This is a genomic window from Zoogloea sp. (assembly GCF_041904905.1).
Lineage (GTDB): Bacteria > Pseudomonadota > Gammaproteobacteria > Burkholderiales > Rhodocyclaceae > Zoogloea.
Map to the genome: position 1 here is coordinate 1 of NZ_JAYRMI010000001.1, position 107253 is coordinate 107253.

Below are 107253 nucleotides of genomic sequence, written 5' to 3' on the forward strand. Positions count from 1 at the left end.
GGGGGGGGGCTGCTCGTGGGGGGGGGCGCGGCCGCCGTGCTGGCGGCGCTGGCGTTCATCGGCGGGGGCGACGCGGGGGCCGCGGGGCGCTACGTGACCGAGACGGTCAGCCGGGGCACCTTGACGGTGACGGTGTCGGCCACCGGTACCCTGCAGCCCACCAAGTCGGTGGACGTGGGCAGCGAGCAGTCCGGCACCCTGGCCACCGTGCTGGCCCAGGAGAACGACCGGGTGAAGAAGGGCCAGCTCCTGGCCCAGCTCGACACCGCCAAGCTGCGCGACGCGGTGGCCAAGAGCCGCGCGGCGCTGGCAGCGGCCAACGCGGCGGTGGCCCAGGCCCGGGCGACGGTGGCCGAAGCGAAGGCGTCCCTGTCGCGGATGCGTCAGGTGGCCGAACTCTCGGGGGGCAAGGTGCCGGCGCGCACCGAGCTGGAGACCGCCGAGGCGACGCTGGCCCGGGCCATCGCCAACGAGGCCAGCGCCCGGGCCGCGGTGGTGCAGGCCGAGGCGGTGCTCAAGACCGACGAGACCAATCTCTCGAAGGGCACGATCCGCTCGCCGGTGGATGGTGTGGTGCTCACCCGCAAGGTGGAGCCGGGCCAGACGGTGGTGGCGGCGATGACGATTCCGGTGCTGTTCACCCTGGCCGAGGATCTGGCCCGGATGGAGCTGCAGGTGAAGGTGGACGAGGCCGACGTGGGCACGGTGAAGCTGGGTCAGCCGGCCAGCTTCACCGTGGCGGCGTGGCCGGGCCGCAACTTTCCGGCCACCCTTGAGCGGGTCGGGCTGGGTTCGACGATCACCGACAACGTGGTGACCTATAAAACCGTGCTCACGGTAAGCAACGACGACCTGGCCCTGCGCCCCGGGATGACCGCCACCGCCACCATCGTCACCGCCCAGCGCGACAACGCCCTGCTGGTGCCCAACGCCGCACTGCGTTTCGTGCCCCCCAAGGCCGGGCCGAAGGCCGAGCGGAGCCTGGTGTCCAGCCTGCTGCCGCGCCCGCCGTCCGAGGCAAAACACGCCTCCGCCACGGCCGCCCCCGGCGCGCCGCAGGTGTGGGTGCTGGAGGGCGCCGAGCCCCGCGCGGTGCCGGTGAAGACCGGTGTGAGCAACGGGCGCTTCACCGAGATTCTGGGTGGCGAGCTGACGCCCGGCATGGCGGTGGTCACCGAATACCAGGAGGCGAAGAAATGAGCGCCGCCGGCGCACCGCCGCTGATCGAGCTGACCGGCATCACCAAGACCTACGGCAGCGGGCAGGCGGCTTTCCAGGCCCTGCGGGGGGTGGATCTGGTCATCGAGGCGGGCGAGTTCGTGGCGGTGATGGGGCCGAGCGGGTCGGGAAAATCCACGGCGATGAACATCCTGGGCTGCCTGGATACGCCCACGTCGGGCGAGTACCGTTTCAGGGGCCTGCACGTGGAGGCGCTGGAGCGCAACCAGCGGGCGCTGCTGCGACGGCATTGCCTGGGTTTCGTTTTTCAGGGCTTCAACCTGCTGGCGCGCACGTCGGCCCAGGAGAACGTGGAGCTGCCGCTGCTCTACCGGGGCGAGCCGGCCGAGGCGCGCCACGCGGCGGGCCGCGCGGCCCTGGCGCGGGTGGGCCTGGCGGGCTGGGAGAGCCACACCCCGGCCGAGCTTTCCGGCGGCCAGCAGCAGCGGGTGGCCATCGCCCGGGCGATCGTCACCAACCCGCTGGTGCTGCTGGCCGACGAGCCCACCGGCAACCTAGATAGCCAGCGCAGCCACGAGATCATGGCGCTGCTGGTGGCCCTCAACCGCGACCAGGGCATCACCGTCATCATGGTCACCCACGAGCCCGACATGGCGGGGTACGCCCGCCGGGTGGTACGATTCGTGGATGGCAAGGTGGCCAGCGACGAGCTGCGCACCGGCCTTGCCGGGGAGGCCGCGCCATGCTCCTGAGCGCGCTGCTGCTGGCCCTGCGGGAGATCCGCCGCAACCTGATGCGCTCCTTCCTCACCGTGCTGGGGATCGTGATCGGGGTGGCGGCGGTGATTACCATGGTGACGCTGGGCAATGGCGCCACGCGGATGGTGTCGGAGCAGATCTCGAGCCTGGGCAGCAACCTGCTGATGGTGCGGCCCGGCCAGCGCCTGGGCCCGGGACGCGACAGCGCAGGCGCGCCCAACTTCCGCAAGGCCGACGTGGAGGCGATCCGCACTCAGGTGAGCGGCCTGCAGGAGGTGGCGCCGGTGGTGGGCAGCTCGGTCACCCTGGTGGCCGGCAACAACAACTGGTCGGCGACGGTGAGCGGCACCACCAACGCCTATCTGGCGGCGGGCAACTGGAAGCTGGCGGCCGGCCGGGCCTTCCTCGACGACGAGGAGCGCGCCGGCAAGGCCGTGTGCATCGTCGGCGAGACCGTGCGGCGGGAGCTGTTCGGCAGCCGCAGCCCGCTGGGCGACGAGATCCGGGTGAAGACCTTCACCTGCCAGGTGGTGGGCCTGCTGGCCTCGAAGGGGCAGGGGGCGATGGGCATGGATCAGGACGACATCGTGCTGATGCCCATCGGCACCGTCCAGCGGCGCATCACCGGCAGCCTGGACATCTCGACGGTGATGATCGCCCTGAAGGACGGCGCCGACACCCCGGCGGTGATGGCCCAGATCCGCGGGCTGCTGCGCGAGCGCCGCAAGCTGGCCGCGAACGACGCCGACAACTTCAACATCATGGATACCCGCCAGATCGCCGAGACCCTGTCGGGCACCATCCGAACCATGACCGGGCTGCTTGGCGCGGTGGCGGCGGTGAGCCTGCTGGTGGGCGGCATCGGGATCATGAACATCATGCTGGTGTCGGTCACAGAGCGTACCCGGGAGATCGGCATCCGGCTGGCCATCGGCGCGCTGGAAGGCGAGGTGCTGCTGCAGTTCCTGATCGAGGCGGTGGTGCTGTCGGCCTTCGGCGGGCTGGTGGGCATCGTGCTGGCGCTGGTCACCTGCATCGGGCTCGCCGCCCTGATGCACATGCCTTTCCTCTTCAGCCCGGGCATCAACCTGCTGGCCTTCTTCTTTTCGGCGGCGATCGGCGTGGTGTTCGGTTATGTGCCGGCCCGGCGGGCGGCCCGGCTCGATCCCATCGACGCCCTGCGCCACGAGTGACGCAAGAAATTTTTCAATTTTGACAGGAGGGCTGCGGCCCTCCTTTTTCTTGTCCCCGCCGAAACCCGCGCCGGGCTTGCGCCTGTCTTTTTGTGACGAAGCGCACGCAAGGCTTCAACATAAGGAAATTTCCTACATAATTATCGGAAACATCTAAAATAGTAAAAATAACAAATTAAATAGAATGGTCCGTAATTCACTCAAAGCCCCGTTCGCTTGAAACCGACCATGAACCAACCGCATCGCCCCCCACGCGCCGCCGGCGCAGGCGTCGTCCAATCCTGAAGGAGGAGACCACCATGCCAACCCATCACAGTGATCTTTATCACTCGGCGCCCCTGGAGTGCGGCCGTGGCAATGATCTGGTTCTCGGGGTCGACGAACTGGGCCGGCGCCTGGAGCGGGAGCAGCGCGAGAAGGCCGACGCCCAGATCCACCTCAAGCGCCTCTCCGGCGAGGTGCAGCAGCTACGCGCCCAGCGCGACGAGGCGGTGCGGGCGCTGGCGGTCTCGAACCAGAACGCCATGTTCCAGCTGGCGAAGGCCGCCGAGCACAAAGACGGCGAGGGCGGCCAGCACATGCGACGGATCGGCGTGATCGCGGGGATGATCGCCGAGGCCCTGGGCTGCACCGAGCAGTACTGCGAGACGATCTGCGACGCCGCCCAGCTCCACGACATCGGCAAGATCGGCATCCACGAGAGCATCCTGTCGAAGCCCGGGGCGCTGACCATCGACGAGTGGAAGCTGGTGCGCGAGCACTCGCGCATCGGCGCCGGCATCCTGTCGGCCTTTCCGTCGCCGCTGATGGACATGGCCGCCGAGATCGCGATCTCCCACCACGAGCATTTCAGCGGCGCCGGCTATCCCCTCGGGCTGGCGGGCGACGCGATCCCCCTGGCCGGGCGGATCGTGGGGCTGGCGGATTTCTTCGACTCGCTCACCATGGATCGCTGCTATCGCAAGGCGGTGTCGGACGAACAGGCGCTGGCGATGATCGTCGAGCGGCGGGGCGAGCAGTTCGACCCGCGCGTCGTCGATGCCTTCCTGTGCATTGCCGATCAGGTGATCCTGGCCCGCAACTCGATCAACGAGATCGAGGCCATCTGCGATCTGCCGGACATTCACGGCGACTGGTGGATGGCCTTCTAGGCCGATTCGCGGGCGTCGAGGATGCGCGCCACAAAGCCGGCCACGGCCTCGATCACCGCGTCGGGCTGGTCTTTGTGGGGCGAGTGGCGGCAGTCGGCCAGCTTCACCAGATCCACGTCCCGCGCCTGCCGGGCGATGCGGTCGAGCTGATCCATCGTGCCGTACTCGTCGTCTTCGCCCTGGATCGCCAGGATCGGGCAGCGGACGGCCGGCAGGTATTCCTCGATGTTCCAGTCGCGGAAGGCCGGGCTCAGCCAGATGTCGAGCCACGACATGAACACCGAGTCCACATCCAGATGATGCTTGCCTAGGCGGGCGGGCAGGTTGGTGCTCGTCCACGCCTCGCCGGCCTGGCGGATGCCGGCGACGGTCACGTCCTCCACCAGCACGTGGGGCGCCATCGCGATCACGCCCGACAGCGCGCGGGCGGTGCCGCCGGCGTTGATGAGCGAGATGCTGCCGCCGTCGCTGTGGCCGAAGAGGAAGGGGGCTTCCAGCGCCAGGGCGTCCAGCAGCGCCGGCAGGGCCACCAGCGCCTCGTCGTGCATGTAGCGCGGCGTGCGGGCCTCGCCCCGGCGAGGGGTGGAGCGGCCGTAGCCGTAGCGGGAATACACGACGGCCTCGCAGCCGGTGGCATCGGCGATCCGCTGGGGGAAATCCCGCCACATGGAGATCGAGCCGAGCCCTTCGTGCAGGAAGACGATGGCCGGCGCGCCGGGGCGGGGGTGGGCCGAGACGAGGCGGACGATCTCCAGATCCGTGTCGTTGATGCGCAGGGTTTTCATTGTTATGGGGGCTCGACGGGGTTTGAAAGCATCGATTATTGCCCACCGGCGGGCCGGCTCGAAGTGCGGCCGCGGACAGACTTCGACGAAATGCAGCCAATTTCATCGAAGGGCTTCCAATTTCTGAAAGGGTGTGTATAATCTCGATCTCTCAGTTGCGCCCGTAGCTCAGTTGGATAGAGTACTTGGCTACGAACCAAGGGGTCGTGGGTTCGAATCCTGCCGGGCGCGCCAGTTTCACCGCTGGTTTGAGACGTTGAAAACGGGTCGCTTCGATGCGGCTCTTTTCAACTGGAAGGAGGGCAAGCCTCTCCGCCGCGTTAGCGGCAAAATGTGAGTTTAGCGCCCGTAGCTCAGTTGGATAGAGTACTTGGCTACGAACCAAGGGGTCGTGGGTTCGAATCCTGCCGGGCGCGCCAGAACGTAAAAGGGACTGCAGAAATGCAGTCCCTTTTTGCGTTTGCAGGCATTTTTGCAGCGGCATCCCTTTTCGCGCTTTTGATCTGGCTCAGTGTCATCGTCTTGACAATGATTATCATTACTGTAACGCAATCACAGGACTGAACCGGATGTTGAAATGCGCTTGGCGCCTTGCCCTGGGGGTGCTGCTGGGGTGTCTGCCGGGGATGGCGGCGGCCGATCCGGAGATCATGGTCCACGAGGCCGATCTCGCCGACCGGGACGAGCTGGTCGCTTCGATCCACGCCAATCATGCCTGGCACGGGCAGCGGCGCTCCGACGACGGCACCTGGCCGGCACACCGGCTGACCTACCTGATGGCCGAGTTCGCCACCGGGCTGGCGCCGGGCTGGGAGGCGGGGCTGCATCTGCCGGTGATGCGCGGCGGCGTGGATAGCGAGGTGTCGGACAACGGGGCCTGGGGCGCGTCGGCCATCATGTTCCGGCTCAAGCACATCCGCCAGGCCGGCGAGGGGTGGTTCTACGGTTTCAACGCCGAGTACGACATCAACGCCCGTCGCTACGTGCGCGATCCGCGGGGGGCGGAGTTCCGCGGCATCGTCGGCTTCGACGGCGAGCGGGTCCGGCTGACCGCAAACCCGCACCTGATGTGGGGCTGGGGCCGCGAGGGGAGCCCCCGCTCGCCCGATCTGAACCTGGATCTGAAGGCGCTCTACAAGGTGTCCGAGGCTTTCGCGTGGGGGGTCGAGGCGTACACCGACGGTGGGCGGGTCAATCGCCTGCGGCCGGGGGAGGGCGACCGGACGGTGTATCTGGTGACGGAGTTCGAGACGCGGGCGGGGGCGGTGCACCTGGGCGTGGGCCAGGGCTTCAAGGAGACGCCGGAGCGCTACCTGCTGAAGGGGGTGTGGACGACGCGCTTCTGAGGGGCGCGAGGTCCGGGTCGGTGGCTGCTTACAGGAAGCGGTCGAGCATCTTCTTGCTGTGGGCGTCGAGGGCGTAGCGGTCGCGGATCAGGAAGTGGATGCCGCGGCTGTCGGCGATGAGCAGCGCCGGGCGCACCAGTCGGCGAATGTCCTCTTCGCCCTTGAGCACCAGGCTGGTGGGGCCGCGGTCGGTGTCCACCTCCCAGGTGCTGGGGGTGGCGAAGCTGGAAACCGAGCGGATGCGCTCGATCACCGGCATGAACTCGCGGCCGGCCAGGTCGGCTTCGAGCACCTCGCGGCTGGCCGGCGACAGATCGGCGATGCGGGTGACCCAGGCGACCTCCTCGCCGTCGGCATTGACGAGGCCGATGCCTTCGGTGGGCGCGGCGATGGGGAAGGAGCGGACCGGGTTGACCTGCTGGCGGGTGCCGTCCGGCGCCACAAAGACGAGCTGGCCGAAGCTGTTGCGTTCGAGGGTGATGGCGTGGGTCATGGCGGGCCTCAGGCGTTGGCGTGTTCGCGGTGCGGCGGGACGATGGGCTTGTCGCCGCCGATGGCGACATCGTCGAGCTTGCGGGTCTGGGCTTCGTAGAGGCGGAAGTAGGCGCCCTGTTTTTCCATCAGCGCGTCGTGGTTGCCGATCTCGACGATCTGGCCGCGGTCGAGCACCACCAGCCGGTCGGCCTTGCGCAGGGTGGACAGGCGGTGAGCGATGGCGATGGTGGTGCGGCCGCGGATGAGGTTTTCGAGCGCGGCCTGGATCTCCATCTCGGTTTCGGTATCCACGGCCGAGGTGGCTTCGTCGAGGATCAGGATGCGCGGGTCGATCAGCAGCGCGCGGGCGATGCTGATGCGCTGACGCTCGCCGCCGGACAGCGCCTGGCCGCGCTCGCCCACCAGCGAGTCGTAGCCGTGGGGCAGGCGCATGATGAAGTCGTGGGCGTGGGCCGCGCGGGCGGCGGCGACGATCTCCTCGCGGCTGGCGTCGGGCTTGCCGTAGGCGATGTTCTCGGCGATGGTGCCGAAGAACAGGAAGGGCTCCTGGAGCACCAGGCCGATGTTGCGGCGATATTCCGACACCGGCACCGCGCGCACGTCGATGCCTTCGATGCGGATCGAGCCGTCGGTCACGTCGTAGAAGCGGCAGATCAGGTTGACCAGGGTGCTCTTGCCCGAGCCGGAGTGGCCCACCAGACCGATCATCTCGCCGGGCTGGATCGACAGGTCGACGCCCCGCAGGATGGTGCGGTTGCCGTGGCGGAAGCCGACCTTGCGGCACTCGATGGCGCCGGTGACGGCGGGCAGGTGCTGGGGCTTGGCGGGCTCGGGCACGCTGGAGACGTGGTCGAGGATGTCGAAGATGCGCTTGGCGCCGGCGGCGGCCTTCTGGGTGAAGGACACGATGCGGCTCATGGAATCCAGCCGGGTGTAGAAGCGCGAGATGTAGGTGAGGAAGGCGGTGAGCACGCCGACGGTGATCGATTTGCCGGCCACCAGCCAGATGCCGAAGCCCCACACGATGAGCAGGCCGACTTCGGTGGCGAGGGTGACGGTGGGCGAGAACACCGACCACACGCGATTGACCCGGTCGTTCACCTGCAGGTTGTGCATGTTGGCGTCCTTGAAGCGATTGACCTCGCGCTTCTCCTGGGCGAAGGCCTTGACCACGCGGATGCCGGGGATGGTGTCGGCGAGCACGCTGGTGACCTCCGACCACACCCGGTCGACCTGCTCGAAGCCGTAGCGCAGGCGGTCGCGCACGGCGTGGATCAGCCAGGCGATGAAGGGCAGCGGCACCAGGGTGACCAGCGCCAGCCACGGGTTGATCGAGATGAGGATCGCCGCGGTCATGGTGATCATCAGCACGTCGGTGGCGAAATCCAGCAGCTGCAGCGACAGGAACAGGGTGATCCGGTCGGTCTCGGCGCCGATCCGGGACATGAGGTCGCCGGTGCGCTTGCCGCCGAAGTATTCGAGCGACAGGCCCTGGAGGTGCTCGTAGGTGGTGATGCGCAGGTCGGCGCCGATGCGTTCGCTGGCCAGGGCGAGGATGTAGGTCTTGGCCCAGCCCAGGCTCCAGGCCACCAGCGCCGCGGCGAACAGGCCGCCGAGCAGCATCATGACCTTGTGGGTGTCGATGGGCACGCCGTTCTGGAAAGGAATCAGCACCTCGTCCATCAGCGGCATGGTGAGGTAGGGCGGGACCAGGGTGGCGCCGGTGGACAGCAGGGTGAGGATGAAGCCGGCCAGCAGCTGGCCCTTGTACGGCCGGGCGAAGCGCCACAGGCGCAGCAGCGTCCAGGTGGACGGCGGGGTGTGGATCTCCCGGGCGCAGGTGGGGCATTCGTCGCTGCCCGGGGGCAGCGGCGCGTCGCAGGTGGGGCAGGTGAGGGGTTCGGGCGGGGCCGGCTGGCGGCCTGCCAGCACGCATTCGAGCTGGGCCTTGAAGCGGTCGGCCAGATTATGGGCGGCCGGGTCGAGGGCCAGGGTGAAGCGCCAGCCGTCGAGTTTTGCGGTGGCGTCGATCAGGTCGAGGCTGGCGACGCCGGCCTGATCCCGGTGGCGCAGCTGCATGCCGTCGCGGAACGCCCAGGAGCGCCAGTCCTGCGCGTCGTGATCCCAGCCCATGAGCCGCTTCGAGGTGAGCGCGACCAGGCCGCTGCGAAACTGCAGGCGGGTGTCGAGATCGACGGCGAGGCTGGCGAGCACCTTCTCGTCGGGCCCGAGGGCGGCGTCGAGACGGGCGCGCCAGGCTTCGGGCACGGCGGGCCCCAGATAGTCGGAGTAGGCAGGAGCGGTGTTGACGCGGGGGGAGGACTCGGAATTCATCGTGGGAGACGCGATAAGGCCACAGCAAACGGCCAGCGTAGGGCAAAATTGCGAGCGAAGTTTACTGACTCGTTACAAGCGCGTATACCCGCAGTGGGGCGCGGCAGCCCCAGGTTGCGAATATTTTTTCGGTCGGTAATCCGGCAGGCCGCTGCTGCGTTAAGCCCGGATCAGGCCCGAACCGGAAAGCCAAGCCTGCACGTTCGTTATCCTCATTCCTTGCCCATGACCAACAAAACGATCGACTTCCTCAAAATCCTCCACCTGCGCGGGCCGAACATCTGGACCTACCGCTCGGTTCTTGAAGCTTGGGTCGATATTCACGACCTGGAAGATTGCCCGTCCAACGTCATCCCCGGCCTGCCCGACCGCCTCACCAAGATGTTGCCAACGCTGATCGAGCACCGCTGCAGCATCGGCGAGCGGGGCGGCTTCGTGAAGCGCCTGCACGACGGCACCTGGCCCGGCCACATCCTCGAACACGTCACCCTCGAACTGCAGAACCTCGCCGGCATCCCGGGGGGCTTCGGCAAGGCCCGCGAGACCTCCGAGCGCGGGGTATACAAGGTGGTGATCCGCGCCTGGCAGAAGGACGTGTCGCTGGCCGCGCTCCACATGGGGCGCGATCTGCTGATGGCCGCCATCGAGGATCGCCCCTACGACGTGGACGCCGCCGTGGCCCGGCTGCGCGACCTGATCGACGACTACATGCTGGGCCCCAGCACCCGCTGCATCGTCGAGGCCGCGGCCGACAAGGACCGGCGCATCCCGTACATCCGCCTGCTGGCCGAGGCCAACCTCGTGCAGTTGGGCTACGGCGCCCGCCAGCGCCGCATCTGGACGGCCGAGACCGACCGCACCCCGGCCATCGCCGAAGGCATCGCCAGCGAGAAGGATCTCACCAAGCGGCTGCTTTCGTCGTGCGGCGTGCCGGTGCCGGAGGGCGAGGTGGTCGCCAGCGTCGAGGAGGCCATCGCGGCGGCCGAGGACATCGGCTACCCGGTGGTGGTCAAGCCCACCGACGGCAACCACGCCCGCGGCGTGTTCACCAACATCATGACCCCCGAAGAGGTGGCCGCCGCCTTCCCGCTGGCTGCCGCCGAGGGCTCGGAGGTGATGGTCGAGCGCTTCATCAAGGGCACCGAGCACCGCATCCTGGTGGTGGGCGGCAAGATGGTCGCCGCCAACATGGGCGAGGCCGTGTCGGTGATCGGCGATGGCAAGTCCACCATCGACCAGCTCATCGAAACCCAGATCAACACCGACCCGCGCCGCGGCGTCGAGCACGAGTTCCCGCTGTACGTCATCAGCCTGGATCGCTTTCCGGCCGCGAAGATGGAAGTCGAGCGCCAGGGCTTCACCGGCAGCTCGGTGCCGCCGGAAGGCCATGAGGTGATGATCGTGCGCACCAGCAACATGGCCTTCGACGTGACCGACGAGGTGCACCCCGACACCGCCGAGCTGGCCTGTCTGGCGGCGCGCATCGTCGGCCTCGACATCGCCGGCATCGATCTGGTGTGCGAGGACATCTCCAAGCCGCTGGACGTGCAGCGCGGCGCCATCGTCGAGGTCAACGCCGGCCCGGGCCTGCTGATGCACATCAAGCCGGCCGTCGGCCAGCCGCGCCCGGTGGGCGAGGCCATCGTCGCGCACCTGTTCGAGAAGGACGAGGACTCCCGCATCCCGGTGGTCGGCGTCACCGGCAGCCGCGGCAAGACCCCGGTCGCCCGCCTGATCGCCCACCTGCTGCGCCTGTCGGGGCAGTACACCGGGCTGGCCTGCAGTGAGGGCGTGTTCCTCGACGGCCGTCAGGTGGAGCCGCCCGAAGGCGCCAACTGGGATGCCGCCGAGCGCGTGCTGATGAACCGCTCCGTCGAGGCTGCGGTGTTCGAGAACGGCTGCCGCAGCATCCTCGCCGACGGCACGGTGTACGACCGCTGCCTGGTGGGCGTGGTCACCAACGTCGACCCCGAGCTGCACTTCGGCGAGTTCTACATCGACTCCGCCGAGAAGGTCTGGAACGTCTTCCGCACCCAGGTCGACCTGGTGCTCTCCTACGGCGTGGCGGTGCTCAACGCCGAAGACCCGGCGGTGGTGGAGATGGCGCCCCTGTGCGACGGCGAGGTGATCCTCTACGGGGTGGATGGCAACAACGAGGCCATCGTCGCCGCCCGCGCCGAAGGCAAGCGCGCGGTGTTCGTGAAGGACGGCGCGATCGTCCTCGCCACCGGTGCCGACGAAGTGCCGGCGGCCCGTCTGGCCCGCATCGCCATGCTGGCGAACGGTGCCGGCGAGCAGCCCGGCGTGCTGTCGAACCTGCTGGCTTCCGTCGCGGCGGCCTGGGCGCTGGGCGTGGCGCCGGAGATCATCCGCGCCGGCGTCAAGCCCTACGACCCCGCCGCGCCGCTGCGCGCCGACTGAACCCGGCCGGCCTTACGAGACATGCGGCCGCCGGGCTGGCGGCCGCCAGAACACAGAGACAAGGATAGTCATCCATGGAAGTTTCCCGCATCCGTGCGCTGCGCGGCCCCAACTTGTGGAGCCGGCACACCGCGATCGAAGCCATCGTGTCGTGCACCGAAAGCGAATGTGACATCGATTCGATTCCCGGCTACGAGCCGCGTCTGCGCAACCTGTTCCCTGAAATGGGTTTCCTTGAGACCGACGGCCACCAGGGCTCGATCTCCATGGCCCAGGCCCTGGAGCTTGCCGCGCTGGGCCTGCAGGCCTGCGCCGGCTGCCCGGTGACCTTCAGCCGCACTTCGGCCACCGTCGAGAAGGGCGTCTATCAGGTGGTGGTGGAGTACACCGAGGAAAAGGTGGGCCGCCTCGCCTTCGAACTGGCGATGGAACTCATCAAGGCCGCGGCCACCGAAGAGGGCGTGTTCGATCTGGCCGGGGCGCTGGCCCGCCTGCAGGAACTCGACGAGGACGTGCGCCTTGGGCCCTCCACCGGCTCCATCGTCCAGGCCGCCGTGGCCCGGGGCATCCCGTATCGTCGCCTGACCGAAGGCAGCCTCGTGCAGTTTGGCTGGGGCAGCAAGCAGCGCCGCATCCAGGCCGCCGAGACCGACCTGACCAGCGCGGTGGCCGAGGCCATCGCCCAGGACAAGGAACTCACCAAGACCTTGCTGCGCGCCGCCGGCGTGCCGGTGCCGCTGGGCCGCTCGGTGAGCGACGCCGACGACGCCTGGCTGGCCGCCCGCGAGATCGGCGGGCTGGTGGTGGTCAAGCCCCGCGACGGCAACCAGGGCAAGGGCGTGGCGGTCAAGCTGCGCACCAAGGAAGAAGTCCAGGCCGCCTTCAAGGTGGCCTACGAGATCAGCGACGACGTGATGGTCGAGCGCTACCTGCCCGGTCACGACTACCGCTTCCTCGTCATCGGCGACAAGTTGATCGCCGCCGCTCGTCGCGAGCCGCCGCTGGTGATCGGCGACGGCAAGCTCACCATCCGCCAGCTGGTCGACAAGGTGAACGCCGATCCCCGCCGCGGCACCGGCCACGCCACCAGCCTCACCAAGATCCGTTTCGACGAGATCGCCATCGCCACCCTCGAGAAGCAGGGCTTCAGCGCCGAATCCGTGCCGCCCAAGGGCAAGCGGGTGATCCTGCGCAACAACGCCAACCTGTCCACCGGCGGCACCGCCACCGACGTGACCGACGATGTGCATCCCGAGGTTGCCGAGCGGGCCATCGCCGCGGCCAAGAACATCGGCCTCGACATCTGCGGCGTGGACGTGGTGTGCGAGAACGTGCTCGAGCCCCTCGAGGCCCAGAGCGGCGGCATCGTCGAATGCAACGCCGCCCCTGGCCTGCGGATGCACCTCCAGCCCTCGTACGGCAAGGGGCGTCCGGTGGGCGAGGCGATCGTCGCCAACATGTTCAAGCCGGGCGAGAACGGTCGCATTCCGGTGGTGGCGGTGGCCGGCACCAACGGCAAGACGACCACCGTGCGCCTCACCGCCCACCTGCTGGGCGTGGCGGGCAACACCGTGGGCATGACCAACTCCGACGGCGTGTACGTGGGCAAGCGGCGCATCGACACCGGCGACTGCTCCGGCCCGCGTAGCGCCCGCAACATCCTGCTGCACCCGGACGTGGACGCCGCGGTGTTCGAGACCGCCCGGGGCGGCGTGCTCCGCGAAGGCCTCGCCTTCGACCGCTGCGACGTGGCGGTGGTGACCAACATCGGCATGGGCGACCACCTGGGCCTGTCCTACATCAGCACGGTGGAAGACCTCGCCGTGGTGAAGCGCGTGATCGTCCAGAACGTGGCACCCCACGGCACCGCGGTGCTCAACGCGGCCGACCCGATGGTCGTCAAGATGGCCGGCGCCTGCCCGGGCTCGGTGATGTTCTTTGCCGCGGACCCGGCCAACCACGTGCTGGCCACCCACCGCGCCCAGGGGCGCAAGGTGGTGTTCGTGGATGGCGGCGACATCGTGGCCTTTGAAGGCGGCGAGAAGTTCCGCGTGTCCCTGGCCGGCATCCCGATCACCCGCAACGGCACCATCGGCTTCCAGATCGAGAACGCGATGGCCTCGCTGGCCGCCGGCTGGGCGCTGGGGCTGGATGTGGAGACCATCCGCAGGGGCATGGCCACTTTTGTGAACGATGCCGCCAACGCACCGGGCCGCTTCAACGTGTTCGACTACAAGGGCGCCACCCTGATCGCCGACTACGGCCACAACCCGGACGCGATCCTGGCGCTGGTGCAGGCTGTGGAGAGCATGCCGGCCAAGCGTCGCTCGGTGGTCATCAGCGGCGCGGGCGACCGTCGCGACGAGGACATCCGCGAGCAGACCCGCATCCTCGGCAAGGTCTTCGACGAGGTGGTGCTGTATCAGGACGAGTGCCAGCGCGGCCGCGCCGACGGCGAGGTGCTGGCGCTGCTGCGCGAAGGTCTCGAAGGCGCGCCGCGCACCCGCGAGGTGTGCGAGATCCGCGGCGAGTTCCTGGCCATCGACACCGCGCTGGGCAAGCTCGGCAACGGCGACCTGTGCCTGATCCTGATCGACCAGGTGGAGGAGGCGCTGGCGCACATCGCCAAGCGCATCGCCGAACTGGGTTGATCGTCACGGCCGGCCATTGTTGCCGATGTGGCAATAATGGCCGGTTGATCGTTGCCCCGATTGCGCGGGTTTCACAGCGCCGGTTTCACACAAAAGCCTTCTGCCAGCCGGTGGAAGGCTTTTGTGCGTTCACGGCGGCGTTCGTCGTGCCAGCCCAGCTCGTCGGCCAGAATCGCGGCGACCGCGTCGGCCGCTTCGCTGGCGGCCCGGGCGTCGACGAACAGCGCCCGGTGGCGGCGGGCGAGGATGTCGTCCACGTCCCGCGCCAGTTCGTGGCGCACAGCGTGGCGCACCTCGGCTTCGGTGAGCGTCAGGCGCGGGTGGAGCCGCACACCGGCGCCGGGCAGGGCGTCGGCCAGCGGGCGGTCGGTGCCTAGCACGTCGTCGCACGGCCCGGCGGTGGCGCCGTGGAGGCGCAGGGTGGCGGTGGCGCAGGGGCGCCGGGGCAGGCCGGCGACGGCTTCGGCCCGGTCGACGATCTGCCGGGCCATGTGCCGGTAGGTGGTCCATTTGCCCCCAGCCACCGACACCAGCCCGGCCGGCGAGACCTGGATGAGGTGTTCCCGCGACAGTCCGGCGGTGTTGCCGCCCTGGCCGGCGCCGATCAGCGGGCGCAGCCCGGCAAAGGCGCTCCGCACGTCGGCCCGGCTGGGCGGGCGGCTCAGGTAGCGGCCGGCGGTGGCGAGGATGAAGTCGATCTCCGCGGCCAGCGGCTGGGGTTCCAGTGGGGTATCGCGGCGCGGGGTGTCGGTGGTGCCAAGCAGCACCTTGCCCTGCCAGGGGATCGCGAACAGCACCCGGCCGTCGGGGGTTTTGGGGATCAGCAGGGCGGTGTCGGCGGGGAGGAAATCCCGGTCGATCACCAGATGGGCGCCCTGGCTGGGGGTGAGCTGGGGCGGCGAGGCGGGGTCGTCGAGGTGGCGCACGTCGTCGGCCCACACGCCGGCGGCGTTGATGACGGCTTTGGCGGCGACGGCGAAGACCTCGTCGGTTTCGGCGTCCCGCGCGTCGACGCCGGCGATGCGGCCCGCCGCGTGGCGCAGGGCGGTGACGGGCAGGCGGTTGAGCGCCAGCCCGCCCAGGTCGAACACCGTGCGCATCAGGCTGACGGCGAGGCGCGCGTCGTCGAAGCGGGCGTCCTGGTAGGCGATGCCGCCGACGAGGCCCTCGCGACGCACGCCGGGTAGTGCGGCGAGGGTGTCGGCGGGCGACAGCAGCCGGCTGGGGCCCAGGCTGTGACGCCCGGCCAGCCAGTCGTAGGCGGTGAGCCCGACGCCGAGCATCAGTCTGTCCCACTGGCGATACACCGGCACCACGAAGCGCTGGGGATGGACGAGGTGAGGCGCGTTGGCGAGGAGGATCGAGCGCTCCGCCAGGGCTTCACGGACGAGGCCGATCCGCCCCTGGGCGAGGTAGCGCACGCCGCCGTGAATCAGCTTGGTGGAGCGGGAGCTGGTGCCCTGGGCGAAGTCGTGGGCTTCGAGGAGCAGGGTGGCGTGGCCGCGGGCCGCGGCATCCACGGCGCAGCCCAGCCCGGTGGCGCCGCCGCCGATCACCAGCACGTCCCAGCGGGGCGTGGCTCTCAGGCGGCCCAGTGGCGTGCCCGCTCCACCGCCCGGCGCCACTCGGCGAGGCGGGCCTGGCGCCAGTCGTCGCCGCGGGCGGGCTCGAAGACGCGCTCGGCTTGCCAGTGGGCAGCGAGTTCGGCGGGGTTGCGCCACACGCCCACGGCCAGCCCGGCAAAGTAGGCGGCGCCCAGGGCGGTGGTCTCGATCTGGCGGGGGCGGATCGTCGGCACGCCCAGCAGGTCGGCCTGGGTCTGCATCAGCAGGTTGTTGCGGGCGGCGCCGCCGTCGACCCGCAGCTCGCGAAGGGGGCCGGCGCCGTCGCGGTTCATGGCGTCCACCAGATCGACGGTCTGCAGGGCGATGGCGTCCAGCGCGGCGCGGGCGATGTGGGCGCGGGTGACGCCGGCGGTGAGGCCGACCAGGGTGCCGCGGGCAGCGCCATCCCAATAGGGCGCGCCGAGGCCGGCGAAGGCGGGCACGAGCACCGCGCCGTGGGTGTCGGGCACGCTGGCGGCGAGGGCTTCCACGTCGTCGGTTCGTTGGATGATCCCCAGCCCGTCCCGCAGCCAGCGCACCACCGCGCCGCCGATGAAGACGCTGCCCTCGAGCATGTAGGTGGGTGCGGCGTCGCCAAGCCGCCAGCCGACGGTGGTGAGCAGGCGGTTGGCGGAGGCGACGGGCTGGGCGCCGGTGTTCAGCATCAGGAAGCAGCCGGTGCCGTAGGTGTTCTTGGCGCTGCCGGGCGTGTGGCAGGCCTGGCCGAAGGTGGCGGCTTGCTGGTCGCCGGCGAGCCCGCCGATGGGGATCGCGGCGCCGAACAGCGCGGGGTCGCTGGCGCCGAGCACGCCGCTGGTGGGCACGACCTCGGGCAGCAAGATGCGGGGGACGTCGAACAGGGCGAGGAGGTCGTCGTCCCAGCGCTGGCGGTGGATGTCGAAGAGCATCGTGCGCGCGGCGTTGCTGGGGTCGGTGACGTGGCGGCGCCCGCCGGTGAGCTGCCACACCAGCCAGCTGTCGATGGTGCCGAAGGCGAGTTCGCCGGCTTCGGCCCGGCGGCGGGCGTCCGGGATTTGATCGAGCAGCCAGGCGAGCTTGGTGGCGGAGAAATAGGCGTCAAGCTCCAGCCCGCTGCGCGCGCGGATCGGCCCCACGTGGCCGGCGGCGCGCAGGGCTTCGCAGGCGGGCGCGGTGCGGCGGTCTTGCCAGACGATGGCGGGGGCGAGGGGCTGGCCGCTGCGGCGGTCCCACAGCACGGAGGTTTCGCGCTGGTTGGCGATGCCGATGGCGGCCACGTCGCGGGCGCTGAGGCCGGCGCTGGCGAGGGCGCGGCGGGCGCAGTCGAGCTGGGTGCGCCAGATCTCGAGGGCGTCGTGCTCCACCCAGCCGGGCTGGGGGTAATACTGCCGAAATTCCTGCTGGGCCACCGCGAGGGCGGTGCCGGATTCGTCGAAGACGATGGCGCGGCTGCTGCTGGTGCCCTGGTCGAGGGCGAGAAGGACGGGCATGGCATGCGCTCCCGAGTTGGCGCCGAGCGGCGCGAGCGTCAGGCTTGCAGCTTACGCACTTCGGGGCCGCAGGCGCTAGCAGCCGCTGCCGGATTTTCGGGTGAAGCCGAAGCCGCCGCCGCCCAGGCTGGGGGGCTGGATGCAGATCATCAGCGCCAGGGAGCGGGCGGAGCGGGCGATGTCCGGCGGGAAGGCGGCAAAGGGCGCGGCCTGATTGACCACCGAGCGGACGAAGCCGATCTCCTCGTGCTGGTCGCCGCTGCGCACGACGACGAAGCTCTTCAGGCTGCCGTCGGGGTTGAGGCGGACTTCCACCGAGGCCGGCTGAAGGCCCCGCGCGCGGGGGTCGTTCTTCACGAAGCCGGCGCTGCGGTTGAGCTTCTTGACCAGGGAGTCGAGGTAGAACTCCAGGCTCAGGGGGTCGATGGGCGGGCTGTCGGGGATGCGCTCGACGAGGTCGAGCGGGTCGTCGGCGCGGCGCCGGCTGCCCTGGCGGGCGCTGTCCCGGGCCATCTCGCGGGCCATGCCGAGGGCGCGTTCGGCGAGATCGGGCTTGGCCTGGGGTTGGGGAGCGGGGCGGGCCCTGGCTTCGGTGGCGAGGTCGTCGAGGAAGCGATCCATCTCTTCCTTCTGGGCGACGCTCCATTTGGGCGTGGATTCGTCGGGGCGGGCGACGGCCGGGTCGGGCTTGCGGGCGGTGAGGATGCGCGGCGCGGGCGGGGTGTTGCCGGCCTTGGGGCGAGGCCGGGGTTCGGTGCGGGCCGCCTTGGGCGGCGGCGGGGGCGGGGCGGCGTCGGGGCGGGCGGTGGCGCGGGGGGCGAGGCGCGCTTCCAGGCGCGGCGGGGTGGCGGTTGGCTCGGGTTGCCGGATGTGGATCAGCAGGAGCAGCCCGTGGATCAGGAGCGACGCCGCGAGGGCGAGGGTGAGGCGGTGGGACGAAGGTTGCGGCGCAAACATCGGCCGGATTGTAGACGGCCGGGCCGCGGGCGTGGCGGTTTTTGCCCGGCCGGCCCGGGAGGGTTGGCGGCGCAACGGGTCGTGCCGCGGGGCGGGTGACGCTACAATAGGCGCCGTTCCGGTTCCCGGGCCACCGGTCGTGTCGATCCTGGGGTGGCCTCTTCAATGGATTTATTGCTGATTGTCCTGTTGATTCTTCTCAATGGCGTGTTCGCCATGTCCGAAATGGCCGTCGTCTCGTCCCGCAAGGCGCGGCTGCAGAACCTTGCCGACGATGGCAGCCTGGGGGCCGAGGCCGCCCTCAAGCTGAACCAGGAACCGTCGAGTTTCCTGTCCACGATCCAGGTGGGCATCACCCTGGTGGGCATTCTGAGCGGCGCCATCGGCGAGGCCGCCCTGGCCGACCCCCTCTCTGCCTGGCTGGGCAGCTTCTCCGTCATGGAACCCTACGCCCGCGGTGTGGCGCTGACCATTACCGTGGTGACGCTGACCTACTTCTCGGTGGTCGTCGGCGAGCTGGTGCCCAAGCGGCTGGCGCTGCTGGCGCCGGAGGGCATCGCGTCGCTGATGTCGCGCCCGATGATGATCCTGGCCCGCCTCACCCACCCGCTGGTGGTGGTGCTGTCGGGCTCCTGTTCGGTGATCCTGCGCCTGCTGGGTGCCCGCCGCCGGGAGGAGCCGCCGGTCACCGACGACGAGATCAAGGTGCTGATGGAGCAGGGCGCCGAGGCCGGGGTGTTCCACGAGAGCGAGCAGGAGATCGTCTCCAACGTGCTGCGGCTGGACGAGCAGCGCATCTCCGCGATCATGACCCCGCGCCGCGACATGGTGGTGGTGGATCTGGACGAGGACGAGGCCAGCTGCTGGCAGACCATCGTCGAGACGCCGTTCTCGCGGCTGGTGGTGTGCCGGGACGGGCTGGAGCACGTGGTGGGCGTGCTCCAGAAGAGCGACCTGCTGAAGGCCGCGCTGCCCGGCGGCGGGGTGACGGTGTCGGATCTGGAGTGCCTGCTGCGCCCGCCGCTCTACGTGCCCGAGTCGGTGACCACCCAACAGCTCCTGGAGAGCTTCCGGCGCGCCCGGCTGCAGTTTGCGCTGATCGTCGACGAGTACGGCGAGGTGCAGGGCCTGGTGACGCTGACCGACGTGCTGGCGGCCATCGTCGGCGAGCTGTCGGTGCCCGAGGCGCCCGAAGACCGCGACATGCTCCAGCGGGAGGACGGCTCGTGGCTGGTGGATGGCGACGTGGGCATCGAGCGGCTCAAGTCGGTGCTCGACATCGGCGACGACCTGCCGGGCGAGGAGGAGCGCTCGTTCAACACCGTGGGCGGCTTCATCATGCACGTGCTGGGGCGCATCCCGATGGCGACCGATCACTTCGTGGCCGCTGGCTGGCGCTTCGAGGTGATGGACATGGACCGCAACCGGGTGGACAAGGTGCTCCTGGCCCGCGTACCGGAATGAGCCGCCGCTGCTAGCGGCTGCACCAGTCGCGCCGGTTGCCGCGGCCCCACGGCATCGACAGGCGTTCGGGGCTGCTGAGGGTGCTGCGCACCTTGCCGGTGGTGCCGTCGAACAGCACGTCGAAGCGGGCGGGCTCGCGGAACACATCGCAGTAACGCCATTCCCACACCAGCTCGTCGCGGGCCTTGTAGTAGATCGTCCAGCCCGGGTAGGGCGGCCCCAGGGTGCGCAGCACCTCGTCCTGGCTCATGCCGGCCTGGATGCGGGCGAAGTGGGTTTCCTCCAGCACGTTCTCGATGCTCACCAGCCGCCCGTTCGGGCTCACCACCGCCATCCAGGTCTGAAACCCCGCCGGCCCGAAGGGGTAGGCGAGACGCTCGCCGCCGTCGGCCTCTGCCCAGCGCATGGCCGGGGCGCCCATGCTCGCGTCCAGATCGGCCCGGGTGCTGACCCCGGGTTGCAGGCCGGGGCCCAGCAGGCTGGCGCAGCCCGACAGGGCCAGGGCCGCCAGCACGCCGATGGTGCTCAGGCTTGTTCGCGTCGGGCTTGGGTGAGGCATGGCGTGGGCTCCAGGTGATCCGGGGCCTGGAAAGCTTATTCCAGGCCGTCGGATTAGCTTTGCGAAAATGTTTGGTTCCGTCATTCGCGGCAGCGCGCGAGACTGGCCCCGTCGTGGCTTTGAGTCACCGAACCGACGGGAGGTTTCAGAATGCAGGCCTTGATCGTGGGCGCCGATCGCGTCGAGACGATCCGCGCCGAGATAGATCGGGTGGCGGATCGGCTGGGAATCCGGGAGGTGGACCACTGGCCCGGGCGCAAGGCCGGAGACGGCAGGCGGCAGCTGTCGCGGCGCACCCGGCTGGTGGTGTTCGTGTGCGACCGGGCCAGCCACATGCTGATGCAGCATGTGCGGCGGCAGGCTCGGGAGCTGGGCGTGCCGATGGTGTTCTGCCGCCATTCGGCCACCGAACTGCGGGCGCGGCTGGCGGGGCTGAACTGATCCGCCGGGCTGTCGCTTGTGCTTCTATTTTCTTTTTCGGAATAAACAAAGCCTTTTTTATTCGTTGGGAAGGGGATAGACGGTTTTTATACTTGGGCCAATAACCCATCCCAAGGAGAGCCCGAATGTCCTTCCCCAAATTTTCCGTGCGTCCCGTGTTCGGCCTGCTGGCGGCCCTGTCGATCGTGTCGGCCGGCCCCGCGGCGGCCAACGCCACCTTGCTCAACGTCTCGTACGACGTGTCGCGGGAGCTGTACAAGGAGATCAACCCGGCCTTCGTCGCCCACTGGCAGAAGACCACCGGCGAGAAGCTCACCATCAACCAGTCCCACGGCGGGTCGAGCAAGCAGATCCAGTCGGTGATCGCCGGCCTCGACGCCGACGTGGTCACCATGAATCAGGCGGCCGACGTGGATGTGCTGGCGCGATCCGGCGCCGCCTCGGCCGACTGGCGCAAGGCCTTCCCCAACGCCGCCGCGCCCTACACCTCGGCCACCATCTTCCTGGTGCGCAAGGGCAACCCCAAGGGCATCAAGGATTGGAACGATCTGGCCCGCGCCGGCGTGAGCGTGGTGATCCCCAACCCCAAGACCTCCGGCAACGGCCGCTACACCTACCTGGCGGCGTGGGGCTACGCGCTCTCGAAGGGGGGTAACGACGCCGCGGCGAAGGACTTCGTCGGCAAGCTGTTCGCCAACGTGCCGGTGTTCGACGGCGGCGGCCGCGGCGCCACCACCACCTTCACCCAGCGGGGCATTGGCGATGTGCTGGTCACCTTCGAGAACGAGGCGGTGCTGATCGACAACGAAGTGGGCGGCGACCAGTTCGACGTGGTGTACCCGTCCCTCTCCATCGACGCCTCGGCGCCGGTGGCCATCGTGAACAAGGTGGTGGACAAGAAGGGCACCCGCAAGCAGGCCACCGCCTACCTCAACTACCTGTACTCGCCCGAAGGGCAGGAGATCATCGCCAAGCATTACTTCCGCCCGCGTGACCCGGCGGTGGCCAAGAAGTACGCGGCGCGCTTCCCGGCGATCCGCACCTTCACGGTGGAGGAGAAATTCGGCAGCTGGGAAGCCGTGCAGAAGACCCACTTTGCCGACGGCGGCATCTATGACCAGATCGCGGTGAAACGATGACTACCGCCACTCATCGCGTGCTGCCCGGTTTCGGCCTGAGCCTGGGCTACACCCTGGCCTACCTCTCGCTGATCGTCCTGATCCCGCTGGTGGCGGTGTTCCTGAAGGCGGGCTCGCTGGGCTTCGAGCACTTCTGGGATGCGGCCACCTCGCCGCGGGTGCTGGCGTCCTACAAGCTGTCCTTCGGCGCCTCGCTGATCGCCGCGGCGATCAACGCGGTGTTCGGGCTGCTGCTGGCCTGGGCGCTGGTACGCTACTCCTTCCCCGGCAAGCGGCTGGTGGATGCGCTGGTGGATCTGCCCTTCGCGCTGCCCACCGCGGTGGCCGGCATCGCGCTCACCGCGCTCTACGCCAAGAACGGCTGGGTCGGCAGCCTGCTCGACCCGCTGGGCATCCAGGTGGCGTTCACCCCGCTGGGCATTCTGGTGGCGCTGATCTTCATCGGCCTGCCCTTTGTGGTGCGCACGGTGCAGCCCATCCTGGAAGACCTCGACACCGAATACGAGGAAGCCGCGGTGAGCCTGGGCGCCAGCCGCTGGCAGGCCTTCGTGCATGTGGTGCTGCCCACGCTGTTCCCGGCGCTCCTCACCGGCTTTGCGCTGGCCTTTGCCCGCGCCGTGGGTGAGTACGGCTCGGTGATCTTCATCGCCGGCAACATTCCGCTGGTGTCCGAGATCACCCCGCTGATGATCATCACCAAGCTGGAGCAATACGACTACGCCGGCGCCACCTCGGTGGCGGTGGTGATGCTGATCTTCTCGTTCATCCTGCTGCTCATCATCAACGGCCTGCAGGCCTGGACGGCCAAACGTACCGGGAGGGCCCGCTGATGGCTGGCGCCGCTGCTGCATTGCACGGGTCGGCGGATCACGCCGCCCGTTTTGAATCCAAGGCCGCCACCCGCGAGCCGGCCCTCGTCAAGTGGGCCATCATCGGGGTGTCGCTGACCTTCTTCGCGGTGTTCCTGCTGCTGCCGCTCATCGCCGTGTTCTACGAGGCGCTGCGCAAGGGCTGGGACACTTACTGGGGCGCGCTGCTCGACCCCGACGCCCTGTCGGCGATCAAGCTCACCCTCACCGCCGCGCTGATCTCGGTGCCCCTCAACCTCGTCTTCGGCGTGGCCGCGGCGTGGTCGATCACCAAGTTCGAGTTCCGGGGCAAGCACTTCCTCATCACCCTGATCGACCTGCCGTTCTCGGTGTCGCCGGTGGTGTCGGGCCTGATCTACGTGCTGGTGTTCGGCGCCCAGGGCTGGTTTGGCCCGTGGCTGTCGGATCACGACGTGAAGGTGATCTTCGCGGTGCCCGGCATCGTGCTGGCCACTGTCTTCGTGACCTTCCCCTTCGTGGCGCGGGAGCTGATCCCGCTGATGGAAGCCCAGGGCAAGGAGGAGGAAGAGGCCGCCGTGGTGCTGGGCGCGCGGGGCTGGCAGACCTTCTGGCATGTGACGCTGCCCAACGTGAAGTGGGGCCTGCTGTACGGGGTGATCCTGTGCAACGCCCGGGCGATGGGCGAGTTTGGCGCGGTGAGCGTGGTGTCGGGCCATATCCGTGGCCAGACCAACACCATGCCGCTCCACGTGGAGATTCTCTACAACGAATACCAGTTTGCGGCCGCGTTTGCGGTGGCATCCCTGCTGGCCCTTCTGGCCCTGGTGACGCTGGTCATCAAGGTGTGGGTCGAGCGTCAGGCCGGCAAGGCTGCAGCATCCGAGGACGAATGAAATGAGCATCGAAGTCAAGAACATCCGCAAAGAGTTCGGCAGCTTTACCGCGCTGAAGGACGTATCCCTCGATTTCCCCACCGGCGAGCTGGTGGCCCTGCTGGGCCCCTCCGGCTGCGGCAAGACCACCCTGCTGCGCATCATCGCCGGGCTGGAGACCGCCGACGCCGGCCAGGTGCTGCTCGACGGCGCCGACGCCTCCGACACCCACGTGCGAGAGCGCCAGGTGGGCTTCGTGTTCCAGCACTACGCCCTGTTCCGCCACATGACCGTGTTCGACAACGTGGCCTTCGGGATGCGCATGAAGCCGCGCGCCCAGCGCCCCTCCAAGGCCGAGATCAAGGCCAAGGTCACCGAACTGCTCAAGCTCGTGCAGCTCGACTGGGTGGCGGACCGCTTCCCGGCCCAGCTCTCCGGCGGCCAGCGGCAGCGCATCGCGCTGGCCCGGGCGCTGGCGGTAGAGCCGCGGGTGCTGCTCCTCGACGAGCCCTTCGGCGCGCTGGATGCCAAGGTGCGCAAGGAGCTGCGCCGCTGGCTGCGCCGGCTGCACGACGAGCTGCACATCACCTCCATCTTCGTCACCCACGACCAGGAAGAAGCCCTGGAAGTGGCCGACCGCGTGGTGCTGATGGACCACGGCAAGGTGGAGCAGGTGGGCACGCCCGAGCAGGTGTATCGCCACCCGGCCTCGCCCTTCGTGTATGGCTTCCTGGGCTCGGTCAATCTGTTCCACGGCCGGGTGGAAGGCGATGCGGTGCATGTGGCCGATAATCGCCTCTCGGCCGAGAAGGTCGATCTGACCCACGGCAGCGAAGTGGTCGCCTTTGCCCGACCCCATGAACTCGCCATCGTCGTCGACCCCAAGGCCACCGATGGCGTATCGGCGCGGGTCAATCGCATCCTCGCCTTCGGCGTCACCGCGCGGGTCGAACTCGACGGGCTCAATGGCTCTACCGGGCAGGTCTTCGAGGTGGAGATCACCCGCGACGAAGTGGCCCGGCTGGGGGTTGAAGAAGGGCAGGTGGTGCGCCTCGTGCCGTCGCGCCTGAGCGTGTTCGGGCGCGATCCGGCCGGCGCCGCCCCGGTGCCGGCACCCAACTGGGAAATCTGAGCGATGAACTTCCAGCAACTGCGCATCATCCACGAAACGGTGCGGCGCAACTTCAACCTGACCGAGGTGGCCAACGCGCTGTTCACCTCCCAGTCGGGCGTCTCCAAGCACATCAAGGATCTGGAGGACGAGCTTGGGCTCGAACTCTTCGTGCGCAAGGGCAAGCGCCTGCTCGGGCTCACCGAGCCGGGGCAGGAGCTGGTGCATGTGGTGGACCGCATGCTGATGGACGCCCGCAACATCAAGACCATCGCCGCCCAGTTCAGCGCCCGCGACCACGGCCAGCTCACCGTGGCCACCACCCACACCCAGGCACGCTACGTGCTGCCCCAGGTGGTCACCCAGTTCAAGCAGGCCTTCCCCAAGGTGCATCTGGTGCTGCACCAGGCCAGCCCCGGCGAGATCGCCGCGATGCTGCTCGATGGCCGTGCCGACATCGGCATCGCCACCGAGGCCCTGGCCGCGGTGCCGGAGTTCGTCTCCTTCAGCTATTACGGCTGGCACCACTCGGTGATCGTGCCGGCCGGGCATCCCCTCGAATCCGTCGAGCCCCTCACGCTGGAGGCGGTGGCCGAGCACCCCATCATCACCTACCACGAAGGCTTCACCGGCCGCGCCCGGATCGACGAGACCTTCGCCACCGCCCGCCTGTCGCCGGATATCGTGATGTCGGCGCTGGACGCAGACGTCATCAAGGCCTACGTGGAACTGGGGCTGGGCATCGGCATCGTGGCCTCGATGGCCTACGACCCGATCCGCGACCAGAACCTGCGCATGCTGCCCAGCAGCCACCTGTTCGGCGAGAACGTCACCCGCATCGCGGTGCGCAAGGGCCACTTCCTGCGCGGCTTTGCCTACTGTTTCATCGAACTGTGCTCGCCGACCCTCACCGAAGCCGTCGTCCGCGCGGCCCTGCGGCCGGAGGCGGAGAGCGAGGCGGTAGTGTACTAAGGCGTTCGCCCGCCCCCGGCACCTGCACCACGCAGGCGCCACAACAAAACGGCCACCACGATGAAATCGGGTGGCCGTTCTTGTCTGCGGGGGCCGGCCTTATCCCACGCCGCCCCACGCCGGGCGCCAATCCCCAACTCCTGCTCAAGATCGGCACTCCGTAACGCAAACCGTTGATTCTGCTGATGGCCGATTGGCAAAGCGCACCCTGAACTGGCCCGGGTGATGTCCGCGACGCAGCCCGCACAGAAGCCATTCATCGCGGTGAAGAAACCAAGCTCGATGCAACAGAAACCAATCGTGCGTGAACAGAAACCAATCCAGAAAAGTTGGTTACCAATCTGGCGAAAACAGTTTCTGTTCACGCCAGATTGGTAACCAACGGCCGGTGAACGGAAACCAAACCCGCCAGCGAAAAGACCTCGCACGCAAGCAAGGTTTCCAGTTCAGGCCGCTTGCCAACTCACCATCGCCTGTTTGCATCCAGGCCGGCGAAGGTGGCATCTGTTCGGGCGCTCCATCTTCCTCTGGTGATGCGGCAAAGACGTGAATCCATAATGGGTCGCTGCGGGAGTCTTGGGGGCCGTGGTAGATGGTCTTCTCGAAGGTGACGTTGGCGATCATGTTGCCGCCGCCATGCCCGGTTGGGATGACGAACTTTATCGCTATTCTAGGATAAATGGAGCCTGATTCGTTGCTGTGAAACTTGAAGGTGGTGTTTTTGAAGAATAAAATTTCACACAGCAACTCGGTTTAAGCGCAAGAGTTTGAATGGTAATCGGTCTACAAAACTTGATTTTTCGCGATTTGTGCGCCGTGCAACGTCAGATAATGCAGCTGTTAGTAGCTGTACCATAACGTTGCAAGCGTCAATAAAGCAGGTCAAATCTTCTGATGATTGACCGATTTCAAATCCGTCTGGATCTCTTGGGGCCCAGCGCGTCATTCGTGCGATCAGTTTGGTGCCGGTTTTGGGTTTAAGCTTGTTGTATGGATACCATACCCCGTAATCATGCCTGTAATTAATGTTGTTGCGAACAGTCGATGGCCATGCGCCACTTTTCCCTTGTCGGCATAGATGATTACGAAGCTTGGATAATAATTGAACAGTGTTTTGTGCTTGCTGTGCGCCGCCTAAGGTCAGAGTTATTTCGTCTTCCAAGTCTTGAATTAGGTTGAGAAATAGCTTCCACATTTCTTCGTGTGAGCCCCCCGCTCCCGATCCCATCTTAGTTACTTGCACTATGCTGGGATTCGCTCTGTCGACTTTAACGATATGAAGCCCTTGCGATATCCTTGGTGGCATGCCTAGATACTGTCCGCCGATTTGATTCAAGAATGATGCGGTTTGCCCTGAAAACATATTTACACCTGTGCCTGACAGTCTTAGCAGAGCATGGGCTGTGTAAAAGCTGGCGTAGTAATACCGGACCAGCGGCCATCCTAGCGAGCGTGGATCGTGTGTATGTGAGCCTGTAGCCAGAAGTGATTCATAGGCAGCACAACTGAATCTTGCGATCTCTCCAGCCATTGCTTCGGCAAGTCGCTCATGTGCCGTGGAAACATCCAAATTCAATGTTCCTGCAAGACTGGAATGCCACGAATATGTGCCGCTTAGAAGCCATGGCTCGACTCCTGGCCCTGGAACGCTAACTTTGTTCAGTCCAGTTATCCATCGCGGACGCAAGAAGTCGGCAAACAGATTTCCAATTGCTGTCACAATCAACCTATTATGAAACCTGATTTCAGAGCTTTAAGCATGTCGCCGGCTAGATCTTTTGGGGATCGCGGGGGGGATTTAAACCGCGCTGGCTTTACCCTGTCAAAGATTCCTGTCAGTATATTAGCGAAATCACTCTCAAGGAAAGAGATGCCGGCACGATCAACTACGCGCTGAGCAACATCTGGAAATATTTCAAAAATCGCTCGAAAAACAGTTGGGTTAACAATACTCTCTCGGGCGTCTATTACACTTAGGCCCCGATAGAAGGCTTTTAAGTAATTTCGTAGTGCCGGATATATTGTTGAGCTAGATGATGCAGCAAATGAAGAAAGAACGGGTTTGACTGCAGCGTTAAATGTTACGCGAGTGATCTTGCCCTTTGCCTTTGAAGAGGGGCTTGTCAGTCCAATTAGTGGGCTATCACTATCTTCGCCAAATGCGTCAAAAAGTTCACGAAGTAGCGCCTCGTCATTGTTCTCTGCGTCTGCCAGTTTCTTAATGTCTAATAGTAATTCATTTGGAACTGGTCGCTGCTTTGTATTGATATCGATGAAAAGCTTTGACTCCTGTTGTTTGGTAAGCCCGTTGTAGATGACTACCGGAACTCTGAGTTTCGAGTTGGCTTTTGCGAAGCCGAATACGCGATGCTGCCCATCGATGATTAAGAATGAATACTTTTGAAACGAAAACTCAAGAGTTTTCCCCCTGCCGATCACTTGAAGGTTTGCTTCAGGTTGTGCGGAAAGTACGATGGAGCTTGGAATGGTCCCGAAGCCTAAATCCATGTAGTCGGCAATTTCTTGAGCGCGACGTTCGTCGAGAACGCGTTGAAACCCTACAAGAGGATCTTCCTCTCTGCTTGTAGCAAAACAACAGCCAGCCAGCACATCTGATGGCATGGTAAGTGTGAAAAAACGGTGATTTCCTTGTGTTACAAGACTGGTCGAATAGCGTAATTGATCGCCGTATTCAACTGCCGCATCTTCGTGCCCGCTATCAACAATTGCCATTGCTGAAATTTCCTCGTTTAGGGATATCAATGGTAGTATAACCTAGGGAAATACGATTTGAATAGAAAGTCGTAGCCCCGGCGGCGCGAATGGCTATGGCTATCAACCAGCACCATTCTTTTGTATCACTTGTGCGAGAGGAGCTCGTTTGCGGAGGCTTGTCCCCGTCATGGTCGCTGCCACGGGGGCATGTCTTCGAGGATGGACCGCTTGCCGAACACCGCGCCGATGCCGGTGGGGGCGAACACCTTGTGGCCGGAGAAGACGAAGAAGTCCGCGCCGATCTCCTGCACATTCACCCGCATGTGCGATACCGACTGGGCGCCATCGACGACCGCCACCGCGCCGGCCTGGTGGGCCATGGCGACGATCTCCTTGACCGGCACCACGGTGCCCAGGGCGTTGGAGACGTGGGTGACGGAGACGATCCTGGTGCGGCTTCATCGAGGGCTGCGAATGACGATCTTTGCCCTGCGATTCGATCTCGCAGCACTGCGAGAAGGATTCTCAGCCGTGCGATTCGATATCGCAGCACTGCGAGAAGGATTTGCAGGTGTGCGATTCGATCTTGCAGCACTGCGAGAAGGATTCGCAGGTGTGTGATTCGATCTCGCAGCACTGCGAGAAGGATTCGCAGCCGTGCGATTCGATATCGCAAGGGTGTGAGAGGGATTCGCCGGCTGGCGCGGGGTCAGAGGCCGGCGATCTGGCGGGTGCGGTGGCGCAGGCGGGCGAGGGCGCTGTGGCGGCCCCGCCGGGGGGGTGCGCCATCTTCGATGCTGCCCAGGGGCAGGTCTTCGCTGGCGGCCTGGAGGCGCTGGAGGAGCTGGAGGCCGGCGGGCCAGGGGCCGTGGCCCGATTCCACGTTGATGTGCCCGGCGGGGCCGATGTTTTCGAGCTGGCTGCCCCAGCAATCGGCCCAGTAGGCGGCGGAGGACAGGCGCACCCACGGGTCGTTGGTGCTCGCCACGACCAGGCTGGGCACCGCCAGGGTGTGGCGGGGAATCCACCGGGCCAGGCTGTCTCCGTCGCGCCAGGTTGCCGTGTCGCGCAGGCCGGTGGGGGTGAAGCGGTCGGGGTCGGCGGGGGCGACGAGCATCAGGCCGGCCACCCGCTCGGGGCGGTCGGCGGTGGCGACCGCCGCGGCGAGGCAGCCGAAACTGTGGGCCACCACCCACACCGGCCCGGGGGCGCGGTCGATGGCGTCGCGCACGGCGTTGGCCCAGCGGGCGAGGATGGGGCGCTCCCAGTCGATGTCGGCGACGCGGCGGGCGCCCGGCAGCTGCGCCTCGATCCAGCTTTGCCAGTGCGTGGGGCCGCTCCCCAGGAAGCCGGGCACGATGAGGGTGGTGTGGGGCATGGCGGGCGGCCTCAGCGGACAGTGGCGATCTGGTCGAAGATGCCGCCGTCGGCGAAGTGAAGCTGCTGGGCCTTGGTCCAGCCGCCGAAGGTGTCGTCGATGGTGAAGAGCTTGACCGGCGCGAACTGCTTTGCGTACTTCGCCGCGATCTTCGGGTCGCGGGGGCGGTAGTAGTTGTCGCCGGCGAGGGTCTGGCCTTCGGGGGAGTAGAGGTATTCGAGGTAGGCGGTGGCGAGCTTGCGGGTGCCGCGCTTGTCCACCACCTTGTCCACGATGCTCACCGGCGGCTCGGCGAGGATGGAGACGGAGGGGGTGACGAGGTCGAACTTGTCCGGGCCCAGCTCCTTGATGGCGAGGTAGGCTTCGTTCTCCCAGGCGATCAGCACGTCGCCGATGCCGCGCTCTACAAACGTGGTGGTGGAGCCGCGGGCGCCGGAGTCGAGCACCTTGACGTTGGCGAAGAGCTTTCTGACGAACTCGCGGGCGCTGGCGTCGTTGCCGCCGGGCTGCTTGAGGGCGTAGCCCCAGGCGGCGAGGTAGTTCCAGCGGGCGCCGCCGGAGGTCTTGGGGTTGGGGGTGATGACGCCGACGCCGGGCTTGACCAGATCGTTCCAGTCGCGGATCTGCTTGGGGTTGCCCTTGCGCACCAGGAACACGATGGTGGAGGTGTAGGGGGAGGCGTTGTGGGGGAGGCGCTTTTGCCAGTCGGCGGGGATCAGCCTGGCCTTGTCGGCGAGGGCGTCCACGTCGTAGGCGAGGGCGAGGGTGACCACGTCGGCTTCGAGGCCGTCGATCACCGAGCGGGCCTGCTTGCCCGAGCCGCCGTGGGATTGTTTGACGGTGACGGTTTCGTTGGTCTTGTTCTTCCAGTACTTGGCGAAGGCGGCGTTGAAATCCTGGTAGAACTCGCGGGTCGGGTCGTAGGAGACGTTGAGCAGGGTCTGCTGGGCGAGGGCGGGGGTGACGAGGCCCAGGGTGAGCAGGGCGGCGGCGAGGCCGCGCTTGAGACGATGGGGCATGGCGGGTTCCTTTGTGTCGGTGACGGGATGCGCCAAGTCTAGGGATGTGGCGGCCAGGACCGAACCAATTAAAAGGAAGAAGCTAATCACCGGATCGGGAAAGGCGCCGGGGCCCGCCGGGGCCGGAAAAAACAAACCCCCGGACGGGGCCGGGGGCTGGGGCGCTGCGGTGGTGCGCGGGGGCTTAAGCGCCGGCGCGCTTCCAGACGCATTCGACGTAGGCTTTGCCGTCGAGGGGGGCCTTGTCGCGCTGGGCGCGCCAGATGGTTTCGCCAAGGCATTCGAGCACGTCGTGGAGCGCCGCGTGGCGGTCGCCGTGGCGGGCCTGGGCGTGCTCGAAGGCTTCGCGGATGCCAGGCGGCTGGTTGATGGAGAGCTGTTCCTCGATGGCGAGGTGCAGGGAGAGGTGCAGGAAGGGGTTGATCTGGCCGTCGTCGGGGCTGAAATCTTTCTGCACGCCGTCCGGGTCGCCCAGCAGGGCGTGGTACTCGGGGTGATGGGCGACGAGGTCGGCGGCGATGATCTCGAGCTGGGTGAGTACTTCGCGGTTCTGGTGCTTGCGCCAGGCGTCGACGAAGAACTGGCGGGCTTGGTCACGGGAAGGATCGAACATGGTTTTTGGGGAGTGGGTATTGGGTAATGGGGAGTGGGTGCCGGGAGATGGGAGGTGGTTGCGTCCCACTCCCCATTTCCCAGTCCCTACTTCCCTTTATAGAGGCAGAGGTCGCCGATGATGCATTCGTCGCACTTGGGCTTGCGGGCGACGCATACGTAGCGGCCGTGGAGGATGAGCCAGTGGTGGGCGTCGCGCAGGTAGTCCTTGGGGATGCGGCGCAGCAGGCGCTTTTCCACTTCGAGCACGTCCTTGCCGGGGGCGAGGCCGGTGCGGTTGGCGAGGCGGAAGATGTGGGTGTCCACGGCCATCGTGGGCTCGCCGAAGACGGTGTTGAGCACCACGTTGGCGGTCTTGCGGCCGACGCCGGGGAGGACTTCGAGGGCTTCGCGGTCCTTGGGCACTTCGCCGCCGTGGCGTTCGAGCAGCAGGCGGGAGAGCGCCGCGGTGTTCTTGGCCTTGTTGCGGAACAGGCCGATGGTCTTGATGTGTTCGGCGATGCCGTCCTCGCCCAGATCAGCCATCGCCTCGGGGGTGGGGGCGACGGCGAAGAGCTTGCGGGTGGCGATGTTCACGCCCTTGTCGGTGGCCTGGGCCGACAGTACCACGGCCACCAGCAGCTGGAAGGGCGTGGCGTATTCGAGTTCGGTGGTGGGGTGGGGGTTGGCGTCCCGCAGCCGGCGGAAGACTTCGGCAACCGCCGCGAGGCGCATGTCGGCCATGGGGCGGTCAGGCTTCGGCGGCCTTGGCCGCGAGGGCAGCGGCGTGGGCGCGGGCGAGCTTGCGGGCCTCGATCCAGTTGCGGCCGGCGATCAGGCAGCCCAGGGCGATGAAGGCGCCGGGCGGCAGGATGGCTACCAGAAAGCCCGGGTAGTCGTCGCCGAACAGCACGATGGGCTGCATGCCGGGGAAGATCATCTCGATGCCCGACAGCAGGGTGCCGCTGCCGATCACCTCGCGGATGGCGCCCAGCACCGCCAGCACCAGGGTGAGGCCGATGCCCATGGCGATGCCGTCCACGGTGGAGCCGCCGGGTTCGTTCTTGGCGGCGAAGGCTTCGACCCGGGCGAGCACGATGCAGTTGGTGACGATCAGCGGGATGAAGATGCCGAGCACCAGGTAAAGCTCGTGCAGATAGGCGTTGAAGGCCAGATCGACCACCGTGACGAGCGCGGCGATGATGAGGATGAACACCGGGATGCGGATCTCGTAGGGGATGAAGTTGCGCAGCGCAGCGATCACCAGGTTGGACATGGCCATCACCAGGATGGTGGCGAGGCCCAGGCTGACCGCGTTGACGATGTTGGTGCTGATGGCGAGGATCGGGCACAGGCCGAGGATCTGGACGACCCCGGTGTTCTGCTTCCAGATGCCGTTCCAGGCGATGTCTTTGTAGGCTTGAATGTCCATGGCGGGGCTCCGTCAGGGGGTGCCGGCAAACTGGGCGCCGCTTTGCGCCGCGAAGAGCCGATCCCGGTTGTCGGCGGCAAAGCGGGCGGCGCGGGCCACGGCGTTGGTCACCGCGCGGGCGCTGATGGTGGCGCCGGTGTGGTAGGCGATCTGGCCGCCGTCTTTCTTCACCTTGCAGCCGGGCAGGTCGGCGGCCTTGAGGTCGGCGAACTGGGCGACCCAAGGGGAGGCTTTGTTCTTGTCTTTCTTGGGGTCGATGTAGTCGCCGAGGCCCGGGGTTTCCCGGTGGGTGACGGCACGCACGCCGGAGACGCCGCCGTCGGCGCGCACGGCGACGATCAGGTCGATGCGGCCGCTGTAGCCATCGGGGGCGACGGTTTCGAGGAGCAGCCCGGCGGGCTCGCCGGCCTTGCGGGCGCGGTAGACGCGGCCGCCTTCGTCGAGGCCCAGCGCAGGCGTGGGGCCGAGGGCGACGAAGTCGTCGAGCAGGACGTTGTCGAAAGTGCCGGCGGGCAGCACTTCGGAGATGAGCTTCATCTTCTCGTCGGCCGCGGCGGCGTCGATCTGGGTTTTGGTGGCGCCGTAGGTGAAGGCCATCAGCGCAGTGAACACCACGGTGAAGGCGACCATGATGGTGCCGGTGCGGGCGGACAGCCGGAGGGCGGTGGTCTCGCTCATGTCAGTCTTTCTTGTGGCCGAACACCGGGGCCTGGGTCTTCATGTCGATGATCGGCACGAGGATGTTCATCAGCAGGGTGGCGAAGGCGACGCCGTCGGGGTAGGCGCCGAAGGCGCGGATCACGAAGGTGAGCACCGCCGCGCCGGCCGCGAAGAGCAGCTTGCCGCGGGCGGTGGTGGCGCCGGAGACCGGGTCGGTGAGGATGAAGAAGGCGCCGATCATCGCGCCGCCCGACGCCAGATGGAACAGCGGCGAGGCGAAGCCGTCGGGGTGCAGGCCCCACATCAGGCCGGCAACGGCGAAGAGCGCGCCGCAGAAGGCCGCGGGGATGTGCCAGGTGATGATGCGCTGCTGGATCAGCCACAGGCCACCCACCAGATAGCCGAGGGCGACCCATTCGCCGCCCTTGCCACCCATCGTGCCGAAGGCCGGGCCGTCCATGAGCTGGCTGGCGCGCAGGCCGTGGAAGGGGGAATCGGGGTTGGCGGCGCCGCGCAGGGCGGTGCGCAGGGCGTCGAGGGGGGTGGCGCCGGTGATGGCGTCCACATCGCGCAGGCCGCCGAAGATCAGCTTGAGCTGGGTGCCGAAATCCAGCTGGCCGGCGGCCGGCCACTGGGACATCAGCGCGGGGTAGGCGACGATCATCAGGCAGAAGGCCGCCATGGCGGGGTTGAAGGGGTTCTGGCCGAGGCCGCCGTAGAGCTGCTTGACTACCACCACCGCCAGCAGGGTGCCGGTGACGGTGAGCCACCAGGGCACGATGGGCGGGAAGGTGAGGGCGATCAGCCAGGCGGTGACGATGGCGGAGAGATCGGTGAGGAAGAGCGCCTTGGGCTTGCCGCGGATGGCGAGCATGGCGGCTTCGCCGGCCAGGGCGGCGGCCGAGGCGATGGCGAGCTGGACGAGAATGCCGGCGCCGAAGAACCACACGTAGGCGGCGATGCCGGGCAGGAGTGCCAGCAGCACCTTGAGCATGACCCGCTGGACACTGGCCGGTTTGCGGACGAAGGGGGAATTGTTCATCGGGGTTTGGGCGGCTGGGGCTCAGGCGTCGCCAGCGGGCGGGGTGTCGGGGGCCTTGTCGGCCTTGGTGGCGGCGTCGCGGCGCGCATCGATGGCGGCCATCTCGGCCTGGATCTCGGGGGTGGCGACCTCGGTGTTCTTTGGCGCGGCCTGGGCTTTCTGGAGGCGGGCCTTTTCCATGGCGGCTTCGATCAGCGCGAGCTTGGCGGGGTCGACCGAGGGCTTGGGTTTGGCCGGCGCGGCAGCGGGGGGGGCAGAGGCGGTGGCGTCCGTGGCCGGGGCGGCACCTTCGGTAGCGACCTTCTCGCGGGTGGCGGCGGCCTTGGCGGCGAGCTTTTCGGCTTTTTCCTGCTTCTCGCGTTCCTGGCGGAAGTTCTTGAACTCGAAGCGGTCGCGGGCGGCGTCGGCGGCTTCCTTCTCGCGCTCGCGGGCCCAGATCTCGCTTTTGGAGAAGCGGAAGTAATCCACCAGCGGAATGTGCGACGGGCACACGAAGCTGCAGCAGCCGCACTCGATGCAGTCGAAGAGGTGGTATTCCTGCGCCTTGCCGAAGTTTTTGGCGCGGGAGAACCAGTACATCTCGAAGGGCGCCAGATCGGCCGGGCAGGCCTTGGCGCACTCGCCGCAGCGGATGCACGGCATTTCGGGGGCGGGGGCCGGGAAGAGCGCCGGGCTGCCGACCAGGATGCAGTTGGTGGCCTTGACCACGGGTACGTCGAAGCGCGGCAGGCGCACGCCCATCATCGGGCCGCCCATGATGTAGCGGTCGGTGTCGGCGCGGGGGGCGGTGAGGCGGACCACGTGATCCATCGGCGTGCCGATCAGCACGTCGTAGTTGCGCGGGTGGGCCACGTTGCCGGCGACGGTGACGACGCGGGACACCAGCGGGCGGCCGAACTCGAGGGCTTCGTAGATGCTGAAGGCGGTGCCCACGTTGAAGCATTGCACGCCGAAATCGGTGGAGCGGCGGCCGTGGGGGACTTCGATGCCGGTGAGCACGCGGATGAGCTGCTTGGCGCCGCCCGCCGGGTAGCGGGTGGGGATGGCGACGGCCTCGATGCCCGTCTCGCCGCTGGCGGCGATGGCGGCCTGCACGGCGGCGACGGCTTCGGGCTTGTTGTCCTCGATGCCGATCAGCACTTCTTCGGCCTGCAGCATGTGGCGCATGGCGACGATGCCCTTGAGCATCTCGGGGGCGCGCTCGCGCATCAGCAGGTCGTCGCAGGTGATGAAGGGCTCGCACTCGGCGCCGTTGATGACCAGCGTCTTGAGGTGCCCTTCCTTGCCCGGCTTGAGCTTGGCGTAGCTGGGGAACACGGCGCCGCCCAGACCGACGATGCCGGCGTCGCGCAGGAAGTCGCGCAGCTCGTCGGGCGGGGTGCTGCGGAAATTGACGCGTTCGAGCGGGCCCCAGGCATCTTCGCCGTCGGGTTCGACAATCACCGACAGGGCCTCGAGGCCGGAGGTGTGGGGCATGAGGGCCGGGGCCACGTCGCGGACGATGCCGGAGGTGGAGGCGTGCACGGCGGACGACAGGTTGCCGTCGGCGCCGCCGATGCGCTGGCCCTTGAAGACCTTGTCGCCGGGCGCCACCAGTGGGCGCGGATGCCCGCCCACGGCTTGATGGAGCGGGATGACCAGCCGGTCGGGCAGCGGCACCTGCCCGATGGGCGCGGTGGTGGATTCGGACTTGTTGGTTTGCGGCTTCACGCCGCCGTGGAACTTGAAGAGTTTGCGCAGCATGTCAGGCCTCGCGGGGGCAGGCGCGTGCGGTGTGGGTCATGTCAGGCGGCCGCCTTGATCTCGAAGACCGGGTAACGCCACTTCCAGGTGTCGACGGTTTCGGCGATGGGCTCCATCGCGATGCAATCTACCGGGCAGGGGGCGAGGCACAACTCGCAGCCGGTGCACTCGGAGGCGACGATGGTGTGCAGCTGCTTGGCGGCGCCGACGATGGCATCGACCGGGCAGGCCTGGATGCACAGGGTGCAGCCGATGCAGGTCTGCTCGTCGATGACCGCCACCGACTTGGGCTTTTCGACGCCGTGCTCTTCGGAGAGCGGTTTGAACTCGCGACCGAGGAGGTCGGCCAGCTTGCGGATGCCTTCCTCGCCGCCGGGCGGGCACTGGTTGATCTCCGCCTCGCCGCTGGCGATGGCCGTGGCGTAGGGCCGGCAGCCGGGGAAGCCGCACTGGCCGCACTGGGTTTGCGGCAGGATGGCGTCGATCTTGTCGACCAGCGGGTCGCCTTCGACCTTGAACTTGATCGATGCAAAGCCGAGCACCGCCCCGAGGACGAGGGCGATGCCGGTCATGACGAGAAGCGCGGTGAGCATGGTGTCAGTGGTACTTGTCGAGGCCGGCGAAGCCCATGAAGGCGAGGCTCATCAGGCCGGCGGTGACCATCGCGATGGCGGTGCCCTTGAAGGGGGCGGGCACGTCGGCGCCGTCGAGGCGTTCGCGGATGCCGGCGAAGAGCACGAGGGCCAGGGAGAAGCCGACCGAGCTGCCGAAGCCGAAGAGCAGGGATTCGAGCAGGTCGTGGTGCAGCGCCACGTTGAGCAGCGGAATGCCCAGTACGGCGCAGTTGGTGGTGATGAGCGGCAGGTAGATGCCCAGCACCTGGTGCAGGGTGGGGCTGCTCTTCTGAATGACCAGCTCGGTCACCTGCACGATGGCGGCGATGATGACGATGAAGGCGAGGGTGCGCAGGTATTCGACGCCGGCGGGCATCAGCACGTAGTGGTCGACCAGATAGCTTGTGCCGCAGCCGAGGGTGAGCACGAAGGTGGTGGCGGCGCCCATGCCGACGGCGGTCTCGAGTTTCTTCGAGACGCCCATGAAGGGGCACAGGCCGAGAATGCGGACCAGCACGACGTTGTTCACAAGAACGGCGCCGAGGATCACGAAGAGGTAGCTTGTCATGGTTGCCGGGAGCGGATGAATCCGGAGGGCAGGGCGAAGGCGGGATTATCCCGCGCCGGCTGGCCGGGACTCAAGCCCGCCATAAGTAGGGTTTTAGCCGGCGCGTGACACATCAGGCGAAATCGCGGGTCTCGGCGACGGATTCGCGGACCAGCGCCGGGCCGCGATAGACGAGGCCGCTGTAGAGTTGGACCAGCTTTGCGCCGGCTTCGAGCTTGGCGCGGGCCTGGCGGCCGTTGAGCACGCCGCCGGCGGCGATGATCGGCACTTCGTTCTGGAGCGCCTTGGCGAGCGCGGCGACGACGGCGGTGGAGGCCTCGAACAGGGGCGCACCGGAGAGCCCACCCTGCTGATCGCCAAACTTGATGCCTTGGACCTTGTCGCGGGCGAGGGTGGTGTTGGTGGCGATCACTGCGTCGATGCGGTGACGGCGGAGGGCGTCGGCGATGTTGGCGATCTGGGCGTCGTCGAGATCGGGGGCGATCTTGAGGGTGATGGGCACGTAGCGGCCGTGCTTGTCGGCGAGCTGGGCCTGACGGGCCTTGAGCTGACCGAGGAGGGCGTCGAGTTCGGATTCGCCCTGCAGCTGGCGCAGATTCTTGGTGTTGGGCGACGAGATGTTGACGGTGATGTAGCTCGCCAGCGGGTAGGCCTTGTCGAGGCAGATGAGGTAGTCGTCGGCGGCGCGTTCGATGGGGGTGTCGGCGTTCTTGCCGATGTTGATGCCGAGGATGCCCCGGTATTTCATCTGCTGGACGTTGCCGATCAGCGCGTCGATGCCGTGGTTATTGAAACCCATCCGGTTGATGACGCCTTTGACTTCCGGCAGCCGGAACATGCGCGGCTTGGGGTTGCCGGGCTGGGCGCGGGGCGTGATCGTGCCGATCTCGATGAAGCCGAAGCCCAGGCGGGCGAGGCCGTCGATGGCTTCGCCGTTCTTGTCGAGGCCGGCTGCGAGGCCGATGCGGTTGGGGAACTGCAGGCCCATGACCTCGACCGGCTTGGCCGGAAGCGGGCGGGCGGCAGGAAGCAGGCGACCGGCGAGATTGAGGCCGGCGAGGGTGGTTTCGTGGGCGGTTTCCGGATCGAGGGAAAACAGCACCGGGCGGGCGATTTCGTAGAGCATCCGCCATTCTACCGCAGTGCGGAAAAGTCTTGTTTCTTCAATCAATCCATGGCGATGCGCAGCTGAAGCCCGAGGTAGCCGCTGTAACCGGGAAGGTTGGGCAGGGCGACCAGATTGGCGCCGACGCGGCCGATCTGGGCGGAGGCGGCGGGTAGCACGAGGATGGGTGACGGATAGCCGGTGGCGAGCAGGCCGAAGGCACCAAAGCGGAAGGGGCCGGCTGCAATGGGCATCCAGCGTCCGCCGACGTAGAAGGTGTTGCGGTCGTAGCTGTTGCGGAAGTAGCCGGCAGAGGCTACCCACGGCGTGCCGGTGAACTCCCGCTCCATGCCGACGCCGGGGTTCGCCTCGCGCCAGTCGCGGCGGTCGGGCTGGAAGTGGTGGGAGGCGCCGGAGAGGGTGAGCCAGTCCCGGTGCGGAGCGGCGGAGAAGTCGTCGAAGGTGGGCGCGGCGCTGGCGCCGGCTGCGCAGCAGGCGAGCGCGGCGGCCCAGAGGGCCCGGGTGGCGAGGGTCATGGTGGAGTCAGTCGAGGCGGGCGAAATCGGCGTCGGTGAGGGTGCGCCACTGGCCGCCGATGCGCCCCTGGAGCGGACGGAAGCGGGCCTTGTAAGCCATCTTGCGGCTGTCGCGGATCCAGTAGCCGAGATAGAGGAAGGGTAGCCCGAGTTCGCGGCAGACTTCGATCTGCCACAGCACGCCGAAGGTGCCGAGGCTGCCGGTGGTGAGGTCCGGGTCGTAGAAGGTGTAGACGCTGGAGAGGCCGTCGGTGAGGCAGTCGATGACGCTCACCATGCGCAGCACGCCCTTCTCGCGGAACTCGATGAGGCGGCTGTCCACATGGCTCTGGAGCAGGAAGTGGGTGTATTGCTCGCGGTTGTCCTGGTCCATGCCGCCGCCGGCGTGACGGCTGGCCTGGTAGCGCTGGTAGAGGGCGTAGTGCTCTTCGGTGAATTCGAGCGGCAGTTCGCGGGGAAGCAGGTGCGCGTGGGCCGACCACGCGCGGCGCTGGCTGCGGTTGGGGCGGAAGTCGGCCACCGGGATGCGCACCGGCACGCAGGATCGGCAGGCGTCGCAGTAGGGGCGGTAAGTGAAGATGCCGCTGCGGCGGAACCCGCTGCGCACGAGTTCGCTGTAGAGCGGGGTGTCGATCAGGTGGCTGGGGGTGGCCACCTGGGAGCGGGCCTGGCGCTCGGGCAGGTAGGAGCAGGCGTAGGGGGCCGTGGCGTAGAACTGCAGCAGGGAGTAGGGGTAGTCCTTGAGCATCGCGCGCGTCAGGTCCAGGGGGCTTGGGCTCCATCCTGCGGCCAGCGGGCGGGTGCCGGGCCGTCATGGGTGAGGGTGTCGAGCAGCTTCACGAAATCCTCGCGGGTGATCTCACGGCCACCCAGCGAGGCGAGGTGGTGGGTGGTCATCTGACAATCTAGCACGCCAAAATCCTGTTGCTCAAGGAAGCGCACCAGGTGCACGAAGGCGATCTTGGAGGCATCGGTGCGGCGGCTGAACATGGATTCGCCGTAGAAGGCGCGCCCCACCGCCATGCCGTAGAGCCCGCCGACGAGCTCGCCATCGACCCAGGTCTCGACCGAGTGGGCGTAGCCGAGTTCGTGCATCCGGATGTAGGCGTCCTGGATGGCGTCGGTGATCCAGGTTCCGGTGGCTTCTCGGGTCTGGGCGCAGGCGCGGATGACCGTGGCAAAGGCGCTGTCGAGGCGTACCTCGTAGCGGGCGTTGCGGAGGGTCTTGCGCAGCGAGCGGGTGATTCGGATTCGATTGGGGAAGACCACCATGCGGGGGTCGGGGCTCCACCACAGGATGGGCTCGCCGTCGTTGAACCAGGGGAAGATGCCCCGGCGGTAGGCGGCGAGCAGCCAGTCGGGCGTGAGCGCACCACCGGCGGCGAGCAACCCGTTGGGGTTGCGCAGGGCGCGAGAGATGGGGGGGAAATCGGGTTGGTCGCCGAGCCAGGGGATCATGTCGCAGCGAGCCAGCTTGCCGGCAGGGCCGGCGGGGGGTCAGTTGGACTGGGTCGGTCGGGCCGAGGCGCTGGGCAGGACGCGCCGGGCACCGTCGTAGCGGGCTGCCCAGTAGGAGACACGCATGTCTTCGACGCGGACCACGCCGCCGGCAGACGGTGCGTGCACGAACTGGTAATTGCCCAGATAGATGCCCACGTGGGAGAAGGCGCGACGCATGGTGTTGAAGAACACCAGATCGCCCGGCTTCAGATCGTTGATCTTGACCTGCTCGCCGGTCTGGGACATTTCGGCGGCGGTGCGGGGGAGGCCGAAGCCGAGGGCGTCGGAGAAGACCTTGCCGACGAAGCCGCTGCAGTCAAAGCCGGTGAGGGGGCTGGTTCCGCCCATCCGGTAGGGGACGCCGAGGAAATTCAGGCTGCGGGTGACGAGGGAGCGCATGGAGTCGGTGTAACGCTCGAGCACCGTGGATGCAGGGGCGTCCTCCTGGACCGGCGCGATGGGCTCCGCAGCGATGGTGACGCCGGACAGCGTCGCCGCTACAAAAAAGCCGATGATGGTCTTTTTGATAGGCATTCGATCAGTCTACCGAATGGTGGCATCGGTGTAAAGAATTTCGACTTCTATCGATGTTGCATTGCGCAATGTGCATTGCGCCACAGTCCGCGTTCAATGACATTGGTAGTATTCGACCCGCACTGGACGCGGGCAGCAACGCCCGGGAGGCCGCGCAGAGAATGGGCTGAACCGGTCGGCACATTCTCATGAAAGGGCCCTTCGGCTTTTCGCGGCGAAGCACCCGCGCCAGTCGCACCACCCGCCCAGTTCAGGCGAACAGGTTGAGGATGCCGTCCAGCCCGCTGTAGTTGAGGGCGAAGGAGGCTTGCTCCCTGACAACCGGTTTTGCGTGATACGCGACGCCCACGCCAGCGGCCGACAGCATCGGCAGATCGTTGGCTCCATCTCCTGCTGCGATGACCGTTTCGGGTGCGAAGCCGTGATGCTTGCGCACGAGTTCAAGGGTGTGGCGCTTGGCCTCCCCGTCGATGATTTCGCCTTTTACCCGGCCGGTGAGCTTGCCGCCGCGGATCTCGAGTTCGTTGGCGAAGGCGTAGTCGAAACCGAGTTGCTTCTGCAGGCGCTCGGTGAAGTAGGTGAAGCCGCCCGATACCAGCACGGTGACGATCCCGGCTTTCTTGAGCCCTTCGATCAGGCGTTCGGCGCCAGGGTTGAGTTGCAGCCGTTCGTGAAAGACGCGCCCGAGGGCGTCTTCAGGCAGGCCTTCGAGGAGCGCGACGCGGCGGGTGAGGGATTCACGGAAATCCAGCTCGCCTCGCATGGCGGCTTCGGTGATTGCCGCCACTTCGGCCTTGAGGCCCTGCATGTCGGCGATCTCGTCGATGCACTCGATGGTGATGAGGGTCGAGTCCATGTCGGTGACGAACAGCCGGAAATCTGCGAGGCGTCGATCTTCGGGGACGAAGGCGAAGTCGAGCTCGTGGGCTTCGCAGTAGGCGGCGAGCTCCGGGTGCGGCCTGGCGTTGATGAGGCGCACGGCGTTCGGACCCAGCCGGCCCACCCCTTCCGAGCCGGTCAGGGTGGTGAGATCCTTTAGTGCGCGGGTTTCGAGCTTGCGGCCCTGGACGACCAGATTCATCAAGCCGGGCTCCGCTGGGGCAGGACCTCGCGCAGGATGTCGCGGGTGTTGCGGATCATCTGTTCGGTGGTGGCCCAGTCGACGCAGGCGTCGGTGACGGAGCAGCCGTAGCGAAGCTGCGTCAGATCCGCGGGGATGGGCTGGTTGCCGGCTTCGATGTTGCTTTCGATCATCAGGCCGACGATGGAGCGGTTGCCTTCTCGGATCTGGTGGGCGACGTCGCGCATCACCAGGGGCTGGTATTCGGGGTTCTTCCAGGAGTTGGCGTGGGAGCAGTCGATGACGATGTTGGTCGGCAGCTTGGCCTTGGCGAGGGCCTTTTCGGCCAGGGAGACGGACACGGTGTCGTAGTTGGGGCGGCCGCCGCCGCCGCGCAGCACCACGTGGCCGTAGGCGTTGCCGCGGGTGCGGATGATCGACGACTGGCCCTGGGCGTTGATGCCGAGGAAGCTGTGGGGGGCCGCGGAGGAGAGGATGCCGTTCACCGCCGCGTCGAGGGAGCCGTCGGTGCCGTTCTTGAAGCCGACCGGGGTGGACAGGCCGGAGGCCATCTCGCGGTGGGTCTGGGATTCGGAGGTGCGGGCACCGATGGCGGTCCAGGCGATGAGGTCGCCGTAGTATTGCGGAGCGATCGGGTCGAGGGCCTCGGTGGCGGCGGGCAGGCCGGCTTCGTTCACCTGCAGCAGGAAGCGCCGGGCTTTCTCCATGCCTTCGTCGATGCGGAAGGAGTCGTCCATGTGCGGGTCGTTGATGTAGCCCTTCCAGCCGGTGGAGGTGCGCGGCTTTTCGAAGTAGACGCGCATCACCAGCACGAGGGTGTCGGCGACTTCGTCGGCGAGCTGCTTGAGGCGTCGGGCGTAGTCGAGACCGGCGACGGGGTCGTGGATGGAGCAGGGGCCGACGACGACGAAGATCCGCGGGTCTTTGTGGTCGAGGATGGCCTGCAGGGTGCGGCGACCTTCCAGGACGACGCTGGCGGCCACGTCGGTAAGCGGCACGCGGGAGACGATCTCTTCGGGGGAGGGCATGCGGTCGAAGGCCGCGATGTTGAGGTTTTCGGTCTGGGCGGTCATGGCTGTGGCGGTGTGTCAGCGGTGCGCGCGGAGCGCAGAATCCGGCATTTTACCTCGAACCGCCGCGCTGCATCGAGCGACGCGCCAGGCCGAGCACCGATGGCAGGCGGTGATCGACGAAGGGCGGGGTGCGCAGGCTGCGGCTGATCCACACGGTGGTCATGCCCAGGCGTTTGGCGGTGCGCAGGTTCTCGGCGCTGTCTTCGACCAGGATGCAGCGGGCCGGGTTGAGGCGGTGGTCGCGCAGCAAGTGCCGGAAGCCGCGGATGCCGGGCTTGGGGTGGAAGCGCATCTGCTCGACCGAGTAGACGTCGGCGAAATGCTGGCGGATGCCCATCGCCCGGAGGACGGCTTCGGCGTAGTGCCGGGGGCCGTTGGAGAAGACGATCTTGCGCCCCGGCAGGCGGCGCAGCAGGTGATGCAGGGCGCTGTCGAAGACGACCATCCGGTCGAGATCCGGAAACTGGTGGGTGTCGTGCAGGAAGTGGTGCGGATCGGTGCCGTGGTGCCGCATGAGACCCAGCAGGGTGGCGCCGTAGCGCCGCCAGTAGTCCATGCGCAGCCGGTTGGCCGCCGGCTCGTCGAGATCGAGTTCGCGCATGAGGTAGGCCGTCATGCTGCGGTTGATGTGGGGGAAGATGTGGGGGCTGGCGTTGTGCAGCGTGTTGTCGAGGTCGAACAGCCAGACGGGATGCATCGGTCAGACGGGTTTGGGCTGGAAACGGACGATGGCGCGGCCGTCGTCGGCAATCTTGGGCTCGGCCTTCCAGGCGTGGCCGTAGATCACTTCCACGGTGACGGGCAGGCGGTCGTTCTTGCGTAGGGTGTCGTAGTGGCTGCGCAGGTGCTGCCAGTGGCCCTTGCCGACGAGGCCGCGGGGGCGGTTGGTGGCGGCGTTGGTGGAGCCGCTGGCGCGCAGGGCCTTGAGCAGGTCGTCGAGCCCGGCGTAGGTGAGGGTGATCATGTCCATGTCCATCACCGGGTCGGAGAAGCCGGCCTTGACCAGGGCGTCGCCCAGGTCGTGCATGTCGATGAAGCGGTGCAGGTGTTCGGCCTGCGAGGGCGGCAGCGACGCGCGCAGCTCCTTGAGGGTGTCGGGGCCCAGGGTGGAGAACATCGCCATGCCGCCCACTTCGAGCACTCGGTGCAGTTCCTTCAGCGCCGGCAGCGGGTCGTGCAGCCACTGGAGCATCAGGTTGGACCAGGCGAGGGAGACGCTGCCCCGGGCGAGGGGCAGGGCGCTGGCGTCGGCACAGACGAAATCGGGCTCGGCGGGTTTGCCGAAGCGCATCAGGCGCTTGAGGAGGCCGGTCTCGCCGCGGGCCTGGGCAAGCATGGCCGGCGCGACGTCCACGGCGATGCGGGGAATGCCCGGGTAGCGCTGGGCGAAGCCGGGAAGGTCGGCCCCGGGGCCGCAGCCCAGGTCGAGGATGCGGCGGGGCGCGATGCGGATGTAGTCGAGGCGTTCGCCCATGCGGCGGGAGACTTCCCGCGCGAGGGTGTCGACTGTGCCGTAGCCGGCGGCGGCCCGTCCGGCCCGACGGCGCACGAGGCGCGGGTCGAGCTGGAAATCGGGTGCGGTCATCGGGCGGGCTTAGATGGACTTGAGGCCGAGACGGGCGAAGAGCTTGTCGTCGGCGTCGGCGTCCGGGTTGTCGGTGGTGAGCAGGCGCTCGCCGTAGAAGATCGAGTTGGCGCCGGCCATGAAACACAGGGCCTGGAAGCCGTCGCCGAGTTCCTGGCGGCCAGCGGACAGGCGCACGTAGCTCTCGGGCATGGTGATGCGCGCGGCGGCGATCACGCGGACGAAGTCGAACGGGTCGATGGCTTCGGCGCTGCCCAGCGGGGTGCCTTCGATCTGCACCAGGTTGTTGATGGGCACGGAATCGGGCGGCGGGGTCATGTTGGCCAGCTCGGCGATCAGCGCGGCGCGGCTCTTCTTGGTCTCGCCCAGGCCGACGATGCCGCCGCAGCACACGTTGATCCCGGCGTCGCGCACCTTGTCGAGGGTGTCGAGGCGATCCTGGAGGGTGTGGGTGGTGATGATCTGGCCGTAGAATTCGGGCGAGGTGTCGATGTTGTGGTTGTAGTAGTCGAGCCCGGCTTCTTTGAGCTGTTCGGCCTGGCCGTCCTTCAGCATGCCGAGGGTGACGCAGGTCTCGAGGCCCAGGGCCTTGACCTCGCGGACCATGTCGAGCACCGGGGCGAGATCCTTTTCCTTCGGGCCGCGCCAGGCGGCGCCCATGCAGAAGCGGGTGGAGCCCTTGGCCTTGGCGGCGCGCGCGTTCTCGAGCACTTCGGAGATCGGGAGGAGGGTTTCCTTCTCGAGGCCGGTGTCGTAGCGGGCGGACTGGGAGCAGTAGCCGCAGTCTTCGGAGCAGCCGCCGGTCTTGATCGAGAGCAGGGTGGAGCGCTGCACGGCGTTGGGATCGAAGTGCTCGCGGTGAACCTGCTGGGCGCGGAACAGCAGGTCGTTGAACGGCAGGGCGAACAGGGCTTCGACCTCGGCGACCGACCAGCGCTTGCGCTTGGACGTGGGGGTGGAGGACGGCGCGCTTTCAGCGCAGGTGGCGGTGGCGGTCATTGTCAGGCACCCTTATTTTGGCTGTAATTCAAAATTACGAAGCCTTTTAGTTTCCCCGAAGGGGTCTGGATTTGTCAAATCAAGCGCTTGGCCGGCCCGGGTGGCTGGCGGTTGCCCGGGACGCCCTGGCGACGGCGGTGTTCCCGCAGCAGTGCTTTGCCTGCGGCGCCGCAAGCGGAAGCGGCGTGCTGTGCGACGCGTGCCTGGCCGAACTGCCGGGGCGGCTGGCGCAGCGTTGCCCGGTGTGCGGCATCGGTCAGCCGCTGGGCGAGGTGTGCGGGGCATGCCTGCGCGAGCCGCCGCCCTTCGAGGCGACCGTGGCGGCGCTCGATTACGGCTTTCCGGCCGACAGGCTGATCCACGCGCTCAAATACGGCCACCGGTTGAGCGTCACGCGGCTGCTCATCGACCTGATGGCGGCGGCGCCGGTTCCCGCGGCTGACATTGTTTTGCCGATGCCGCTCCACCCGGCCCGGCTGCAGGCGCGCGGCTTCAATCAGGCCGCCGAGCTGGCGCGACCGCTGGCGCAGCGCTGGGGGCTGCCGGTGCGGCTGGATGGCGTGGCGCGCGATCTCGATACTTCGCCCCAGGCGAGCCTGCCCTGGAAGGCGCGGGTGGCGAACATCCGCGGGGCCTTCCGGGTGACGGCGCCGCTGGCGGGGATGCGGGTGGTGGTGGTCGACGACGTGATGACCACCGGCGCGACGCTGGCGGAGTTTGCCCGGGCGCTGAAGGCGGCGGGGGCCGAGCGGGTCGAGAACCGGGTGGTGGCGCGCACGCCTGCGCCGGCTTGATCGGTCAGGGATGGGCGTGCACAATCCGCGCCCATGTTCCATGTCGTCCTTCATCAGCCGGAGATTCCTCCGAACACCGGCAACATCATGCGCATGTGTGCCAATTCGGGCGCCCGGCTGCACCTCGTCAAACCGCTGGGCTTCACGCTCGAAGAGAAGCAGCTGATCCGCGCCGGCCTGGATTACCGGGACATGGCGGTGGTGACGGTGCATGAGGATTGGCCCAGCTGCCGGGCAGGCTTCGACGGGCAGCGCATCTTCGCGCTCACGTCCCACGGCGGCCGGAGTTACGCGGAGGTGGCTTTCCAGCCGGGCGACGTGTTTGTCTTCGGGTCGGAATCCTGCGGCCTGCCGGCGGAGCTGCACGCGGAGTTCGGCGACGAGCGCCGGCTGCGCATCCCGATGCGGCCGGGAAACCGCAGCCTCAATCTGTCGAATGCGGCTGCGGTGGTGGTGTATGAAGCCTGGCGCCAGTCGGGCTTTGCCGGCGGCGGCTAGGTTTATTCCTGCTTCGGGTCGCGGGCCAGGAGCTGCTCGACGGCGCTGCGGGCCGACAGCGTGCCGGTCAGGACGCCTTCGACGGCCAGGGTGATCGGCATGTCGACACCCAGGCGCCGGGCGAGGGCCGCGACTTCGTGGGTGGTGCCGACGCCTTCGGCCACGTGGCCCAGGGCGGCGAGGATGTCGGGGAGTGTCTTGCCCTCGGCGAGCATCAGGCCGACGCGGCGGTTGCGCGACAGATCGCCCGTGCAGGTAAGGACGAGATCGCCCAGCCCCGCGAGCCCCATGAAGGTGTCGCGACGGGCACCCAGCTCGACGCCCAGGCGGGTGATTTCGGCGAGTCCGCGGGTGATGAGCGCTGCCCGGGCGTTGAGCCCGAAGCCCATGCCGTCGGCGATGCCGGCGGCGATCGCCATGACGTTCTTGACGGCACCACCCACTTCCGCGCCGACGAGGTCGTCGTTGGCGTAGAGGCGCAGGCGGTTGTTGTGCAGGGCTTGCACCCAGTGGCGGGCAAAATCGATGTCGCGGGCGGCGATGGTCACTGCCGCGGGCAGGCCTTTGGCGACTTCGGCGGCAAAGCTGGGGCCGGTGAGCACCCCGCAGGGGGCGTCGGCGCCCAGCTCTTCGGCGACGATCTGGTGCGGCAGCTTGGCGGTGCCGGCCTCAAGCCCCTTGCAGGCCCACAGCAGCGGGGTGCCGGGCGCTGCGGCGCGCAGGGCGCGGGCGGTGGCGCGCAGCCCGGCGAGGGGCGTGACCACCAGATGCAGATCGGCCTTTGCGGCGTCGGGCAGGCTGTCGGTGAGTTGCAGAGGGGCCGGTAACGGAATGCCGGGGAGGTAGCGACGGTTTTCCCCGTCGGCGCGCAGGGCGGCGATCTCGGCGGATTCGCGGCTCCACAGGACGACTTCGTGGCCCCGGGCGAAGGCGAGGGCGAGGGCGGTGCCCCAGGCCCCTGCGCCAAAGACGGCGATGCGCATCGGTTTACAGGCCCCAGATCTGGTTGATGCGGATGAACCCGCTGCTGCCGTCCCGGTGGCGGACGCCCACCCAGCCGTCGGCGGGGGGCTTGTCGCCCAGTTCGAGCACGACGTCCTTCACGGCCTCGAAGGCCAGCGGTGCGCCGGCATCGGGCTTCTGGCGGATCTCGGCGCGGGCGGCGGTGACGATCACCGTGCGCTTGTCGGAGAGCTGGCGGCGTTCGAGCCACAGCAGGCTGCCGGCGGGCTCGCGGACCTTCACCCAGCGGTCGATGTTCACGACCATCTCGACGGGGGTGTGGCGCTGGATCACGAACAGCGGCTTGCCCTGCTTGGACGGCGCGTCGTAGACAATGGCGGGCTCCGCGAGGGAGCGGAAGTCCGAGGCGGCGCCCGCGCCTGCCGCCGCGAGGGCGAGCGGCAGGGCGAACAGCGCCGCAGGGGTGCGGCGGCGCATCGTCATTACTGGACCGGAACGTCGGTGCCGGGGGCCTGCTGGCGGTTCTGCTGGAACAGGGCCTCGAAGTTGACGGGGGCGAGCAGCACGGGCTGGAAGCCGGCGCGGGTCACGGCGTCGGAGATCGCTTCGCGGGCGTACGGGAAGAGGATGTTGGCGCAGCCGATCATCATGATCGGTTCCAGGTCTTCCTGGGGCACGTTGCGGATCTGGAAGATGCCGCACTGGGCGACTTCGACGAGGAAGACGGTCTTGTCTTCGGGCAGCTGGGCGGTGACGGTGACGGTCAGGGTGACTTCGAACACGCCTTCGTCGATGCCGTTGCCTTCGGTGCGCAGTTGAACGTTGATCTGGGGGGCTTCCCGCTCGAGGTAGATCTTCGGCGCGTTCGGCACTTCAAGGGACAGGTCCTTGACGTAGAGCTTTTCGATGGAGAAGACGGGTTGGGCGTTTTCGGACATGGTGGTCTTTCCGGTTGAGAAATCGGGGATTCGGGGGGTGTTCAGGCAGCGTCGCCCTTGAGCAGGGCGTCGAGCTTGCCTTCGTGATCGAGAGCGAACAGGTCGTCGCAGCCGCCCACGTGATAGTCGCCGATGTAGATTTGCGGCACGGTGCGTCGGCCGGTGCGGGCCATCATCTCGTCGCGACGTTCGGGGTCGGTGTCGATGCGGACCTTCTCGATCTCGGTGACGCCCTTGCGGCGCAGCAGGCCTTCGGCGCGGACGCAGTAGGGGCAGACGGCGGTGGCGTACATCAGGATTCTGGGCTGCATGGTCACTTCTTCTTCTGACGGCTGATGGGCATGCCGGCCTGAACCCAGGCTTCGATGCCGCCTTCGAGGTTGTGCACCTGGCTGAAGCCGGCCTTGGCGAGGATGGCGCAGGCGCTGGCGGAACGGCCGCCGCTCTGGCAGTTGAGGATAACAGGCTTGTCCTTGAGTTTATCGAGTTCGCCAAGCCGCTTGGCGAGTTCGCCAAGGGGGATGTGGCGGGCGCTGGGCAGGTGGCCGGCGGCAAACTCGGCGGTCTCGCGCACGTCGATGACGACCGCGTCCTCGCGGTTGATGAGGGCGGTGGCCTGGGTCGGGCTGATGCCGCGACCGCCGCGCAGGGAGGTGACGACGAGCATCGCGCCGCTCACGGCGGCGAGCGCCGCCCAGTACCAGTTCTGCTGGATGAATTCCACGAAACGGACTCCGGTGCTGAAGGGGGTGGAAAAGAGAAAGGGAAGGGGGTTACGGGCTCTCGCCGCAGAACACTTCCCGCATCATCGCGATGAGCTGGAGGGTGCGCGGGTCGCCCACGCGATAGTAAACCCGGTTGGCGTCCTTCCGGGTGAGCAGCACGTCCTTGTCACGCAGGATGGCGAGGTGCTGGGAGATGTTGCTCTGGGAGGTGCCGACGGCTTCGACGATGTCCTGGACGCAGGCTTCTTCGCTGCCGATGACGCACAGGATCTTCAGCCGAAGGGGGTGCGAAATCGCCTTGAGGGCCCTGGCCGCGGTCTCGATGTGCTCCTGGTTGGCGATGAGGTCGGCGGTGCTAGTCTTCACGAAGATTCGGGTATGCGGGAGTCAATATTATAAAATAGCATCTTTTGAACCGATGGTGCGGCCCGCCTGCCATCCTGAGGCGGGTGGCCGCCGGCGGTGCCGGTGTGGAGAGTGCAAACCGTCGATTCCGTCACGGAAGGTATCGTCCGGCGCGCGGTGGCGGGGGCGTGGCGCCGCCCGATAGACGGACGGATTTCAGGTTTATACTTCCTGCCGTTCATGAATATGCCCGTTCCCGGGCAACACGGCCCGATCGCGACGGGCCGGGCGTTCAACGCCACGACGGAGACTTTATGCGCAGCAAACTGCAACAAGCCGGCCTGGTGTTCTCCGGGCTGTGTGCCGGGGTTCTCATCAGCCTCAACTTCTCGGCCAATGCGGACAAATCCCCGCTTGCGCCGCTCCCGGTGGAAGAGCTGCGCAATCTGGCCGACGTGTTCAACGCGATCAAGCAGGGCTATGTGGAGCCGGTGGAGGACAAGAAGCTGATTACCTACGCGATCAGCGGCATGCTGTCCAACCTCGACCCCCACTCGGCCTACCTCGACGCCGAGGCGTTCAAGGAGCTTCAGGTTGGCACCCAGGGCGAGTTCGGCGGGCTGGGTATCGAGGTGGGGTCGGAGGACGGCTACGTCAAGGTGATCTCGCCGATCGAGGATACCCCGGCGTTCCGGGCCGGCATCAAGGCGGGCGACCTCATCATCAAGCTCGACGACACGGCGGTGAAGGGCATGGCCCTCAACGACGCGGTCAAGCGGATGCGCGGCAAGCCCAAGACGAGCATCGTGCTCACCATCATGCGCAAGGGCGAGACCAAGCCGATCGTCGTGACGCTGGTGCGCGAGGTCATCAAGGTTCAGAGCGTCAAGTCGAAGGTGGTCGAGCCGGGGTACGGCTACGTGCGGGTGGTGCAGTTCCAGGAGCAGACCGCAGCGTCGCTGGTGCAGCACCTTGACCGCCTGGCGAAGCAGGGCGAGATGAAGGGGCTGGTGCTCGATCTGCGCAACGATCCGGGCGGTCTGCTGCATGGCGCGGTGGGCGTGTCGGCGGCCTTCCTTCCGCCGGGGGCGCTGGTGGTGTCGACCGATGGCCGCGCCGACGACGCCAAGCGCAAGTACGTGGCCTCGCCCGAGGATTACCTGCGCGGCTCGCGGGAGGATTTCATCCGCAATGTGCCGGCGTCGATCAAGACGGTGCCGATGGTGGTGCTGGTCAATGGCGGTTCGGCGTCGGCGTCGGAGATCGTGGCCGGTGCGCTGCAGGATCACAAGCGGGCGGTGGTGATGGGCACCCAGAGCTTCGGCAAGGGGTCGGTCCAGACGATCCTGCCGCTCAACAGCAACGCCGCGATCAAGCTCACCACGGCGCGCTACTTCACCCCGAACGGCCGCTCGATCCAGGCCAAGGGCATCGTGCCGGACATCGTCGTGGAGGAAACGCCGGGCGGGTCGTCCCGCGAGCGGCTGCGTGAGGCGGATCTGGATCGTCACCTGGGCAACGGGAAGGAGGTCGAGCAGGTCGCCGCCCCCAAGCCGGCCGACGCGGTGCCGGCCGCGCCCCGGAAGGATCAGGCGCCCAAGGGCAAGGACAAGCCGAAGGATGCGGACGACGAGATGAAGCCGCCGTTCGAGATCGCCGGCAAGGACGATTACCAGCTGGCCCAGGCAGTGAATTTGCTCAAGGGTCTGCAAATCCTCCAGAATAGCGGCAAATAACCCACAAGCCGGGGGCGACATGCGACGGGAGACTGCGTACAAACTGGCCGGGCGCAAGCACGATCACGCCGCGCACCACGCTGGCAGCGGCATCGCCAAGACGCGGGAGATCCGCTTCAAGGATTTCCCGCCGGGGCAGGTTGTCCAGGCCCATCGGTCGCTGGCCGCGCTGCGCGGCGTGCGGGTTGAGCCCGGCCGGGACGAGCTGACCCTGGTCGTGCATTACAACGTGCTCGACTTCACCCTCCAGCTGCTCGACGAGGCCCTGGTGGGCGCGGGTTTCCATCTCGACCGTTCGCTGCTCACCCGGCTCCATCGGGCGCTGATCTACTATGTCGAGGAGACGCAGGTGCACAACCTGCGTTCGCCCGAGCGGCTCATCAAGCAGTCCCACGAGGTGTACATCCAGGCGTACGCCCACCACCCGCACGGTGATCGCGACGACACGCCGCCCGATCTGCGCGAATTCAAATAGCCCGCCGGGGCCCGTTGGCGGCGCGTGGGGCACTTCCATTTCTGCAATGAACGACGATCAGCTTCTGCGCTACTCGCGCCATATCCTGTTGCCCCAGATCGGCATCGAGGGGCAGGACGCCATCGTGGCGGCCCGCGTGCTGCTGGTGGGGGCCGGTGGGCTGGGCTCGCCGGCGGCGATGTATCTGGCTGCGGCCGGGGTCGGGACGCTGGTGCTGGCCGACGGGGATACCGTCGATCTGACCAACCTGCAGCGCCAGATTCTCCACACCCAGGAGGGCGTGGGGCGGCTGAAGGTGGAGTCCGGCCGGGATGCGCTGGCGCGGCTGAACCCCGAGGTTCGCGTGGTGGCGCTGGCCAGACGGCTGGATGGGGCCGAACTGGATGCCGAGGTGGCGGCGGCGGATGTGGTGCTCGACTGCTCCGACAACTTCGCAACCCGACATGCCATCAACCGGGCCTGCGTCGGCCACCGCAAGCCGCTGGTCTCGGGTGCGGCGGTGCGCTTCGACGGGCAGGTGTCGGTGTTCGACCTGCGTAAGGATGAAAGCCCCTGCTACCACTGCCTGTTTCCCGAAGGCGAGGACGTGGAGGAGGTGCGCTGCGCGGTGATGGGGGTGTTCGCGCCGATCACCGGCATCGTCGGGGCGATCCAGGCCGCCGAGGCGCTCAAGCTGCTGGCTGGCTGCGGCGACCCCTTGGTGGGGCGCTTGCTGCTGCTGGATGCCCTGGGGGCCGAGTGGCGGACGATCCGTCTTGGGCGCGATCCGGCGTGCCCGGTCTGCGGGTCACGCTGACTGGGATTTGCGCGGGTTCGTCAGGGCTTTCCAGAAAAGCACCAGCCCTAGTTTCTGCTGCGCCCAGAAGTTGTCGCGGGCGGCGATCTCCTCTGCGCTCTGCTCGTGAATGCCGGTCGGCGGCAGGCCTGGCTCCAGGTAAAGCGTGCCGAAGAGGATGTCCCAGATCGGCAGCAGGATGGCGAAGTTGCAGCCCTTCCGGAAGCGTGGATCGGCCGGCAGATCGATGGCGTGGTGCCAGCGGTGGTAACGCGGGCCCACGATGAGATAGTCGCCGATCTTGCCGAAGTCCAGCCGGGTGTTGGTGTGAGAGAGGTTCTCCACCAGCCGCAGGGCGATCAGCAGACCGATGAAGTGGCCTGGCGGCACCCCGATCAGCAGCGACAGGCAGGCAAACCACACGCCGGCGATCACGTCGTCGAGCAGGTGGTTGCGGGAGTCGGTCCAGAAGGACATCTGCCGCTGGGAGTGGTGGATGCCGTGCAGCGCCCACCACCAGCCGAAGGTGTGGGACAGCCGATGGCGCCAGTATTCGGCGAAGTCGAGGATCACCAGGTAGATGGCAAAGCTGGCCAGCGGATTGGAGTCGAGGCCCGGCAGCCAGTCTTCGAGCTGGCGCGGGATGACGTCGTGAAAGCGTAGCCAGCGCTCCAGCTCCATGAAGCCTGGGGCGAGCAGCAGGAAGACCGCGAGGGGGATGAGGCCCATCCGGTTGAGCACCGAGTAGACGATGTCCACCCGTACGGCCCGGCGCTCGGCCCATTTTTCGGCCGGCCACCAGGCTTCCAGCGGGCGCATCAGGGCGTAGGCGATGGCCAGCTCGATGCAGCCCAGCAGGACGAACTCGATACCCTCGAAGCCCATCTCCACGTAGCTGGCAAGCCCAAGGGCGAACAGCACCGGCTGGACGAAGGTGTCGAACAGCCAGCCCTGGAAGGAAACGAAAAGGTCGGTGAGATACTGCATCATCGGGTCGGGATGGTGGCGAAGCAGAAGCCGCGCGCCTTGAGCCCGCCGATCAGCGGGTCGAGCATGGGGGCGAAGGGATCCTTGCGGGACCAGATGCCCAGATGGGCCATCAGAATGTCGCCGTCGCGGATGCGGGCCAGGGCGCGTTTGAGGAGCGCTTCGTTGGGGTAGGCGTCGGACGGTAGTTCGTCGCCCAGGAAGCCGGCGGGTGCCCAGCCGACGTGGCGATAGCCGCAGGCTTCGGCGGCCTTGAGGGTGTTGGGGGTGGTGCGGCCGCCCGGTGCGCGCCACAGGGGGTCGAGCCGGCGCCCGGTGAGTTCGGCGAAACGGGTGTCGGGGGCCTTGAGTTCGGCGCAGAGCTGGGCGGGGTCGAGGGTGGTCTGGGTGCCGTCCATGAGGCGGTAGCTCACCTTGCCGTCGGCTTCGTCCTTGCGGAAGCTGCCGTGGCGCCAGGTGTGGCTGCCGAAGGCATGGCCCTCGGCGGCGCGGGCTTTCCAGTAGTCGGCCCAGGTGGGGTCGAGGGCCATGTCGCCGCGCAGTGTCTTTTCCTGGGCGACGAAGAAGGTGGCCTTGACCCGGTGCTTTGCGAGGATGTCGGCGATGGCCTCGGCGTGGCGCATGTTGCCGGTGTCGAGGGTGAGGTAAACCGTTCCCTGGCAAGTGGCGTCGGTGGCCTGGGCGATGCCCGCCGCGGTGAGCAGCGGTGCGAGGAGGGTGCGCATGGCCGTGCGGAGCGGCATCACTGTCTCGGGGCGTGGCTGATGAAGGAGACGCCGTGGGGGGAGCGGCCCACCGGGATCGAGTGGGAGAGCTTCTTCTGTTCGAGATTCACGACCTGCACCTTGCGGGCGAAGCGGGCGGTGGCCCAGAGTTCCTTGCCGTCGGCGCGGATCTCCATGTCGTCGGGGCCGCCGGGGACGTCGTACTTCTCGACTTCGGTGAGGGTCTGCATGTCCACCAGGGAGATACTGCCCTTGAGGGAGCGGTTGGAGACGAACACATGGCGGCCGTCGCCCCGCGGCAGGAAGTTGTGGGCGGCCTTGGCGGTGACGATCTTCTTGACCGTCTTGCGGGCGCGCCAGTCGATCACTTCGACGTAATCCGCGCCCATGATGCCCACCAGCAGGTATTTGTCGTCGGGGGTCATGTGGATGCCGGCGGGGGTCGGGCCGACGGGCACCTTCCAGGCGGGCTGCTGGGTCTTGAGGTCGATGGCGAGGACTTCGTTGGAATCCTGCAGGGTGATGAAGACGAACTGGCTGGCCTTGTCGAAGGCCATGTGGGAGGGGGTCTGGGCCGCCGGCACGCGGGCGACGAGGGAGAAGTCGGCCGCCCGGTAGAGGTCGACCCGGTCAAGCCGCAGGGAGTTGGCGATGAACCACTTGTTGTCCGGCGAGAAACCGATCTGGTAGGGGTCGGAGATGTTCTTGATGCGCTTCTGCTCCTTGCCCGTGCGGGGGTCGAAGAACACCAGCTCGTTGGACACCGCGCAGGCGACGATCACCGAGCTGTCGTCGGGGGTGGCCATCAGGTGGTGAGGCTCCTTGCAGGCCGGGGCGCGACCGGTCTCGGTGTAGGTGCGGGTGTCGACGAAGCTGACGTTCTCGTCCACCGAATTGAGAACGATGGCGGTTTCGGCGTGGGCGGTGGCGGCGAACAGCAGAGCGGCGGTGACGAGGCCGGGCAGGGACGGGAGCTTCATGAACTGGGCGCAGGGGTAAGTGTGCCCAGATTAACGGCCGCAGGAGGCCGACGTTGACCCTGTCGGCGATCTATTTCAAAGGTTTGCAAATCGCGGCGAACGGCCGCTCAGGCAGGCCTGGCAAGGATGCGCAGATCGCGCCCGATCTGGCGGATGTCATGGAAGGCGAGTTCGCGCTTGTCTTGCAGGCTGGTGAGGGCGGGCAGGTTGAAGAGGCCCCGCGCCGCGTCGCCGACCAGGGAGGGGGCGAGGTAGAGGATGAGTTCGTCCACGCAGCCTTCGCGTAGCAGCGAGCCGTTGAGCTTGAAGCCGCTTTCGGCGAGCACCTCGTTGATGCCGCGCCGGCCGAGTTCGAGCATCAGCGCCGAGAGATCGACCTTGCCGCCGGCGTTGGGCAGGATCGCCACGTCGGCGCCGCGGCGCTGGAGGGCGGCGATGCGCTCGGGCTGGTCGATGGCGCCGGCGATGAGCACCTTGCCGCCGTCGAGCAGTTTGGCGTTGAGGGGGGTTTCGAGGCGGGCATCGACCACCACGCGCAGGGGCTGGCGGTCGGTGGGGATGGCGCGCACGGTGAGCTGCGGGTCGTCGTCGCGGACGGTGCCGATGCCGGTGAGCACGGCGCAGGAGCGGGCGCGCCAGCGGTGGGCGTCGCGGCGGGCGTCGTCGCCGGTGATCCACTGGGAGACGCCGTTCTCCAGCGCTGTCTTGCCGTCGAGGGTGGCGGCTACCTTGAGGCGCAGCCACGGGCGGCCGCGGGTCATGCGCGAGACGAAGCCGAGGTTGAGCTCGCGGGCCTGAGCTTCCTGCACGCCAGACAGCGTTTCGATGCCGGCGTCGCGCAGGCGGGCAAGGCCGCGGCCGGCGACCAGTGGGTTCGGGTCTTCCATTGCCGCCACTACGCGGGCGACACCGGCCTTGACGAGGGCGTCGGCGCACGGCGGTGTGCGGCCGTGGTGGGAGCAGGGTTCGAGGGTGACGTAGGCGGTGGCGCCGCGGGCGGCCTCGCTGGCCATCGCGAGGGCGTGAACCTCGGCGTGGGGCTCTCCGGCCCGGACGTGCCAGCCTTCGCCGACGATGTTGCCTTCGCGCACGATGACGCAGCCGACGCGGGGGTTGGGCGTGGTGGTGAACAGGCCGCGCGCGGCCAGAACGAGGGCGCGGGCCATCCACCGGTAGTCGTCGGCGCTGGCGGTCATCGGCAGGGAATTACTGAGGGGTGTTGCGGGGGCGGCCGCGGGGCTTGGTGGTGACTTCGCGGATGACTTCCGAGAATTCGTCCACGTCCTCGAAGGCGCGGTAGACGGAGGCGAAGCGGATGTAGGCGACCTTGTCGAGCTTCTTGAGTTCGCGCATGACGAGTTCGCCGATGCGCTCCGAGGCGATCTCGCGTTCGCCCGATGCGAGCAGCTTGGCTTCGATGCGGTCGACGGCGGCTTCGACGCTTTCGGCGGTGACCGGCCGCTTGCGCAGGGCTAAGGTGAGGCTGCCGAGGAGCTTGTCGCGGCTGTATTCGGCACGGCTGCCGTTTTTCTTGACCACCTGCGGCATCTTGAGATCGATGCGCTCGTAGGTGGTGAAGCGCTTGTCGCAGGAGAGGCACCTCCGGCGGCGACGGACGATGTCACCGTCCTCGTTTTCACGGGTGTCGGTGACCTGGGTGTTGTCCGCGCCGCAGAAGGGGCAATGCATGGCTTGCGCTGGCTGGGCAGGGCCTGCTTACGCGCCGTACACCGGGAACTTGCGGCAAAGTTCGGCAACCTTGGCGCGCACGTTTTCGGTGGTGGCTTCGTCGTTGGGCTTGTCGAGTACGTCGGCGATGAGATGCGCGATGCGCTCGGCCTCGATCTCGGTGAAGCCGCGGGTGGTCATGGCCGGCGAGCCGATGCGGATGCCGGAGGTGACGAAGGGCTTCTGCGGATCGTTGGGGATCGAGTTCTTGTTGACGGTGATGTGGGCACGGCCCAGCGCGGCTTCGGCTTCCTTGCCGGTGATGTTCTTGGACTGCAGATCGACCAGGAAGACGTGGCTTTCGGTACGGCCGGAGACGATGCGCAGACCACGCTCTTCACCCAGGACGCGGGCCATCACGCGGGCGTTGGCCAGCACCTGTTCCTGGTAGCGCTTGAACGAGGGCTCTGCGGCTTCCTTGAAGGCCACGGCCTTGGCGGCGATGACGTGCATCAGCGGGCCACCCTGCAGGCCCGGGAAGATGGCGGAGTTGAGCGCCTTCTCGTGTTCGGCCTTCATCAGGATGATGCCGCCGCGGGGGCCGCGGAGGGTTTTGTGGGTGGTGGAGGTGACCACGTCGGCGTGGGGCACCGGGTTGGGGTAGTAGCCCGCGGCGATGAGGCCGGCGTAGTGGGCCATGTCCACCCAGAAGATGGCGCCGACTTCCTTGGCGATCTTGGCGAAGCGCTCGAAGTCGATGCGCAGGGCGTAGGCGGAGGCGCCGGCGATGATGATGCGCGGCTTGTGCTCGCGGGCCAGCGCTTCCATCTTGTCGTAGTCGATCTCTTCGTTCTTGTCGAGGCCGTAGGCGACGACGTTGAACCACTTGCCGGACATGTTGAGCGGCATGCCGTGGGTGAGGTGGCCGCCTTCGGCCAGGCTCATGCCCATGATGGTGTCGCCGGGTTTGGCGAAGGCCATCAGCACGGCCTGGTTGGCCTGGGAGCCGGAGTTGGGCTGGACGTTGGCGGCTTCGGCGCCGAAGAGGGTCTTGAGGCGGTCGATGGCGAGCTGCTCGGCCAGATCGACAAACTCGCAGCCACCGTAGTAGCGCTTGCCCGGATAACCTTCCGCGTACTTGTTGGTGAGCTGGGAGCCCTGGGCTTCCATCACGGCTGCACTGACGTAGTTTTCGGAGGCGATCAGTTCGATGTGATCTTCCTGACGGCGGTTTTCGGCCTCGATGGCCTGCCAGAGTTCAGGGTCGACCTTGGCAAGGGTATTTTGCTTGGAAAACATGGCGATCCAGGTGGGCTTGAGTCAAATTCGAATTTTAGCATGCCCCTTTGGGCCGTGCAGAACGCAAGCGGGCCCGCGGGCCGTCGCCGGCGCGCGGGCCTGGGCGGGGCGTGGCTCAGACGTGGAAGTGGCTGACCTTGGACTGGAGGTTGGTCGCCAGTTGTTCGAGCAGGGCGGCCTGTTCGTTGGTCTGGCGGGTGATCTGGTTGTTCTGGTCGGCCATCCGGGCGATCTGCTCGACGCCGCGGGCCACCTCCTGGCTGGCGATGCTCTGCTCGCGGGTGGCGTCGGCGATGTCGTTCACGGCGCTGGTGGTGCGGTCGCCTTCGCTGCGGATGGTTTCGAGCACGGCGCCCGAGTCGGTGGCCAGGCGCACGCCGTCGCGGACTTCGTCGGTGACGCCGCGGATCATCGCCACGACCCGGTCGGCTTCGTTCTGCACCTCGCTGACGGTGGAGCTGATCTCGCGGGTGGAGGTGGCGGTGCGTTCGGCCAGCTTGCGCACTTCGTCGGCGACCACGGCGAAGCCGCGGCCGCTCTCGCCGGCGCGGGCGGCTTCGATGGCGGCGTTGAGGGCGAGGAGGTTGGTCTGGTCGGCGATGTCGTTGATGATCTTGCCGATGTTGGAGATGCGGGCGGAGCGTTCCGAGAGGAGGTTGACGGCTTCGCCGGCCTTGTCGATCTCGCTGGAGATGCGCCCCATGCCGCCGATCATCTGGCGCACGGTGTCGCCGCCGGTCTCGGCTTGCTGCTGGGCCTGCTGGGTGATGTCGCGGGCGGTGGCGGCGCTGTCGGAGACGTGGGTGATGCTCACCGAGAGTTCCTCGATGGCGGACGCGAGGCTGGCTGCGGCTTCGTTCTGGGTGGCGGTGCTGCCCACCACGTTGTCGGAGCTGGCGCGCACGGATTCGGCCACTTCGCGCACGGATGCGCTGGCCCGCTTGACCTCGCCGATGAGGGCGCCGACCTGCTCGGTGGTGGCGTCGAGGGCGCGGCTCATGAGGTCGAGTTCGTTGCGGCTGGTGGGGTCGGCGGGCGGCAGACGGGCGCTCATGTCGCCGGCGCCGATGCGGTCGAGGGTGGTCAGCAGGGTGCGGATCGGGGCGATCTGGCGGCGGGCGGTGAGGAACAGGGCGAGGGTGAGCAGCACGGCGCCGGCCAGACACAGGGCGATCAGGCTGTTGCGCAGCTTGCGCGCTTCGACGGTGAATTCGTCGATGTAGCTGCCGGTGGCCATGACCCAGCCCCACTCGGGGATGGTCTCGAAGACCATCATCTTCTGGCCGATGCTGCCATCTTCCCGCGGCCAGTCGTAGATGGCCATGCCTTGCTTGAGCCTGGCTTGCTCTTCCAGGATGCGCTGGGCGTGGGGTTGGTTCATCTCGCTGAGTTTTTTGCCGGTGAGGGTGGGGTGGAAGACGAACTCGGTCTGGGCAGGGTCGGCGTTGGGGGCCTGGACGTAGGCGTAGCCGGTGGAGCCGGACTTGACCTCGCCGAGCGCCTTGAACAGCCGCTCCATGTCGCCGTGGACGTCGACCCGGGCGGCGAGGGCGGCGATCACCTTGCCTTGGGCGTCGGCGATCGGCTCGATGGCGGAGACGTAGTATTTGCCGTTGCGTTTGACGATGCCGGTGTAGGGTTTGCCGGCCAGGAGGGTCTTCACCTCGGGGCCGTCTGCGGCGAGCGGGGTGCCGACGGTGCTCTTGCCGTTCTTGTCCTTGAGCAGGGTGGCGGCGCGGACGAGTTCGTCGCCGGCGCGGATCAGCAGCGCCGGGTCGGCGTCGATCTGCCGGCGCAGCCCGTCGAGCAGCTCGACGTTGTCGTTCAGGATGCGGTCGCCACCGCGGACGACCGGCAGCTGGTAGTTGCCGGCGGCGACGGTGTCGGTGCCGATGCGGATCGGCCCCAGGCTGTCCTTGTAACGGCGGAGCGCCTTGTTGGCGTCGGCGACGGCGTTGGCGTGGCTGAGTTCGAGCAGCCGGGAGATGTTCCTGACCTGACTGTTCAGTTCTTCCTCGGTCTTGGCAAGCGCGGCGCGTTCGGAGAGGTGGGTGGTCAGCCCGATGAGTACGGCAAAGACGCAGAGGCTGGCGACGGCCGCGGTGATGGCCATCTGGTGAACGAGGGATAGGTGGCGAAGTTTGAACATCTCCGGACTCCGGTCGAGTGGGCGGTTGGTGCGCCTTGGTCATCGACAGGATTCCGGGAAACTTGATGGCCACCCCCGGTTGGCCGCACCGCGCCGGGGCGGTCAGGCGTTGGGCAGTTCGTCCAGCGCGGTGCCCAGGTGGGCTTGCTGGGCCCAGGCGATGAGCGACCAGACCTGCCCGTCCCAGCCGATCCAGTTGAGGGCGGCGTTGGGAATGGTGAAGTCGCGCGGAGCGGTGAGGGGCTTGCCGGTGGCGAGGCGGTGGACGACGTCGAGCACGCCTCCGTGGGTGACGATCAGCACCGTGCCGCCGGGGTGCCGGCGGGCGATGCCGTCGAGGGTCTCGTGGATGCGCGCCGAGAACTGGCGCAGGCTCTCGCCGCCTTCGGGAAAGGTGAACTCCGGGTCGCGGGTTTCGAAGCGCCGGTAGTGGTCGGGGAAGCGGATGCGGGCTTCGTCGTAGGTGAGGGCCTGGAAGCTGCCGTAGTGGCGTTCGCGCAGCCGGGCGTCGAAGGCCGGTTCGAGGCCGCAGCGTTCGGCGATCGCGGCGGCGGTCTGGCGGGCGCGGGCGAGGTCGGAGGAGTAGGCCGCGTCGAAGCGTTCGGCGGCGAGGCTGGCGGCGGTGGCGCGGGCCTGGGCGAGACCGGTTTCGTTGAGCGGAATGTCGGTGTGGCCCTGGAGGCGGCGTTCGGCGTTCCAGGCGGTTTCGCCGTGACGGACGAGGCAGATTCGGGTTGCCATTGCTGCGGTGCGGTGGATGAATCGTCGGGGCTGCAGTATCGCACGGGTCTCCGGCGTGCGGCAGCCCGCGGGGCGCGGCCCGGGTACGACGGCCGTGCGGAAGTTTGGCGCGCCCGCTCGAAAAGCGGCCCCGGTAGGCGTAATCCCTTATTGCTGGCGGGTTGTTCTCGCCGATAATCCGGGCGCTGGAACCCGGGATGTTTTCGAAAAATAGAGACGGTCGTTCAGTCAAACCAAAGGAGGTGCGGGACGTGCAAGCCCTGCTCAAACTATCGGGCGCCATCGACGCGCTCAACCGGCGGGTCGGAAAGGCGGCAATCTGGCTCGTACTGGTGGTCACCATCATCAGCGCCATCAACGCCGTGGTGCGCTACGCTTTCAACTACAGTTCGAACGGTCTGCTGGAGATCCAGTGGTACCTGTTCTCGGCGATCTTCCTGCTGTGCGCCGGCTACACCTTGATGCGCAACGAGCACGTGCGCATCGACGTGGTGTCGAGCCACTTCTCGCCGCGGGTCCATGCCTGGATCGACATCGTCGGCACGCTGTTCTTCCTGGCGCCGATGGCGGTCGCGGTGCTGTATCTCTCGTGGCCGATCTTCGTCAATTCCTTCCTCAACAAGGAGTACTCCTCCAACGCCGGCGGGTTGATCGTGTGGCCGGTGCGCGGGCTGGTGCCGCTCGGGTTCGCGCTGCTGATCCTGCAGGGCGTCTCGGAGTTCATCAAGCGGGTGGCCTTCCTGAAGGGGCTGATCGCCGATCCGAACGCCAAGGTCGACGCGCCTTCGGCGGAAGAGGAGCTGGCCCGGGCCATCAAGCAACAGCGTGGGGAGAGCGCCTAAATGGAATTCATCGCTGCCAACATGGCGCCCCTGATGTTCGGGTCGCTGGTGATCTTTCTGCTGTTCGGCTATCCGGTGGCGTTTGCCCTCGCCGCCAACGGGGTGGTGTTCGGGCTGATCGGGATCGAACTTGGCCTGCTTACGCCGGCGCTGTTCCAGGCCCTGCCTGATCGCATCTTCGGGGTGATGTCCAACGACACGCTGCTGGCGATCCCGTTCTTCACCTTCATGGGGCTGATCCTCGAGCGGTCGGGGATGGCCGAGGATCTGCTCGACACCATCGGCCAGCTCTTTGGCCCGGTGCGCGGCGGTCTGGCCTTCGCGGTGATCTTCGTCGGGGCGATCCTCGCCGCGACTACCGGCGTGGTGGCGGCGTCGGTGATCTCGATGGGCCTCATCTCGCTGCCGATCATGATGCGCTACGGCTACGACCAGCGGCTCGCTACCGGTGTGATCGCGGCGTCGGGCACGCTGGCGCAGATCATCCCGCCGTCGCTGGTGCTCATCATCATGGCCGACCAGCTTGGCCGCTCGGTGGGCGACATGTACCAGGGGGCGCTGATCCCTGGCCTGGTGCTCACCGGCCTGTACGTGGGTTACGTGGCGCTGGTGGCGGTGTTCAAGCCCTCAGCGGCGCCCGCCCTGCCGCCGGAGGCGCGGACGCTGCGCGGCGGCAAGCTGTTCCTGCGGGTGCTCACCTCCCTCGTGCCGCCGCTGATGCTGATCTTCCTGGTGCTCGGCACCATCTTCCTGGGCATCGCCACACCGACCGAGGGTGGGGCGATGGGCGCCGCCGGCGCCCTGGTGATGGCGGTGATTCGCCGGCGGCTCAACGTGTCGCTGCTCAAGCAGGCGATGGAGAGCACCGCCAAGCTGACCACCTTCGTGGTGTTCATCCTGGTGGGCGCGCGTGTGTTCTCGCTGACCTTCTACGGTGTGGAAGGCCACCTGTGGGTCGAGCACCTGCTCACTTCACTGCCCGGCGGCCAGCTTGGCTTCCTGATCGTGGTGAACATCCTGATCTTCCTGCTGGCCTTCTTCCTCGACTTCTTCGAGCTGTCGTTCATCGTGGTGCCGCTGCTGGCGCCGGTGGCCGAGAAGCTGGGGATCGACCTGATCTGGTTCGGGGTGTTGCTGGGGGTGAACATGCAGACCTCGTTCATGCACCCGCCCTTTGGCTTCGCGCTGTTCTACCTGCGTTCGGTGGCTCCGGCGGCCATCAAGACGACGCAGATCTACTGGGGCGCGGTGCCCTTCGTGCTGATCCAGATCGTGATGGTGGGCATTCTCATCGCCTTCCCGCAGCTCGTCACCATGGGCCTGGACGCTCAGCAGAACGTGGATACCGACGCCGTCGAGATCGTGGTGCCCGAGGCCGACGCGCCAGAGGATTCCCCGGTTCAGTTCGGCGACGGGAAGGAAGGCGATGCCAAGCCGGCCGAAGGGACGGAGCTTACGCCGCCCCCCGCCGAGGACGACGCCACCAAGGCGCTGGAGAAGGCGCTGCAGTCCGACAAAAAGTAGCCGCCGCGGCGGATGCACGACAAAAAACCCGGGGCGCGACCCCCGGGTTTTTTTGTTTGCGGCATCCAGTGTCGGGGCCGTCAGGCCTGGACGACCTGATTGCGACCGCCGTTCTTGGCGGCGTAGAGGGCCCGGTCGGCGCGGTTGACAAGGTCTTCGCCGCTCTCGCCGGGCTGCCGGCTGGCGATGCCGATCGAGGCGCTGATGTTGGTCAGGCGATCGCCGGTGCGGCTGTCCTTGAGCACCAGATGCTCGATGGAGATGCGCAGGGTTTCGGCCAGCTGGTGCGCCTGCTTGGCGGTGCCGCCGCAGAAGATGAGGGCGAACTCCTCGCCCCCGTAGCGATACACCGACACGCCGACCCGGGTGGCCGCCGACAGCTGCTTGCCCACCAGACTGAGCACCCGGTCGCCCACCACGTGGCCGAAGCGGTCGTTGAATTGCTTGAAGTGGTCGATGTCGAGCAGCGCCAGGTGGATCACCGGCCCCCGGTCGCCCTGATCGAGAAACTGGGCAAGCTCCAGATCGAAGGCGCGGCGGTTGAACACGCCGGTGAGCTCGTCGATCATGGCGTCCTGGCGCAGGGTTTCGAGTTCGCCGCGCAGGCGGCGGATCTCGTCGTTGGCGGCGGACAGCCGCTGCTCGAAGCGCGAGGTGCTCTGCTGCATGGCGGTGGAGCCCTGGAGCAGCTTGTCGAGGGTGCCGAAGATGTCGTCCACGTTGCTGCTGCCCGCGGTGGCGGTGTCGCGCAGATCGCGGTTGCATTCGTCCAGCAGAGACGAAAAGCTGCGGGTGCCGGCGAGGGTGGCGGTGAGGTCGTGATCGATGCCGCTCACCATCTGCTCGAAGCTGTCCTTCATCCGGTGCAGGGCGGTTTCGATGTCGCCGGTGGATGAGACGTGTTCGCGGAAGAGGTCTTCGGCCTTGGTGAGGGGGATCATGCCGTAGGCCGAGACGATCTCGTCGATGCGCTGGTTGAGCGTGGGGTCCTCGTTGGAGACGTAGGTGTACCAGAGGGCGTAGTTGATGGGCGTGACCGGGATCTGGTGCTTCACCATGATCGGCACGGCCTTGCGCAGTCGTTCTGCCGCTACCTCAACTGAACCGCTATTCACTCTGTTCCTCCTGTTGGGGCGAGGGGGGCTGGCCTGGCATCCGTCGGCTGGCTGGCCCATGGCGCGACCTCTTAGGCCGCACCCGTTGTTATCGGCAGGGCGCGGCGGAACTTCAAGCCGGGAAATGAAAAACGGCGCCCGCAGGCGCCGCTTTGCTCAAAGTGGGTTTTGCCCTCAGTGTGCGGCTTCGTACATCGGGCTGCCTTCGACCAGGGTGTAGCGTACCTTGCCGGGCAGTTCGAGGCCCAGAAAGGGGGTGTTCTTGCCCTGGCTGCGGAGCATGCTGCGGTCGATGAGCTGGTAGGCGTCGGGGTCGAAGATGCACACGTCGGCCCGGGCGCCCACGGAGAGGTGACCGCCCTTGGCGATACCGGCAATCTTTGCCGCCTCGGAAGTGATGCGGGCCAGCGCGTCGAGCAGCGGCAGCTTGTGTTCGGCAGCCCACTTGAGGGTGAGCGGCAGGAGCAGCTCGAGGCCGGTGGTGCCGGGCTCGGATTCGCTGAACGGGGCCTGCTTGGCGTCGTCGTCCACCGGCGTGTGGTCGGAGCAGATGGCGTTGATCCGGCCGTCGGCGAGGGCTTTGGACAGGGCGATGCGGTCGCGCTGGCTGCGCAGGGGCGGGATGACGTGGCAGTGGGGGTTGAAGTAGCCGATGTCCATGTCGCACAGGTGCAGATGGTGGGCGGCCACGTCGCAGGTGACATCCACGCCATCCTTGCGGGCCTGCTCGATGAGGTCGAGGCTTTCGGCGGACGACAGGCGGGTGATGTGCAGCCGCGCGCCGGTCTGGCGGGCGAGGCGCAGGTAGGTGAACAGGGCGACGATCTCGGCACTGGCCGGAATGCCGGGCAGGCCCAGGCGCGAGGCGACTTCGCCGTCGTGGGCCACGCCGCCCCGGGCGAGATACGGATCGAGCGGCTGAAGCCAGACGCGGAAGCCGAAGGTGGCGGCGTACTGCATCGCCCGACCCAGCACGCGGGTGTCGAGGATGGGCACGTTGGCCTGGCTGAAGGCCACGCAGCCGGCTTCGACCAGCTCGGCCATCTCGGAGAGCTGCTCGCCCTTGAGGCCGATGGTGAGGGCGCCGACCGGATAGACGTGGGCGCGGTTGAGCTTCTTGGCCCGGTAGCACAGCATCTCGACGAGGCCGGGTTCGTCCAGCACCGGGTCGGTGTCGGGCGGAATGGCGAGGCTGGTGATGCCGCCGGCCATGGCGGCGTCCATCTCGGATTCGAGGGTGGCCTTGTATTCGAAGCCGGGTTCGCGCAGGCGGGCGGCGAGGTCGATCAGCCCGGGGGCGACGACCAGCCCGGCGGCGTCGATGGTGCGGGCGGCGATGAAGCCGGCCGGCGCCTGACCGACGCCGACGATCTTGCCGTCGGCGATGTAGAGGTCGGCCTGGGTGTCGAGGCGGTTGGCCGGGTCGATGAGCCGGCCATTCGTGATGTGGATGTTCATGGTCGAAAACCTGTAGATCAGTGACTGCCCAGCATGCTCATGACGGCCATGCGCACCGCGATGCCGAAGGTGACCTGCGGCAGGATGACCGCCTGACCGCCGTCGGCCACGGCGGAGTCGATCTCGACGCCGCGGTTCATGGGGCCGGGGTGCATCACGATGGCGTCGGGTTTGGCCAGCGCCAGCTTGTCGGCGGTGAGGCCCCACACTTTGAAGAACTCCTGCGGGCTGGGCAGCAGGGCGCCGTTCATGCGCTCGTTCTGGAGGCGCAGCATCATCACCACGTCCACGTCCTTGAGGCCTTCCTGCATGGTGGCGCAGTAGCGCACGCCCATCTTCTCGACGTCGGTGGGGAGCAGGGTCTTGGGGCCGATGACGCGCACTTCGGGCACGCCGAGGGTGGTGAGCGCGGCGATCTGCGAGCGGGCGACGCGGGAGTGGAGCACGTCACCGACGATGGCGACGGTGAGGTTGTGGAACTCTTTCTTGTAGTGCCGGATGGTGTACATGTCCAGCAGCCCCTGGGTGGGGTGGGCATGGCGGCCATCGCCGGCATTGACCACGTGGATGTGGTCGCGGCCGGTGTTCTGGAGGTGCTGGGCGATCAGGTGCGGGGCGCCGCTGGATTCGTGGCGCACCACGAACATGTCGGCCTGCATCGCGCAGAGGTTGTCCACGGTGTCCAGGAGCGTCTCGCCCTTCTTGGTGGAAGAGGTGGACACGTTGAGGTTGATGACGTCGGCCGACAGGCGCTTGGCGGCGATCTCGAAGGTGGTGCGGGTGCGCGTGCTGTTCTCGAAGAACAGGTTGAAGACGCTCTTGCCGCGCAGCAGCGGGAGCTTCTTCACTTCGCGCTCGGCCATCTCGGTGAACGGCGCGGCGGTGTCGAGGATCTGGGTGATGATGCTGCGCGGCAGGCCGTCGAGGGTCAGCAGGTGCTGGAGTTCGCCGTGCTTGTTGAGTTGAGGGTTATGCATGGATCAGCCTCATGGTGAGGGCGCCGGAGTCGTCGCGCTCGAGTTGCAGGTTTTGCCCGGCGGGCAGCGGTTCTGGCAGCGTGAGGGCGCAGAAGCGGGCGGCGATGGGCAGCTCGCGTCCGCCGCGGTCGATGAGCACGGCCAGGTCGACCCGGGCCGGGCGGCCGTAGTCGAAGAGTTCGTTGAGGGCGGCGCGGGTGGTGCGGCCGGTGTAGAGCACGTCGTCGACGATGACGATGTGGGCGTCTTCCACGTCGAAGGGGATCTTGGAGCCCTGGGGCTGCTGGTGCAGGCCCTTGGCGGCGTAGTCGTCCCGGTAGAAGCTCACGTCGATGGTGCCGAGGGGCTGGGCGAGGCCGAGCAGGGCGTGGAGACGTTGGGCGAGCCACACGCCGCCGGTGTGGATGCCGACGAGCGCGGTGGCCGGCGTGACGTGGGGACGCATCGCGGCGGCCAGGTCGGCGATGAGGTGTTCGGCGTCAGGTAGCTGCATGTTTGGCACTTTCGAAGTACTGGAGCAGGATGATCTGGGCGGCGGCGGAATCGAGGCGGGGCTTCTGTTTGCGCCAGCCGTGGTGACCGGCTTCGGCAAGCCGCCCTTCGGCTTCGGCGGACGACAGGCGCTCGTCCACCAGTGCTACGGGCAGGCCGTAGCGGCCGTGGAGCTGGTTGGCGAAGCGCCGGCAGCGGGCGGTCATGGCGTGCTCGGAGCCGTCGAGGTGCGTGGGCAGGCCGACCACGAGGGCGGACGGCTTCCATTCGGCGAGAAGCTTTTCGATGGCGGCGAAGCGCGCGGCGTTGGCTTCTTCGGCGATGGGCGCGAGCGGGTGAGCGTGGCCGGTTTCGGTCTCGCCGACCGCCACCCCGATGCGCGCGAGGCCGAAGTCGAAGGACAGCAGGGTGCTCACGCGTGGCCGGCGACGTCGGACAGTTTTGCGAAGTCGACGCCGATGAGTTGCATGGCCGCGGCGAGGCGTTCTTCGGGCGGCAGATCGAAGACGATGGCCAGATCGGCTGGCACGGTGAGCCAGGCGTTCTGGGCGAGTTCATGCTCGAGCTGGCCGGCGGACCAGCCGGCGTAGCCGAGGGCCACCAGCACCTGGGCGGGTTCGCCGTCGCTGGCGAGGGCCTGGAGCACGTCGCGGGAGCTGGTGAGGGCGACGTTCTCACCCACCTTGAGGGACGAGTGCCAGTTGCCGGCGGGGCGGTGTAGCACAAAGCCCCGGTCGGCCTGCACCGGGCCGCCGAAGTAGACCGGCAGGTCGGCGAAGGCGGGTTGATCGAAGGGGATCTCGATGCGCTCGAAAAGCGTGGCCAGGCGCATGTCGGTGGGCCGGTTCACGATGACCCCCATCGCGCCGTTCTCGTTGTGCTCGGCGATGTAGGTGAGGGTGCGCGAAAAGTTCGGATCGGCCATGGCAGGCATGGCGATCAGGAAGTGATCGGTGAGGTTGATGGTGGTGGTAGTCACGGGTGGTATTCTAAGCTGAGGTCGCCGATTGTAGCGGCAACTTTTCGGTCTTGTATCTCCCTTCCAGGAACCCGGTTTCCATGTCTGCTGCCCTCGTCTGGTTCCGTCGCGACCTGCGCGACTTCGACCATGCGGCGCTGTATCACGCGCTCAAGCGATTTCCGCAGGTTTTCTGCGTTTTCGTGTTTGACACCGAGATTCTCGACGCGCTGCCGAGCCGGGCCGACCGGCGGGTGGAGTTCATTCACGCCAGCGTCGTCGAGCTTGATGCCGCGCTGCGGGCGCGAGGCGGTGGGCTGATCGTGCGCCACGGCCCCGCGCGGGAGGCGATCCCGGCGCTTGCCGCGGCGCTGGGGGTGTCGGCCGTGCTCGCCAACGATGACTACGAGCCCGCCGCCATTGCGCGGGATGCCGACGTGGCCGAGCGGCTGCGCGCGCAGGGCGTCGCCTTCGAACGCTTCAAGGATCAGGTGATCTTCGAGAAGCGCGAGGTGCTTACCAAGAGCGCCACGCCGTTCTCGGTGTTCACGCCCTACAAGCGTGCCTGGCTGGCGGCGCTCACGGATTTCCACCTGAAGGCCTATCCGGTCGGGACATACGCGGCAAATCTGGCGCCGCTGCCGGCGGGGGAGTCGATCCCGTCGCTGGCCGCCATCGGCTTTGCGCCGACCGATCTGCTTGAGGTCGGCATCACGCCGGGCATGGCCGGCGGGCGCAAGCTGATCGACGATTTTGTGCGCCGCATCGACCGCTACAAGGCGCGGCGGGATTTCCCGGCCAGCAAGGGGGTGTCCTACCTGTCGGTGCATCTGCGTTTCGGCACGGTGTCGATCCGCGAGCTGGCCCGGCTGGCCCACGCCCGGGGCGGCGAGGGTGCCGACACCTGGCTGTCGGAGCTGATCTGGCGGGACTTCTATTTCCAGATTCTGTGGCATAACCCGCACGTGGTGGGGGCGAGCTTCCGGCCGGAATACGACCGGGTGCGCTGGGACGACGCGCCGGCGCTGTTTGCTGCCTGGTGCGAGGCGCGCACGGGCTACCCGATCGTCGACGCGGCGATGCGCCAGATCGCCCACAGCGGCTACATGCACAACCGGCTGCGGATGGTGGTGGCGTCTTTCCTGACCAAGGATCTGGGCATCGACTGGCGGCTGGGGGAGCGCTACTTTGCCGACCGGCTCAACGACTTCGATCTGGCCGCCAACAACGGGGGCTGGCAGTGGGCGGCCTCGACCGGCTGCGACGCCCAGCCGTATTTCCGCATCTTCAACCCGGTCAATCAGTCCGAGAAGTTCGACCCGGACGGCAGCTTCATCCGGCGCTACCTGCCGGAACTGGCCAAGGTGCCGGACAAGTTCATCCACGCCCCGTGGACGATGCCGCCCATCGACCAGAAGCTGGCCGGCTGCGAGATCGGCAAGGATTACCCGGCGCCCATCGTCGACCACGCCAGGGCGCGGGAGCGCACCCTGGCGCGCTTCGGCGTGGTGAAGTCGGCCGGCGACGCGGAGCCGGCGGCGGATTAACGCCGGGCGGTGGCGACCAGCACGGTGTAGTCGAGCAGGTAGCCGTCGCCGTCCAGGTGGCTGGCGAGGTCGTCGGCTACCGCGGCGCGCAGCTTGGCCTGCATGGCGTCGGGCAGGCGCGACAGGGATTCTGCCGCGCCGCCGGCCAGATCGAGGAAGGCCTGCCAGTAATCGTCGGCGTTGTCGAAGCGGCAGGCGAAGGTGTGCGGCGCGATGCTCACCTCGCCAAAGCCGGCCTCGCCCAGCAGCGGGGCGAGCACGTCGGCCTCGCCCAGCCGGAACACCGGGGGGCGCGCCACCTTGGGCGGCGGCAGCAGGCGGGCGATGCAGTCCTGGGCGCGGGCGATGAGCGGCACGGCGTCCCGCGGGCCCCACACCGACAGCGCGATGCGCCCGCCCGGGCGGAGCACCCGATGGAGTTCGGCCAGCGCTCGGGCCGGGTCGGGAAAGATGAACAGCCCCAGGCCGATCAAGGCCACATCCACGCTGCCGTCGGCGAAGGCCAGGTGTTCGGCGTCGCAGGCGGCGGCGAGGAGATCGGGCAGACCTTCGGCGGTGGCGCGTTGCTGGCCTTCGGCGAGCATGTTCTCGGCGATGTCGCTGGCGAGCACCCAGCCGTCGGGCAGCACCCGGCGGGCGGCGTCGCGGGCGAGCAGGCCGGGGCCGGCGGCCAGATCGAGCACTCGTTCGCCGGGCTGGAGGTGGGCGGCGTCGAGGAGCGCGGCCTGCAGGCTGGCACGCAGCGGGGCGCCGTCGGCGTAGCGGGCGGCGATGCGGTTGAAGCCGCTGCGCTCCAGGGCCTTGAAGCGGCGGGCGTCGAAGTTGTCGGGGGTGGTCATGGGGTGGGCAGTAGTCCGGCGTAGGCCAGAATCAGGTCAAGGTAGTTGTCCCATTGGGTGAAGCTGTGGTCGCCGCCGGGCAGCACCGTTTGCCGGGCGCCGGCGTAGCGGGCCACCGCGTGGCGGTAGTCGAGCACCTCGTCGCCGGTCTCGACCATCAGCCAGTAGCGCTCGGGCCGGGTGAGGGCGGGCGGCTCGATGGCGCGCAGCTGCGCCACGTGGTCGGCGGTGAAGTCGAAGGGCTCGCCGGTGTACATGTGCGTCTGGGTGCCAATGTAGGCCGTCAGCGACAGGGGCGCCAGCACCGCCGGGTTGACCAGCACGGCCTTGAGCCCGTGGCGCTCTGCGAGGCAGGTGGCGTAGTAGCCGCCCAGGCTGCTGCCGACCAGGGTGGGCGGGGTGCTGGAGCGGGCGATCCGGGCTTCGGCCAGGGCCATGGCCTCGTGGGCCGCGACGGGCAGCTGCCCGCCCCAGAAGGCGTCGCCCAGGCCAAGTCGATCCATACGCGCCTTGAGGCTGCGGGATTTCCAGCTTTGCGGGCCGGAGCGGAAGCCGTGGAGATAGATAATCATTTGCGTTCAAAGCGGTCGTCGGGCCGCAGCTGGGCGGCCAGGTCGGTGCGGAGCCAGGCGCGAGCGTCGGCGTCGCCGGCAAGGTGGGCGTGCCAGAAGGCGGTGCTGGCGGCGAGGAGCTGAGGGTGGAAGGCGGCGGGTTGGCGGCGGATGCGGAACAGGGCGCCTTCGGTGTCGCTGGCCTCGCCGGCAAAGTCGAGGTGGGTGCCGCCGGCGAAGACCAGCAGGTATTTTCCGCCGTCGGCGGGCATGTGGCGGTAGGGCAGCTCGCGGTTGGCGGCGGTGATGTCGGACAGGCCCATGCCGTCGTCCCGGCTGCCGGTGATGCCGAAGAAGGGCAGGTGGATCTGGCCGAAGCGGTGGTCGAGGCCGGGTGCGGTGTCGGCCTGACGGGCCGACGGGCTGAGGGCGAGCGCCGCGCGGATGCGGGGATCGCGGGGGTGGGGCGGCTGGTGGGGGCGTCGTTCGCCGGCCATCAGCTGCACCGTGACCGCGCCGAACGAGTGCCCGGCGAGGCCGATGGCGCTGGCGGCATTCACGGCGTCGGGCAGGTTGGCGTCGCGGCCGATGCGTTCGAGGAGGAAGCGGAAGTCGTCCACCCGCTGGGCGAGCGCCTCGGGGTTCATGGCCGTCTTGAGGGCGCTGCGCAGGGCGTGGGGGGAGTTGTTGCGGAGAATGGAGCAATCCGAGCCCGGGTGTTGCATCGCCAGCAACACATAACCGTGGCTGGCCCAGTGGGCGAGCCACGCGCGCGCGCCTTCGCGGGAGCCGCCCAGGCCGTGGGAGAACAGGATCAGCCCGCGGGGTGCGGGCGTGTCGGGCAGGTAGAGCTTGATCGGCAGGGTGCGCGCCCGCCGGGTGTCGTGCAGGTCGGCGTGGCGGGTGGCGACCCGCCACGGGCCGACGGCGGCGGGGTTGGTCAGTGGGCCGTCCATTCCACGAGGCCGAAGTGCCAGGTGGCGAGCACGACGATGCCGAAGGCGATGCGATACCAGGCGAAGGGCACGAAGTCGTGGCTGGAGATGTAGCGCAGCAGCCAGCGCACGCACAGGAAGGCGGAGACGAAGGCGGAGATGAAGCCGACGATCCACATGCCCAGGTCGTCGGCGTTGAGGAGCGCGCGCTCTTTGTACACCTGATAGACCGTGGCGACGCCCAGGGTGGGGATGGCCAGGAAGAACGAGAACTCGGTGGCGGCCTTGCGGGACAGGCCGAACAGCATGCCGCCGATGATGGTCGAGCCCGAGCGGGAGGTGCCGGGAATCAGCGCGAAGGCCTGGGCGATGCCCATCTTGACGGCGTCGAGGGGGGTCATCTCGTCCACGGTTTCGACGCGCACGCGGTGGTTCTTGCGCTCGGCCCACAGGATGACGAAGGCGCCCACGATGAAGGCGGTGGCCACCGGGAGGGGGGCGAACAGGTGGGCCTTGATGGCCTTGCCGAAGGCGAGGCCCAGCACCGCCAGGGGCAGGAAGGCGATGAACAGGTTGAGCACCAGCCGGTTGGCTTCGCGCACCTTGCCCAGGCCGGCGAAGGTGGCGGCGAGCCGGGCCCGGTATTCCCACACCACGGCGAGGATCGCCCCGGACTGGATGACGATCTCGAAGAGCTTGCCCCGGTCGTCGTTGAAGTTCAGCAGATCGCCGGCGAGGATCAGGTGGCCGGTGCTGGAGATCGGCAGGAATTCGGTCAGACCTTCGACCACGCCGAGAATCAGCGCCTTGAGGAGCAGGATGATGTCCATGGAACGATAGCGTTTGCGGTGCAAAAAGAGGCCGCATTATAGCCTTCGAATATTTCAGCGCCCGCGGCCGGGGTGTGAATCCTTCACGAATGGGTGTTCAAGACCGTGCGCGCGGCGCCGTTAGATTCCGGACAACTATCATTTCGACCTCCGCCCGATGCTCAAGAAGATCCCGGTGGCCCGGCTCCGGCCAGGCATGTTCATTCACGAATTCTGTGGCGACTGGATGTCCCATCCGTTCTGGCGGTCGCGTTTCCTGCTCGAAGCCGAGGCGGACCTGCGGCGTATCGTCGAGTCGGGGATCGCCCACGTCTACATCGACACCGGGCGGGGGCTGGACGACCAGGATGCGGTGCCCGCCGTCGAGGTGCAGGCGGCGCTGGAAGACGAGATCCGCGCGGCGATGGCGACGGCCGACGATGCGCCGGTGAGGGCGTCGGTGCAGGAGGAGATGCAGCGCGCCCGCAAGGTGCACGACCAGGCCCACAAGGTGGTGCGCTCGATGATGAGCGACGTGCGCCTGGGGCGGGCGGTGTCGCTGGACGATGCCGAGCCGGTGGTCGAGGCGATCACCGGCTCGGTGCTGCGCAACGGCGGCGCGCTGATGGGGCTGATCGGCATCAAGAACAAGGACGACTACACCTTCCTGCACTCGGTGAGCGTGTGCACGCTGATGATCGCCTTCGGCCGCTCGCTCGGGCTGGAGGGCGACGCGCTGCGGCAGGGGGGTATCGGCGGGCTGCTCCACGACATCGGCAAGATGAAGGTGCCGGACGCGGTGCTCAACAAGCCCGGCCGGCTGACGGAGGAGGAGTTCGAGCTCATCAAGCGTCACCCGGGCGACGGTCACGCGGTGTTGATGCAGACCGAGGGGATCGGCCCGGTGCCGCTGGACATCACCCGCCACCACCACGAGCGGCTGGACGGCAGCGGCTACCCGGATCGGCTGGCCGGTGAGGCGATCTCGACGATGGCCCGGATGGCGGCCATCGTGGATGTGTACGACGCCATCACCGCCGACCGCTGCTACCACAAGGGGATGCCGGCCGCCGAGGCGCTGCGCAAGATGTGGGAGTGGAGTGCCGCCCATTTCGACCAGAAGCTGCTCCAGGCCTTCATGCGCTGCGTGGGGATCTACCCGGTGGGCAGCCTGGTGCGGCTCGAATCCGGGCGGCTCGGGGTGGTGATCGAGCAGAACGAATCGAACCTGCTCACGCCGCGCCTGCGGGTGTTCTTCAGCGCCCGCTCGAACGGCTACATCAAGCCGGAGGTGGTGGACCTGGGGCGGCGGATGGGCCACGGCGGCGGCGACCGCATCGTGTCGGCCGAGGCGCCGGAGCGCTGGGGCGTCGACCCCGGGCGCTTTCTGCTGGTGGCCTGATCAGCCGTGACGCAGGCGGGCGTCGAGGGTATCCACCACCGCGCTCCAGTCGGCGTCTTCGGCCAGCTCGGCGCGCAGGAAGGCGGCCTGGGCCGGCGTCCAGAACGGCGCGTCGGCCAGCCGCAGTGCTGCGGGCAGGGGTGCGTGGGCGGCGATGAAGGCATCGATCGAGGCGCTGTCGTCGGGCAGGCCCAGCTGGGCGAAGAGTTGTTTCATCGAGTGGGTCTGGGCTTCCATCGCGGGGCTCCTTGAGTTGGCCCGGCGCGCGCTGTAAGGGCGTGCCGGCGTGGGCGGGCTGGTGTATTTTGCGGATACGGACACCTCGTTTGTCGCACCCGGGGCACGATAAGTTTCCGTGCCCCGGATCGGCCCGCTTTCGATACGCCATGAACCTCAGCGATCTCGTTGCCCAATACGGCTACCCGGCGGTGGCCGTCGGGTGCGTCCTCGAAGGGGAGACGGTGCTCCTCATCGCCGGCTACGCCGCCCATCGCGGCTTGCTCGGGCTGCCCGGGGTGCTGGCGGTGGCGCTGGTGTCGAGCTTCCTGGGTGACCAGTTCTGGTTCTGGCTGGGGCGGCGGCATGGGGGCGCGCTGGTGGAACGCTTCGCCTCGATCCGGCGGCGCATCCCGCGGGTGCAGGCGATGATCCGGGCGCATCGGGACGCGCTGGTGCTCGGGGTGCGGTTCATGGTGGGCGTGCGGGTCGCCGGCCCGGTGTTGATGGGCTGGAGCGGGGTGCCGGCGTCGCGCTTCCTGGTGCTGAACCTGCTCGGGGCGGGCCTCTGGGCCGGTGCGGTGGGCGGCGCGGGTTACGCCTTCGGCGAGGTGCTCGAGCGGCTGCTGCCGGCGCTCCGGGAGGTGGAGGAGGGCGTCCTGGGGGGGCTCGCGGTCGGTGCCGTGGGCCTTCATCTGCTGCGGCGCTGGCGCAATCGCGCTAGCTGACCCGGGCGCTCATCCTGTATATTAGAGAATTCTGATTTTAGGAGAGGCTCATGTTCCGTCGTTCGTTCGTTGTTGCTTCGACCCTGGCCGCCCTCGCCGGCGCCGTGCAGGCTCAGGATCTGGACGCCCTCAAGGCCGATACCCGCAAGAATGCCCTGCCGGTGCTGCCCAAGGTGGTGGCGATGATGCAGGAGACCGTGGCCGAGAAGGGCCCCATCGAGGCGATCCCGGTCTGCAAGGAAAAGGCCCCGCAGCTGCTCAAGGAGCAATCCGCCAAGACCGGCTGGGAGATGCGCCGGGTGAGCCTGCGCACCCGCAACCCCGAGCGCGGTACGCCCGACGTGTGGGAGGCCCGCCAGCTCGCCGACTTCAACATCCGCGCCGCAAACGGCGAGAAGATCGAGACCCTGGAGACCGGCGAGGTCGTCACCGAGAACGGCAAGCAAGTCTATCGCTACATCCGGGCGGTGCCGGTGGGCGATGTGTGCCTCAAGTGCCACGGCGCGCCCGACAAGATCGATGCCAGCCTGAAGAGCCAGCTGGCCAAGAGCTACCCCCACGACACGGCCTTCGGTTACGAGAAGGGCCAGATCCGCGGCGGCCTGACGGTGAAGCGCCCGCTGTGAGCCCCGACCGGTGCGGATGATCGCAGCCTCGTTGTGGAATAATCGCCCGACCCCACCCACCTCAACCCAGAAAGGGAGTTGCCAGATGAAGATCGACAAACTGGTGTTTGCCGTCGTTGCCATGGGCCTTGCCGCGGGCGCCAGCGCCCAGCTCAAGCCCGAAGACCAGATCAAGTACCGCAAGGCCGGTTACAGCTTCATGTCGTGGAACATGGGCAAGATCAAGGCCCAGACCATCGATAGCCCGGGCAGCTTCAACAAGGATCAGGTGGCCGGCGCCGCCAGCGCCATCGCGGCCATCGCCAATTCGGGCATGGGCGCGCTGTACGGGCCGGGCACCGACAAGGACGTGGGCAGCCAGAAGACCCGCGTCAAGCCGGAGTTCTTCCAGCAGCAGGACGAGGTGCGCAAGCTGGCCGTTGCTTTCGTCAAGGAGGCCAACGAGCTGCAGAAGGTGGCCGCCACCGGCGACGCCGCGGCGATCAAGGCCCAGTTCGGCAAGACCGGCGAATCCTGCAAGGCCTGTCACGACAAGTTCCGCAAGGACGAGTAAGCGCTTTCCGCATGCCGGAAAGCAGAAGGGGCAGCTTGCGGGCTGCCCCTTTTTGTTGTCACCAGGCCGGCGCCGCAGCGGGGGTGGGCGGCGGCGGAGGCGGCTGCCAGGCGCCGCTGGCGAGCCAGGCGGTGCCAAGCCCGATGGCGAGCGCGAAGAACAGCGCCAGCGGCCCGCCACCGGTGGGGTCGCGCACGGGCACGTCGCTCTCGACGCGCTTGTGGCCGGTGAGCATCGGCCCGACCAGGGATTCCTTCTTTACCCGGGTGTAGAACGCGATGGCCGCCAGATGCAGCGCCACCAGCAGGCCCACCAGCCAGAAGCCCTTGCGGTGCAGCCCGGTGAGCCAGTCGCTGGTCTCCTTCGACACCAGGTTGTAAAGCGGCCCCTGGAAGGCGATGTCGTCGTTGCCGAACAGCCCGCCGGCGGTCTGCAGGCCGATGACGCCGATCAGCCCCAGCACCGACAGGGCGCCCAGGGGGTTGTGACCCAGGCCGTGCCAGCCACCCCGCAGGTAGGCGCGGATCGCCCCGGGGCCGCGCACGAAGCTGGCGAAGCGGGCGTGGGTCGAGCCCACCAGCCCCCACGCCAGGCGAAAGCCGACGAGGCCGGCGATCAGGATGCCGATCCGCCCGTGCCACACCATCAGGTTGCCGCCGATCTGCCCGCTCACCACCGCGCCGGCCACGGCCGCTGCCAGCAGCCAGTGGAACACCCGCAGGGGCAGATCCCAGACGCGAACGCTTCTCATGCTTCGATCTCCAGCCATTCGACAGGCCGGATTCTGACACGGACGAGCCCGTACCGGCTCCGCCTTCCGTATCATGTGCGCGATGCATAACTTCTGGAGTCTCGCCTTGAAGAAGCTGTTCTGCCTTGCGCTGCTTGCCGGCGCCACCGTGTCCGCCCAGGCCTGCGGCCCCTATCGCGATAGCTGGGGCGGGAGCGACAAAGCCGCCCATTTTGGTGTCTCCGCCGCGCTGGGGGTGGGCGCCTCGCGCCTGAGCGACGACACGGCCACGGCGGTGGGGCTGGCGCTGATCCCCGGTCTGGCCAAGGAGCTGTACGACGCGGGCCAGGACTGCAACCGTTTCTCCTGGCGGGACATGGCCTGGAACGCGGCCGGCGCCTACGTGGGCGTGCGCACCGGCAACTGGCTGCTGGGCCCGACCGGGGTGCGCTACGTGAAGGCTTTCTGAAGCGATGCGCCTCCTGCTCGTGGAGGACGATCGCCTGCTGGGCGACGGGGTCAAGGCCGGCCTCGCCGCGGCGGGTTTCGCCGTGGACTGGGTGCGGGACGGCGAGGCGGCGCTGGCGGCGGCGATGGCCGAGCGCTTCGCGGCCATCGTCCTCGACCTGGGGCTGCCGCGGCGGGACGGCCTGTCGGTGCTGGCGGCGCTGCGCGGCGCAGGCAGCCAGGTGCCGGTGCTGGTGTTGACGGCGCGGGATCAGGTGGCCGACAAGGTGCGCTGCCTCGACCTGGGGGCCGACGATTATCTGGTCAAGCCCTTCGACCTGGACGAGCTGGCGGCCCGCCTGCGGGCGCTGCTGCGGCGGGCCCACGGCCGGGCCGAGGCGAGTCTGCGTCACGGCGAGCTGGTGCTCGACCCGGCCGCGCGCAGCGTGACGCTGCGGGGCGAGCCGGTGGTGCTCACCGGCCGGGAGTTCGACCTGCTCCAGATGCTCCTCGAGGCGGCGGGCCGGGTGCTCACCCGGCGGGTGCTGGAGGAGCAGCTCTACGCCTGGGGCGAGGCGGTGGGGAGCAACGCGCTGGAGGTTCACATCCACCACCTGCGCAAGAAGCTCGGGGCCGAGCTGATCCGCACCGTGCGCGGGGTGGGCTATCTGGTGGATGAGGCACCCCGGTGAGCGCCATGCGCGCGGTTTATTCCCTGCGCCGGCGTCTGGTGGCCTTGCTGATCGGTGTGCTGGCGGTGTTCTGGGGCCTGTCGGCGCTGCTGGCCTTCCGCACCGCCCACGCCGAGGCCGACGCGCTGTTCGACGCCCAGATGGTTCAGGTGGCCGAGACCCTGCTCGCCATCGTGGCCACCGGCAACCCGATGGTGGCCGGCGAGATGGCCGAGCACCAGCACGACTACCAGCTGCCGGTGGCTTTCCAGGCCTGGCAGCAGGACGCGCACGGCGGCTGGCGGCTGCTCGTGCGGTCGTCCGAGATGCCCGCCGAGCCGGTGACCGCCGCCCCGGGCTTCGACGAGCACGACCTGAACGGCGAGCTGTGGCGCTTCTTTACGGTGGACCACGACCACAGCGGCTACCGGGTGATGGTCGGCCAGAACCATGGGGCGCGCTACCGGCTGGCCGGCGCTTTTGCGCTCAACCTGCTGCTGTCGATCTTCATCGGCGTGCCGCTGATGGCCCTGGGGATCTGGGCGGTGGTGGGGCGGGCGCTGCGCCCGGTGAGCGCCACCGCCGACGCGGTGAGCGGGCTGGACCCGCGACGGCTGGCGCCGGTGCAGGTGCCGGGGCCGCTGCCGGCCGAGATCGCGCCCCTGGTCACGTCCCTCGATGCGCTGGTCGCGCGGGTGAGCGAAGTGCTCGACAACGAGCGGCGCTTCACCGCCGATGCGGCCCACGAGCTGCGCACCCCCCTGGCGGCCCTGAAGATCCAGGCCCAGGTGGCGGCCCGGGCCGGCGACCCGGCGACCCGGGGCCATGCTCTGGCGCAGGTGGTCTCCGGCGTGGACCGGATGAGCCATCTGGTGGAGCAGCTCCTCACCCTGGCGCGGCTCGATCCGGATGCCGGGCGGGGGGCGGCGGAGGTCGTCGATCTGGTCGAGCTGGCCGAGGGCGTGTGTTCGGCGCTCATCCCCCAGGCCCTGCGGCGCGATCAGACCCTGGCACTGGAGGCGCCCGCGGCCTGCCCCCTCACCGGCAACCGCTGGTGGCTGGCGGTGCTGCTGCGCAACCTGGTGGACAACGCCCTGCGCTATTCGCCGGAGGGCGGGCGGGTGGTGGTGACGCTGGACGCTGCCGGGCACAGCCTGCGGGTGGCCGACGACGGCCCGGGCATTCCGCCTGCCCAGCGGGCGCAGATGCTGACCCGCTTCGCCCGCGGCGCGTCGGTGGAGGGCGATGGCTGCGGGCTGGGCTTGTCCATCGTCGCCCGCATCGTCGATATCGCCGGCGCCACACTGACGCTGGAGGACGGGCTGCCGCGGGGCGACGGGGGCGTCGGGCTGGCGGCCGTGGTGCGCTTTGCGCCGGGAGGCGCGGGGTAGAATGGCGGTCTCGACCCCACTTGATATGGCCTCGCCATGAGCGAATCCGACCTCTCTCGTCTGCGTATCGACCGCCAGGCCCCCCGGCCGGCCCGGCGGCGTCTCAACACACGCTGGGTGCTGGGCGGGCTGGCGGCGGTGGTGGTGGGCGCGCTGGCGGTGTTTGGCCGGATCAACGCGCCGGTCGCCGTCGAGACGGTGACGGTGGGCGAGGCGTGGCCTTACCAGGGCGTGACGCTGCTCAACGCCACCGGCTACGTGGTGGCCCAGCGCAAGGCGGCGGTTGGCTCCAAGGCCACCGGGCGGCTTGAGTGGCTGGGCGTGCGGGAGGGGTCGGTGGTAAAGGCCGGCGAGCTTATTGCCCGGCTCGAACAGCGCGACGTGGCCGCCCAGCTGCAGCAGGCCGACGCCAACGTGGGCGTGGCCCGGGCCAATGTCGGCCAGGTGCGGGCAGAGTTGCGGGACGCCGAGCTGGCCTTCGGCAGGGCGCGGGATCTGAAGGCGCGCAACTTCATCGCCCAGGCGCAGGTGGACCAAGCCGAGGCGCGCCTGCTCAAGGCGCGGGCGGCGCTGGGGTCGGCTCAGGCCGCCGAGCGGGCGGCCGAGGCCGGCCGGCTGGCGGCCAGCGTGGCGGTGGCCCACACCGAGATCCGCGCGCCCTTCGACGGCGTGGTGCTGATGAAGAACGCCAACGTGGGCGATCTGATTACCAATCTTTCGGCCGCCGCCGACAGCAAGGGGGCGGTGGTGAGCATGGCCGACATGGGCACCCTGGAGGTGGAGGCCGACGTGTCGGAGTCCAACATCGCCCGCATCCAGCCCGGCCAGCCCTGCGAGATCCAGCTCGACGCCTTTCCCGAGCTGCGCTTCCGCGGCGAGGTGTCGCGGCTGGTGCCCACCGTCGACCGGACCAAGGCCAGCGTGATGACCAAGATCCGCTTCCTCGACCCTGACCCGCGGGTGCTGCCGGAGATGAGCGCCAAGGTGGCGTTTCTGGCCGAAGCCCTGCCGCCGGCGCAGCGTCGGGCGCGCACCGCGGTGCACGGGGATGCGGTGGTGCAGGCGGACGGCGCCGCCGCGGTCTTCCGGGTGGCCGACGGCACGGCCCGGCGCGTGGCGGTGAGCACCGGGGCGAAGATCGGCGATCTGGTGGAGGTGAGCGGCGTGAAGCCGGGCGAGCGGCTGGTGCTGCGCCCGCCGGCGTCGCTGCGGGATGGCGCGGCGGTGAGCGTCGGCAAGTGAGCGAGATGCCCGCACCGCTGGTGCGCCTGCGCGGCGTGCACAAGCGCTATCGCCGGGGCAAGCAGTGGGTGCCGGTGCTGGCCGGGATCGGCTTCGACATCGCGGCGGGCGAGTTCCTGGCGCTGATGGGGCCGTCGGGTTCGGGCAAGAGTACGCTGCTCAACCTGATCGCCGGCATCGACCGGGCCGATTCGGGCGAGCTGATCGTGGCGGGCGAGGACATCACGACCCTCGACGAGGCCGGGCTGGCCGACTGGCGGGCGAAGAACATCGGCTTCATCTTCCAGTTCTACAACCTGATGCCGGTGCTCGACGCCCGCGAAAACGTGGAGCTGCCGCTGCTCCTGACGGCCCTGGGCAGCCGCGAGCGGCGGGCGCGGGCCGAGTTCGCACTGGAGATGGTGGGGCTGGCCGACAGGATGGATCACACCCCCGGCGAGCTGTCGGGCGGTCAGCAGCAGCGGGTGGCGATCGCCCGGGCGCTGGTTACCGACCCGACCCTGATCGTCGCCGACGAGCCAACCGGCGACCTGGACCGGGAGTCGGCCACCGAGGTGTTGAGCTTGCTGCAGCGGCTGAACGAGGAGGTCGGCAAGACTATCGTGATGGTGACCCACGACCAGCGGGCGGCCGAGGCGGCCCACGCGATCATGCACCTGGAGAAGGGCGAGCTGTCGCTGCGCGAGGCGGTGCGCGGGCGATGAGCGGAGGCCTGATCGCAGGCAGCAAAAACCCCGTCGTGCGCGGGCAGGACGGGGTTTTGGGGCAGCGCCGGGGCGCTGACTCAGGTGCTCATGCCGCCCGAGATGTAGCCGGCCAGCTGGTCGATGGTGGCCTGCTGCTGCTCCATCACCGACTTGACCGCGTCGCCGATGCTAATGAGGCCAACCAGCTTGCCGTGGTCGACCACCGGCAGGTGGCGGACGTGGTTCTTGGTCATGATGCCCATGCAGTCGTCGATGGTGTGGGTGGGCGAGACGGTGAGGACGTTCGCGGTCATCAGATCGCCGACCTTGGTGTCTTTGGAGGCGAGGCCCTTGAGCACCACCTTGCGGGCGTAGTCGCGCTCGGTGAAGATCCCGGCGAGGCGTTCGCCTTCCATCACCAGCACCGCGCTGATATTGCGTTCGGCCATCAGCTGGAGGGCTTGCAGCACGGTGGTGTCGGGGGTGACGGCGTAGCTCGCGTTGCCCTTGGTCTGGAGAATTTGTTGAACCGTTGCAGCCATTGTCTTTGTCCCTCCTCGTTATTGGTTTCCAGGCGCAGGACGGCGCGCACGCGCCGTCCGTCAGAAGTGCATAGCTTGGGGGCTGGACGGAAAGAGCGCAAGAGGCTGCAGGGGGTTTCATGCATTCCGGCGGTGGGCTAGGGCTATGTCGGGCAGCTTTTTCCGACTGATCTTCCGCAACGCGTGGCGGCATCGGCTGCGCTCGGGGCTCACCGTGCTCGGGATGGTGGTGGCGATCCTGGCCTTCGGGCTGCTGGGCACCGTGGTGGATGCGTGGTACGCGGGCGCCGACGGGGCCGCGGCCAACCGGCTCATCACCCGCAGTTCGATCTCGCTGGTGTTTCCGCTGCCGCTCACCTACAAGGACAAGATCCGCGCCGTCGATGGCGTGCGCGACCTGAGCTGGGCGAGCTGGTTCGGCGGCATCTACAAGGAGCCGAAGAACTTCTTCGCCCAGTTTGCGGTGGATGGGGAGAGCTATTTCCGGCTGTACCCGGAGTTCGTGCTGGCGGAGGACCGGATGCGCGACTTCCTGCGCGACCGCAAGGGCTGCATTGTCGGGCGCAAGCTGGCCGACACCTACGGCTTCAAGGTGGGCGACACCCTCACGCTGAAGGGCACCATTTATCCGGGCAACTGGGATTTTGTGGTGCGCGGCATCTACGACGGCGCGAAGAAGGGCACGGACCAGTCCCAGATGTTCTTTCACTGGGCTTACCTCAACGAGGTGGTGAAGGCCAGGATGCCGGGCCGGGGCAACAACGTGGGGGTGTTCATCGCCGAGGTGACGGGCGCCGACCGGGTGGCGTCGGTGTCGCGGGCCATCGACGCCGAGTTCGTCAATTCCCGCGCCGAGACCCTCACCGAGACCGAGAAGGCTTTCCAGTTGGGGTTTGTGGCGATGACCGAGGCCATCGTGGTGGCGATCCGCATCGTGTCGTATCTGGTGATCTTCATCATCATGGCGGTGATGGCCAACACCATGGCGATGACCGCCCGGGAGCGCACCGCGGAGTACGCCACCTTGCGGGCGCTGGGGTTTCCGCCGGGCTTCGTGGCGGCGATGATCTGCGGCGAGAGCCTGATGCTGGCAGGGGTGGGCGGGCTGATCGGGATCGGCTTGACCTTTCCGGTGGCCACCGCGTTTGCCGCGCAGATGGGCACCTTGTTTCCGGTGTTCAACGTGTCGGCGGACACCGTGATGCTTCAGGCCGGCTGTGCCTTTGCGGTGGGCGTGGTGGCCGCAATCCTGCCGATGCGGCGGGTAGCCCGGTTGGCGATCGTGGATGGCCTGAGGGCGGTGGCGTGAAGGCGATCCCGCTCTCCTACAGCCTGCGCAACCTGTGGGCGCGCCGGCTCACCACGGCGCTGACGGCCGGCGGCATGGCGCTGGTGGTGTTCGTCTTCGCGGCGGTGCTGATGCTCGACCAGGGCCTCAAGGAAACCCTGGTGGAGACCGGCCAGCCCGACAACGCGGTGGTGATCCGCAAGGGCGCCGAGACCGAGGTGCAGAGCGCGATCGAGCGCAACCAGGCGGCGTTGATCGAGAGCCTGCCGTGGATCGCCCGGGGCGGTGGCGGGGTGCCGCTGGTGTCGAAGGAGACCGTGGTGCTCATCACCCTGGCCAAGCGCGACGGGGACAAGCCGGCCAACGTCATCATCCGCGGCGTGGGGCCGGCGGGGGCAATGCTGCGACCGCAGCTCCGGTTGGTGGCGGGGCGGATGTTCGCCCAGGGTTCGAACGAGATCGTGGTGGGCAGCAGCATCGCGACGCGCTTCCGGGGGGCGGGCCTGGGCGATCCGGTGCGCTTCGGTGGGCGGGACTGGCGGGTGGTGGGCGTCTTCGATGCTGGCAAGAGCGGCTTCGATTCGGAGATCTGGGGCGACGCCGATCAGCTGTTGCAGACCTTCCGCCGTAACGCGTATTCGTCGGTGGTGTTCCGGCTGACGGAGGCGTCGGCGTTTGCCGATGCGCGGCGGGCGCTGGAGGACGACCCCCGGCTGACCCTGGAGGCCAAGCCGGAGCGCAGCTTCTACGCCGATCAGTCGGCGGTGCTGGCCAACTTCATCAACATCCTGGGGCTTACCCTGTCGGTGATCTTCTCGGTGGGGGCGGTGATCGGGGCGGCGATCACCATGTACGCCGCGGTGGCCAGCCGCACCGCGGAGATCGGCACCCTGCGGGCGCTGGGATTTCGTAAGTCGAGCGTGCTGCTGGCCTTCATGGTGGAGAGCCTGCTGCTGTCGCTGCTGGGCGGGCTCGCCGGCTTGGCGGCGGCGTCGCTGATGCAGGTGTTCACCATCTCGACGATGAACTGGCAGTCGTTCTCGGAGCTGGCCTTCAGCTTCCGCCTGACCCCGGCGATTGTCGCCAAGACGCTGCTCTTCGCCCTGGGGATGGGGCTGGTGGGCGGCTTCATGCCTGCGGCCCGGGCGGCCCGGATGAACATCGTGAGCGCACTGCGGGAGTCCTGAGAGGCGGTCTCGGAGCCCCGCGCCCGCCCGGGCGCAATGAGAATGTGACCGATTTCGCAAAGGCGGGGCACTTTGCCCCTTGCCGTCGGGATGTCCTCGGGAGAGCGTGACGAAATCGGCAACAGGGGCGTCGGGCGCCTTCTACCCTTTGAGCACGGAACTCATTGGAGGAGGCTCATCATGAACACCACGCTGGTTGCGGGTATCGGGCTGCTGGTGGCGTTGCTGACCGCCTGGCAGGTGTTGCGTTCGCGCTCGGGCGGCAGCCGCGCCATCCCGGCGGAGTGGATCGTGGCGATCGGACGGATCGCCAACGACCAGGCCCTTGGTCATCACCGGGACGCCCGCCGCGGTGCCCTGCAGGTCATTCATGCCCTCCGGCAGTTGCCCAAGGGTTCGCCGGTTTCCCATCATGTGCGGATCAAGCTGGCGGCGCTCCTGGCCAAGGACCCGGTGTATCCGGATGTGGTCCACGCCATCCGCACCGCCTGCGTGGTGGAGCCGGCGGTGAGCGAGCTGGCGCTGTGCGTGCGCCTGCGGCACTTTCTGATCGAGGATATCCGGCAGTGCGAGGAGCTGGCGGAGTGTCTGGGGCAGATCCGGCGTCGCGACACCGGCGCCGAGGCGATCCTGATTGCCCGCTTCCATCACGCGGCCTGAGGCTGCGGCAGGGGGCGGTCGGGGCTGGTCCGCCGGGCGGATCGGCCCCGATTTATTTGCGCCGCGCGATGACGATGGACCCGAAGGTGGCCTCTGCCGCGTAGTGGGCGGCGAGATAGTCGTCGAGCAGATGGACCTTGCTGCTCTCGGCGCTGCGGTTGGGCTCGCGGACGTCGTTCCAGGTGGATTCGAGCCACACGAGCGGCGGCCTGGCGGTTTCGAGGTCGGCGATCATCTGGCGCTGGATCGGCTCGCTGGTCTGCAGCCCCGGATCGAAGTGGTGCCAATGGGTGGCGGGGTGCCGGGCGGCCAGGAAGTAGGCGGAAACGTCGTTCACGAAGATCTTGTCGTGCCGGGTGAGACCGACGAACAACAGGTCTTCGGGGCGAGTGCGGTCGCGAATGTAGGCCAGTGCGGCGTTGCGTTCGGCACCTTCGGCCTGGAACTGGCCGGGGCTCGCCAGAAACCCCGGGAGATCCTTCAGGACGACCTGGTCGGCCGCGTTCAGCTTGCGCTGACCGGCCGCGCCGGCGTTGATGGCGGCGATGAAGAGGCACAGACTGGCGCTGTACGCGAGCCAGCGCTGCGGCCCCCGGATGTCGCCTGACAAGGCGGCCAGCAGCATGATGGCGGGGATCAGCGCAAGCTGGATGTGTTCGATGCTCACCCGGCCGGCGCCCTTGAGGTAGAAGGCCAGAGTGATGAGCAGGAAGAAGGCCAGAAACGGCCGTAGCTTGCCGTCCGCCGACACACGCCGCCGGTGCCAGGCGATCAGCGCCAGTGCTGCGGCGATGATCGGAAGGTAGATGGAGAGCTTGGTCAGGCTGGGCTTTGGGAAAGGCAAGCCGCGCATCGCCACGTAATCCCGGGCTGGGAAGGTAAGCGTGTCGTGGAGAAAGGCGCTGAGCGCACCGCTGGCGCCATACCAGGCGAGCAGCGGTACCACGGGCAGGGTGGCGCCGATGGCGTAGGTCGGTAGGGCGCGCAGCCGCCCGTCGCGACGGGTGACAAGGATGCCGGCCAGATGGGCCGCCGCGGCCATGAAGCCGATGTCGTAGCGGAAGAGCGCGGCCAGCCCGACCAGCATGCCGGCGAGCAAGCCTTGCCAGCGGCTTGGCGTGGCAGCTTCACCGCGGGAAAGCAGGATTGTGGCGAGGAGCGCAAACAGTAGCGCAGGGTAGACCGGATAGCCGTGGTTGCCGACGAAGGCCAGCCAAGCGCCGATCACCATGGTTGCGACGGCGGCGACTGGGCGTGGGCAGACGCCCGAGAGGCCGGCCCAGGCGGCCGCGACAATGCAGGCGCGGATCGCGATGTCGGCCAGTCGCTCGACGAGCACGCCGGGGCCGAAGATGCCGAACAGGGTGGCCAGCAGGTGGAACTGGGCGGGCCCGTAGTTTGCGTAGAAGTCGCGGTGGATGTGCTCGCCAGCCAGTGCACGCGCCGCACCGGTGAGGATCAGCCCTTCGTCGTAAACGCCGACGGTGCGGTTCATGGTGAGGAGCATCGCCAGCAGCGCGAGGGCGAATACGCCGATCGTGCCGCTGACCGGGAGACGCAAGCTGCGGCTGGAGAGCCGTCGGGATCGGCGAGCAGGTTTGGGTGTCATCGGAGCCTTGGGCGGGGCGTCCACACGGGTGGCGGCCGCCGACGGTTCGGGCCTTGGGCTTGACGCGGGGCGACGCGCGGTGCAATCCCGGCCGGAGCTTGCCCAGTTTGGGGGCGCGTGCCGCCGGGCAGGGTTCAGATTTCCAGGTTGTCGATGAGCCGGGTGGTGCCGAGCTTGGCGGCGCCCAGCACGACCAGCGGGCCGTCGGCGGCATCCCGGGGCGGGTGCAGGTCGCGCTGGCGGCGGATCGAGATGTAGTCGGGCTGCCAGCCGTGGGCGGCCAGTTCGGCCACGGCCTCGGTTTCGAGGCGCAGGAAATCATGCTGGCCAGCGTGGATGCGCTCGCGGATCCACTTGAGCTGGCGCTGCAGGCGCGGGGCTTCGGCGCGTTGCTCGGGCGTCAGGTAGCCGTTGCGGGACGACAGGGCGAGGCCGTCGTCGGCACGGCTGGTTTCGCCGCGGACGATCTCGATGGGCAGGGCGAACTCCCGCACCATGTTGGCGATGATCATCAGCTGCTGGTAATCCTTTTTGCCGAACAGGGCGACCTGGGGCTGGACGATGTTGAACAGCTTGAGCACCACGGTGGCCATGCCGCGGAAGTGCCCGGGTCGGGCGGCGCCGTCGAGGATGTCGGTATGGCCCGGGTTGGGCTCGACGTGGTAGCGCTGGGGCTCGGGGTACATCTCCTGCTCGTCGGGGGCGAAAAGGTGATCCACGCCGGCCTCGGTGAGGCGCGCGCAGTCGTTCTGGAAGGTGCGCGGGTATTTGTCGAAGTCTTCGTTGGGGCCGAACTGCAGGCGATTGACGAAGATGCTCGCCACCACGATGTCGGCGTGCTCGCGCGCCTGGCGCATCAGCGAGATGTGGCCGTCGTGGAGGTTGCCCATGGTGGGCACGAAGGCGACGCGGGCGGCGGGGTTGGCGGCGAGTGCGGCGCGCAGGCCGGCGATGGTCGGGTGGATCTGCATGGCGGGGATCAGTAGCTGTGTTCGGGGCCGGGGAAGCGGGACTCGCGCACGTCGGTCACGTAGCGGGTGACGGCGTCGTCGATGCTCGACGCGCCTTCCATGAAGTTCTTGGCGAAGCGCGGGCGCTTGCCGGGGAAGACCCCGATCAGATCATGCAGCACCAGCACCTGGCCGTGGCAATCCACGCCGGCACCGATGCCGATGGTAGCCATGGTGCTGAGGCTCGCGGTGATGTCGGCGGCGAGCTGGGAGGGGACCATCTCCATCACGACGAGGGCCGCGCCGGCCTGTTCGAGCGCCAGGGCGTCGGCCTTGAGCACGGCGGCGCCGGCGTCGCTCTTCCCCTGCACCCGGTAGCCGCCCAGCTGATGCACCGACTGGGGGGTGAGGCCGATGTGGGCGCACACCGGCACGCCGCGCTCGACCAGGAAACGCACGGTGTCGGCCATGAAGGCGCCGCCTTCGAGCTTGACCATCTGGGCGCCGGCGGCCATCAGGCGGGCGGCGTTGCGCATGGCCTGTTCGGGGCTTTCGGCGTAGCTGCCGAAGGGCATGTCGGTGACGACGAAGGCGCGGTTGGCGCCACGGGCCACGCATTCGGTGTGGTAGGCCATCTGCTCTACGGTGACCGGCAGGGTGGTCTTCTGGCCCTGGAGCACGTTGCCCAGAGAGTCGCCCACCAGGATCACGTCGACGCTGCAGCGTTCGAGCAGGGCGGCGAAGCTCGCGTCGTAGCCGGTGAGCATGACGATCTTGCGGCCTTCGGCACGCATCTTGCCGAGCTCGAAAAGGGTGACGGGTTTGGTGTTGTCCTGCAGGTAGCTCATGGCGTTTCCTCCTCGCGGCGGCAGTTAACCCCAAACTTGTGCAGGGCACAAGCGGGTGTCGGGTGCGAAAGGTCGGGGGATGGCGGGCGGTGGGGGGCGGCGGCGTCAGCCGGCGTAGCCGAAGAATTCCCGGTAGCTGCGCATGGCCAGCAGGCGGGAATACAGCAGCTCGAAATCCTCGTCCTTGTCGACGGGGTTGAGCGATTCGGCGTTGACGATGAACAGCGGCGCGGCGTCGTAGTGATGGAAGAAGGTGGCGTAGCGTTCGGCCACCCGCTGCAGGTAGGTTTCGCTGATCTTGCGCTCGGATTCGACGCCGCGGCGACGCACCCGGTCGATCAGAATGTCGGGCTGGGCCTGCAGGTAGATCACCAGGTCGGGCTTGCGTACGCTGGGCTTGAGGCGGGCGTAGAGCTGGCGGTAGAGCTGGAGTTCGTCTTCGGCGAGGTTAAGCTCGGCGAAGAGCGGATCCTTGTCGATCAGGAAGTCGGAGACGATGCGCCGGAAAGGGTCGTGGGCGTGATCGAAGGCGACGAGCTGTTCGGCGCGCTGGAACAGGAAGGCGATCTGGGTGGGCAGGCCCCAGCGTTCCATGTTCTGGTAGAAGCGGCCGAGGAAGGGGTTGGCGGCGGGGTCTTCAAGCAGCACGTCGGCGTTGATGCGCGCGGCGAGGCGCTTCGCGAGGGTCGTCTTGCCGGCGCCGATGGGGCCTTCGACGACGATGTAGCGCGCTTTTTCGAGCATGGGGTGTCTCCGCCTCTCAGGCGCGGAAGATGAAGTACACGGCGCCTAGGATACACAGGGCCGCCCACAGATAGTCAAGCTTGAGGGGTTGCTGCATGTAGAAAACGGCGAAGGGGACGAACACCGTGAGGGTGATCGCCTCCTGCATGATCTTGAGCTGGGCGAGGTTGAGTTCCTGGGCGCCGATGCGGTTTGCCGGCACCTGCAGGAGGTATTCGAACAGGGCGATGCCCCAGCTGACAAACGCCGCGATGTACCACGGCGAGGTGGCGAGGTTCTTGAGGTGGCCATACCAGGCGAAGGTCATGAAGACGTTCGAGGCGGCCAGGAGCAGGCTGGTCTGGGCCCAGATCGGCATTACATGGGCTCGCTGCGGGCGATTTCCTGGTTGGCCACGGCGGGGAGGAAATCCTGCGCCGGGCCGAGCCCGGGGAGGACGACCTCCGGGGCGATCTCGACGAGGGGCAGCAGCACGAAGGCGCGTTCGTGCATGCGTGGGTGGGGCAGGGTGAGCGCCGGGCTCGTCATGGTTGCGGTGCCGTGGAGCAGCAGGTCGAGATCGAGGGTGCGCGGGGCGTTGGGCACGCTGCGCACGCGGCCGTGACGGGCCTCGATGGCGAGGAGGGCATGCAGCAGGTCGAGCGGTTCAAGGGCGGTGTCGACGGCGACCACCGCGTTGATGAAGTCGGGTTGATCCACCAGCCCGACCGGCGCGCTGCGGTACAGGGAGGAGCGCGCCACCACGGTGGTGCCCGGCAGGGCGTCGAGATCGAGGACGGCGGCCCGCAGGTGCTGGACGGGCTCGCCGATGTTGGCGCCCAGCGCCACGTAGGCGCGGGTGCGCGTCGGCGCGGAGAGGCTCATGCGTCGCCCGGCGGATTGCTGGCTGCGCCCGAGGGCTTGCGACGGCGGCGGCGTTTCTTGGCGGTGCCGGCCTTGTCGGGGACCAGCATGGCTTCGCGGGAATCCGGGTTGGCGTCGGCGAAGGCGTCCCACCAGTCGGGCAGCTCCATCGGGATCTCGCCGGACTGGGCGCGCAGGCGCAGGAAATCCCAGCCGGCGCGATAACGGGGTTGTTCCAGCAGGCGGTAGGGCGTCTTGCCGGCGCGTTTTTCGAAGCGGGGCTGGAGGGCCCAGATCTCCTTGATGTCGCCCGCGATGCGGCGGGTGATGGCGAGCTTGCCGGATTGCCTGTCGAGCACCGAATCCATCGCGTCGAAGAGCGCAGGCTGGGAATGGGCGCCGTCGGCCTTGCGGGCTTCCCAGTCGGCCAGCACCTCGTGCCACAGCAGGGTGGCGAACAGGAAGCCGGGCGAAACGGGTTTGCCCTGGCGGACGCGATCGTCGGTGTTTTCGAGGGACAGCCACACGAAGCGTTCGCCCAGCGGCTGTTCGAGGATCACGTCGAGCAGCGGCAAGAGGCCGTGGTGCAGGCCCTCTTCGCGCAGCTGGCGCAGGCACTTGACCGCGTGGCCGGACATCAGCAGCTTGAGCATCTCGTCGAAGAGCCGCGCCGGGGGCACGTTCTCGAGGAGGTCGGCCATCTCGCGGATCGGGGCGCGGGCGGCCGGGTCGATGGAGAGGCCGAGCTTGGCGCCCAGGCGCGCTGCGCGGAGCATGCGCACCGGGTCTTCACGGTAGCGCACGCGCGGGTCGCCGATCATGCGCAGTGTCTTTTGCTGCAGGTCGGCCACGCCGTGGTGGTAGTCGATGACGGTTTCGTCGGTGGGGTTGTAGTACAGCGCGTTGACGGTGAAGTCGCGGCGGGTGGCGTCTTCGGCCATGCTGCCGAAGACGTTGTCGCGCAGCACCCGGCCGTGCTCGTCGGTCTCGGTGGATTCGGCGTCCTGCATGGCGCGGAAGGTGGAGACCTCGATGGTCTCCGGGCCGCTCATCACGTGGACGATCTTGAAGCGGCGGCCGATGATGCGCGAGCGGCGGAACAGGGCGCGGACTTCCTCGGGCGTGGCGCTGGTGGCCACGTCGAAATCCTTCGGGGTCTGGCCGACGATGATGTCGCGCACCGCGCCGCCGACGACGTAGGCCTTGTGGCCGGCTTCCTGCAGCACCGAGCACACCTTGTTGGCGGCGGGGGAGATCTGTTCCCGGCGCACGCCGTGGCGGCTGACGGGAATCACGGCGGGATCGGGGAGGGTGTTGGCGGGTGCGGCGCGACGGAAGACCCGGCGCAGCAGTTTGCGGATCATTGGTGGGGCTTGGATTATCGGGTTCAAGTCGCGCATGATAACCCAACGAATGGCCGGCTTTCCGTGATGTGGTCGTTTTGGGCTGCCCTGGCTGGTGTTTCCCCTGTTCCGAATGTCGATCCGGGAGGTTTTCCGATGCTGCGTTTTTCCGCCAACCTGTCTTTCCTGTTCCTCGACCGGCCCTTCCTCGAGCGCTTTGCGGCGGCGGCGGCCCATGGTTTCAAGGCGGTCGAGTTTCATTTTCCGTATGCCTTTCCTCTCGACGAGGTGGCCGATGCGGCCCGTCGGGCGGCGGTGGAGGTGGTGCTGTTCAACCTGCCGGCGGGCGACTGGGCGGCGGGTGAGCGGGGCATCGCCTGCCTGCCGGATCGGGTGGGCGAGTTCCGCGACGGCGTGGGGCTGGCTGCGCGCTACGCCGAGGGGCTGGGCTGCCCGCGGGTGAATTGCCTCGCCGGGCTGCGGCCGGAGGGCGTGGATGAGGCGGTGCTCACCGCCACCCTGGCAGACAACCTGCGCCACGCCGCCGATGCCTTGGCCGAGGCCGGCCGGCAGGTGTTGCTGGAGCCGCTCAACAGCCGGGACACGCCGCGTTTCCTGATCGACCGCACGGCGCCTGCGCTGGCGGTGCTCGACGCAGCAGGTCGGCCCAATCTGGGTTTGCAGTACGACATCTACCACGCCCAGGTGATGGAGGGCGACCTGGCGCGTACGCTCGAATCGGCCCTGCCGCACATCGGCCACATCCAGCTGGCGGATAACCCTGGTCGGCACCAGCCGGGCACCGGAGAGATCAATTTCCCCTTCCTGTTCCGGCATCTCAAGGCCATCGGGTACGGGGGCTGGATCGGCTGCGAATACGTGCCCACCGGGCCCACCGAGGATTCCTTCGAGTGGATGGTCTGAGCAAGCGCCGGATGCTGGCTGACGGGATTCATTGGCCGTCGCCGGGGCTTGCCGACTGCGTGCGCAGCGCGTTGGTGACCCGTCTGCCCGGCGGCCGTTACATCCTGCCGGCGGCGCTCCATCCGGTGCTGCTGGTGATCGTGCAGGGGGGCATCGGGGTGCTGCGCGATGGCGTGGAGGTGCAGCTTCCCCGGCTGGCCTTGTGTGGCGGGACGCGCGGACCCCGCGACGCCCGGGCTGAGGCGGGCACCCGGATCGTCACCCTGTCGCTCCTGCCCGGCGGGTTGGGGGCGCTGTTCGGCGTGCCGGCGGGGGCGCTGATGGAGGAGGCGGTCGACCTGGCGGAGGTGGCGGATGACGCCGGCCGGGGGCTGCTGGCGGGTTTCGTCGATGGCTTGCCGCCAGCGGCCGCGACGCAGGATCTGCTCTCCCGGCTGTGGGGCCTGCTGGAGGCGCTGCGACGCGACGCTGCCGGGCAGGCCGGCCTGTGGGTGCCGCCGACGCTGCTGTCTCTTCCGGTTGCGCAGCTGGCGGAGAAGTTTGGCCTTGGTCAGCGGCAGTTTGAACGGCGTTTCCAGGAAGCTTATGGGCAGTCGCTGCGGAGCTATCGCCAGCAACTGCGCTGCAGCCGCCTGCTGCAGGCCCTGGGTGCAGCGATGAGTCCGGTCGACGGTTGGGCGGAAATGGCGGTGGCCGCGGGCTACGCGGATCAGGCCCATCTGTGCCGGGATGTGCGGCGTTTCACCGGGCATTCACCCGCCGGCCTGGTGGCGGGCGTTGCGGGCGACGATCCGGCGTTCTGGCCTTATCGCATCGACCCGCTGATGCGGGCGCGGCATTTCGGGCCTTCAGGTTTCTGATTCCTCCGGCCGGCATGTCGTCTGGGTTCAAGATGGGCGGGCGGGGCACGCTTAGACTGACGTCCCTGATCCACTCGGCCTGCCCTTGCCATGATCCAGCCACGCCTGTCGTCTTTGCCCGATTTTCCTGCCGCCTCTGCCAGCGAGGGGGCGTGATGACCGAGATCCAGCTCGATACGCTCACGGCCTCAGCGGCTGCCCGTGACATCCGTGAAGGGCGCCTGTCTTCCGAAGCCCTGGTGGACGCCTGTCTGGCCCGGATCGCCCGCTTCAACCCCGGGATCAACGCGCTGGTCACCCTTGACGAGGCTGGCGCGCGGGCCGCCGCGAAGGCCGCTGACCGGATGCGCGCCCTGGGCGGGGAACTGCCGCCGCTGCTGGGGGTGCCGGTGTCGATCAAGGACGCGTTCGAGACGCGTGGCCTGCGAACGACGGCGAGCTTCAAGCCGCTGAAGGATTACGTGCCGGACCGGGATGCGACCGTGGTGGCGCGCCTGCGCGCGGCCGGGGCGGTGATCGTCGGCAAGAGCAATCTGCCGGAGCTGGCCGGCGCGCCCCATTGCTGGAGCCCGCTCTTCGGGCTCACGCGCAACCCCTGGAACCCTGCGCTGACGCCGGGTGGCAGTTCGGGCGGGGCCGCGGCGGCGGTGGCGTCGGGCTTCTCGCTGCTGGAGGCGGGCAGCGATCTGGCGGGGTCGATCCGCATTCCGGCGGCCTACTGCGGGGTGGCGGGCTTCAAGGCGACCGAGAACCGCATTCCCCGCACGGGCCACATCCCCCATCTGCCCGATCGGCTGGGCGGCGTGCGCAGCGTGCGCCGGATGTTGTCCTTCGGCGTGCTGGGGCGGTCGGTGGCGGATCTGCAGCTCGGCTTTGGCACGATGGCCGGGCCGGACGGGATCGACATCGAGGTGCCGGCGCTTCCCGCGCCGGTGGCGGCCGGGGTGGGCGAGGGGCGCCCCCTGCGCCTGCTGCTGTGGGACGACCCGGGCCTGCCGCTGTGCGAGCGGACGCGGGCCGTCTTCGCGCGCCTGCCGGCGCTGCTGACGGCGGCCGGCTGCGAGCTTCGGCGCGGGTTGCCGGCGGGGGTCGAGCCGGCGGCGCTGCGCGACACCTTCGGGCACATCGCCGGTGCCGAGATCGGGCTGGGCATGCCCGGCTGGCAGCGTCACGCCTTGCTCGCCCTGCGGCACCTGCTGCCGCCGTCGGAGCGCCTGCTGCGGGCGATTGCCAGTGGCCTGCGTTTCGACATGCGGGCGTACAACCGGGCGCTCGACCGGCGCGACGCCTGGATTCGCCTGCTCGAGTCGGCGCTGGCGGACGCGGACGGGCTGATCTGCCCGGTGGCCAGCACCGTCGCCTATCCGGGGCAGGCGCTGGGAATGTTCTCGAAACCCCCGACCCTGCCGGTGGCGAGCCAGCGCCTGCGCTACCTGGAGGCCACCATCGGCCTGACCGTGCCGTTCTCTCTGAGCGGCAGCCCGGCGGTGGCCCTGCCGGCGGGGGTCGAGGACGGCCTGCCGGTGGGGATTCAGCTGGTGGGCCGGCGCTGGGACGACGACCGCCTGCTGGGGGTGGCGGCGCGCCTCGAAGGGCTGCTGGGCGGCGTTGTGGCGCCGCCGGGGCTGGTCTGAACAGCTGCGCCACGACCCGCTTTACAGGCGCGCGCGGCCTCTCTTAGACTGCGCCGAACTTGTCTGACAAGCTGACCCATGGCCGCGGCCCGACTTCAACCGATCAACCGTCCCCAGCGCCTGTCCGATGCCGTCGGGGCGGCGCTGGAGAAGCGCATCCGCACCGGAGGCTGGGTGCCCGGCGAGCGCCTGCCGACCGAGGCCCAGCTGGGCGCCCAGTTTGCGGTGAGCCGGGCAGTGGTGCGTGAGGCGATTGCGCGGCTCAAGGCCGACGGGTTGGTGCACAGCCGGCAGGGCGCGGGGGTGTTCGTGGCGGCACGGCCGGGGGCGGCAGCCTTCCGCATGAGCGCCGGCACGCCGGCCGCCGGCCACGACGCCCGGGATGTGTTCGAGCTGCGCCTGATCGTCGAGGCGGCCGCCGCCGAACGGGCTGCGGCGCAGCGCACGCCCGAGGCCCTCGCCCGCATCGCCGACGCGCTGGCCGCCATGGACGCGGTGCTCGACGGCGTGGCAGGTTCGGGCGACGGGGCCGGCGCCGACGACGCCTTCCACTGCGCGGTGGCAGCGGCGAGCGGCAACCCCCTGATCCACCGCTTCATCGAGTTCGTGAGTCAGGAGTTTTCCGCCTCCCGTCAGCCCACCTGGAGCCGCGACGGGGTGGATTGCGGGTTGGCGCGGGCATCTCAGGGCGAGCATCGGGCCGTGTTCGAGGCCATCGTGGCGGGTGATCCGGCGGCGGCCCGGGCAGCGGCCGAGCAGCACATCGTGAGCGCCGCGGCGCGCCTGGGGGTGGCGCTGTCGCCGCAGGTGGCGGCGCCAATCGACGGAGAGGAGAGGTGATGGGCGAAGTGGCCGATGCGCCGGATTTCGGCGTTGCGGAACGGGATTTCTCGCGGGTGGACAAGGCGCGGCTGCTGGCCGCCCTGGCCGAGGTGTTGCCGCCTGCCTGCCTGCTCCACGATCTGGAAGACCTGCGGCCTTACGAGTGCGACGGCATGTCGGCGCTGCGTCAGGTGCCGATGATGGTGGCGCTGCCCGAGACCGAGGCGCAGGTGGTGGCGATCCTGACGATCTGCGCCGCCCAGGGCGTGCCGGTGGTGGCGCGGGGCGCGGGCACCGGGCTCTCGGGCGGCGCGCAGCCCCACCGGTTTGGCCTGGTGCTGTCGCTGGCGCGCTTCAAGAAGATCGTCCGGATCGACGCCCACGCCCGCCGGGCGGTGGTTCAGCCGGGCGTGCGCAACCTGGCGATCTCGGAGGCCGCGGCGCCCTACGGCCTGTATTACGCGCCCGATCCCTCGTCGCAGATCGCCTGCACCATCGGCGGCAACGTGGCCGAGAACTCGGGCGGCGTGCATTGCCTCAAGTATGGGCTGACGATCCACAACCTGCTCAAGGTGCGCGGCGTGACCATCGCCGGCGAGATCGTCGAGTTCGGCAGCCTGGCGCTGGATGCGCCGGGCTACGACCTGCTGCCGCTCATCACTGGCTCGGAGGGCATGCTGGCGGTGGTCACCGAGGTGACGGTGAAGCTCACCCCCAGGCCGCAACTCGCCCAGTGCGTGCTGGCGGCCTTCGACGACGTGGTGAAGGCCGGCGACGCGGTGGCGGCGGTGATCGCGGCGGGCATCATCCCGGCCGGGCTGGAGATGATGGACCAGCCGGCCACGGCGGCGGTCGAGGCGTTCGTGCACGCGGGCTACCCGCTGGACGCCCAGGCGATCCTGCTGTGCGAATCCGACGGCACGCCGGAGGAGGTGGCCGAGGAGGTGGCCCGGGTGCGCGCCATCCTGGCAGCCTGCGGCGCCACAGAGCTGCGGGTGTCCCGCGACGAGGCGGAGCGGCTGCGCTTCTGGGCCGGGCGCAAGGCGGCGTTTCCGGCGGCCGGGCGGATCTCCCCAGACTATTACTGCATGGACGGCACGATCCCCCGCAAGCGCCTGGGCGAGATGCTGAAGGCCATCCAGCAGATGGAAAGGAAGTACGCGATGCGCTGCATCAACGTGTTCCACGCGGGCGACGGCAACCTGCACCCCTTGATCCTCTTCGACGCCAACAAGCCCGGCGACCAGCACACCGCAGAGGCTTTCGGGGCGGAGATCCTGGAGCTGTCGGTGGCGCTCGGGGGCACGATCACTGGCGAGCACGGGGTAGGCATCGAGAAGATCAACCAGATGTGCAGCCAGTTCGCCACGCCCGAGATCAAAGCCTTCCACCGGGTGAAGGCGGCGTTCGACCCGGCGGGCTTGCTCAACCCGGGCAAGGCCATCCCGACCCTCAACCGCTGCGCCGAATACGGCCGCGAGCGGATGGGGGCAAGCGTGGCCCAGGCCCATCCCGAGCTGCCGCGCTTCTGATGGAAACGATCTCCGAAGGATGGCTGCAGTTCCTGTTCGTCGCCGTGCCGGTGCTGTCGTTGATCGGCACCTGGATGGGTTTGCGCACCGCCGGCCGGCTGGCCGAGCGGCGCAACAAGGAGGAGGGCAAGCGTGAGCGGGCAGATTCAGGCGTGGAGTGAGCGCATCCGCGCGGCGGCGGCGGAACGCCAGCCCCTGTGCATCCGCGGGGGCGGCACCAAGGCTTTCTATGGCGGGCCGGAGCGCGGCGAACCGCTGCCGGTGGACGGCCATCGGGGCATCCTCAATTACGCGCCCAGCGAGCTGGTGGTGAGCGTCCGGGCGGGCACCCCGCTGGCCGAACTCGAAGCGGCGCTGGCCGCCGAGAACCAGATGCTGGCCTTCGAGCCACCCCACTTTGGCGAAGGTGGCACCGTGGGCGGCTGTGTGGCGGCGGGCCTCGCCGGGCCGCGTCGGGCGGCTGTGGGCGGGGTGCGGGATTTCGTGCTGGGCGCCACCCTCATCGACGGCCGGGGCGACGTGCTGCGCTTTGGCGGTGAGGTGATGAAGAACGTAGCCGGCTACGACGTCTCGCGGGTGTTGGCGGGCAGCCTGGGTACGCTCGGCTTGATCGTCGACGTCTCGCTGAAGGTGTTGCCCAGGCCGGTGGCCGAGACGACGCTGCGCTTCGAGATGGGCGAATCCGCCGCGCTGCACCAGCTCAACGCCTGGGCCGGCCAGCCGCTGCCGATCTCCGCCAGCGCGTGGCGGGGCGGCGTGCTGCATCTACGGTTGTCAGGCGCGGGTGCGGCGGTGGATGCGGCGGCTCGACGGCTGGGCGGCGAGCAGCTCGCGGACGACGCGGCGGCGGACCTGTGGCGCAGCCTGCGGGATCACCGGGACGACTTTTTTGCCGGCGCGCAGCCCCTGTGGCGGCTGTCGGTGCCGAGCGATGCGCTGGCCGTGGCCCTGCCCGGCGAGCAGCTGGTGGAGTGGGGCGGCGCCCAGCGCTGGTTGCGCTCGGACGCGCCGCCCGCCGAGATCCGGGCCCGCGCCGCGGCACTTGGCGGCCATGCCACCCTGTTCCGCGGCGGGGTGCGGGGCGAGGCCTTCCACCCGCTGCCGGCGCCCATGCTGGCCCTGCAGCGCAAGCTCAAGCGCGCCTTCGATCCTGCTGGCGTCTTCAATCCCGGTCGTCTCCACCCCGAAGCCTGAGCCATGCAGACCCATCTCGCCGATTTCATCCGCGACACGCCGGAGGGCCGCGAGGCCGAAGACATCCTGCGCAAGTGCGTGCATTGCGGTTTCTGCACCGCCACCTGCCCCACCTACCAGCTGCTCGGGGACGAGCTGGACGGCCCCCGGGGGCGCATCTACCTCATCAAGCAGGTGCTCGAAGGCCAGCCGGCCACCGAGAAGACGCGCCTGCATCTGGATCGCTGCCTCACCTGCCGGTCGTGCGAGAGCACCTGCCCATCCGGCGTGGAGTATGCCCGGCTGGCCGACATCGGCCGTGACGTGGTGGAGCGGCAGGTGCCGCGTACCGGCGTGGATCGGTTGCAGCGGGCGGCGCTGAAGGCGCTCATCCCCGAGCGTACGCTGTTCGGGTCGGCGCTGGGCCTGGGGCGGCTGGTCAAACCCTTGCTGCCCCGCGTCATCGCGGGGAAGATCCCCGCTGCAGATGGCGCCGGTAGATGGCCGGCGCCGCGTCACGCCCGGCGGATGATTGCGCTGGCCGGCTGCGTTCAGCCTTCGATGCGCCCCTCGATCAACGCGGCGGCTGCCCGGGTGCTGGACAGGCTTGGCATTTCGCTGGTCGAGACGGTCACCGCCGGTTGCTGCGGCGCAGTCCGCTTTCACCTGCACGACCAGGCGGGCGGGCGCGACGATGCGCGGCGCAATATCGATGCCTGGTGGCCCGCCATCGCGTCGGGCGAGGTGGAGGCAATCGTGGTCACCGCGTCCGGCTGCGGTGCCCACGTGAAGGAGTATGGGCACCTCCTGAAGCAGGATCCGGCCTACGCCGAAAAGGCGGCAAAGGTGGCGTCGATGAGCCGGGATATTGCCGAGGTGCTCGCCGCCGAGCGGGTGCGGCTCGACCCGCTGCTGGCCGCAGCCGGTGCCCGGACGAGCGGAGGACGGGTCGCCTTCCACTCGCCATGCAGCCTGCAACACGGCCAGCGGGTGCGCGGAGTGGTCGAAAGCGTGCTTGCCGCAGCAGGCTTCGAGCTTGCGCCGGTGCGCGATTCCCATTTGTGCTGCGGCTCGGCCGGCACGTATTCACTCCTCCAACCCAATTTGGCCACTGAACTACGTGACGACAAGCTCTCGGCCTTGCAACAATATGGTGCCGACTGCATAGTTTCGGCCAATGTTGGCTGCATTGGGCATCTCGCCACGGCAGCGACGCTGCCGGTACGACATTGGATTGAACTTATCGATGAAAAAGTCACACAATCGGCCTGAAAGCGAAACGTCGTCTTTATTACTAAAGAAATAAACGGTTAAACTTCGTGAATGTCAGTTGTCTGCCGCCTGGGCGGCGTGATCCTGTGAATCAGTGCGGAGTTCCGTTTGTTCGGTTTTCATTGTCGGCCATTCTTGGCCGGGGGGTGTCGCGGCCGATGGCCCGTGCCTCGATGATGTGCGTCACGTGCTGATTGTTCGAGTTACATGCTGAATCCAACGCTATCGTCCCTTTCCGCTCCCGACTCGGTGAGTTCCAAGAAGCGCTATCAGGCGGAAGCCTGCGTGGCCAAGCACACCGGCGACCGCACCGAGCAGCAGGATCGGGCCGCGGTGTTCGCCCATCCGACCCGCAAGGGCACACTCATGGCGGTACTGGCCGACGGCATGGGCGGGCATTCCGGCGGGGCCATGGCGGCGGAGCAGGTGATCCTCAAGGCCAAGCAGAACTTCGAGGCCTACGCGCCGGCCTCCGAGAGCGCACCCGATCTCTTGCGCAGCATCATCGACGAGGCACATATCGTCATCAAGCTGACGCGCTTCACCAGCGAACAAGACCCCCACAGCACGGCCGTGGTCTTCATGATGCAGCCGGATCGGGCCGATTGGGCGCATTGCGGCGATTCGCGCTTCTACCATTTTCGGCGTGGGGCGCTGGTCACCCGCAGCGTCGATCATTCGCTGGTCGAGGAACTCGTCCGCAAGGGGCGGCTCGATGCCGAGGGGGCGCTGCGCCACCCTAACCGTAACGTGCTGTTGTCGTGCCTGGGCTCCGAGCGGGAGCCGCGGGTCGATATCGGTCACGCTTCGCCGCTGGTGGGAGGCGATGCCTTCCTGCTGTGTTCCGACGGGCTGTGGGCCTACATCTCCGAGGACGAGATGGGGCAGATTCTTGAAACCCAGTCACCGCGGGACGCGGCTTCCGCACTGATCGAGCTGGCACGTCAGCGGGCACGAGGCGGCGGCGACAACATCTCGCTTGCCATCGTCAAGCTGGTCGAGGTCGTCCAGAAGCCGGCCGCCAAAAACGAGTTTCCCCGGCTGGGCGGGCGCTGAGGGGGCTTGCCCCACCGCCGGCTCGACAAGGGGGCTGGCTCAGTGGGTCGTGAGCCAGTTGCGTCGCCAGAAAGACGCGGCCATCACGGCTGCCGCGCTCAGCATCAGCCCGAGCGCCATCCAGAAGCCGTCTGGGTCGTCCAGAAACGGCATTTCATGAAAATTCATCCCGAAGATACCGGCTATCAGCGTGGCGGGCATGAACAGGGTGGTCAGCACGGTGAGGATGCGTACCTCGGTATTGAGGCGGTTGCTGACGCTCGACAGATAGATGTCGAGCAGGTCGGCCAGCAGATCCCGGACTGACTCCAGCGATTCGAGTACGTGCACCGTGTGATCGTAGATGTCCCGCAGGTAGAGCCGGGTGTCGGCGCTGAAGAAGCCGTTGTCGGCCCGGGCGAGGGTGTTGAGGATCTCCCGCAGGGGCCAGACGGCCCGTCGCAGGACCAGCGCCTCGTGCTTGACCCGGTTGATCTCGGCCAGCAGGGCCGGAGTGGGGCGGGTGAGGGCGGCATCCTCGAGGTCTTCGGCCATGTCGCCCAGGTTGTCGAGCATCACGAAGTAGCGGTCGACCAGTGTGTCGAGAATGGCGTAGGCCAGGTAGTCGGTGCCGTGGGCGCGCATTGCGCCGTGCTCGGCCCGCAGACGCTCGCGGACAGCCTCGAAGGCGCCGGTGGCGCGCTCCTGGAAGGTGAGCACGAAGTTGCGCCCGAGCACGATGCTGACCTGATCCGAATGAAGGCTGCGGGATTCTGGATCGAAGTCGAAGCAGCGGGCAACAATGAAGAGGTAGTCGGCGTATTCGTCGCTCTTCGGGCGCTGGTGGGTGTTGAGGATGTCTTCCTGGACGAGGGGGTGCAGCTTGAAACGGCGGCCGATTTCGGCCATCACCGCAGGGTCGTGCAGGCCATAGACGTTGAGCCACATCTTCTCGCGGGTGGCGTGGTGCCGGCGGGATAGCTCGATGTCCTCAAAACGGGTCTCGGTGATGCCTTGGGAATCGTACTCGATGAGGGTGATGCTGGGCTTTTCGGTCTTGATTTCGCCGATATGCACCAGTGACCCTGGGGGTAACCCTAACTTGCGGGTTGGGTGGGCACGTTTCTTGTTAGACTTTCTCATCGTGATCTTGCTCAATGGCCGAAAATTGCGAGTTCTTTTACGAGAATCCTGCGGTTTTCCCGATTTTTCAGGGCTGGCCTGGGCGTTTCATGGTTGAACAGCACGTGTTGTCGTTGTCGAAACCCTCTCACGACGATAGCAGAAACCTAACAATTCTTATAAGGAGGTTCCATGCCTCTGGTCATCGGTGTGACCAAAGAGTTCACGCCGGGCGAGCGCCGCGTCGCGCTGGTTCCGGACGTAGCCAAAAAGTATCAGGGGCTTGGGGCGGCGTTGCTGCTCCAGGCGGGGGCCGGCTCGTCGGCGTACTACCGGGATGAAGATTACGGTTCGGCGGAACTCGTCGGCGACGCTTCGTCCGTCCTTGGCAAGGCGGATGTCGTGCTGCAGGTGCAGCCGCTCAGCCTGGACGATCTGAACGAACTCAAGCCCGGTGCGGTGCTGATCGGCCTGCAGCAGCCGTGGTCCAGTCGCGAGCGTATCGAACTGTTGCGCCAGAAACGGATCACCTGTTTCGCTTTGGAGCTGCTCCCGCGCATCAGCCGCGCCCAGAGCATGGACGTGCTGTCCAGCCAGGCAGCGGTGGCGGGTTACGAGTGCGCGCTGATCGCGGCCGACCACTCGCCCAAGTTCTTCCCGATGCTGACCTACGCGGCCGGCACGATCCGTCCGGCCAAGGTGCTGGTGATCGGCGCCGGCGTGGCGGGCCTGCAGGCGATCGCCACGGCCAAGCGGCTGGGGGCGATGGTCTCGGGCTACGACGTGCGGCCGGAAACCAGGGAGCAGATCGAGTCGCTGGGCGCCAAGTTTGTCGATACCGGCGTGTCGGCTGCAGGCACCGGCGGCTACGCCCGTGAGCTCACCGACGACGAAAAGCGTCAGCAGGCCGAGAAGCTCGGCAAGGCGATCGCCGATTGCGACGTGCTCATCACCACCGCGGCCATCCCGGGCAAGAAGGCGCCGGTGATCGTCTCCGCAGAGATGGTGGCGCGCATGAAGCCGGGTTCGGTGGTCGTCGACATGGCGGCCGAGACCGGCGGCAACGTGGCCGGCACGATGGCGGGCGAGAAGACCTGGGTTGGCGAAACCCTCATCATCGGCCCCACCAACATCCCGAGTCGCATGCCGGTGCATGCCTCCGAGATGTACGCCAAAAACCTCTTCAACTTCATCTCGCCCTTCATCAAGGACGGGGCGCTGGCCCTGGACTGGGAAGACGAGGTGCTGGCGGGCGCGTGCCTGACCCACGCGGGCGAACTGCGCCACGCCGGCGTCAAGCAGGCCCTTGGCCTGTAACCGGGAGACGATCATGGACGGATTTGTCGCACTCTATATCTTCATGCTCGCCGCCTTCACCGGTTACGAGGTCATTTCCCGTGTGCCGGTGATCCTGCACACCCCGCTGATGTCGGGTTCCAACTTCGTGCACGGCGTGGTGCTGGTGGGCGGCATGATCGCCCTCGGCCAGGCTGAGACCCCGCTCGAACAGGCCATCGGTTTCGTGGCCGTGCTGCTGGGCGCGGCCAACGCGGCCGGCGGTTACGTGGTGACCGAACGCATGCTCGCCATGTTCAAGTCGAAGGAGAAGAACTGATGGCGATCAAGTGGCTGATTGACGCGAGCTACTTCGTGGCCGCGGTGCTCTTCATTCTTGGCCTGAAGGGCATGAGTTCGCCGGTTTCGGCGCGCAAGGGGATCATCTGGGCGGGCGTCGGCATGGTGCTCGCTACGGTGGTCACGTTCCTCACTCCGGGCATGAACAACTTTGCCCTGATGGTCATCGCCATCGCCATCGGCGGTGCGCTGGCCTGGATCTCCGGCAAGAAGGTCGCCATGACCGACATGCCGCAGATGGTGGCGATTTATAACGGCATGGGCGGCGGCGCGGCGGCGGCCATCGCGGCGGTCGAGTTTGCCCGCGGCGAGATGCACGGCACCGTGGTCACGCTGCTGGCCACGCTGGGCGCGCTGATCGGCGCGGTGTCGTTCTCCGGCTCGGTAGTGGCGTGGGCCAAGCTCCAGGGCGTGATGAAGAAGGCCTTCCGGCTGCCGGCCCAGAACGCGGTGAACGTCGTCCTGGCTCTGGCAACCCTGGGCCTGGGCGTGGCGATCGTGATCGCCCCGGCCATCGACCCGATGCTGGTGGGTGCGTTCTTCATCCTGGCGCTGGTGCTCGGCGTGATCATCACGCTGCCCATCGGCGGTGCGGACATGCCGGTGGTGATCTCGCTGTTCAACGCCTTCACCGGCCTGGCCGTGGGTTTCGAGGGCTTCGTGATGGGGATTCCGGCGCTCATCATCGCCGGTATCGTGGTCGGCGCGGCCGGCACGCTGCTCACCCAGCTGATGGCCAAGGCGATGAACCGGCCGATCTCCAACATCCTTTTCGTGCCGATGGCTGCGGCCGGTGCCGGCGAGGCGGTGGAAGGCGAGCAGAAGGAAGTCGGCGCCATGGATGCAGCGGCGATGATGCGCTACGCCAGCAAGGTCATCATCGTGCCGGGCTACGGCATGGCGGTGGCCGGCGCCCAGCACAAGGTGTGGGAGATGACCGCGCTGCTGGAGGAAGCCGGCGTCGAGGTGAGCTTCGCGATCCACCCGGTCGCGGGCCGCATGCCGGGCCACATGAACGTGCTGCTGGCCGAGGCCGGCGTGCCCTACGAGAAGATCTTCGACCTGGAGGAAATCAACGCCGATTTCGCCCAGGCCGATGTGGCACTGGTGATCGGCGCGAACGACGTGGTGAACCCGTCGGCGCGCACCGACAAGTCCAGCCCGATCTACGGCATGCCCATCCTCAACGCCGATCTCGCCCAGAACGTGATCGTCGTGAAGCGTGGCAAGGGCACCGGCTACTCGGGCATCGAGAACGCGCTGTTCTACAAGGACAACACCCGGCTGCTGTACGGCTCTGCCCAGCAGGCGATTGCCGAGGTGATCCAGCACGTGAAGGCGATGTCGGTCTGACCGCCAGCCTGCACTGCAACGAAAAAGCCACCCTCAGGTGGCTTTTTTGTTTTTGGAGCAACCGGATCAGACCAGATCGGCGGGTATCACGGCACGCAGCACGGTCTGGGTTTCGCCTTCGCGCACGCGGTTGGTGAACCACCACAGCGCGCCTTTCTTGATCGTCCAGTCGGCCTCCTGCCCGGACAGCAGCAGGGCGGCCAGACGGCCCAGTTCGGGCTGATGGCCGACGACCAGCACCGACCCGCCCGCATCGGGCCAGCCGCAGGCGGCGAGGATCGACGAGATGTCGTTGCCCGGCGCGAGAGAGGGGACGACCTCGAAGGTCTGGGTGAAGGCGGCAGCGGTCTGGCGGGTTCGCGTGGTGGGGCTCACCAGCACGCGCAGTTTCTTGGGGCGCCGGCTCTCCAGCCACTCGGCCATCTTGCGCGCCTGGCGGATGCCCCGTTCGGTGAGTTCGCGGGTGCTGTCGGGCACCCCGTCGACGGCTTCTGCGTGGCGCCATAGCAGCAGATCCATTTTGTTTGTCTCCTCGTCTCCTGAATCAGCCGGCCATTGTGCGGGGTCGAGGTTACGCCCGGATGAATCCATCATCGCCGCCAGGGCGCCTTGCCCCACAGCACGTCTTCGAGCGCCGGGAGGACGCTCTTGCGCAGGCGTGCGATCTTCGGCGCGTGCCAGCCGGCGACGAAGGCGGCGCCGCTGCGCAGTTCGGGGTCCTTGCCGGCCCACGCCTTCAGGCGGTTGCGGGCGACGACTTCGTCGTTGAGGTAGCCGAGGGTTTCCTGGGCTTCGGCCAGATCGTTGGCGAAGCGGACCGTGGCCTTTTCGGGAAGCAGCGGGAGCAGGAACTCGATGGCGTAGCGCAGGCGCTTGAGGGAGACGCGCAGCTCGTGGAGCTTGTCGGCGTGCAGGTCGGTGGCCGCGGCGGCGTAGCGTTTGCGGGCCTTCTTGCGCAGCTGGGTGAGCTGCAGCCGGGCGAAGGTGGTGAGATTGGCGGACTTGACCAGGGCGTCGCTCTGCAGGGCCATCAGCTCGGCCGCCAGGGCCAGCATCTGGCGGCCGTGGCTGGCGGCGAGGAGTTGTTCCCGGGCGGCGGCCTTCTCCCGGTCGCGGCGGTCTACGGCCATGGCGATGAGGCGCTGGGTGGCCTCGTCGGCAAGGCCGGATTCGGCCACCGGGCCGAGGACTTCGGCAAGCATCACGTCCAGGTCGCGGGCTGCCCCCAGACCGTCGGCGGCATCCTTGAGCCCCTGGGACCAGCGGGCCACGAACTGGGCGGGCAGGGCCGGCCCGAACAGGCGCAGGGCGGAGCGCAGGCGGCGCAGGGCGACGCGGAGCTGGTGGATAAACTCCGGGTCGTCGCTCTCGCGGGCGCCGGATTCGTTGGCCTGCCACAGAGCGAGGCAATCCAGGGCGATGATCCGGAAGGCG

General features: G+C 67.9%; 114 protein-coding genes and 2 tRNA genes (1 of these 116 only partly in view). 48 read left to right on the plus strand and 68 right to left on the minus strand.

What is annotated here, in order from left to right; all coding sequences use genetic code 11:
* The 4 genes from ACE3N6_RS00005 to ACE3N6_RS00020 form a co-directional block, all read left to right on the plus strand.
* On the plus strand, window positions 1-1200 hold a 1200-nt coding region (locus ACE3N6_RS00005), incomplete at its 5' end, for an efflux RND transporter periplasmic adaptor subunit (RefSeq protein WP_374243105.1).
* Window positions 1197-1931: an ABC transporter ATP-binding protein gene (locus ACE3N6_RS00010; protein ID WP_374243106.1), complete on the plus strand. Its 735-nt coding sequence runs from the start codon at window positions 1197-1199 to the stop codon at window positions 1929-1931. The genes ACE3N6_RS00005 and ACE3N6_RS00010, both read left to right, overlap by 4 nt.
* A complete protein-coding gene (locus ACE3N6_RS00015; RefSeq protein ID WP_374243107.1) occupies window positions 1922-3130 on the plus strand; it encodes an ABC transporter permease in 1209 nt (402 codons plus the stop codon). The genes ACE3N6_RS00010 and ACE3N6_RS00015 overlap by 10 nt, the downstream gene beginning before the upstream one ends.
* 299 nt (window positions 3131-3429) lie before the next feature.
* Entirely contained in the window at window positions 3430-4281 is an 852-nt protein-coding gene (locus tag ACE3N6_RS00020; protein ID WP_374243108.1) for an HD-GYP domain-containing protein, read from the plus strand.
* Here the strand turns inward: ACE3N6_RS00020 and ACE3N6_RS00025 are convergent.
* Window positions 4278-5066: an alpha/beta fold hydrolase gene (locus tag ACE3N6_RS00025; protein WP_374243109.1), complete on the minus strand. Its 789-nt coding sequence runs from the start codon at window positions 5064-5066 to the stop codon at window positions 4278-4280. The two genes, ACE3N6_RS00020 and ACE3N6_RS00025, sit on opposite strands and share 4 nt — an antisense overlap.
* A gap of 157 nt (window positions 5067-5223) precedes the next feature.
* On the opposite strand from ACE3N6_RS00025, the gene ACE3N6_RS00030 reads away from it, so the two are divergent.
* From ACE3N6_RS00030 to ACE3N6_RS00040, 3 genes are all read left to right on the plus strand, one after another.
* Window positions 5224-5300, plus strand: a tRNA-Arg gene (locus tag ACE3N6_RS00030).
* 108 nt (window positions 5301-5408) lie between these two features.
* A tRNA-Arg gene (locus tag ACE3N6_RS00035) sits at window positions 5409-5485 on the plus strand.
* Between the two features lie 150 nt (window positions 5486-5635).
* Window positions 5636-6412 (plus strand): hypothetical protein, encoded by a 777-nt coding sequence (locus tag ACE3N6_RS00040; protein ID WP_374243110.1) that lies wholly within the window; start codon window positions 5636-5638, stop codon window positions 6410-6412.
* Window positions 6413-6440: 28 nt separating this feature from the next.
* Here ACE3N6_RS00040 and ACE3N6_RS00045 read toward each other — a convergent pair whose 3' ends face one another.
* Complete coding sequence (locus tag ACE3N6_RS00045) at window positions 6441-6905, minus strand: DUF1854 domain-containing protein (protein WP_374243111.1); 465 nt, start codon at window positions 6903-6905, stop codon at window positions 6441-6443.
* Window positions 6906-6913: 8 nt separating this feature from the next.
* A complete protein-coding gene (locus ACE3N6_RS00050) occupies window positions 6914-9241 on the minus strand; it encodes an ABC transporter ATP-binding protein (protein ID WP_374243112.1) in 2328 nt (775 codons plus the stop codon).
* A 225-nt stretch (window positions 9242-9466) separates the two neighbouring features.
* On the opposite strand from ACE3N6_RS00050, the gene cphA (ACE3N6_RS00055) reads away from it, so the two are divergent.
* Both cphA (ACE3N6_RS00055) and cphA (ACE3N6_RS00060) read left to right on the plus strand, forming a co-directional pair.
* Window positions 9467-11662: a cyanophycin synthetase gene (gene cphA, locus ACE3N6_RS00055; RefSeq protein WP_374243113.1), complete on the plus strand. Its 2196-nt coding sequence runs from the start codon at window positions 9467-9469 to the stop codon at window positions 11660-11662.
* Window positions 11663-11736: 74 nt separating this feature from the next.
* Window positions 11737-14313: a cyanophycin synthetase gene (gene cphA, locus ACE3N6_RS00060; protein ID WP_374243114.1), complete on the plus strand. Its 2577-nt coding sequence runs from the start codon at window positions 11737-11739 to the stop codon at window positions 14311-14313.
* A gap of 71 nt (window positions 14314-14384) precedes the next feature.
* Here cphA (ACE3N6_RS00060) and ACE3N6_RS00065 read toward each other — a convergent pair whose 3' ends face one another.
* The 3 genes from ACE3N6_RS00065 to ACE3N6_RS00075 form a co-directional block, all read right to left on the minus strand.
* Window positions 14385-15875, minus strand: a complete 1491-nt coding sequence (locus tag ACE3N6_RS00065) for a glycerol-3-phosphate dehydrogenase/oxidase (protein ID WP_374243115.1) — start codon at window positions 15873-15875, stop codon at window positions 14385-14387.
* Between the two features lie 20 nt (window positions 15876-15895).
* On the minus strand, window positions 15896-17386 hold the full coding sequence (glpK, locus tag ACE3N6_RS00070; protein ID WP_374243116.1) for a glycerol kinase GlpK: 1491 nt from the start codon (window positions 17384-17386) through the stop codon (window positions 15896-15898).
* Window positions 17387-17461: 75 nt separating this feature from the next.
* Window positions 17462-18343 (minus strand): hypothetical protein, encoded by an 882-nt coding sequence (locus ACE3N6_RS00075; protein WP_374243117.1) that lies wholly within the window; start codon window positions 18341-18343, stop codon window positions 17462-17464.
* A 165-nt stretch (window positions 18344-18508) separates the two neighbouring features.
* Between ACE3N6_RS00075 and ACE3N6_RS00080 the strand changes: the two genes are divergently transcribed.
* Window positions 18509-19807: a hemolysin family protein gene (locus tag ACE3N6_RS00080; RefSeq protein ID WP_374243118.1), complete on the plus strand. Its 1299-nt coding sequence runs from the start codon at window positions 18509-18511 to the stop codon at window positions 19805-19807.
* A 10-nt stretch (window positions 19808-19817) separates the two neighbouring features.
* On the opposite strand, the gene ACE3N6_RS00085 is transcribed toward ACE3N6_RS00080, so the two are convergent.
* A complete protein-coding gene (locus tag ACE3N6_RS00085) occupies window positions 19818-20366 on the minus strand; it encodes a hypothetical protein (protein WP_374243119.1) in 549 nt (182 codons plus the stop codon).
* A gap of 150 nt (window positions 20367-20516) precedes the next feature.
* Between ACE3N6_RS00085 and ACE3N6_RS00090 the strand changes: the two genes are divergently transcribed.
* The 6 genes from ACE3N6_RS00090 (at window position 20517) to ACE3N6_RS00115 (ending at window position 25731) form a co-directional block, all read left to right on the plus strand.
* Window positions 20517-20807, plus strand: coding sequence for a DUF2325 domain-containing protein (locus ACE3N6_RS00090; protein WP_374243120.1), 291 nt, complete (start codon window positions 20517-20519; stop codon window positions 20805-20807).
* Between the two features lie 125 nt (window positions 20808-20932).
* Window positions 20933-21946 (plus strand): sulfate ABC transporter substrate-binding protein, encoded by a 1014-nt coding sequence (locus ACE3N6_RS00095; protein ID WP_374243121.1) that lies wholly within the window; start codon window positions 20933-20935, stop codon window positions 21944-21946.
* The gene (gene cysT / locus ACE3N6_RS00100) at window positions 21943-22776 is read left to right on the plus strand and encodes a sulfate ABC transporter permease subunit CysT (protein ID WP_374243122.1); all 834 of its coding nucleotides are present in this window, start codon (window positions 21943-21945) and stop codon (window positions 22774-22776) included. Before ACE3N6_RS00095 ends, cysT begins: the two co-directional genes overlap by 4 nt.
* Entirely contained in the window at window positions 22776-23669 is an 894-nt protein-coding gene (gene cysW / locus ACE3N6_RS00105) for a sulfate ABC transporter permease subunit CysW (RefSeq protein WP_374243123.1), read from the plus strand. The genes cysT and cysW overlap by 1 nt, the downstream gene beginning before the upstream one ends.
* 1 nt (window position 23670) lies before the next feature.
* A complete protein-coding gene (locus ACE3N6_RS00110; protein ID WP_374243124.1) occupies window positions 23671-24780 on the plus strand; it encodes a sulfate/molybdate ABC transporter ATP-binding protein in 1110 nt (369 codons plus the stop codon).
* Window positions 24781-24783: 3 nt separating this feature from the next.
* On the plus strand, window positions 24784-25731 hold the full coding sequence (locus ACE3N6_RS00115) for a CysB family HTH-type transcriptional regulator (RefSeq protein WP_374243125.1): 948 nt from the start codon (window positions 24784-24786) through the stop codon (window positions 25729-25731).
* A gap of 333 nt (window positions 25732-26064) precedes the next feature.
* Here the strand turns inward: ACE3N6_RS00115 and ACE3N6_RS00120 are convergent, their stop codons facing one another.
* The 24 genes from ACE3N6_RS00120 to bioB all read right to left on the minus strand — a co-directional run bounded on the left by ACE3N6_RS00120 (window position 26065) and on the right by bioB (window position 45906).
* Window positions 26065-26355, minus strand: a complete 291-nt coding sequence (locus ACE3N6_RS00120; protein WP_374243126.1) for a hypothetical protein — start codon at window positions 26353-26355, stop codon at window positions 26065-26067.
* A gap of 112 nt (window positions 26356-26467) precedes the next feature.
* Entirely contained in the window at window positions 26468-27301 is an 834-nt protein-coding gene (locus ACE3N6_RS00125) for a hypothetical protein (RefSeq protein ID WP_374243127.1), read from the minus strand.
* Between the two features lie 152 nt (window positions 27302-27453).
* Window positions 27454-28464, minus strand: a complete 1011-nt coding sequence (locus ACE3N6_RS00130) for a DGQHR domain-containing protein (RefSeq protein ID WP_374243128.1) — start codon at window positions 28462-28464, stop codon at window positions 27454-27456.
* 167 nt (window positions 28465-28631) lie between these two features.
* Window positions 28632-28892 carry an aminotransferase class V-fold PLP-dependent enzyme gene (locus ACE3N6_RS00135; protein ID WP_374243254.1) on the minus strand — a complete coding sequence of 87 codons (261 nt, stop codon included), beginning with the start codon at window positions 28890-28892 and terminating at the stop codon, window positions 28632-28634.
* A 263-nt stretch (window positions 28893-29155) separates the two neighbouring features.
* The gene (locus ACE3N6_RS00140) at window positions 29156-29824 is read right to left on the minus strand and encodes an RBBP9/YdeN family alpha/beta hydrolase (RefSeq protein WP_374243129.1); all 669 of its coding nucleotides are present in this window, start codon (window positions 29822-29824) and stop codon (window positions 29156-29158) included.
* An 11-nt stretch (window positions 29825-29835) separates the two neighbouring features.
* Window positions 29836-30843 (minus strand): sulfate ABC transporter substrate-binding protein, encoded by a 1008-nt coding sequence (locus tag ACE3N6_RS00145; RefSeq protein ID WP_374243130.1) that lies wholly within the window; start codon window positions 30841-30843, stop codon window positions 29836-29838.
* A 184-nt stretch (window positions 30844-31027) separates the two neighbouring features.
* Complete coding sequence (locus ACE3N6_RS00150; RefSeq protein ID WP_374243131.1) at window positions 31028-31456, minus strand: DUF1841 family protein; 429 nt, start codon at window positions 31454-31456, stop codon at window positions 31028-31030.
* Between the two features lie 86 nt (window positions 31457-31542).
* Entirely contained in the window at window positions 31543-32169 is a 627-nt protein-coding gene (gene nth, locus ACE3N6_RS00155) for an endonuclease III (RefSeq protein WP_374243255.1), read from the minus strand.
* Window positions 32170-32185: 16 nt separating this feature from the next.
* Complete coding sequence (locus tag ACE3N6_RS00160; protein ID WP_374243132.1) at window positions 32186-32866, minus strand: electron transport complex subunit E; 681 nt, start codon at window positions 32864-32866, stop codon at window positions 32186-32188.
* A gap of 12 nt (window positions 32867-32878) precedes the next feature.
* The gene (locus ACE3N6_RS00165; protein ID WP_374243133.1) at window positions 32879-33544 is read right to left on the minus strand and encodes an RnfABCDGE type electron transport complex subunit G; all 666 of its coding nucleotides are present in this window, start codon (window positions 33542-33544) and stop codon (window positions 32879-32881) included.
* Between the two features lies 1 nt (window position 33545).
* Window positions 33546-34568: an RnfABCDGE type electron transport complex subunit D gene (locus ACE3N6_RS00170; RefSeq protein ID WP_374243134.1), complete on the minus strand. Its 1023-nt coding sequence runs from the start codon at window positions 34566-34568 to the stop codon at window positions 33546-33548.
* 21 nt (window positions 34569-34589) lie between these two features.
* Entirely contained in the window at window positions 34590-36311 is a 1722-nt protein-coding gene (gene rsxC / locus ACE3N6_RS00175; protein WP_374243135.1) for an electron transport complex subunit RsxC, read from the minus strand.
* A 41-nt stretch (window positions 36312-36352) separates the two neighbouring features.
* Entirely contained in the window at window positions 36353-36904 is a 552-nt protein-coding gene (gene rsxB, locus ACE3N6_RS00180; RefSeq protein WP_374243136.1) for an electron transport complex subunit RsxB, read from the minus strand.
* Between the two features lie 4 nt (window positions 36905-36908).
* Window positions 36909-37493, minus strand: coding sequence for an electron transport complex subunit RsxA (rsxA, locus tag ACE3N6_RS00185; RefSeq protein ID WP_374243137.1), 585 nt, complete (start codon window positions 37491-37493; stop codon window positions 36909-36911).
* A gap of 112 nt (window positions 37494-37605) precedes the next feature.
* Window positions 37606-38619, minus strand: coding sequence for a quinone-dependent dihydroorotate dehydrogenase (locus ACE3N6_RS00190; protein ID WP_374243138.1), 1014 nt, complete (start codon window positions 38617-38619; stop codon window positions 37606-37608).
* 41 nt (window positions 38620-38660) lie between these two features.
* Complete coding sequence (locus ACE3N6_RS00195; protein WP_374243139.1) at window positions 38661-39134, minus strand: hypothetical protein; 474 nt, start codon at window positions 39132-39134, stop codon at window positions 38661-38663.
* 7 nt (window positions 39135-39141) lie between these two features.
* On the minus strand, window positions 39142-39882 hold the full coding sequence (locus ACE3N6_RS00200; protein ID WP_374243140.1) for an arginyltransferase: 741 nt from the start codon (window positions 39880-39882) through the stop codon (window positions 39142-39144).
* An 8-nt stretch (window positions 39883-39890) separates the two neighbouring features.
* The gene (gene aat, locus ACE3N6_RS00205) at window positions 39891-40592 is read right to left on the minus strand and encodes a leucyl/phenylalanyl-tRNA--protein transferase (RefSeq protein WP_374243141.1); all 702 of its coding nucleotides are present in this window, start codon (window positions 40590-40592) and stop codon (window positions 39891-39893) included.
* Between the two features lie 39 nt (window positions 40593-40631).
* Window positions 40632-41168: a C40 family peptidase gene (locus tag ACE3N6_RS00210; RefSeq protein WP_374243142.1), complete on the minus strand. Its 537-nt coding sequence runs from the start codon at window positions 41166-41168 to the stop codon at window positions 40632-40634.
* A gap of 250 nt (window positions 41169-41418) precedes the next feature.
* Window positions 41419-42249 carry a phosphoserine phosphatase SerB gene (serB, locus tag ACE3N6_RS00215; RefSeq protein WP_374243144.1) on the minus strand — a complete coding sequence of 277 codons (831 nt, stop codon included), beginning with the start codon at window positions 42247-42249 and terminating at the stop codon, window positions 41419-41421.
* Window positions 42249-43322: a 3-deoxy-7-phosphoheptulonate synthase gene (locus tag ACE3N6_RS00220; protein ID WP_374243145.1), complete on the minus strand. Its 1074-nt coding sequence runs from the start codon at window positions 43320-43322 to the stop codon at window positions 42249-42251. The genes serB and ACE3N6_RS00220 overlap by 1 nt, the downstream gene beginning before the upstream one ends.
* Before the next feature lie 49 nt (window positions 43323-43371).
* Window positions 43372-44019 carry a pyrimidine 5'-nucleotidase gene (locus ACE3N6_RS00225; RefSeq protein ID WP_374243146.1) on the minus strand — a complete coding sequence of 216 codons (648 nt, stop codon included), beginning with the start codon at window positions 44017-44019 and terminating at the stop codon, window positions 43372-43374.
* Window positions 44020-44022: 3 nt separating this feature from the next.
* The gene (locus ACE3N6_RS00230; protein WP_374243147.1) at window positions 44023-44907 is read right to left on the minus strand and encodes a methyltransferase domain-containing protein; all 885 of its coding nucleotides are present in this window, start codon (window positions 44905-44907) and stop codon (window positions 44023-44025) included.
* A gap of 9 nt (window positions 44908-44916) precedes the next feature.
* Window positions 44917-45906, minus strand: coding sequence for a biotin synthase BioB (gene bioB / locus ACE3N6_RS00235; protein WP_374243148.1), 990 nt, complete (start codon window positions 45904-45906; stop codon window positions 44917-44919).
* A 137-nt stretch (window positions 45907-46043) separates the two neighbouring features.
* On the opposite strand from bioB, the gene ACE3N6_RS00240 reads away from it, so the two are divergent.
* Together ACE3N6_RS00240 and ACE3N6_RS00245 are read left to right on the plus strand one after the other, a co-directional pair.
* Window positions 46044-46700 carry a ComF family protein gene (locus ACE3N6_RS00240; RefSeq protein WP_374243149.1) on the plus strand — a complete coding sequence of 219 codons (657 nt, stop codon included), beginning with the start codon at window positions 46044-46046 and terminating at the stop codon, window positions 46698-46700.
* 33 nt (window positions 46701-46733) lie between these two features.
* Window positions 46734-47198 (plus strand): tRNA (cytidine(34)-2'-O)-methyltransferase, encoded by a 465-nt coding sequence (locus ACE3N6_RS00245; RefSeq protein ID WP_374243150.1) that lies wholly within the window; start codon window positions 46734-46736, stop codon window positions 47196-47198.
* A 2-nt stretch (window positions 47199-47200) separates the two neighbouring features.
* Here the strand turns inward: ACE3N6_RS00245 and ACE3N6_RS00250 are convergent, their stop codons facing one another.
* From ACE3N6_RS00250 to ACE3N6_RS00275, 6 genes are read right to left on the minus strand one after another with little or no spacing between them, the layout of a single operon-like run.
* On the minus strand, window positions 47201-48181 hold the full coding sequence (locus ACE3N6_RS00250) for an NAD(P)H-dependent glycerol-3-phosphate dehydrogenase (RefSeq protein ID WP_374243151.1): 981 nt from the start codon (window positions 48179-48181) through the stop codon (window positions 47201-47203).
* A 4-nt stretch (window positions 48182-48185) separates the two neighbouring features.
* Window positions 48186-48638, minus strand: a complete 453-nt coding sequence (locus tag ACE3N6_RS00255) for an SH3 domain-containing protein (RefSeq protein ID WP_374243152.1) — start codon at window positions 48636-48638, stop codon at window positions 48186-48188.
* A 5-nt stretch (window positions 48639-48643) separates the two neighbouring features.
* The gene (gene secB / locus ACE3N6_RS00260) at window positions 48644-49099 is read right to left on the minus strand and encodes a protein-export chaperone SecB (protein WP_374243153.1); all 456 of its coding nucleotides are present in this window, start codon (window positions 49097-49099) and stop codon (window positions 48644-48646) included.
* 41 nt (window positions 49100-49140) lie between these two features.
* Window positions 49141-49410: a glutaredoxin 3 gene (grxC, locus tag ACE3N6_RS00265; RefSeq protein ID WP_374243154.1), complete on the minus strand. Its 270-nt coding sequence runs from the start codon at window positions 49408-49410 to the stop codon at window positions 49141-49143.
* Between the two features lie 2 nt (window positions 49411-49412).
* Window positions 49413-49823: a rhodanese-like domain-containing protein gene (locus tag ACE3N6_RS00270; protein ID WP_374243155.1), complete on the minus strand. Its 411-nt coding sequence runs from the start codon at window positions 49821-49823 to the stop codon at window positions 49413-49415.
* Between the two features lie 49 nt (window positions 49824-49872).
* The gene (locus ACE3N6_RS00275) at window positions 49873-50190 is read right to left on the minus strand and encodes an ArsR/SmtB family transcription factor (protein ID WP_374243156.1); all 318 of its coding nucleotides are present in this window, start codon (window positions 50188-50190) and stop codon (window positions 49873-49875) included.
* A gap of 293 nt (window positions 50191-50483) precedes the next feature.
* Between ACE3N6_RS00275 and ACE3N6_RS00280 the strand changes: the two genes are divergently transcribed.
* From ACE3N6_RS00280 to ACE3N6_RS00290, 3 genes are read left to right on the plus strand one after another with little or no spacing between them, the layout of a single operon-like run.
* Window positions 50484-51905: a S41 family peptidase gene (locus ACE3N6_RS00280; RefSeq protein ID WP_374243157.1), complete on the plus strand. Its 1422-nt coding sequence runs from the start codon at window positions 50484-50486 to the stop codon at window positions 51903-51905.
* A 19-nt stretch (window positions 51906-51924) separates the two neighbouring features.
* A complete protein-coding gene (locus tag ACE3N6_RS00285; protein WP_374243158.1) occupies window positions 51925-52380 on the plus strand; it encodes a hypothetical protein in 456 nt (151 codons plus the stop codon).
* Between the two features lie 46 nt (window positions 52381-52426).
* Window positions 52427-53176, plus strand: a complete 750-nt coding sequence (locus ACE3N6_RS00290; RefSeq protein WP_374243159.1) for a ThiF family adenylyltransferase — start codon at window positions 52427-52429, stop codon at window positions 53174-53176.
* Here ACE3N6_RS00290 and ACE3N6_RS00295 read toward each other — a convergent pair.
* From ACE3N6_RS00295 to ACE3N6_RS00330, 8 genes are all read right to left on the minus strand, one after another.
* Window positions 53168-54145: a sterol desaturase family protein gene (locus ACE3N6_RS00295; RefSeq protein WP_374243160.1), complete on the minus strand. Its 978-nt coding sequence runs from the start codon at window positions 54143-54145 to the stop codon at window positions 53168-53170. The genes ACE3N6_RS00290 and ACE3N6_RS00295 overlap by 9 nt on opposite strands.
* A complete protein-coding gene (locus ACE3N6_RS00300) occupies window positions 54142-54885 on the minus strand; it encodes a polysaccharide deacetylase family protein (protein WP_374243161.1) in 744 nt (247 codons plus the stop codon). Before ACE3N6_RS00300 ends, ACE3N6_RS00295 begins: the two co-directional genes overlap by 4 nt.
* A complete protein-coding gene (locus ACE3N6_RS00305; RefSeq protein WP_374243162.1) occupies window positions 54885-55847 on the minus strand; it encodes a beta-propeller fold lactonase family protein in 963 nt (320 codons plus the stop codon). The genes ACE3N6_RS00300 and ACE3N6_RS00305 overlap by 1 nt, the downstream gene beginning before the upstream one ends.
* A gap of 107 nt (window positions 55848-55954) precedes the next feature.
* The gene (ribD, locus tag ACE3N6_RS00310) at window positions 55955-57043 is read right to left on the minus strand and encodes a bifunctional diaminohydroxyphosphoribosylaminopyrimidine deaminase/5-amino-6-(5-phosphoribosylamino)uracil reductase RibD (protein ID WP_374243163.1); all 1089 of its coding nucleotides are present in this window, start codon (window positions 57041-57043) and stop codon (window positions 55955-55957) included.
* A gap of 10 nt (window positions 57044-57053) precedes the next feature.
* Window positions 57054-57536: a transcriptional regulator NrdR gene (gene nrdR / locus ACE3N6_RS00315; protein ID WP_153161758.1), complete on the minus strand. Its 483-nt coding sequence runs from the start codon at window positions 57534-57536 to the stop codon at window positions 57054-57056.
* A 27-nt stretch (window positions 57537-57563) separates the two neighbouring features.
* The gene (gene glyA, locus ACE3N6_RS00320) at window positions 57564-58814 is read right to left on the minus strand and encodes a serine hydroxymethyltransferase (protein ID WP_374243164.1); all 1251 of its coding nucleotides are present in this window, start codon (window positions 58812-58814) and stop codon (window positions 57564-57566) included.
* A gap of 115 nt (window positions 58815-58929) precedes the next feature.
* Complete coding sequence (locus tag ACE3N6_RS00325; RefSeq protein WP_374243165.1) at window positions 58930-60963, minus strand: methyl-accepting chemotaxis protein; 2034 nt, start codon at window positions 60961-60963, stop codon at window positions 58930-58932.
* A gap of 102 nt (window positions 60964-61065) precedes the next feature.
* A complete protein-coding gene (locus tag ACE3N6_RS00330; RefSeq protein WP_374243166.1) occupies window positions 61066-61704 on the minus strand; it encodes a histidine phosphatase family protein in 639 nt (212 codons plus the stop codon).
* Between the two features lie 251 nt (window positions 61705-61955).
* Between ACE3N6_RS00330 and ACE3N6_RS00335 the strand changes: the two genes are divergently transcribed.
* Both ACE3N6_RS00335 and ACE3N6_RS00340 read left to right on the plus strand, forming a co-directional pair.
* Window positions 61956-62546: a TRAP transporter small permease subunit gene (locus ACE3N6_RS00335; RefSeq protein ID WP_374243167.1), complete on the plus strand. Its 591-nt coding sequence runs from the start codon at window positions 61956-61958 to the stop codon at window positions 62544-62546.
* Complete coding sequence (locus tag ACE3N6_RS00340) at window positions 62547-64070, plus strand: TRAP transporter large permease subunit (RefSeq protein ID WP_374243168.1); 1524 nt, start codon at window positions 62547-62549, stop codon at window positions 64068-64070. It abuts the gene before it with no gap.
* 80 nt (window positions 64071-64150) lie between these two features.
* Here ACE3N6_RS00340 and ACE3N6_RS00345 read toward each other — a convergent pair whose 3' ends face one another.
* The 6 genes from ACE3N6_RS00345 to ACE3N6_RS00370 form a co-directional block, all read right to left on the minus strand.
* Window positions 64151-65185 carry a GGDEF domain-containing protein gene (locus ACE3N6_RS00345; RefSeq protein WP_374243169.1) on the minus strand — a complete coding sequence of 345 codons (1035 nt, stop codon included), beginning with the start codon at window positions 65183-65185 and terminating at the stop codon, window positions 64151-64153.
* Between the two features lie 174 nt (window positions 65186-65359).
* Entirely contained in the window at window positions 65360-66643 is a 1284-nt protein-coding gene (locus tag ACE3N6_RS00350; RefSeq protein WP_374243170.1) for a dihydroorotase, read from the minus strand.
* A 17-nt stretch (window positions 66644-66660) separates the two neighbouring features.
* Window positions 66661-67620 carry an aspartate carbamoyltransferase catalytic subunit gene (locus tag ACE3N6_RS00355; protein ID WP_153161750.1) on the minus strand — a complete coding sequence of 320 codons (960 nt, stop codon included), beginning with the start codon at window positions 67618-67620 and terminating at the stop codon, window positions 66661-66663.
* Window positions 67613-68113 (minus strand): bifunctional pyr operon transcriptional regulator/uracil phosphoribosyltransferase PyrR, encoded by a 501-nt coding sequence (pyrR, locus tag ACE3N6_RS00360; RefSeq protein ID WP_374243171.1) that lies wholly within the window; start codon window positions 68111-68113, stop codon window positions 67613-67615. Before pyrR ends, ACE3N6_RS00355 begins: the two co-directional genes overlap by 8 nt.
* The gene (ruvX, locus tag ACE3N6_RS00365) at window positions 68100-68528 is read right to left on the minus strand and encodes a Holliday junction resolvase RuvX (RefSeq protein WP_374243172.1); all 429 of its coding nucleotides are present in this window, start codon (window positions 68526-68528) and stop codon (window positions 68100-68102) included. The genes pyrR and ruvX overlap by 14 nt, the downstream gene beginning before the upstream one ends.
* Window positions 68525-69046: a YqgE/AlgH family protein gene (locus ACE3N6_RS00370; RefSeq protein ID WP_374243256.1), complete on the minus strand. Its 522-nt coding sequence runs from the start codon at window positions 69044-69046 to the stop codon at window positions 68525-68527. The genes ruvX and ACE3N6_RS00370 overlap by 4 nt, the downstream gene beginning before the upstream one ends.
* Before the next feature lie 125 nt (window positions 69047-69171).
* Between ACE3N6_RS00370 and ACE3N6_RS00375 the strand changes: the two genes are divergently transcribed.
* Entirely contained in the window at window positions 69172-70617 is a 1446-nt protein-coding gene (locus ACE3N6_RS00375) for a deoxyribodipyrimidine photo-lyase (protein WP_374243173.1), read from the plus strand.
* Here the strand turns inward: ACE3N6_RS00375 and ACE3N6_RS00380 are convergent.
* The 4 genes from ACE3N6_RS00380 to ACE3N6_RS00395 are packed head-to-tail and all read right to left on the minus strand — an operon-like array spanning window position 70614 to window position 73772.
* Window positions 70614-71456, minus strand: coding sequence for a class I SAM-dependent methyltransferase (locus ACE3N6_RS00380; RefSeq protein WP_374243174.1), 843 nt, complete (start codon window positions 71454-71456; stop codon window positions 70614-70616). The genes ACE3N6_RS00375 and ACE3N6_RS00380 overlap by 4 nt on opposite strands.
* Window positions 71453-72028 (minus strand): YqiA/YcfP family alpha/beta fold hydrolase, encoded by a 576-nt coding sequence (locus ACE3N6_RS00385; protein WP_374243175.1) that lies wholly within the window; start codon window positions 72026-72028, stop codon window positions 71453-71455. Before ACE3N6_RS00385 ends, ACE3N6_RS00380 begins: the two co-directional genes overlap by 4 nt.
* Window positions 72025-72963 carry an alpha/beta hydrolase family protein gene (locus ACE3N6_RS00390; RefSeq protein WP_374243176.1) on the minus strand — a complete coding sequence of 313 codons (939 nt, stop codon included), beginning with the start codon at window positions 72961-72963 and terminating at the stop codon, window positions 72025-72027. Before ACE3N6_RS00390 ends, ACE3N6_RS00385 begins: the two co-directional genes overlap by 4 nt.
* On the minus strand, window positions 72948-73772 hold the full coding sequence (locus ACE3N6_RS00395; protein ID WP_374243177.1) for an undecaprenyl-diphosphate phosphatase: 825 nt from the start codon (window positions 73770-73772) through the stop codon (window positions 72948-72950). The genes ACE3N6_RS00390 and ACE3N6_RS00395 overlap by 16 nt, the downstream gene beginning before the upstream one ends.
* A gap of 157 nt (window positions 73773-73929) precedes the next feature.
* Between ACE3N6_RS00395 and ACE3N6_RS00400 the strand changes: the two genes are divergently transcribed.
* Window positions 73930-75153 carry an HD-GYP domain-containing protein gene (locus ACE3N6_RS00400; protein ID WP_374243178.1) on the plus strand — a complete coding sequence of 408 codons (1224 nt, stop codon included), beginning with the start codon at window positions 73930-73932 and terminating at the stop codon, window positions 75151-75153.
* On the opposite strand, the gene ACE3N6_RS00405 is transcribed toward ACE3N6_RS00400, so the two are convergent.
* On the minus strand, window positions 75154-75390 hold the full coding sequence (locus ACE3N6_RS00405; RefSeq protein ID WP_374243179.1) for a DUF2789 family protein: 237 nt from the start codon (window positions 75388-75390) through the stop codon (window positions 75154-75156). It abuts the gene before it with no gap.
* Between the two features lie 149 nt (window positions 75391-75539).
* Between ACE3N6_RS00405 and ACE3N6_RS00410 the strand changes: the two genes are divergently transcribed.
* The 3 genes from ACE3N6_RS00410 to ACE3N6_RS00420 all read left to right on the plus strand — a co-directional run bounded on the left by ACE3N6_RS00410 (window position 75540) and on the right by ACE3N6_RS00420 (window position 77276).
* Window positions 75540-76097 (plus strand): DedA family protein, encoded by a 558-nt coding sequence (locus ACE3N6_RS00410; protein WP_374243180.1) that lies wholly within the window; start codon window positions 75540-75542, stop codon window positions 76095-76097.
* 50 nt (window positions 76098-76147) lie between these two features.
* Window positions 76148-76723 carry a DUF3365 domain-containing protein gene (locus ACE3N6_RS00415; protein WP_374243181.1) on the plus strand — a complete coding sequence of 192 codons (576 nt, stop codon included), beginning with the start codon at window positions 76148-76150 and terminating at the stop codon, window positions 76721-76723.
* 85 nt (window positions 76724-76808) lie between these two features.
* On the plus strand, window positions 76809-77276 hold the full coding sequence (locus tag ACE3N6_RS00420; RefSeq protein ID WP_374243182.1) for a cytochrome c: 468 nt from the start codon (window positions 76809-76811) through the stop codon (window positions 77274-77276).
* Window positions 77277-77334: 58 nt separating this feature from the next.
* Here ACE3N6_RS00420 and ACE3N6_RS00425 read toward each other — a convergent pair whose 3' ends face one another.
* Window positions 77335-78027 carry a cytochrome b/b6 domain-containing protein gene (locus ACE3N6_RS00425; protein WP_374243183.1) on the minus strand — a complete coding sequence of 231 codons (693 nt, stop codon included), beginning with the start codon at window positions 78025-78027 and terminating at the stop codon, window positions 77335-77337.
* A 106-nt stretch (window positions 78028-78133) separates the two neighbouring features.
* On the opposite strand from ACE3N6_RS00425, the gene ACE3N6_RS00430 reads away from it, so the two are divergent.
* Genes ACE3N6_RS00430 through ACE3N6_RS00450 form a run of 5 tightly spaced genes read left to right on the plus strand, consistent with a single transcriptional unit; the run spans window position 78134 to window position 82461 of the window.
* Window positions 78134-78475 (plus strand): hypothetical protein, encoded by a 342-nt coding sequence (locus ACE3N6_RS00430; protein ID WP_374243184.1) that lies wholly within the window; start codon window positions 78134-78136, stop codon window positions 78473-78475.
* Between the two features lie 4 nt (window positions 78476-78479).
* Window positions 78480-79145, plus strand: coding sequence for a response regulator (locus ACE3N6_RS00435; RefSeq protein ID WP_374243185.1), 666 nt, complete (start codon window positions 78480-78482; stop codon window positions 79143-79145).
* A gap of 5 nt (window positions 79146-79150) precedes the next feature.
* Window positions 79151-80515, plus strand: a complete 1365-nt coding sequence (locus ACE3N6_RS00440; RefSeq protein WP_374243257.1) for an ATP-binding protein — start codon at window positions 79151-79153, stop codon at window positions 80513-80515.
* Window positions 80516-80551: 36 nt separating this feature from the next.
* Window positions 80552-81757: an efflux RND transporter periplasmic adaptor subunit gene (locus ACE3N6_RS00445; RefSeq protein ID WP_374243186.1), complete on the plus strand. Its 1206-nt coding sequence runs from the start codon at window positions 80552-80554 to the stop codon at window positions 81755-81757.
* 5 nt (window positions 81758-81762) lie between these two features.
* Window positions 81763-82461 (plus strand): ABC transporter ATP-binding protein, encoded by a 699-nt coding sequence (locus ACE3N6_RS00450; RefSeq protein WP_374243258.1) that lies wholly within the window; start codon window positions 81763-81765, stop codon window positions 82459-82461.
* 80 nt (window positions 82462-82541) lie between these two features.
* Here ACE3N6_RS00450 and ACE3N6_RS00455 read toward each other — a convergent pair whose 3' ends face one another.
* Window positions 82542-82985 carry a CBS domain-containing protein gene (locus ACE3N6_RS00455; RefSeq protein WP_374243187.1) on the minus strand — a complete coding sequence of 148 codons (444 nt, stop codon included), beginning with the start codon at window positions 82983-82985 and terminating at the stop codon, window positions 82542-82544.
* Between the two features lie 145 nt (window positions 82986-83130).
* On the opposite strand from ACE3N6_RS00455, the gene ACE3N6_RS00460 reads away from it, so the two are divergent.
* The 3 genes from ACE3N6_RS00460 to ACE3N6_RS00470 all read left to right on the plus strand — a co-directional run bounded on the left by ACE3N6_RS00460 (window position 83131) and on the right by ACE3N6_RS00470 (window position 86120).
* Complete coding sequence (locus tag ACE3N6_RS00460) at window positions 83131-84294, plus strand: ABC transporter permease (protein ID WP_374243188.1); 1164 nt, start codon at window positions 83131-83133, stop codon at window positions 84292-84294.
* Window positions 84291-85460, plus strand: a complete 1170-nt coding sequence (locus tag ACE3N6_RS00465) for an ABC transporter permease (RefSeq protein WP_374243189.1) — start codon at window positions 84291-84293, stop codon at window positions 85458-85460. Before ACE3N6_RS00460 ends, ACE3N6_RS00465 begins: the two co-directional genes overlap by 4 nt.
* Window positions 85461-85640: 180 nt before the next feature.
* Window positions 85641-86120 carry a hypothetical protein gene (locus tag ACE3N6_RS00470; protein WP_374243190.1) on the plus strand — a complete coding sequence of 160 codons (480 nt, stop codon included), beginning with the start codon at window positions 85641-85643 and terminating at the stop codon, window positions 86118-86120.
* Window positions 86121-86172: 52 nt separating this feature from the next.
* On the opposite strand, the gene ACE3N6_RS00475 is transcribed toward ACE3N6_RS00470, so the two are convergent.
* The 7 genes from ACE3N6_RS00475 to pcnB all read right to left on the minus strand — a co-directional run bounded on the left by ACE3N6_RS00475 (window position 86173) and on the right by pcnB (window position 92478).
* Entirely contained in the window at window positions 86173-87681 is a 1509-nt protein-coding gene (locus tag ACE3N6_RS00475) for a hypothetical protein (protein WP_374243191.1), read from the minus strand.
* Window positions 87682-87863: 182 nt separating this feature from the next.
* Complete coding sequence (gene panC / locus ACE3N6_RS00480) at window positions 87864-88700, minus strand: pantoate--beta-alanine ligase (RefSeq protein ID WP_374243192.1); 837 nt, start codon at window positions 88698-88700, stop codon at window positions 87864-87866.
* An 8-nt stretch (window positions 88701-88708) separates the two neighbouring features.
* On the minus strand, window positions 88709-89527 hold the full coding sequence (panB, locus tag ACE3N6_RS00485) for a 3-methyl-2-oxobutanoate hydroxymethyltransferase (protein WP_374243193.1): 819 nt from the start codon (window positions 89525-89527) through the stop codon (window positions 88709-88711).
* A gap of 105 nt (window positions 89528-89632) precedes the next feature.
* Window positions 89633-90271 carry a deoxynucleoside kinase gene (locus ACE3N6_RS00490; protein WP_374243194.1) on the minus strand — a complete coding sequence of 213 codons (639 nt, stop codon included), beginning with the start codon at window positions 90269-90271 and terminating at the stop codon, window positions 89633-89635.
* Window positions 90272-90287: 16 nt separating this feature from the next.
* The gene (locus tag ACE3N6_RS00495; protein WP_374243195.1) at window positions 90288-90629 is read right to left on the minus strand and encodes a DMT family protein; all 342 of its coding nucleotides are present in this window, start codon (window positions 90627-90629) and stop codon (window positions 90288-90290) included.
* Window positions 90629-91135, minus strand: coding sequence for a 2-amino-4-hydroxy-6-hydroxymethyldihydropteridine diphosphokinase (gene folK / locus ACE3N6_RS00500; protein ID WP_374243196.1), 507 nt, complete (start codon window positions 91133-91135; stop codon window positions 90629-90631). Before folK ends, ACE3N6_RS00495 begins: the two co-directional genes overlap by 1 nt.
* Window positions 91132-92478: a polynucleotide adenylyltransferase PcnB gene (gene pcnB, locus ACE3N6_RS00505; protein ID WP_374243197.1), complete on the minus strand. Its 1347-nt coding sequence runs from the start codon at window positions 92476-92478 to the stop codon at window positions 91132-91134. The genes folK and pcnB overlap by 4 nt, the downstream gene beginning before the upstream one ends.
* Window positions 92479-92613: 135 nt before the next feature.
* Between pcnB and hyi the strand changes: the two genes are divergently transcribed.
* The 9 genes from hyi to ACE3N6_RS00550 all read left to right on the plus strand — a co-directional run bounded on the left by hyi (window position 92614) and on the right by ACE3N6_RS00550 (window position 101730).
* Window positions 92614-93381, plus strand: coding sequence for a hydroxypyruvate isomerase (gene hyi, locus ACE3N6_RS00510; RefSeq protein ID WP_374243198.1), 768 nt, complete (start codon window positions 92614-92616; stop codon window positions 93379-93381).
* A complete protein-coding gene (locus ACE3N6_RS00515) occupies window positions 93369-94241 on the plus strand; it encodes a helix-turn-helix domain-containing protein (protein ID WP_374243199.1) in 873 nt (290 codons plus the stop codon). The genes hyi and ACE3N6_RS00515 overlap by 13 nt, the downstream gene beginning before the upstream one ends.
* Before the next feature lie 155 nt (window positions 94242-94396).
* On the plus strand, window positions 94397-95875 hold the full coding sequence (locus ACE3N6_RS00520) for an amidase (RefSeq protein WP_374243200.1): 1479 nt from the start codon (window positions 94397-94399) through the stop codon (window positions 95873-95875).
* A 78-nt stretch (window positions 95876-95953) separates the two neighbouring features.
* Window positions 95954-96715 (plus strand): FadR/GntR family transcriptional regulator, encoded by a 762-nt coding sequence (locus ACE3N6_RS00525; RefSeq protein ID WP_374243201.1) that lies wholly within the window; start codon window positions 95954-95956, stop codon window positions 96713-96715.
* The gene (locus ACE3N6_RS00530; protein ID WP_374243202.1) at window positions 96715-98229 is read left to right on the plus strand and encodes an FAD-linked oxidase C-terminal domain-containing protein; all 1515 of its coding nucleotides are present in this window, start codon (window positions 96715-96717) and stop codon (window positions 98227-98229) included. The genes ACE3N6_RS00525 and ACE3N6_RS00530 overlap by 1 nt, the downstream gene beginning before the upstream one ends.
* A complete protein-coding gene (locus ACE3N6_RS00535) occupies window positions 98229-98390 on the plus strand; it encodes a hypothetical protein (protein WP_153161713.1) in 162 nt (53 codons plus the stop codon). Before ACE3N6_RS00530 ends, ACE3N6_RS00535 begins: the two co-directional genes overlap by 1 nt.
* On the plus strand, window positions 98362-99423 hold the full coding sequence (gene glcE / locus ACE3N6_RS00540) for a glycolate oxidase subunit GlcE (protein ID WP_374243203.1): 1062 nt from the start codon (window positions 98362-98364) through the stop codon (window positions 99421-99423). Before ACE3N6_RS00535 ends, glcE begins: the two co-directional genes overlap by 29 nt.
* Window positions 99424-99426: 3 nt before the next feature.
* Window positions 99427-100674 (plus strand): glycolate oxidase subunit GlcF, encoded by a 1248-nt coding sequence (gene glcF, locus ACE3N6_RS00545; RefSeq protein WP_374243204.1) that lies wholly within the window; start codon window positions 99427-99429, stop codon window positions 100672-100674.
* Window positions 100675-100923: 249 nt separating this feature from the next.
* The gene (locus ACE3N6_RS00550) at window positions 100924-101730 is read left to right on the plus strand and encodes a PP2C family serine/threonine-protein phosphatase (protein WP_374243205.1); all 807 of its coding nucleotides are present in this window, start codon (window positions 100924-100926) and stop codon (window positions 101728-101730) included.
* 39 nt (window positions 101731-101769) lie between these two features.
* On the opposite strand, the gene corA is transcribed toward ACE3N6_RS00550, so the two are convergent.
* Window positions 101770-102786: a magnesium/cobalt transporter CorA gene (gene corA / locus ACE3N6_RS00555; protein ID WP_374243206.1), complete on the minus strand. Its 1017-nt coding sequence runs from the start codon at window positions 102784-102786 to the stop codon at window positions 101770-101772.
* Window positions 102787-103023: 237 nt separating this feature from the next.
* Here corA and ACE3N6_RS00560 point away from each other — a divergent pair, with 237 nt between their 5' ends.
* The 3 genes from ACE3N6_RS00560 to ACE3N6_RS00570 are packed head-to-tail and all read left to right on the plus strand — an operon-like array spanning window position 103024 to window position 105819.
* Entirely contained in the window at window positions 103024-104148 is a 1125-nt protein-coding gene (locus ACE3N6_RS00560) for an NAD(P) transhydrogenase subunit alpha (protein ID WP_374243207.1), read from the plus strand.
* A 13-nt stretch (window positions 104149-104161) separates the two neighbouring features.
* Window positions 104162-104446 carry an NAD(P) transhydrogenase subunit alpha gene (locus ACE3N6_RS00565; RefSeq protein WP_153161707.1) on the plus strand — a complete coding sequence of 95 codons (285 nt, stop codon included), beginning with the start codon at window positions 104162-104164 and terminating at the stop codon, window positions 104444-104446.
* Complete coding sequence (locus ACE3N6_RS00570; RefSeq protein WP_374243208.1) at window positions 104446-105819, plus strand: NAD(P)(+) transhydrogenase (Re/Si-specific) subunit beta; 1374 nt, start codon at window positions 104446-104448, stop codon at window positions 105817-105819. The genes ACE3N6_RS00565 and ACE3N6_RS00570 overlap by 1 nt, the downstream gene beginning before the upstream one ends.
* 66 nt (window positions 105820-105885) lie before the next feature.
* On the opposite strand, the gene sixA is transcribed toward ACE3N6_RS00570, so the two are convergent.
* Both sixA and ACE3N6_RS00580 read right to left on the minus strand, forming a co-directional pair.
* Window positions 105886-106338 (minus strand): phosphohistidine phosphatase SixA, encoded by a 453-nt coding sequence (gene sixA / locus ACE3N6_RS00575; RefSeq protein WP_374243209.1) that lies wholly within the window; start codon window positions 106336-106338, stop codon window positions 105886-105888.
* A 71-nt stretch (window positions 106339-106409) separates the two neighbouring features.
* Window positions 106410-107253: the 3' portion of a CHAD domain-containing protein gene (locus ACE3N6_RS00580; RefSeq protein WP_374243210.1), read on the minus strand. Its footprint extends 665 nt past the window's final position; only the last 844 of its 1509 coding nucleotides appear in the window; the start codon falls outside the window, past its right edge — the gene reads right to left on this strand; it ends in the stop codon at window positions 106410-106412.

Excerpts from the sequence above, each read along its gene's own strand:
- ACE3N6_RS00010 (WP_374243106.1), top strand. The coding sequence starts at position 1,197 with ATGAGCGCCGCCGGCGCACCGCCGCTGATCGAGCTGACCGGCATCACC.
- ACE3N6_RS00015 (WP_374243107.1), top strand. The coding sequence starts at position 1,922 with ATGCTCCTGAGCGCGCTGCTGCTGGCCCTGCGGGAGATCCGCCGCAAC.
- ACE3N6_RS00020 (WP_374243108.1), top strand. The coding sequence starts at position 3,430 with ATGCCAACCCATCACAGTGATCTTTATCACTCGGCGCCCCTGGAGTGC.
- ACE3N6_RS00025 (WP_374243109.1), bottom strand. The coding sequence starts at position 5,066 with ATGAAAACCCTGCGCATCAACGACACGGATCTGGAGATCGTCCGCCTC.
- ACE3N6_RS00040 (WP_374243110.1), top strand. The coding sequence starts at position 5,636 with ATGTTGAAATGCGCTTGGCGCCTTGCCCTGGGGGTGCTGCTGGGGTGT.
- ACE3N6_RS00045 (WP_374243111.1), bottom strand. The coding sequence starts at position 6,905 with ATGACCCACGCCATCACCCTCGAACGCAACAGCTTCGGCCAGCTCGTC.
- ACE3N6_RS00050 (WP_374243112.1), bottom strand. The coding sequence starts at position 9,241 with ATGAATTCCGAGTCCTCCCCCCGCGTCAACACCGCTCCTGCCTACTCC.
- cphA (WP_374243113.1), top strand. The coding sequence starts at position 9,467 with ATGACCAACAAAACGATCGACTTCCTCAAAATCCTCCACCTGCGCGGG.
- cphA (WP_374243114.1), top strand. The coding sequence starts at position 11,737 with ATGGAAGTTTCCCGCATCCGTGCGCTGCGCGGCCCCAACTTGTGGAGC.
- glpK (WP_374243116.1), bottom strand. The coding sequence starts at position 17,386 with ATGCCCGTCCTTCTCGCCCTCGACCAGGGCACCAGCAGCAGCCGCGCC.
- ACE3N6_RS00075 (WP_374243117.1), bottom strand. The coding sequence starts at position 18,343 with ATGTTTGCGCCGCAACCTTCGTCCCACCGCCTCACCCTCGCCCTCGCG.
- ACE3N6_RS00080 (WP_374243118.1), top strand. The coding sequence starts at position 18,509 with ATGGATTTATTGCTGATTGTCCTGTTGATTCTTCTCAATGGCGTGTTC.
- ACE3N6_RS00085 (WP_374243119.1), bottom strand. The coding sequence starts at position 20,366 with ATGCCTCACCCAAGCCCGACGCGAACAAGCCTGAGCACCATCGGCGTG.
- ACE3N6_RS00090 (WP_374243120.1), top strand. The coding sequence starts at position 20,517 with ATGCAGGCCTTGATCGTGGGCGCCGATCGCGTCGAGACGATCCGCGCC.
- ACE3N6_RS00095 (WP_374243121.1), top strand. The coding sequence starts at position 20,933 with ATGTCCTTCCCCAAATTTTCCGTGCGTCCCGTGTTCGGCCTGCTGGCG.
- cysT (WP_374243122.1), top strand. The coding sequence starts at position 21,943 with ATGACTACCGCCACTCATCGCGTGCTGCCCGGTTTCGGCCTGAGCCTG.
- cysW (WP_374243123.1), top strand. The coding sequence starts at position 22,776 with ATGGCTGGCGCCGCTGCTGCATTGCACGGGTCGGCGGATCACGCCGCC.
- ACE3N6_RS00110 (WP_374243124.1), top strand. The coding sequence starts at position 23,671 with ATGAGCATCGAAGTCAAGAACATCCGCAAAGAGTTCGGCAGCTTTACC.
- ACE3N6_RS00115 (WP_374243125.1), top strand. The coding sequence starts at position 24,784 with ATGAACTTCCAGCAACTGCGCATCATCCACGAAACGGTGCGGCGCAAC.
- ACE3N6_RS00120 (WP_374243126.1), bottom strand. The coding sequence starts at position 26,355 with ATGATCGCCAACGTCACCTTCGAGAAGACCATCTACCACGGCCCCCAA.
- ACE3N6_RS00130 (WP_374243128.1), bottom strand. The coding sequence starts at position 28,464 with ATGGCAATTGTTGATAGCGGGCACGAAGATGCGGCAGTTGAATACGGC.
- ACE3N6_RS00140 (WP_374243129.1), bottom strand. The coding sequence starts at position 29,824 with ATGCCCCACACCACCCTCATCGTGCCCGGCTTCCTGGGGAGCGGCCCC.
- ACE3N6_RS00145 (WP_374243130.1), bottom strand. The coding sequence starts at position 30,843 with ATGCCCCATCGTCTCAAGCGCGGCCTCGCCGCCGCCCTGCTCACCCTG.
- ACE3N6_RS00150 (WP_374243131.1), bottom strand. The coding sequence starts at position 31,456 with ATGTTCGATCCTTCCCGTGACCAAGCCCGCCAGTTCTTCGTCGACGCC.
- nth (WP_374243255.1), bottom strand. The coding sequence starts at position 32,169 with ATGCGCCTCGCGGCGGTTGCCGAAGTCTTCCGCCGGCTGCGGGACGCC.
- ACE3N6_RS00160 (WP_374243132.1), bottom strand. The coding sequence starts at position 32,866 with ATGGACATTCAAGCCTACAAAGACATCGCCTGGAACGGCATCTGGAAG.
- ACE3N6_RS00165 (WP_374243133.1), bottom strand. The coding sequence starts at position 33,544 with ATGAGCGAGACCACCGCCCTCCGGCTGTCCGCCCGCACCGGCACCATC.
- ACE3N6_RS00170 (WP_374243134.1), bottom strand. The coding sequence starts at position 34,568 with ATGAACAATTCCCCCTTCGTCCGCAAACCGGCCAGTGTCCAGCGGGTC.
- rsxC (WP_374243135.1), bottom strand. The coding sequence starts at position 36,311 with ATGCTGCGCAAACTCTTCAAGTTCCACGGCGGCGTGAAGCCGCAAACC.
- rsxB (WP_374243136.1), bottom strand. The coding sequence starts at position 36,904 with ATGCTCACCGCGCTTCTCGTCATGACCGGCATCGCCCTCGTCCTCGGG.
- rsxA (WP_374243137.1), bottom strand. The coding sequence starts at position 37,493 with ATGACAAGCTACCTCTTCGTGATCCTCGGCGCCGTTCTTGTGAACAAC.
- ACE3N6_RS00190 (WP_374243138.1), bottom strand. The coding sequence starts at position 38,619 with ATGCTCTACGAAATCGCCCGCCCGGTGCTGTTTTCCCTCGATCCGGAA.
- ACE3N6_RS00195 (WP_374243139.1), bottom strand. The coding sequence starts at position 39,134 with ATGACCCTCGCCACCCGGGCCCTCTGGGCCGCCGCGCTCGCCTGCTGC.
- ACE3N6_RS00200 (WP_374243140.1), bottom strand. The coding sequence starts at position 39,882 with ATGCTCAAGGACTACCCCTACTCCCTGCTGCAGTTCTACGCCACGGCC.
- aat (WP_374243141.1), bottom strand. The coding sequence starts at position 40,592 with ATGATCCCCTGGCTCGGCGACCAACCCGATTTCCCCCCCATCTCTCGC.
- ACE3N6_RS00210 (WP_374243142.1), bottom strand. The coding sequence starts at position 41,168 with ATGCCTATCAAAAAGACCATCATCGGCTTTTTTGTAGCGGCGACGCTG.
- serB (WP_374243144.1), bottom strand. The coding sequence starts at position 42,249 with ATGAATCTGGTCGTCCAGGGCCGCAAGCTCGAAACCCGCGCACTAAAG.
- ACE3N6_RS00220 (WP_374243145.1), bottom strand. The coding sequence starts at position 43,322 with ATGACCGCCCAGACCGAAAACCTCAACATCGCGGCCTTCGACCGCATG.
- ACE3N6_RS00225 (WP_374243146.1), bottom strand. The coding sequence starts at position 44,019 with ATGCATCCCGTCTGGCTGTTCGACCTCGACAACACGCTGCACAACGCC.
- ACE3N6_RS00230 (WP_374243147.1), bottom strand. The coding sequence starts at position 44,907 with ATGACCGCACCCGATTTCCAGCTCGACCCGCGCCTCGTGCGCCGTCGG.
- bioB (WP_374243148.1), bottom strand. The coding sequence starts at position 45,906 with ATGACCGCCACCGCCACCTGCGCTGAAAGCGCGCCGTCCTCCACCCCC.
- ACE3N6_RS00245 (WP_374243150.1), top strand. The coding sequence starts at position 46,734 with ATGTTCCATGTCGTCCTTCATCAGCCGGAGATTCCTCCGAACACCGGC.
- ACE3N6_RS00250 (WP_374243151.1), bottom strand. The coding sequence starts at position 48,181 with ATGCGCATCGCCGTCTTTGGCGCAGGGGCCTGGGGCACCGCCCTCGCC.
- ACE3N6_RS00255 (WP_374243152.1), bottom strand. The coding sequence starts at position 48,638 with ATGCGCCGCCGCACCCCTGCGGCGCTGTTCGCCCTGCCGCTCGCCCTC.
- secB (WP_374243153.1), bottom strand. The coding sequence starts at position 49,099 with ATGTCCGAAAACGCCCAACCCGTCTTCTCCATCGAAAAGCTCTACGTC.
- grxC (WP_374243154.1), bottom strand. The coding sequence starts at position 49,410 with ATGCAGCCCAGAATCCTGATGTACGCCACCGCCGTCTGCCCCTACTGC.
- ACE3N6_RS00280 (WP_374243157.1), top strand. The coding sequence starts at position 50,484 with ATGCGCAGCAAACTGCAACAAGCCGGCCTGGTGTTCTCCGGGCTGTGT.
- ACE3N6_RS00285 (WP_374243158.1), top strand. The coding sequence starts at position 51,925 with ATGCGACGGGAGACTGCGTACAAACTGGCCGGGCGCAAGCACGATCAC.
- ACE3N6_RS00290 (WP_374243159.1), top strand. The coding sequence starts at position 52,427 with ATGAACGACGATCAGCTTCTGCGCTACTCGCGCCATATCCTGTTGCCC.
- ACE3N6_RS00295 (WP_374243160.1), bottom strand. The coding sequence starts at position 54,145 with ATGATGCAGTATCTCACCGACCTTTTCGTTTCCTTCCAGGGCTGGCTG.
- ACE3N6_RS00300 (WP_374243161.1), bottom strand. The coding sequence starts at position 54,885 with ATGCCGCTCCGCACGGCCATGCGCACCCTCCTCGCACCGCTGCTCACC.
- ACE3N6_RS00305 (WP_374243162.1), bottom strand. The coding sequence starts at position 55,847 with ATGAAGCTCCCGTCCCTGCCCGGCCTCGTCACCGCCGCTCTGCTGTTC.
- ribD (WP_374243163.1), bottom strand. The coding sequence starts at position 57,043 with ATGACCGCCAGCGCCGACGACTACCGGTGGATGGCCCGCGCCCTCGTT.
- nrdR (WP_153161758.1), bottom strand. The coding sequence starts at position 57,536 with ATGCATTGCCCCTTCTGCGGCGCGGACAACACCCAGGTCACCGACACC.
- glyA (WP_374243164.1), bottom strand. The coding sequence starts at position 58,814 with ATGTTTTCCAAGCAAAATACCCTTGCCAAGGTCGACCCTGAACTCTGG.
- ACE3N6_RS00325 (WP_374243165.1), bottom strand. The coding sequence starts at position 60,963 with ATGTTCAAACTTCGCCACCTATCCCTCGTTCACCAGATGGCCATCACC.
- ACE3N6_RS00330 (WP_374243166.1), bottom strand. The coding sequence starts at position 61,704 with ATGGCAACCCGAATCTGCCTCGTCCGTCACGGCGAAACCGCCTGGAAC.
- ACE3N6_RS00340 (WP_374243168.1), top strand. The coding sequence starts at position 62,547 with ATGGAATTCATCGCTGCCAACATGGCGCCCCTGATGTTCGGGTCGCTG.
- ACE3N6_RS00350 (WP_374243170.1), bottom strand. The coding sequence starts at position 66,643 with ATGAACATCCACATCACGAATGGCCGGCTCATCGACCCGGCCAACCGC.
- ACE3N6_RS00355 (WP_153161750.1), bottom strand. The coding sequence starts at position 67,620 with ATGCATAACCCTCAACTCAACAAGCACGGCGAACTCCAGCACCTGCTG.
- pyrR (WP_374243171.1), bottom strand. The coding sequence starts at position 68,113 with ATGCAGCTACCTGACGCCGAACACCTCATCGCCGACCTGGCCGCCGCG.
- ACE3N6_RS00370 (WP_374243256.1), bottom strand. The coding sequence starts at position 69,046 with ATGCCTGCCATGGCCGATCCGAACTTTTCGCGCACCCTCACCTACATC.
- ACE3N6_RS00375 (WP_374243173.1), top strand. The coding sequence starts at position 69,172 with ATGTCTGCTGCCCTCGTCTGGTTCCGTCGCGACCTGCGCGACTTCGAC.
- ACE3N6_RS00380 (WP_374243174.1), bottom strand. The coding sequence starts at position 71,456 with ATGACCACCCCCGACAACTTCGACGCCCGCCGCTTCAAGGCCCTGGAG.
- ACE3N6_RS00385 (WP_374243175.1), bottom strand. The coding sequence starts at position 72,028 with ATGATTATCTATCTCCACGGCTTCCGCTCCGGCCCGCAAAGCTGGAAA.
- ACE3N6_RS00390 (WP_374243176.1), bottom strand. The coding sequence starts at position 72,963 with ATGGACGGCCCACTGACCAACCCCGCCGCCGTCGGCCCGTGGCGGGTC.
- ACE3N6_RS00395 (WP_374243177.1), bottom strand. The coding sequence starts at position 73,772 with ATGGACATCATCCTGCTCCTCAAGGCGCTGATTCTCGGCGTGGTCGAA.
- ACE3N6_RS00400 (WP_374243178.1), top strand. The coding sequence starts at position 73,930 with ATGCTCAAGAAGATCCCGGTGGCCCGGCTCCGGCCAGGCATGTTCATT.
- ACE3N6_RS00405 (WP_374243179.1), bottom strand. The coding sequence starts at position 75,390 with ATGGAAGCCCAGACCCACTCGATGAAACAACTCTTCGCCCAGCTGGGC.
- ACE3N6_RS00410 (WP_374243180.1), top strand. The coding sequence starts at position 75,540 with ATGAACCTCAGCGATCTCGTTGCCCAATACGGCTACCCGGCGGTGGCC.
- ACE3N6_RS00415 (WP_374243181.1), top strand. The coding sequence starts at position 76,148 with ATGTTCCGTCGTTCGTTCGTTGTTGCTTCGACCCTGGCCGCCCTCGCC.
- ACE3N6_RS00420 (WP_374243182.1), top strand. The coding sequence starts at position 76,809 with ATGAAGATCGACAAACTGGTGTTTGCCGTCGTTGCCATGGGCCTTGCC.
- ACE3N6_RS00425 (WP_374243183.1), bottom strand. The coding sequence starts at position 78,027 with ATGAGAAGCGTTCGCGTCTGGGATCTGCCCCTGCGGGTGTTCCACTGG.
- ACE3N6_RS00435 (WP_374243185.1), top strand. The coding sequence starts at position 78,480 with ATGCGCCTCCTGCTCGTGGAGGACGATCGCCTGCTGGGCGACGGGGTC.
- ACE3N6_RS00440 (WP_374243257.1), top strand. The coding sequence starts at position 79,151 with ATGCGCGCGGTTTATTCCCTGCGCCGGCGTCTGGTGGCCTTGCTGATC.
- ACE3N6_RS00445 (WP_374243186.1), top strand. The coding sequence starts at position 80,552 with ATGAGCGAATCCGACCTCTCTCGTCTGCGTATCGACCGCCAGGCCCCC.
- ACE3N6_RS00450 (WP_374243258.1), top strand. The coding sequence starts at position 81,763 with ATGCCCGCACCGCTGGTGCGCCTGCGCGGCGTGCACAAGCGCTATCGC.
- ACE3N6_RS00455 (WP_374243187.1), bottom strand. The coding sequence starts at position 82,985 with ATGGCTGCAACGGTTCAACAAATTCTCCAGACCAAGGGCAACGCGAGC.
- ACE3N6_RS00460 (WP_374243188.1), top strand. The coding sequence starts at position 83,131 with ATGTCGGGCAGCTTTTTCCGACTGATCTTCCGCAACGCGTGGCGGCAT.
- ACE3N6_RS00470 (WP_374243190.1), top strand. The coding sequence starts at position 85,641 with ATGAACACCACGCTGGTTGCGGGTATCGGGCTGCTGGTGGCGTTGCTG.
- panC (WP_374243192.1), bottom strand. The coding sequence starts at position 88,700 with ATGCAGATCCACCCGACCATCGCCGGCCTGCGCGCCGCACTCGCCGCC.
- panB (WP_374243193.1), bottom strand. The coding sequence starts at position 89,527 with ATGAGCTACCTGCAGGACAACACCAAACCCGTCACCCTTTTCGAGCTC.
- ACE3N6_RS00490 (WP_374243194.1), bottom strand. The coding sequence starts at position 90,271 with ATGCTCGAAAAAGCGCGCTACATCGTCGTCGAAGGCCCCATCGGCGCC.
- ACE3N6_RS00495 (WP_374243195.1), bottom strand. The coding sequence starts at position 90,629 with ATGCCGATCTGGGCCCAGACCAGCCTGCTCCTGGCCGCCTCGAACGTC.
- folK (WP_374243196.1), bottom strand. The coding sequence starts at position 91,135 with ATGAGCCTCTCCGCGCCGACGCGCACCCGCGCCTACGTGGCGCTGGGC.
- pcnB (WP_374243197.1), bottom strand. The coding sequence starts at position 92,478 with ATGATCCGCAAACTGCTGCGCCGGGTCTTCCGTCGCGCCGCACCCGCC.
- hyi (WP_374243198.1), top strand. The coding sequence starts at position 92,614 with ATGCTGCGTTTTTCCGCCAACCTGTCTTTCCTGTTCCTCGACCGGCCC.
- ACE3N6_RS00520 (WP_374243200.1), top strand. The coding sequence starts at position 94,397 with ATGACCGAGATCCAGCTCGATACGCTCACGGCCTCAGCGGCTGCCCGT.
- ACE3N6_RS00525 (WP_374243201.1), top strand. The coding sequence starts at position 95,954 with ATGGCCGCGGCCCGACTTCAACCGATCAACCGTCCCCAGCGCCTGTCC.
- ACE3N6_RS00530 (WP_374243202.1), top strand. The coding sequence starts at position 96,715 with ATGGGCGAAGTGGCCGATGCGCCGGATTTCGGCGTTGCGGAACGGGAT.
- ACE3N6_RS00535 (WP_153161713.1), top strand. The coding sequence starts at position 98,229 with ATGGAAACGATCTCCGAAGGATGGCTGCAGTTCCTGTTCGTCGCCGTG.
- glcF (WP_374243204.1), top strand. The coding sequence starts at position 99,427 with ATGCAGACCCATCTCGCCGATTTCATCCGCGACACGCCGGAGGGCCGC.
- ACE3N6_RS00560 (WP_374243207.1), top strand. The coding sequence starts at position 103,024 with ATGCCTCTGGTCATCGGTGTGACCAAAGAGTTCACGCCGGGCGAGCGC.
- ACE3N6_RS00565 (WP_153161707.1), top strand. The coding sequence starts at position 104,162 with ATGGACGGATTTGTCGCACTCTATATCTTCATGCTCGCCGCCTTCACC.
- ACE3N6_RS00570 (WP_374243208.1), top strand. The coding sequence starts at position 104,446 with ATGGCGATCAAGTGGCTGATTGACGCGAGCTACTTCGTGGCCGCGGTG.
- sixA (WP_374243209.1), bottom strand. The coding sequence starts at position 106,338 with ATGGATCTGCTGCTATGGCGCCACGCAGAAGCCGTCGACGGGGTGCCC.